The following is a 112109-nucleotide window of genomic DNA, read 5'->3' as shown; positions in this document are numbered from 1 at the left end:
ACGATCGAGATTGACGGCGCCACCTCGCTGTTGGAGGCGGGCGAGAAGGTAGGCATTCAGATGCCGTTCGGCTGCCGGATGGGCATCTGCCAAACATGCGTGCTGCCACTGGAATCCGGACATGTCCGCGACTTTCGCTCCGGCGACGAACGCGGAGCGGGCGACCGCATCAACACCTGTGTGTCCACCGCATCCGGCGACTGCACCCTCAAGATCTAGGAGACAAACATGGCAATCACCAATGTGAAGGAGTACGCGCACCTCACCCCCGAGGATGTCGATGCGTTAGCCCACGAACTCGACGCGATCCGCACGGACATCGAGGAATCCCGCGGCGAGCGCGACGCCCGCTACATCCGCCGCGCCATCCAACTGCAGCGCGCCCTGGTGGTCGGCAGCCGGGTCGTGCTGATGGCGAGCCGAAACAGGTACGCCTGGATCGCGGGCACCGCGATGCTGGGCGCCGGCAAGATCATCGAGAACATGGAGCTGGGGCACAACATCATTCACGGTCAATGGGACTGGATGAATGACCCCGAGATTCACTCGACCGAGTGGGAGTGGGACACCACCTCGCCGAGCGCGCACTGGAAGAAGTCGCATAACTTCATCCACCACAAGTACACCAACGTGGTCGGCATGGACGACGACGTGGGCTACGGGATCATGCGGGTCACCCGCGACGAACCGTGGGCGCGGTGGATGATCGGGAACCCGATCTACAACCTGCTTCTCGGCACCCTGTTCGAGTGGGGCGTCGCCGCCCACGGCCTCGAGCTGTCGCACGTCCGCAAACACGAGAAGTCGATGGCCGAGGTTCGTAAAGACCTACGCATCATCGGCAAGAAGGTCGGCAGGCAGGTCGGCAAGGACTACGTCGTGTTCCCCGCCCTGGCCGGACGGAACTGGAAGCACACGCTGCGCGCGAACGCGGTCGCGAACCTCATCCGCAACTACTGGTCGTACATGGTCATCTTCTGCGGGCACTTCCCGGACGGAGCAGAGAAATTCACCCAGGAGGAGTTCGAGGACGAAACGCAGGGCGAGTGGTACCTGCGGCAGATGCTCGCCTCGGCCAACTTCCACGCCGGCCCGGTGCTTGCGTTCATGAGCGGCAACCTCTGCTACCAGATCGAGCATCACTTGTTCCCGGACCTGCCGAGCAACCGCTACGCCGAGATCAGCGTGCGGGTCAAGGAGTTGTGCGAGAAGTACGACCTGCCGTACACGACGGGTTCGCTGCCGCGGCAGTACTGGCAGTCGTTCTGGACGATCCTGAAGCTGGCGCTCCCCGACAAGCTGCTGAGCGGCACCAGTGACGACGCGCCGGAGACCAATTCGGAACTGAAATTCCGCATCCGGGACGGCTTGCGGGAAAGCTTCGGCGTCGACCCTGCCACCGGGCGCCGCCGCGGCTTGCGCACCGCACTTCGCGAAGTACAGGGCGGAGCCGTTGCAACGAAATGACCGAAATGAGCGCGCCTCGATTGGAGGCACCCGAGGCGGGGTATTCGAGCCTGAAGGACAATTAGACAAATGCTGAATAAAGGGAGCGCATCGTGATCGTTCTTGGAATCATCCTCGCAGTGATCGGCTACTTCACCGGCCTGGCAATTCTGGAAACAATCGGCGGAATCCTGGTGGTTATCGGGATCATCCTGTGGATCCTCGGCGCAGTCGGACGCCCGGTGGCCGGCCGCAAAGTCTGGTTTTAGCGGGCCGGGCTTCCCGACGCGCTAGACCGGATCGGCGGCGACCTGCCGGCAAATGGGCTGGTCGCCGCCGATCGGTGCGTGCGCAAGGTGCTTGAACGGCAACATATTCGGTAACCTCAGCCATCGGCCGTAGGTGGGGTGGTCTGCTCGCCCGTACCGCACGCGGGGGCCGCGGCATGAGCTGCAGAAACGGGGGAACCGGTGTGGTCGGTAATGGCGCCGAAGCCGCGGGTGAATACCGAAGCAGTCGTATATCTGGAACCGTGTCAGGAAACAACGACCTGAAGCCAGATCAGCCGATTGCTACTCGTTGGTAATCGTTTCGCATTGGGTATTTATCAGGTGCCTAACGTTGCTGACCCGGGAGGACCCCCCAATGGACCGGCATTTCCGCCGTCGACCCGCGCTTGCCCGCGGGCGGCGCCACCGGTCTTACGTTGGGGAAGCCAAGTGATGCCGACGGTGGTGCCCGCTCGCCGGGAGGGCGGCCGGCTGGCGCGGGCCGGCTGCTACGGCTCGGTGGCCACCGTCGCCGCGCTGCTGTCCGGCTGCACGAGCCTGACCACCGGGACCGCGGTCGCCGCCGACGACTTGGGCCACGACGCCGCGCCCGTTCCGGTGGCGGCCCTCGACCACTTGCTACTGCCCCCGGAACAGCTCAGCGCGTTGCTCAACACGGGCGAGTTCGTCATGAAGCACGCGGGGTCGAAGATGGGTGACAGCCAGACGACCGCCGACGATTGCGTGGCGACGTTTCGCGCCACGTGGGGGCCCGTCTACCAGGGCAGTGGGTGGACGGCGGTGCGCGCCCAATATCTGGCGGACCGTGACGGCTCGAAGTTCAAGGTCTGGCAAGGCGTGGTCACCTTCCCATTGCCGCTCGACGCCGAGGCGTTCTACCGCAAGCAAGTCGCGGCGTGGCACACGTGTGACAACCGGCGCGTCGAAGAGCGGTTCGTGGACGAGGCTCCGTCGCCCGACGACTTCTTCAAGATGGGCTCGGCGAGCGACCACGACGGGATGCTGTCGATGACGCACACCGAAGAAAACAGTCAAACCGAGTGGACCTGCGAGCGGGCGCTGACGGCGCGCAACAACGTAATCGTCGACGTGGAGTCCTGCACCGATCGACGCGCCGATCAGGCCGAGGTGGTCGCCAACGCGATCGCTGCGAAAGTCCCGGTGAAGTGATGGGATTACTCACCGTGGGGGCGCGTTGTGCACTGCTGTTGCTTGCCTGCGCGGGTGGGGCGGTGGCGTGCTCGAACACGGTGACGGGCAGCTCGAGGGTGCAGGCGCCTCGCGACGCGTCGGCGCCCAAGGTAGCCCCCGCCGACCTCGCCAAGTTGCTGCTGTCGGACCAGCAGGTCAGCGACATCGTCGGAGCGCCCGGAATGGTGAGTTTCGAACCCTACCAAGGCATTCCGCCACCGGCGGGCGAGACGTACTCGGAGCCCCGCTGTGCCGAGGCGGTGTTCAACACCGAATGGCCGTCCTACAACGGCACCGGCTTCACGGGGGCGGTCGGCCACAAGGTGGGCGAGCCGGGGGACCGGCCGGCTCACAATATCGACGAGGGTGTGGTGTCCTTCCCGGACGCCGTCTCCGCCACGCGGTTCGTCGTGCGCACCGGCCTGGATTTCGATCGGTGTGCCGATACGCATTTCAGCTTCACCACGCCGCCACCGCGGTCCCAAACCGATTACTACACCATCGGATTTCCGAAGACCGTGGGCGACATGGCCACCGTGGTCAGCGCCGTCGAAGGTGGCGAAGGGCGGACGTGTGCCAGGGCGATCTCGTCGCGTTCCAACGTGGTGATCGACGTCTATGTCTGCGCCACGGACGCCACCGCGAAAACCGCCGTGGACCTTGTCAATGCGATTGCCAACAATGTGCGCCACTAGACGATGGCCGCTGGATCGGAGGATGTTGTGACTGATTGGTCGGGTGGACGCTTCGGTGGCCCGAACCCGGTCGGCGGACCCGGCCAGGGCGGGTCGAGTCGCTGGGAGCCGGGCGGCTCCGGCGAGGCGAATCGTTGGGTGCCACAGGGCGGATCGCCCGGTCCGTGGGGGCAGCAACCCCCGGGCACGCAGCCGCCCCCGGGCTCCTCGGGCGCGGGCGGTTGGGGTGCACCTCCGCAGGGCGGCCCGGGTTGGCAACCGGCTGGTGGACCCGGTGGACCGGTGCCGCCGCAGGGATTCGGGCCACCCGGGTGGCCGCCGCCGCCGCGCAAAAGCCGCAAGCCGCTGTGGATCACGCTGGCCGCCGGCGGCGCGGTGATCGTGGTGGTGGGCATCGTGCTGGCGATCACCCTCTCCGGTGGCGGCGGCAAGGCGGGCGGCGGTTCGGCGGCCGACGTGGTCAAGGGCTATCTCGAGGCGCTGGCGCGCGGGGACGCCGAGGCGGCCCTGACCTACAGTGCGGATCAGCCCGCGTCGAAAGAGTTCCTCTCCGACGACGTGCTGAAAAAGCAACTGGCGCAATGGCCGATCACGAATATCCGCATCCTCGGTGACGACTCACACGAGGGAGGCAGCATCGGGTTCGCGCAGGTGCACGTCGCCGCCAACTTCGGCGACAAGACGTCGGACTCCACCATCTCGATGAAGAAGAGCGGCAATCAGTGGAAGCTGCCGTCGGCGGCGATCAAGGTGACGTCGAATTCGATCAGCCAGGATGCGGCCAGCAAGACGGTGACGTTTTTCGGCAAGGCGTTGGGCGGCTCACCGGCCTATGTCTTCCCGGGCTGGGTCGACGCCGGCTCGTCCAATCCGTATCTGAAGGTGACGATCAAGCCGCTGCTGCTCGACCAGATGACGTTGACCAGCGAAGCCTATCTGCAGCCGGAGATCGCGCTGTCGGACAAGGGGCGCGATGCGGCACGCGATCAGTTGACCGCGGCGATGGGTAACTGCCAAAAGTCGAATCTGCTTGCCCCGCCGGGCTGCCCGATGAGCCTGGACCCGTATGGGCTGGCCGATGGCACCGTGGCGTGGGGGCCCGCCGACATCGGTGCGGTCAAATTCGACAACTTCGACCAGTACCGGCTGCAGCTGATGTTCAGCGGCGACGTCAAGGCGCCGGTCACCGTGAAAACCACCAGCGGCGGCACCAAACAGGGCAGTGGTTCCCAATTCATCTCCGGGACCGCCGACATGGCAAAGACCCCGCCCGAGTTGAGCTTTCGATGAGAGAGGCCGCAATGACGATGACCGCAGCACGACCGCAACCGAGCCATCAGGAAGTCGAGCAGGCCCAGCGCAGCATCGCCGCGCTGGGGCAGGCATTCAGTGCCAAGGTTGTCGGCCAGGACAATCTGCGCGAGACCTTGCTGATCGGGCTGTTGGCCGGGGGCCATCTGCTGCTGGAAAGCGTTCCAGGGCTTGCCAAGACGACCGCGGCGCGCGTCGTCGCCGACGCGATCAACGGGCGATTCCAACGGATCCAGTGCACCCCGGACCTGTTGCCCAGTGACATCATCGGTACCCAGGTCTACGATTCGTCGACGAACTCGTTCGCCACCCAGCTGGGGCCCGTACACGCCAATCTTGTTCTGCTGGACGAGATCAACCGGTCCAGCGCGAAGACACAGAGTGCGATGCTGGAGGCGATGGAGGAACGCCAGACCACCATCGCGGGCAAGGTGTATCCGATCCCGGAGCCGTTCCTGGTGATCGCCACGCAGAACCCCGTCGATCAGGAAGGCACCTATCCGCTGTCGGAAGCCCAGACCGACCGCTTCATGTTCAAGGACATCCTGCGCTATCCCAGCGCCTCCGAAGAGGTGGAGGTGATGATGCGCCGCGATGCCGGTGTCTACGACAAAGACCGCCGCAGTGGCCCGGTTGTCGGCCTGGAGGACGTGCGCCGGTTGCAGTTGGTGGCGGCCAACATTCACATGGATCCGGCCCTGATGCACTACGCCAGCCAACTGGTCAACGTCACCCGCAACCCGGGGCAGTTCCTGCCGGCGCAGCTGGCCCGCATCGTCGAATACGGGGCTTCGCCCCGCGCGACGATCGCGTTCTGCCAAGGCGCCCGCGCCTTGGCGTTGTTGCGGGGCCGCAATCATGTTCGGCCCGAGGACATCCAGCAGCTGGCCCACCGGGTGCTGGGGCATCGGCTGATCCTCGGGTTCGAGGCGGCCGCGCAAAAGATCACCCCGCAGGTCGTCGTCGACGCGGTGTTGCAGCGGGTGCAGGTGCCCTAGGCGTCATGGGTCAGCATCTGAATCGGGCCAAACAATATTTCGGCACCGACACCCGCGGTCTGCTCGAGGGCGGTCGGTATGCGCTGCTGCACACGCGGAGCCTCGAATTCGACGACCTGCGACCGTATGTGGCCGGCGACGACGTCCGGGACATCGACTGGAAGGCCTCGGCGCGCTCCGGGGCGACGCTGATCAAACGCTACGTATCGGAAAAGCATCACAAGATGCTGTTGATCGCCGACGCCGGCCGAAACATGGCCGCGCTGGCCCCCAGCGGCGAATTCAAACACGACGTGGTGCTGCACGCGATGGGCACCATCGGCCTGATCACGCTGGGCCGCTCCGACGAGGTCGCGTTGGTGTATGGAGATGCCAGGGGCAGCAACAACATTCGCGCCCGCCGCGGTGAAACGCACATCGAGAACCTGCTGCATCGTTTCTACAGCCACGCGATGGGCGGGCCGGGCCTCAGCGACATCGTCACCCAATTGGATTATGTGGCGGCCAATTACCGGCGCCGGATGCTGATCATCATCATCTCCGACGAACCCGATCTCGACGAGCGACTATCCGAAGCGCTGCAGCAGCTGTCCGGCCGCCACGACCTGATGTGGATCATGGTTTCCGACATGGCCGCGGTCGGGTCGGAAGAGGGGGAACGCGACGGCTACGACGTGGCCACCGGTGGCTACGTGCTCAACGGTGCCACTTTGGGGCCGCGCGTCATCGACGCCTATCGGCGCCGGGAAGCGGCGCGGGTCGCTGCGCTGGACGAGTTCCTGACCACCCGGGCAATCAGTTTCGGCCGCATCGGCGGCAGCACCGAGATCCGCGCCAAGCTGGTCGCCCTCACGGAGGCGTTCGAACATGCCGGGTGAACTGCTGCGCTATCTCGGTGCCCCCGCCGGCTTCGCGTGGTGGTGGTGGCTGGTCGCCGGAGTCTGCGCGGCGGTCGTGGTCGCCTGGTACAGCGCCGTTTACGCGTGGACGCTGCCGCCGGCCCGCCTGCGCCGGGTGCCGGTGATTCGCACCGTGCATTCCTGGCTGGTGCGCCGCCGGTTTCGGGCGACCGTCACAAAGATCACCGATCAGTACCGGGCCGGGCAGCTCTCCGACGGCCAGGCCGCCGCGGCGATACGCCGCACGCTGCGCAGCTTCCTCTCGGTGACCACCGGTAACCGGGTGCAGTACATGCACATCGACGACATCGTCGGCCAACCGGAATTGGCGCCGACCGCGCCGGTGTTCACCGCGCTCAATGATGCCCAGTTCTCCACCGAGCGCACCGATTTCGCGCGTGTCGCGCATGCGGCGTCGGAGGTGATCCGTACATGGACCTGAGATGGTGGCCGATATTCGTGGTCGGCCTCGTCGCGCTGCTCGCGTTGGTCGCGGTGGCGCTGCTGGTGCCGATGCCGAAGATCACCAAGGTGCTGCGCCCGCTGGCCCACGTCAACCGGCTCACCGCGATGCCCGAATACGCGCGCATCGCGCGGCTGCAATTCTGGGCGATGCTAGCCACTTTGGTGCTGTTGGTGATCATGTTCGGCACCGCGCTGGTCACCACCAGCCGCCCGGTCGGTTTCTCCGCGGCCAGCCGCAATTTCGAAGCCGTCCACCCCGAGGACATCATGGTCTGCGTTGGGCAGCCGGTCACCGACCCCACCACGGCCGGATTTCTGAACTACTTCTCCCAGCAGGACAAGAACTTTGACACCCAGCGCATCGGGCTGACCTCACCTACGCTGCGGGTGGTGCCGCTGACCAAGGACTACGAGTACGCCAGCTCCCAGTTCAGCCGGTACGCCAATCTGGCCGGCCTGCAACACCAACTCGACACCACCAAGGAGTTGCCGGGCCCGCAGGCTCAGCAGCTCAGCTCGGGCATCAACGATTTCTCCCGCGAGGTCTCCTACGTCGACTACGCCCGCAGCGTCCAGGACGTGTTGGCGTTGTGCATGACCGGGTTCCCCTCGTTCGAGGACAAGAGCACCCGTCGGCGGTCCCTGATCTATCTGGGATACACCAGCTTTCACGGCTCCAGCGATTCGCGGCCGGAGCTGTTCTCCGACCAGCAGGTCAAGGACATGGCCAACCAGGCCGGAATCCAGATCAACGTCATCGCGCGTGCCGACGTCGTCAAGTCCCCCGAGCAGTCGAATCAGGCGCTGTCCCAGATCGTCTCGGCGACCGGGGGGCGCTACAGCGTCTACAACCCCGCCGGGACGGCCGGTGACAACCCGTCGGGCACCGACTCCACCCTGGCCGGGCTGATCGACAAGGTTCGCGCGAATCCGCCAGACGTGGTGTTGCCCAGCGGCACCATCGTCACCCGGCGGTCCTGGGATTACCCGAACGTGCCGATCCTGGTCTCACTGATGGCGGCCAGCCTGCTGTTCGTCTCCCTGGCGGTGCTGCGCCGATGACATTCCAACCGATTGCTCCCGTCGCAGTCCTCATCGCGATCGCGATCCTGCTGGTCGGGATCCGCATGGCTGCGTTGTACCGGGTACTGGTGCGCACCGGCACCGGCCGCTACCGGCGGGTGGTGTTGCGCTGGAGCGCGCTCACCGCGGCCGGGCTGCTGCTGGTGTTGGCCGCCGGCCGCCCCGGCCTACCGCATGACACCGGCCAGGCCAACGCGAAACCCGCGAAGACCGGCGCAGCCAACGCCAACATCTTCTTTGTCGTCGACCGCTCGGTGGACGGGCGCGTGGAGGACTACGCCGACGGCAAGTCGCGCCTGTCGGGCATCCGCAGCGACATCACCGCGCTCATCGACCAGTACCCCCGCGCCCGGTTCTCGATCATCGAGTTCGCTTCAAAGGCCGGCGTCGACTGGCCACTGTCGGATGACGTGTGGAGCCTGAAGCCGTTTGTGAAGGGGCTGTCGGCCTACACCGAGGTCCCCGAGGACGCCATGTATCAGGTCAACATTGCGGCCGCAAACGACGTGCTGCGCACCCAACTCGACTCGGCCACAAAGCAATACAAGGACTCCAAGAATCTGGTGTTCTACTTCGGGGAGGGCGCGGGCGGGTCGCGGACGGCCCAGAGCGGCTTCGACATCGCGCACGGCGCGATCGCGGGCGGCGCGGTCCTGGGCTACGGCACCCCGGCCGGCGGGCTGATCCCGATGGGGTTCTACAACGGCAACCTAGTCTACATGTGGGACAAGCAGAACAACCGGGCCGCCAATTCGGCCATCAACGAAGACGGCCTCAAGGCTATCGCCGCCGAGCTCGGTGTGCCCTACTTCCACCGCGACAACAGCCCCATCACTCCGGTGGTGCCGGCGGTGGACCTCAGCAGCCCGGCGCCGGGCGACACCCCGGTCAGCGGATCCGTCAGCGTCGAGCGCACCGAGTTGTACTGGCTGTTCACCGGGCTCGCGGCCGTGCTGGCGCTCGGCGAAACCTTCTTGACGCTGCGGGAATTCCGCCGCAACCGCATACCCCGACGAGTGAGGCAGTGATGCTGCAACGTGATCCCAGAATCGCGGCGCGCCACGTCTGGCAGCGCGTGGGCTGGTGGTGGCGGCGCGGCCCGGCGCGGCTGCGGTTGCGGCGACACCTCAGCGTCTACTTCCTGCCCGTCGCGCTGGTGCTGCTGGCCGTCGTCGGCAAGATCATCTCGGCGATGCTGACCGGTGACGCGGCCGTGTCGGATTTCGCCCACCACGACATCGACGCCCTGCGCGACGACGTCTCCACCCTGAGCGGCCTGAATGTCATTGAACCCGGCCAGGTTTCGTTCATCGCCGGAGATCTGGCGGTGCTGGAGGGCAAGCTCGACACCGCCGAACAACAATTCGCGGCGGCGCTGCAGCGCATCGACAACGCCGACTCGTGTCCCGCCCGCATCAACCTCGAGCTGGTCCGCGAGACCCAGGGCGACCTGGCCGCCAACCGCGCCGACGTCTCCCACGCCGAGGAGCGGTACAACAGCGCGCTCCAGGTCATCACGGATGCCCCGCCGCGCTGCTTCAAGGACAACGACGATCCCAACCTCGACCGTCGCCGCATCCGCAACGACGCCGCGGCTCGGCTGGCCGACAAGATCAAGGCGCTGCACCTGCCGCCGGCCAAGCCGCCGAACCCGGCGCAGACCGCGAGCCCGAGCCCGCCGCCCACCTCGCTGACCGAGACTCAGCTCCCGCCGCCACCGCCGCCGGGGCCTCCACGCCGACGCCGCCGCCCCCGCCGCCCGGCCCCGGCAGCAACGGTCCCGTGTTCGGGCCCAACGGTGGTGGCGGAGCGGGCAATGGCGGCCCGAGCCCACTCAACGACGTCAGCCCCGACCGCATCCCGGTGGGCGGCGGCGGCGCGGCACCCCAACACCGCCTGGGCACCGGCGATGGCGGCAGCCCACTGGACCGCCTGCAGAACAGCCTCGGTGATTCCGACGCGACCGGTTCGTCCGCCGAGGACAACACCAGCACGCACATTTAGAGTCGCTAGACCAGGTCCGCGGCGATTAGCCGGCAGGCGAGTTGCACGTCGGCCACCGCCTCGTCCGGGTCCATTTCGCCGCCGACCGTCCACGTCAGCACGCCGAACGTGACCTGTTCGACCAGCCGCGCGACGCGGTCCTGCGCGGGGGTGGGCTCGGTGATTCCGGCGGTCGCGAGGATCGTGTCGCGGACCGCTTGATCGCCCAGGGCGCCTGAGTGCGCCCGCACGGCCTGTGTCGAGACGATCATCGCGTGCGCAAGATGCTTGTAGCGCAACATGTTCCGGCACGCCTCGGCCATCAGCTCGGCCACGGCCGACGCCGCGTCGGTGGGGGGCCGTGCCGGCGGCTTCAACTTCTCGATCTGCGCGGTGAGCACCGCCGCGTACACGTGGTGCTTCGACGGGTAGTACCGGTAGAGCGTGCGCAAGGCGACGCCGGCCTCCGCGGCGATCTCCTGGGCCTGGATCTGGTCCAGCGGCCGAGCCCTGCCCAGCCGCGCGGCGGCCCGCAAGATGGCGGTGCGCCGCGCCCGTTGGTCGTCGGTTGCGGGCAGGGCCGGCGGCCGGGGCTCGCTGATGCGCGGCATCCCACAAGTATCGGCGGCCGCCGCCACGGCCGCGCCGCTGTACCGATGAGCGGGACGGCGCGGGCACACGGCCGTCGCACCCGCGACCCTGGAACGGTGACAGACCTGGCGAAGTACGGACCCTGGGCAGTGATCGCGGGCGGATCGGAGGGGGTGGGCGCCGAGTTCGCGCGGCTACTCGCCGCCGCGGGACTCGACCTCGTCCTGGTCGCCCGCAAGCCGGCACCGCTGGATCGGACCGCCGAGGAGTGTCGAGCGTTGGGCGCCGAGGTCCGCACTGTCGCGGTCGATCTGGTTGATCCGGCGGCCGTCGAGCAGGTTGCGGCCGCGGCGGCGGGCGTGGAGGTCGGCCTGCTGATCTACAACGCGGGCGCCAACACGTGCAGCGAGCCGTTGCTCGACGGCGAGCTCGCCGACTTCGACCGGGTCATCGCCCTGAACATCGGCACCATGATGGCGCTGACCCAGCAGTTCGGGCGCCCGATGCGCGAGCGCCGCCGCGGCGGCATCCTGCTGGTCGGGTCGATGGCCGGCTACCTCGGGTCCGTGCGGCATTCCGTGTACGGAGGAGTGAAGGCGTTCGGGCGCATCTTCGCCGAAAGCTTGTGGCTCGAATTGCGCGAATTCGACGTCGACGTCCTGGAATTGGTGCTCGGCGTGACGCGAACCCCAGCCATGGAGCGCGTCGGGCTGAACTTCGACGTTCCCGGCCTGCGGGTCGCCGAACCCGCCGACGTCGCCCGCGAAGGGCTCGAGCAGCTGCCCAACGGGCCGGTCTACGTGGCGGGCGGAAACGGTGACGACGTCGCCCGGCGCAACCATCCGGACCGCGCCAAGGTGGTGCTGGGCACGCACCGGGTGATGCAACAGCTCATGGGCGATCGGTGAGCTCGCGGCGCACCTGGCCCGCGGCCGCGCGCAGCAACGGCTCGTAACGCTGCGCGGAAGCGTTGGCGGGCAACACGATTCCGAGCGCCGCCCGATGGTCGATAGTCGCCGCGACCGACGTGAATTCCGGGCCGTAGTCGCCGCGCCGGGTCACCACGCCACAGGCCCGCGCCCGAATGACGTCGATGCCGGGTCCGACCAGTTCGGGCGGCTGGACGGCCAGCACCGCCAAACCGAGCGCCAGCCGTGGCGCGGGCGCCCTGGTGCCGACCCGGGTGGGCACGACCGGCGCCGAAGGGCCGCCGAGTTTGTCCACGTGGACGATGTCGAGGCCGGCGAGCACCCCGAGATGCACGACGGCTCCGGTCTTGATCTGCAGGTGGTGCAGCACCGGTGCCGCCGCGGAGCGCAGGCGCAGATCGGTTGCGTCGCCGGCACCCCACGACATCGCGCGGTCCCCTAAGCCGTAGCCCCGGTCGGAGTGCGAGACCCAGCTCAGCCGGACCAGATGATCCAGGATGCGGTGGGTGGTCGAGCGCGGCAGCTCCGCCCTGGCCGCGACCTGGTCGAGGCTCAGGCCGACAGTGGCGTCGTCGAAGGCATCGATGATCGACGTGAACCGGTCAACCATCGTCATCGGAACCTCGATCAAAAAGAGAATTGGTTCTACCCAGATTACTGGTCCCGATAATCGGGACGCAAGGGCCCGTTCGTTCGGCGACGGGTTACAACGGGACGGTGAGTGACACAGGCATTGCGGAGATCGAGCGACGACTCGGCCGCATCGAGGACGAGCGCGCGATCGAGCGGATGATCGCCTCGTACGGCCCGCTGGTGGACGCCGGCGCGGCCGAAGCGACGGGCGAGCTGTGGGCGGACGAGGGCGGCTACGACGTCGAAGGCTGGTCGATGCGCAGTCGCGCCGACGTGGTGGCGATGGTGCGCTCGGACGCGCATCAGGGGCTGATCACCCGGGGCTGCTGCCACTTCCTGGGGCCCGCGGTGGCCACCGTCGACGGCGACAGCGCGGTCGCGGTGTGCGAGTCGATCCTGGTGCGCAAACGCGACGACGGCTTCACGGTCGCGCGCGCCGGCGCGAACCACTTTCGGCTTCAGCGCATCGACCGCCGCTGGCAGATCGTGGCCCGTACCACCCGGGCCCTCGACGGCCAGGCTGAAGCGCGGGAGCTGTTGTCCGCCGGGATCCCCGGAGCTGCGCGATGAGCGGGGCGCTCGACGGCAAGGTCGCACTGGTGACGGGCGCGGGTGCGGGCATCGGCGAGGGCATCGCCCGTCGCTTCGCCGACGAGGGTGCGCGCGTCGCGGTCGCCGAGTTGGACCCCGACGCGGGTGCCGCCGTCGCGGCGGCGATCGACGGGTTGTTTGTCGGCACCGACGTATCGGTGCGCGAGCAGGTCGAAAACGCCGTCGAGACAACGGTTTCGCAGTACGGCGCGATCGACATCGTGGTGAACAATGCGTGGGGCGGCGGAGCTCTCGGCCGGGTGGAGAACAAGTCCGACGAGCAGCTCGCCCACGGGATCGCGGTCGGGTACTACGGCCCGTATTGGGCGATGCGCGCGGCATTTCCGCACATGAAGGCGCGGGGCTGGGGCCGTGTGGTCAACCTGTGCAGCCTCAACGGCGTCAACGCGCACATCGGTTCGCTGGAATACAACGCGGCCAAGGAGGCGCTGCGAACCCTCACCCGGACCGCCGCCCGCGAATGGGCGCCCACGGGTGTGACCGTGAACGCGTTGTGCCCCGCGGCCAAGAGCCAGGCCTTCTTTCGCGCGATCGGCGACTACCCGGAGCTGGAGGCGATGGCCGATGCGGCCAACCCGATGGGCCGGATGGGGGACCCCTATGCGGACATCGCGCCGGTCGCGGTGTTCCTGGCGGGCGAGGGCTCGCGCTATCTGACCGGCAATACCCTGTTCGTCGACGGCGGCAGCCACATCAACGGCGTGGCCTGGGCCCCCGATCTCGACGCATAGCTCGTGCCCAATGCTGCAGCCAGATAACTAGATTGGGCCTACCGAGACGTCTCCTCGGCGGTGTTGTCGCGCGACTGTCCTAGCCCGGGCCCGTCGGGATCGTCGTGCTGGTGCTCCAGTTGCTTTTCCACTTCGCGCTGCTCATCGGTCATTTTTCTGGCGTCTTCCGGCTTGCCGCTGGCCATGTCTGGCGTCCTTTCGATCTCTTCCGGTTCTCCGGTCAGGGTCTCCGCGATCGGCAGGTCCGAAACCCGCCCGGAAATTCACGCCTACCAAGATTGCGAATTCGTGATTTGAACAGCGCCGAACGGGGTATTTTGACGTCATCGTCAACTTGGCAGGGGGACGGATATGGTGACAGTGGAACGTGGTAGTGCGCGCTGCCCACGATGCATGAGCTTTGCCGAGTATCAATTTCTCGATCGCGGTGACGACACACTCGAGTACCAGGTGCAGTGCGGTACTTGCGGCAACGTCCATTCCGAGATCTCCGTCGTATCCGCTCCCAGAACAGCGGCCGCTTAGCCAAACACGTTCTGTTGCAACGCTACTCGTGATCGCTGGCTGTTAGCCGGCACGGAAAGCCAAGCCGCGCCGGCTAATTCAGATGTCGAACCCGCGCTCGAGATCCTTTAGCGATGTCTCCAGGTGGCCCAGCATCCGTTGCAGGTGTGGCACGCTGCGCCGGCAGCCGACCAGGCCGAAGTCAAGGTTGTCGGCGTTGTTGGTGACGGTGATGTTGACCGCCTGCCCGTCCAGCGGGATCGACAGCGGATAGTTGCCGTCCAACCGCGCACCCCGCCAGTACAGCGGCTCCGAGCGCCCGGCCGAGACGTTCGAGATGACGACGTTGAACGGCGGCGCGGCAAACGAGAGATAGCCGGGGAGCAACCCGAAGAACAGGCCCCCGATGTTCAGCGCCGACAGGGCCAGCTGCTGGGCCGGGGGCAGTTGCCAGAACACCTCTTTGGTGTCGCTGATGGAGCTGCTGATGATCTCGAGCCGCTTGGCCGGATCGTCGAGGTCTGTCGCGAGGTTGCACAGGAAGGTGCCCACGTTGTTCCCGCTGCGGTCGTCGCCCTCCTTGCGGAGGTTGACCGGCACCATCGCCGTCAGCGGAGCGTCCGGAAGGGCGTTTTGCTCAAGCAGATACGCGCGCAGCGCGCCGGCGGACATGGCGAGCACCACGTCGTTGACCGTCACGCCAGCGGCCTCCTTGATGGCCTTGATGCGATCCAGCGACCAGGATTGAGCGGCGACCCGCCGGGCGCCGCCGATGCGCACGTTGAACATGCTGCGCGGCGCCCGGAACGGCAGGGTCAGCTGCTGTTCCAGCAGCGCCGCCCGCGCGAGCTTCAGCGTCGAGGGGGCCAATGCCAACGTCGACCCCGCGGTATCGGCCGCCTGCTGCAGCAGGGACGGCCCGGGGCCGTGCTCCTTGCGCTTGCGCCGGCCCAGGCTCCAGGGAACCCGCACCTCGTCGTCGGTCGGATCGGGAGTGAAGGCACGGTGCATCAACCGCATCGCCGACATCCCGTCCATCAGGGAGTGATGGAACTTCGTGTAGACCGCGTAGCGCCCGTCCTGCAGGCCCTCGACGAGGTGGGTCTCCCACAGCGGCCGGTGCCGATCCAGCAGGCCGCCGTGTAACCGGGACGCCAGCTCCAGCAGGTCACGCACGCGTCCCGGCTCCGGCAGCGCGGACCGGCGCACGTGGTAGTCGAGCTCGACGTCCTTGTCGAACGACCACGCCACGTTGGTGAGGCCACCGAAGAACGACGGATGCTTGCGGAAGGTCGGCTGGATGTCGGTGTGCTCGAGCATCGCCTGATAGGACTCGCGGACGAAGTGCGGCCCGGCGTCCTCCGGGGGCTGGAACAGCTGCAACGAACCGGCGTGCATCGGATGCTCGCGCGATTCGCCGATGAGAAACAGCGAATCGGTCGGCGATATCGGTTTCATGCTGCGACCCACCCTTCGGCCCGTGCTAGGAGACGACGTGACACATCGTCTATTCCCTGATAGCCAGACCGGGCGCGAGTTACACGTAAATCCGCGGGTTAGTCCGCCGCGGTGAATTCGATGTGCAGCTCGGTGAGGCCGCGCAGCAGGAAGGTGGACTCGTAGCGGTACTGGCGATCGCCAGGCGACCCGTGCTTGGCCTCGCTGATCACCATGTCGCGTGTCCGGTCAAGGAGGCGGTTGATGGTGATCTGCCCTTGCACCCGGGCAAGCGGGGCACGCGCGCAGGTGTGGATGCCGCGGCCGAACGCGATCTGCTCCCGGACGTTCTTGCGGTCGACCTGGAACTCGTCAGGGTTGTCGAACTTTCGGAGGTCGCGGTTGGCCGCGCCGAGGCAGAGCATCAGGACGGTGCCGGCCGGGATGTGCACCCCGCCGAGCGTGGTGGTCTTGCGGGCGAGCCGGAAGTCGACCTTGGTCGGACTCTGCAGGCGCAGGGCTTCCTCGGTGAACGGGCCGATGAGGTTGCGGTCGGCGCGTAACCGGTCCTGCAGCTCGGGCCGGTCGCCGAGCACCTGCACCGCCGAGCTGAGCAGCTTGGTCACGGTCTCCTGCCCGGCGGCGAACAAAAACGTCGCCGGCCGGACCACCTCCAGCAGGGGCGGTGTCGAGCCATCGGGGTAGGTCGCGGTGGCAAGTCCGGTCAGACGCTAGACAAGACCAGCGAAGCCGACTGGACGGAGATGATCGACGTCAACCTCTCGGGCGTCTGGAAGACCGTCAAAGCCGGTGTGCCGCACCTCATTTCCCAGGGCCAGGGCGGCTCGATCATCCTGACCAGCTCGGTGGGCGGCCTCAAGGCCTACCCGCACACCGGCCACTACATCGCCGCGAAACACGGTGTGGTGGGCCTGATGCGCACCTTCGCCGTCGAGCTGGGCCAGCACTTCATCCGCGTCAACTCCGTGCACCCGACCAACGTGAACACGCCGATGTTCATGAACGAGGGCACGATGAAGCTGTTCCGGCCCGACCTCAAAGACCCGGGACCCGACGACCTCAAGGTCGCTGCCCAGTTCATGCACGTGCTGCCGATCGGATGGGTCGAGCCCGTCGACATCAGCAACGCGGTGCCGTTCCTCGCGTCTGACGAATCCCGTTATATAACAGGGCTTCCCGTCACCGTCGACGCGGGCAGCATGTTCAAGTAACCGGGCCTAGCCGCGGTAAGTGGCCACCTGCGCGGCGAACCTGTCGAGCAGCCGCAGCGTGTCGTCGTGCGGCTTGGTCGGCAGGAACAACGCCAGGTGGCCGAAGCCCAAGTCCTCGGCCGCGCGCCAGTAATCCAGGTCCTTGTACGGCGTGCCGAACATCGCCAGCGGCACGTCATGGCCGGCGCCTTCGCGCAACTGGTTGATACGCGCGGTGATGTCCTCGATGGGGTTGGGGTTGGAGATCCAGCCCGCCGCGTGCCGGATCACCCGCTTGACCGTGGCGTTGGAGTCGCCCCCGATGTAGATGGGCGGATGCGGCTTCTGCACCGGCTTGGGGCGGCTATAGGACGGCGGGAAGTCGACGAACTTACCGTGGTATTCGGCGGGTTCGGTGGTCCACAGCGCCCGGATCGCCTCGATGCGCTCGTCGAGCAGCGCGCCGCGCGTCTTCGGGTCGGTGCCGTGGTTGCGCATCTCCTCGAGATTCCAGCCGGCCCCGACGCCGAACACGAAGCGTCCGCCCGAAATCAGGTCGATGCTGGCGGCCTCCTTGGCCGTGGTGATCGGATCGCGTTCGATGAGCAGCGCGATCCCGGTGAACAGGTCGATCTTCGAGGTCACCGCGGCCGCGGCGCCCAGCGTGACGAACGGGTCCAGGGTGCGGTAGTAGTGCTGCGGCAGCTCGCCACCCATCGGATAGGCGGATTCGCGGCTGGCCGGAATGTGGGTGTGCTCGGCGACCACCAGCGAGTCGAAGCCCCGCTCTTCGATCGCGCGGGCGAGTGACACCGTGCCGATACTGTCGTCGTTGACGAACGTCGAAATCCCGATCTTCATCGCGCTACCCCTGTCTATCGGCTTCGGGTGGCGGAACGCTCCCTGTCGACGGGATTATTCCCTGCGCCGCCCTGGCGGGGGAAAAGCGGCCGCGGGATGCCGCAGCGGATGAACGCGCCGCTATTTGCCGAAACCACCCACCGAGGCACCCTGGCAATCGGCCGGAATGCCGCCGGGAGACATCGGGATCGTTAAATAGCAAGGGAGATAGCCGGTGACGGCGTCACTACAGCGAACGGCGTTCTCCGTCTGCGACTTTCGCTCGTAAGGCCCATCGACCGAGGGCTCGGCAACCGGGCGTGCGGGACCGAGGACGGAGAGTTAAACTCCTCGTTAGAAACGCTAACGGACCTTAATCGGCAGCATGGGGTGTGGGCAATGTCGTTGTGGGGCTGTGAAATTCATCGCCTACGCCGGTGGATCCCCCAGTCGGGGCCACGATGACCGAAGAGTCCGATGGACCATCGCGCCCGCTGATTGGGTTCATCACCCGTGATGATCCGCCGCACATCACCCCGGCGCCGATCGGCCGGGGGTGGATGTCCGCGCTGGATCAAGGCGGGCCACATCGGTGCCTACCAATGCTCATCGCCAATCAGAGCGGTTGGGTCTTGCGCAATCCGTGCGCGTTCACCGCCACCTGGATCGGTCGAGACGACCGCATGGACGTGATGATCGAGCCCGACAAGCGCGACCCCGGTCAGTTCCTACCCTCCAGCCATTTCGGACACGGGATCTTGACCTGGCATCTGCCGATATTGTTTCGCACTCCGCCGGGTTACAACCTATTGGTGCGCGGCCCGGCGAACAATCCGAAAGACGCCGTGTCTGCACTGGAGGGAGTAGTCGAGACCGATTGGTCCAGCACAAGTTTCAGCATGAATTGGAAACTGACCCGCCGACTCATGCCGGTGCGATTCGAGGTGGACGAGCCGATCTGCATGATCGTCCCGCAACGCCGGACCGAGCTGGAGGAATTCGCTCCCGAACTCCTGCGCATCGAATCCGACGATGGCCTGCGCCGCAAACACGAATTCTTCCTTCGCGCACGGGAAGAGGCATGGCTGGTGCAGCTAGCGGCGAGCGACACCGCGCCGGAGCGGGTGTCATGGCAGGGCGACTACATGCGGGGCCGGCACCCGGACGGCGAGGCTGGAGCGGACGATCACCAGACCCGACGTCATCTGCGTTCGTTCGTGGAACGTGGCGAGGGTCCGTCGTAGCAGTCGTACCGAAGGGCCTACGCGGTGCGCAGGGTTGCAGACCTGTTGTCGCGCACCAATAATCCCGCGAGCAGCAGCGCGGTGAGCAGCAGCGCGGCGACGAACGTCACCGTTGCCGGCCAGCCGCCGACGCTGTAGACGAGCCCGCCGACCGCGCCACCCACCGATCCGCCGAGGTAGAAACCGAACATGTACAACGCCGCCGCCGGGCCGCGGTCGTGGTGGGCCACCGCGCCGACCCATCCGCTGGCCACGGTGTGTGCGGCGAAGAAGCCTGCGGTGAACACCCCGAGTCCGGCGACGATCACGCCCATCGCGTGGGGTCCGGTGGCCAGCAGGCCGATCACCGCGACGGGCAGGGCGACGGCGAGGACGAACGCGCGGCCCCTGCGGTCGGCCAGGCGCCCGGCGAACGTCGACGACCAGGTGCCCGCCAGGTACAACACGAACAGCAGGCCCACCGTCGAGGACGCCAACCCGAACGGCTGCGCGGTGAGGCGGTAGCCCAGGTAGTTGTACACCGAGACGAACCCGCCCATCAGCACGAAGCTCAGGCTGAAGAGCTTGAACAGCATGGGGTTTCGCAGGTGGGTTCGAAGGTTCTGCAGAGTGGCGCCCAGGTTCGCGGCGTTGGCGGTGAAGGCCCGCGAGCGGGGCACCAGCACCGCGAAGGCCACCGTGGCCGCCAGCGTCGTCAATGAGCTCGCCAGCAGGGCCACCCGCCAGTTGCTGATGTCGAGGACTATCGACGGGATCAGCCGCCCGATCAGCCCGCCCACCGTCGTCCCGGCGACGTAGCGCCCCATCGCGGCGCCGAGCGAGGACGAATGCACTTCCTCGGCGAGGTAGGCCATGGCGACCGCGGGCACCCCGGCCAGCACCATGCCCTGCAGGGCGCGGCCGACGATCAGCAGGGTCAGGTTCGGGCTGAACGGCAACAACATCCCGATGACACTGGAGGCCACCGCCGAGGTCAGCATCACCGGGGTGCGCCCGTAGCGCTCGGACAGCACGCTCGCCGGAACTATGCACAGCGCCACCATTCCGGTGGTCAGCGAGATCGTCAGCGCCGAGACGGCCGGGGAGATCCGGTAGTAGGCCGACAGCGCCGGGAGCAGCGCCTGCGTGCAGTACATGCCGGCGAGGCTGGCGATGCCGGCGCAGCACACCGCCGCCGTGACCCGCCGGAAACCGCTGCTGCCCACCCGGTGTGCGGTGGGTGCGGCGGCAGGTGAAACCATGCGGGCAATCCTTCGCCGTCCAGCAAGGAAACGGAAATGAATTATTCGTGGAATTATGATTCATCTCCGACATAAGAAGAGGTGAGGGGCATGCGTGACGGCGACTATGAGTGGCTCATCACACTCGCGGAGCTGCAGCACGTCACCGCGGCGGCCGAGCAGCTCGGCATCGCCCAGCCGACCCTGACCCGGATGCTGGCGCGCTTGGAAAAGCGGCTGGGCGTCGCGTTGTTCGACCGCCGCGGCAGGCGGCTTTCCCTCAACGCCTACGGCCGCATCTTCTATCAGCACGCCCGCCGGGCCCAGCTGGAGCTCGACTCCGCGCGGCGCGCGATCGACGACCTGATGAACCCGGCGGTGAGCGAGATCCGGCTCGGCTTCCTGGGCTCGTTCGGCGCCGTGGTGGTGCCGCGGTTGATCGCGGACTTCACCAAGGCGTCGCCGCGGGTGACGTTCACGCTCGAGGAGGACGCCGCCGAGTCGATCGGCGACATGGTGGAATCCGGCTCCCTGGACGTCGCGGTGGTGTCGCCGCGGCCGGCCGAGCCAACCTTGGCCTGGCGCAGCCTGTTTCGCCAGCGGCTGGGCGTGGCGGTGCCGCGCGAACACCGGCTCGCCGGTGTGGCCGAGGTGTCGATGGCCGAGCTCGCCGACGAATCGTTCGTGACCATGCACCCCGGCTTCGGCATGCGCCGACTGCTCGACGAGCTTTGTGCCGCAGCGCAATTCCAGCCCCGCATCGTCCTGGAATCGACTGACCTGAGCACCTCGGCCGGTCTGGTCGCGGCGGGCCTGGGTGTCAGCCTGATGCCGATCGACGGCAGCGAATACGGGGTCGCCATCCTGGGGTTGACCGACGCCGACGCCTACCGTGACGTCGGGATGATCTGGAACTCCGCCAGGCCGCTGTCGCGCGCGGTCCGCGATTTCATCGCGTCCGCCGCGAACGTCGACTACCGGTAGGGCCTACGGCGCGTTGTTCTTGAGGCCACCGAAGCGGACGGTGACCCGCTCAATCTCTTTGACGCGTTCGGCCTTCGCCCGACTCGCGTAGGCCTTGCGGTCGGCCGGGGTGAGTTCGGCGTCATCGGTGAAGGGGGCGAGCAACGCCCGCGGATACAGCTTGGCCACCAGCACGACGTTGATCTCGGCGCACAGCACCAGCGTCGTCGACACCAGGTACAGGAACGCGAGCAGGCCCAACACCAACGCGAAGATGCTGTTGGTGGCGCTGGCCGTCTTGACCGTGTGCTGGATGTAGCCGGCGCCGAACCGCTGCAGTATCTGCCAGATGGCCGCCGCCGCAACGGCTCCGGGCAGCACCTGGCGATAGGTCAGCTCCCGCGCCGTCGTCACGCGGAAGGCCACCACGCAGATCAGCGCGTTCATCGCCAGGGCCGCCAGGGTGATCCCGATCTTCCCGAAGACGCCCAGCGCCTGCGTCGTCTGGCCGATCCCGGCCAACACCGTCGTGGCGATGGCCACCGACCCGAGCAGCAGCAGCAACAGCAGGCTGCGCATCCGCGACCGAATTGGGTTGGGGCGCCTGTGCTTCGGGACGGCCCACACGGAGTCCATCGCGTTCTGCAGGGCTTGCCCGACGCCGAGCCCACCGTAGAGTGCGCCCAGGATTCCGACGACGACCGCGACCGTCCCCCCGCTGAGTCCCTCGGGCTGGTGCAGCTGGCTGCCGATCACCGGGAACTGGCTCAGCGTGCTGTGCAGCACCTGCTCTTGCAGATCGGGGCGACCGGCAAGCACCACACCCAGTCCGGTGGTCAGCAGCAACAGCATCGGGAACAGCGACACGAACCCGTAGTAGGTGATCAGCGCCGCCAAATAACCACCTTGGTCATCGAGATATTTGTAGATGACGGCGATCGTCACGCTGACCGCGCGGTTACGCCGCTGCAAGCCTTCCAGCCACCCGACCATCGCCGATCACTTTTCCCCCGAGAACCGACACCCAATCGATTGGGATGAGCGGGTCATACCCGGATACGGCGATCGCCAATCGTGCCACAGTCAGCCGCCGTCGGAACGCGCTCCCGCCGACACGGCGTGGCCGTTGCCGGCCGGGGTGCGCATTGGGACTCAATTCGTATCCGCCGCGGTCGGTAGTCTCGGGGCGAGCAGGCTGGATGGAAGGCGCGGCGATGTCCCCTCACGACCAACCCCGATACGTGATCGTCGGTGCCGGGGCCATCGGCGGCACGGTGGGCGCGATGCTGGCGCGGGCGAACGTTCCGACGGTGTTGGTGGCCCGCGGCCGACACGCCGAAGTTCTATCGTCGTCGGGCATCACGCTGCGGACGCCCGACGGCACCTTCCCAACGGCGGTCACCGCCGCGGCACGGCCCGAGGACGTGCGGCTGACCGACCGCGACGTGCTGGTGTTCACGACCAAGACTCAGCAACTCGACGCGGCACTGCAGCAATGGGTGGACCAGCCGGTGCACGGCCCGGACGGAGTCGTGGGGTTCGCCGGTGAGCGGCTGCCGGCGATGACGGCGTTGAACGGTGTTGCGGCCGAGGGCAAAGCGCTGCGCTACTTCCGCCGCGTGTTCGGTGTCTGCGTCTGGCTACCCGCCGTGCATCTGGAGCCCGGTGAGGTGGTGGTGCGGTCCTGGCCGGTGGCGGGCCAGTTCCACGTCTCGCGCTGGCCGGCGTCGATCGGCACCCACGACGACACCGCCCTGCTGGCATCGATGACCGAGACATGGAGCGCCGCGGGCATTTTGGTGCGCGCCGTCGACGACGTGGCGCCCTGGAAGTACAACAAGCTACTGAGCAACCTGGGTAACGCCGTGGGCGCGCTGGCCGCGGACGGGGCCGACACCAGCGAGGTGGTGGCCGCCGTGCGCCGGGAGGGCGAAAACGTGTTGCGGCAGACGGGAATCCACTTCATTTCGTTCGAGACATCGAAGGCGGCGCGGTCCGACGGTCCGACCATCCGCCCTATCCCGGGCTGGAATTCGGCGGCGAGCAACTCGACGTGGCAGTCGCTGTCGCGCAACACCGGCAACGTGGAGACCGACTTCCTCAACGGCGAGATCGTCCGCCTCGCGCACCTGCATGCCAGCGCGGCGCCCCTCAACGCCGCGCTGGCCAGGGCCGCGCGCACAGCCGTCCGCGATGGACACGGGCCGGGCGGCTACTCGGCAACGCAATTGGCGGAATTGCTCGGCGTCAACGCCTTTCACACCGCACAGGAGTGACGTGCGGGCCTACCGGTCCACCAGGCCAGCACCCCGCACCATCCGGGCCGGTCGGCCGATTCGCCCGCCCAGGCGATGTAGCCATCGGGGCGCACCAACACCGCGGGACCGTCGTCGGCCCGCTCGGCCTCGAGTAGGTCCAGGGCGTCGACCGGCGGAGCGCCCCGCTCGCGAATGAACACGAAGCCGGTCTGGCGCTGCAACAGCGTAATTCGGCCCTGCGTCAACGGGATCTGCGTCGCGCGGGTGCCCACCAGGGTGCTCTTGCCCTTGCAAGGGGCGTACCGCAACGTTGTTCCGGCGAAGCTCCCGGCGATCGCGTCACGCGCCCGCGGAATGCGAAGTAGCCTCGGCACCACCATGTTTCGCACGCCGCGGGCGAACCGGGGGCGCAGCGTGATGCCGCGTGCCATCAGGCCGGACTGGCGCAGTACGCGTTTGCCGATCGGATGGCGTTCGTCGTGGTAGCTGTCCAGGGCCGCGTCGTCCGCGCCGGCGAGCACGGCGTCGATCTTCCAAGCGAGGTTCGCCGCGTCCTGAATCCCGGTGTTCATCCCCTGCCCGCCCATCGGGGAATGCACGTGCGCTGCGTCTCCGGCCAGGAACACCCGACCGTGCCGGTATTGGGCGACTTGCCTTTCCTCGCACTGGAATCGGGACATCCACCCGACCTCTAGCAGCCCCAGGTCAGTGCCGCGTGCGCGGGTAAGGACGGCGGCGACCTCGTCGCGGTCCACCGCCGCGTGATCGGATACCTGGTGATTGCGGTCCCAGACCATCGCGCGGTACCACGAGCCGTCGGGGTCGTGGCGGTCATAGGGTGCCAGGAATGCGAACTCGTTGCGGGTGCTACCCAGCGAGAGCCCGCCGCCGTCCGGCCCGTGCGCCAGCTTGACGTCGGCGAGCACGACCGACGACAAGATCTTGCGGCCCGGGAAGTCCACGCCCAGCAGCGTGCGGACTGCGCTGTGCGCGCCGTCGCCACCGATCACATAGCTTGCCCGCCACTTGATTTGGCGATATTCGCCGTGCGGCCGCGCGATCACTAGCACGTCGTCGGCGTCTTGCTGCAGCCCGATGACCTCGAAGCCGCGCTGGATGTCGGCCCCCTGTGCGGCCGCGTAGCCGGCCAACGCCTGATCGACGTTGGTCTGCGGGGTGACCATGACGAACTGGTAGGGCGAGTCCAGATGCGTGAGATCGATTTGGGCACCGGCGAAAATCGTGACGCCCGGTGCCCGGTGCGCCTGCGCCAGCAGGTCATCGGCGAGTCCTCGCGCGTCGAGCAGTTCGAGCGTGCGGGCCATGGTGGCAAAGGCGCGACTCGACGGATTGGGCGTGGGCCAGCGCTCCAGCACCACCACCGAGCGGCCGGCTCGCGCCAGGTCACCGGCGGCCGTCAGGCCGGTCGGGCCGGCACCGACGATGACCACGTCGACGTCGATGTCCGCGGGCGTGGTCATTGCGCCACCGCCGTCTCGGGATGCGGGTACCAGCGACGGATGTCGTCAGGGGTCGCCACGGCCGCGCGATTGAAGACGAACCGGCAACCGGGCTGGGTGGTGTGTGCGGTGTTGATGATCGACTCGAATAGCAGCGTGTTGCTGGCTACCAGCCGCACGCCGGCGCCGACGAGCACCGCGTCGTACTGCTTGGCCGATAGCCACTCGCGGGCCTTCACCGTACCCGCGGCACCGAACTCGACGAGGCAGTTGTCGACCTGGTAGCCCGCCGCGCGCAATGCGGCGATGTTGTCGTCGTTGGCCGCCCGCAGCGTCTCGGCGGACAGTCCCGGGAATTGGGCGAAGTCGGCCGAGGCGTAGTCGATGACGTCGGGGTCGAGCCCGATCTGGATGGCGGTGACGGCCATACCCGCGCCCTCCCTAGGTGAGTTCAACAACTGTTGAACTCCGACGTTAGGCCGCGGTGCGTGTCATGTCAACAGTTGTTGAATACACTGGCGGCATGCCAGCGAAAGTGCGCGACGGGGAAGCCACGCGATCGACCATCCTGGCCACCGCCAAGTCCCAATTCGGCAGCCGCGGCTTCGAACGCACCACCATCCGCTCCGTCGCCTCGGAGGCCGGCGTCGATCCGGCGCTCGTCATGCACTACTTCGGTAGCAAGGCAGAGCTTTTCGCGGCGGCCTCGCGGATCGACGTCAAGTTCCCCGACCTCTCCGGCGTCGCCCCCGAGCGCGTGGCCGAGGTGCTGCTGCCGATGTTCATCGTGGTGTGGGGCCCCAAGGGACCGTTCCTGCCGCTGCTGCGCGCGGCCGCGACCAACAAGACCGCCGCCGATGCCCTGGTCGAGGTGTTCGTCGACCAGGTGGCCCCCGCCCTGGCCGCCGTCGTGCCCGACCGGGCGCCCGAACGCGCGGCGCTGATGGGGTCGCAACTGCTCGGGCTCGCGGTGGCCCGCTACGTCGTGTGCCTGCCCGCGCTGGTGGAGATGGACGACGCTGCGCTCGCCGAGTGGCTGCGCCCCGTCCTCGCGCATTACCTGGCCGATGCTGCACCATGATCTGATGCACCCCTTCCGCAAGGCGGTCGAAGACCGCGACGAGGCGGCGATGGCGGCCCTGCTGGCCGACAACGTCGTGTTCACCAGCCCGGTCGCGTTCAAGCCCTACGTCGGCAAGCCGATCACCGCGGCGATCCTGCGCGGGGTACTGCGGATCTTCGAGGACTTCCGCTACGTGCGTGAGATCGACGGCAGCGACGGCCGCGACCACGCGCTGGTGTTCGAGACGGGGATCGTCGGGGCGCCGGGCGTGCGGATCACAGGTTGCGACTTCCTGCACTTCGACGACGACGGCCTGATCGACGACTTCATGGTCATGGTGCGGCCGCTGTCGGGGGCGAAGGCGTTGTCCGAGGCGATGGGCGCCCAATTCGGCCGGATCCAGCAGGAGGCCGTCGAATTTGCGGAACGCTTCGCCTAATCGGTTGTCGCAGTGAGGATTCCGACGCGGTTGGCGGCGCCTTCGTGCCGCAGCACCGAGGTGGTCAGGTCGCCGTCGACGTGAATCACGTGGGTGGACAATGGTGTGCTGGGAGTCGAACGGCGCATGGAACGCCGCGAAATCCGCCTTGAACTGGTCGCGATCGGTCCAGTGCGACGTCGGCCCGTAGTCGGCGTCGACGTCGGTGGCGAAGATCCGGTCGAACAGTTGCCAGCGCTGGGAATCGACCGCCAGGCCGTAGAGGTTCACCAGTTGAGTGATGGCCACAACGTCGCTGTCGGTCATGGCTCTGGATAGTAGGGCGAAGGGAGGCGCGGGTGAAGATTCGCTTCGGGGTCGGTCTGGGCGCGGACAGCGCCCCCGATCAGCTCGCCGGCATCGTCGATCAGCTGGAAGCCAGCGGGGTGGACTCGCTGTGGTTCTCCGAACTGGTGTACACGCCGGCGGTGGATCCGATGGTCGGCATGGCCTACGCGCTCGCGCGGACGACGCGGCTGAAGGTGGGCACGTCGGTCGCCGTGCTGCCGGGGCGCCATCCGGTGTTGGTGGCCAAGCAATTGGCGTCGTTGGCGGCGCTGGCGCCCAAGCGCGTGCTGCCGGTCTTCGGGTTGCGGTCGGCGATCCCGGCCGAGCGCGAGCTGTTCGTAGTACCGGACGGGCAACGAGCCGCGGTGTTCGACGAATCGTTGCGGGTGCTGCGCGTCGCGCTGAGCGAAGAGTCGGCGGGCTACGCCATTGCACCGAAACCATCCCCGCCGCTTGATATTTGGGTGGGCGGCTCGTCACAGGCGGCGTATCGGCGCATCGGTGCGCTGGCCGACGGCTGGTTGGGCAGCTTCCTCACTCCGGACGAGGCGCGGCTCGCGCGTGAGGCGATCGAGCGGGCCGCGGAGCGGGCCGGCAGGCAAATCGAGACGGATCACTTCGGCATTTCTCTGGCCGTCACCGACGGCGAGCTACCGGCCGAGCTGGCCTCGGCGGTGCACCGCCGCCGTCCCGACATCGACCCCGGCGAGCTCGTCGCCGCCGGCTGGGATCGGCTGCATCGGCAGCTCGACGCCTACCTGGATGCGGGGCTCACAAAATTCGTCATCCGGCCCACCGGCGACGGACCGGTGGCCGACTTCATCGATCGGTTCGTCGCCGAACTCGTCGGCCGGCAGAACTAGGCGAGCGTCGCTGTCAGGTAGCCGGAGTCGCCGCCGAACGAGGCCAGCTCGTCGTTGGGCACCTGAAAGCCGTTGGCGCCGAAGGCCTGTTCGGTGGTCCGGATGTCGACCCGCCAGCCGTGTGCGGCGAGGTACTCGGCTGCGCTGTTGCGTTCACCGGTGAAGAACAGCGAGGCCAGGTCGATGTTGGAGCCGGCCCGCTTGGCGCGCTGGGTCAGCTTTTCCGCCCAGTCCGACGGAATGTTGCGCATATCCATGTGCTCGGTCGCGATCCGGCTGCCGGGCGCGGACAGGGCGGTGATGTTGTCCAGCAAGCGATCCTGCGCGTCGGGCGGCAGGTAGACCAGCAGGCCCTCGGCGCTCCAGGCGGTGGGCTGCGCGGTGTCGAATCCGGCCGCGGTCAGCGCCGCCGGCCAGTCGTCGCGCAGGTCGATCGCGACCGTGCGCCGTTGCGCGCCGGGCTCGGCGCCGAGGTCGGCCAGCGTGCGCGTCTTGAACTCGATGACCTCGGGTTGGTCGATCTCGTAGACCACCGTTGCGGCCGGCCATCGCAGCCGGTAGGCGCGGGTGTCCAGGCCCGACGCCACGATCACGGCCTGGCGGATGCCGGACTCGGTCGCGCCCAGGAAGAAGTCGTCGAAGTAGCGGGTGCGCACGGTGATCTGCTGGCGAACCGGCTCGCGGCTGAGCACCGGATCGCCGTTGTGGCCGCGCTCGCCGTCCAGCAGCTTGATGAAGGTTTCCGAGCCCACCGCGCGGACCAGTGGATCGGCCCAGGGGTCGTCCAACAGCGGCTCCGGGCCCTGGGACGCCATCGCGCGCTGCGTGGCGACCGCCGTCGCGGTCGCGCCGACGCTGGACGCCAGATCCCAGGTGTCATTCTCGGAACGGGTCATTCCACCAAATCCTTCTCTACGCGGGCATGCGTTACTTAGTCAATTTAAGTGATACGCCCACTGTACGGCTCATTGGCCTTTCAGGCTGCCGATGCGAAGGGAGAAGTCGCCGCGGTCCGCTGGGGGCGCACCCTCGACCTCTTCGATGTAGCGCTGCGGGTCGCGGTCCACGATCGGCAGGCCCTTCGTGGTGGGGTGCTGGTCCATGAATTCGCGGTATTGCCGGCCGAGCGCTTCGCGCAGGCCGAGCGGCGCGTTGCGGCGGAAGTCCGAGAGTCCTTCGCGCTCTTCCTCACCCATGTGATCGTCGTTGGCGACCCGGGTGCGCCCGACCGCCGCCCACCACTGCTCGGTGCCGACGCCGGCCGCGTTGGCGTCGCGGACGCCGTCGCGAATGTCGTTGTGATCGCCGATGGCGTCCAGCGTCTCGCCTTCGGGATCGTCGGTGCCCCGCTGCAGCAGCTGCGGGTAGAAGATCTTCTCCTCGATGTAGGCGTGCACGTCGAGCTTGTCGGCGAGCGGACGCCACACCCGCTCGAGCGCGTTGTGGTTGACGGGCGACTGTGCCTGCAGCTCGTCGAGCTTGGCGAACTGTCCGCGGAACCACTCGTGGTCGTCGAGGATCAACATGGTGATCTCCGCCATCCCGATTTCCCGCCTTCCCACACCGCCGAGCCTTTTGGCCATGGTGTCCGACGACGGTTGACGCAGTCAACCTGCCGCGGTGCCGGTTGTGCGGCCCGGCATAGGCTCGGGCGGTGACTATCCCCTATGACGAGTCGCTGCGCGAGCGGGTACGGCGCAATGTCGCGGGCCACCAGCGTCGGGCCGCGACCGACCCGACCAAACGGCATGCCGCCGTCGCGGTCGTGCTGGTCGATTCGGAGATCGGGGAGGACCGGGTCGATCCGGTGTCGGTGGACGACTGGAACGCCGGTCGGCCGATGGCGGCACCCGGCCTGGACTGCCGCATGGTCGGCGTCTCCGGTGGTGCCGCATTCCTGTTGTGCCGCAGGGCATCTCGATTGAGTTCGCATGCGGCGCAGTGGGCGTTCCCCGGCGGTCGTCTCGATCCGGGCGAAACCGCGGTCGATGCGGCGCTGCGCGAGCTGCGCGAGGAGGTCGGCGTCGCGCTGCCCGAATCGACGGTGCTGGGCCTGCTCGACGACTACCCGACGCGATCCGGCTACGTCATCACGCCGGTGGTGATCTGGGGCGGCGGACGGCTCGATGTGCGGCCCGCCCCGGACGAGGTCGTGGCCGTGTACCGGGTGGGCCTGCACCAGCTGCAACGCGACGATTCGCCGCGGTTCATCACCATCCCGGAGAGCCCGCGACCGGTCGTGCAGATCCCGCTGGGCAACGACCTCATCCACGCTCCGACCGGGGCGGTCCTGCTGCAGCTGCGCTGGCTGGGCCTGGAAGGGCGCAGCGACCCGGTCGACGAGCTGGAGCAACCGGTCTTCGCGTGGAAGTAGCGGGGACCGACGAGACGAAAAGCAAAGTCGCACTTCGGTATGCGATGTCATGCCGGCTGATATTCCGTCGGCACAGCGGGATCCGAACGACGCGGGTAGGGTGGCAACGGCCAGACGTGGTGTTGGTAGCGCGAACGAGGATTGTGGGAGGCAGTTGTGGCCCGTAGTGCCGGTGATGACTGGGACATCGTGACGAGCGTGGGGTACACGGCCCTGGCTGTCTGTGCGGCGCGCGCACTCGATGCGGCGCTGGATCCACCGCTGGCCAACGACGAATTCGCCGCCGGTTTCGTGGCGGCCGCTGGTGAACCGAATCTCGCTGCGGCAGTGACCAACACGGACCTCTCCAGCGCGGCGGCGTTCAACGCCCAGTGGGTGGGCGTGCGGACCCGGTTTTTCGACGACTTCTTCACCGACGCCGGGGCACCGCAAGCGGTCATCTTGGCGGCGGGGTTGGATTGCCGCGCTTACCGATTGGCGTGGCCGGCCGGTTCCACGGTTTTCGAGGTCGACCAGCCCCGCGTGATCGAGTTCAAGCACCGGGTTCTCGAACAGCGGGGTGCCGTGCCGACTACGGGGCGGGTTGCCATCGCCGTCGACCTGCGGGAGGACTGGGCGGCCGCGCTGAGTGCGGCGGGCTTCGATCCCGGGCAACCGACGGCGTGGGCGCTGGAGGGCCTGCTGCCGTATCTGCCTGGAGCGGCCCAGGATGCGCTGTTCGAGAAGTTGCACGAGTTGTCGGCGATCGGTAGTCACATCGCCGCCGAGCTGGGGCCCGACCCGGGCGAACTGAAAGAGTGGGCCGACAGCTTTCCCACGATCGACCAGCTCAGCACGCAGCCTCCGATCGCCGAGCTGTGGTACGACGATCCGCGGGTCGACACCAAAGACTGGCTGGGCCAACGGGGTTGGAGCGTCACCGGTGTCGACCTGGTAGCCAAGGCCGCGAACGACTACGGCCGCCCGCTGGAGGGGCTGCCGCCCGCTTTCGATCGGCTGATGCGCGCCAAGTTCTTCACCGCCACGCGCACCCACTGAACCGCTGCGGATCAGTTCTGGCGGTGGCTATCTCGTCGTAGCCGCGCGGCCCGGCCGAGCGCCGCGGCGGTCGCCAGCACCGCCATCACCGTCAGGATGATCGCCGAAATGCGGGCCGACCCGATCACGCTCAACAACATCGGCAAGCCGAAGCCGAGATAGCTCACCGTGTAGAACGCTCCGGTGAGCGCGCCGCGGAGGTGTTGCGGCGCTGCGGCTTCCAGGTCGATCAGGCCCTCGCGCAGCAGTAGTCCGGATGCGCAGCCGAGGACCACCAGCAGCGCCACGCCCAGGCCCAACGAGATGGGCGAGGGGACCGCCGCGGTCACCGCGTAGCCGAGCGCGGCAAGCAGCGCCCCCACCGTGCCGGCCTGCGGACCCCAACGACGTGCCCGGGCGATCAGCTGACTGATCCCGCTGACACCGTTGGCGATCAGTGCCGCCGTCCCCGCCGCCAGCGGTGCCGCCAGGCCGGTGTGCATGCGGGTGGGGATCGTCACGAACGCGAGCGTCGCCGAGGCGAAAACCCACGGCGCCAACGGCAGCGCCCAGCTCAATGCCCGCCAGGTGCCCTGGCCCGCCGGCCGGCCGGAATCGGCCGCCGTCGTCGGCTCCGCTCCGATGGCGCGCTGTGCGGCCAGGACGGTGACGGCGGTTGCCACCACGAGGAGGACGGCGGCGATCAGGAACGAGACCCACACCCCGGCTGCGCCGGCCGAGGCGATCACCCCGGAGGCGAACGGGCCGACTGCGAAGCCGGCGGTCAGCACCGCCCCGGCGACGGCCGCACCCGCGGTCCCCCTCAGGTCCGAGGCCCACGCGGTGCACGAACTGATCACCAGGCCCACACCGACTCCCAGGACCAGCCGGCCGATGAGCAAGGCCCCGGAATGCTGCGAGGCGAGCATCGCGACCGTGGCCAGCAGCGTCGCGACCGACCCGACCCAGGCCACCGATTGGCGCCCCACCACATCCGAGGCGCGACCGCCGATGAGCAGGCCCGGCAGCAGCCCCACCGCGTAGATGCCGAAGATCGCGTCGAGCGTGCCCCTGCCGAGGTGCTGCTGGTCGCTGATCGCCGGGATGAGCCCGGCGAAATGGTTGGCGGCCCAGCCCGTCGCCAGCAGCACGGCCAGCAGCCCGGCAAACAGGACGTTGGTTGCGGTACAGCGACCCCGAGGCTCGGCGCTCGGCAGTGCCGCCCGCTGTCCGTCCGCCACCGAGGCCACCGCTTCCTCCCCTGATCTCGTCATGCGCCGCCAACCTCGATCCAACCAAAGGCGCCGGGGCCGGTATTCCTGCCGATTGCGAATGCAAAGCAGCGTTGTCAACGGCAAAGCGCTGTTGGCGAACGGAACTCGTGCGGTCAGTGGCCCAGCGACGCGACGATCGCGTCCGCCTGCTGGGCGGTCTCGCCCGCGGTGGTGATCTCGAGTTGAGACGAGTCCACGGGCGTGCGGATCTCCGGCGCCCCGATGACCGCCCCGTCCAGGACGAAGGCCGTCTGGGCGCCGACGTGGGCGGACGTATAGCTGCTGAACGCCGCCTGCGAGGGTTGGTCGAGGGCGACCAGCACGCCGTAACCCGCGACGTTCTGGTGCGACTCGGCGTGCGTGGGATGCAGGATCGCGACCTCCGGCCCGAGCGTGTACGCCCGGCTATGGGAAGGGTCACACGCGACCAGCCCGGCGCCCGGCGCGGGCGCGGACGCCGGCTGCTGGCATTCGTAGTCGCCGGCCGGGGCGGGGGCGGATTTGTTCACCTGGCGCACCGAAATCGGATGCAGGGTGTGTGTCGGCGGCTGCGGCGTGGGTGTACCGCCGGTCGTATGTGCTTGGCACGCCGTCAATGCCAGAGCCGTGGCAATGACGGTCCCCGTGCCGACAAAGATTGGACGCATCGCCAGACCAGTTTACGGGGGTTTGAATCACGATCACGGCAAACCTGGCAGACGGTGAACGCGGTTTCTAGGCTGCGCGGGTGGTCTCGACCAATCCGGCCCCGGCGCGCGTGACGCTGCGGGGCATCAACCGCACGTTCGGCGCACACGCCGTGCTGCACCAGGTCGACGTCGACATCGAGCCCGGCGAGGTGGTGGCGCTGCTCGGAGCGTCGGGCAGCGGCAAGTCCACACTGCTGCGGCTCATCGCCGGCCTCGACCGGCCGAGCGACGGGTGGATCGAGATCGACGGTGAGGGCGTCCAGGGCGTCGATCCGCGGTGTGCCGTGGTCTTCCAGGAGCCGCGCCTGCTGCCCTGGCGAACGCTGGCCGCCAACGTCGAGTACGGGCTGCCGGCAGGCACGGTCCGATCGAAAGGCATTGGCGCAGTGAAGCATTGGCTCGATGTCGTCGGGTTGGGCAACTTCGGCGGGCATTACCCCCGACAGGTGTCCGGCGGCATGGCGCAGCGCGCGGGTCTGGCCCGTGCCCTGGCCCGCCGCCCGCGCGTGCTGCTGCTCGACGAGCCACTCGCGGCGCTGGACGCATTGACCCGGCTGCGGATGCAGGACCTGCTCGACGAGGTGCAGCAGGAGGCCGGCACCACCACGGTGCTGGTGACACACGACGTCGACGAGGCGGCGATCCTCGCCGACCGGGTGCTGATCCTGCGCGCCGCAGAAGGGGCAGCCACGGGCGGCGCCCGCATCGCCGCGACATACGACGTCGCGATTCCCAAGCCACGCGATCGCGGCGACACCCGCATCGCCGCGCTGCGCGAGCAACTGTTGGACGAACTCGGCGTCCCCCGACGCAGCAGTCACGGCCTGCGGACCGCCGTCAAGGAGGAAACGAAAGTATGGTGAAAGGCCGTTATCTGACGGTGGTTTCGGTGATCGCCACCCTGGTCGCGGTGTCCGGCTGCGGTTCGAGCGGCGGCACCACGGCGTCGAAGGACATTCACCTGGACTACGCCTACTACAACCCACTGAGCCTGGTGATCCGCGACCAACACCTGCTCGAAAAGCAGGGCTACAACGTCACCTGGGTGCTCTCGCAGGGCAGCAACAAGGCCAACGAGGGACTGCGGTCGAAGGCCCTGGACCTCGGCTCCACCGGCGGCTCGCCCGCGTTGCTGGCGCGGGCGAACGGCACGCCGATCAAGGTCGTCGACGTGTACGCCAGGGGGGAGTGGACGGCGCTGGTGGTCGCCAAGAACTCACCCATCAACTCCGTCGCCGACCTGAAGGGCAAGAAGGTCGCCGTCACCAAGGGCACCGACCCGTATTTCTTCCTGCTGCAATCGCTTGCCACGGCCGGTCTTTCGGCCAGCGACATCGAAATCGTCAACCTCCAGCATGCCGACGGCAAAACCGCGCTGGAGCGCGGCGACGTCGACGCGTGGTCCGGGCTGGACCCGTTCATGGCGGAGACGATTCAGCAAGCGGGCTCCCGCATCATCTACCGCAACCCGGACTTCAATTCCGGCGGCGTCTTGAACGCCCGCGAGGATTTCATCGCCGCCCATCCGGATACGGTCCAGTTGGTGGTCAACACCTATGAGGAGGCCCGGAAGTGGGCAAAGACGCACCCGGCGGAGCTGGCGGCATTGCTGGCCTCGCAGGCGAAGGTACCGTTGAGCGTGGCCCAGGAGGAGCTGACGCGGATGTCAGTGGACACCAGCCCGGTTCCGGGGGATTGGCTGAGCGCGGTGCTGACCAGGGTCGAGCCGCTGGCGGTGGCGGACGGCGACATCAAATCCGACGATGCCGGCCGCAACGCACTGAACACGCTGATCGAGCCGAAGTACGCCCAGCAGGCGCACTGACGAAACCGCCTGGGCCACTGTCGAAGTGGCCGGTGGTGCTGGCCGGGTTGATCGTCCCGCTGCTGCTGCTGGTGGCCTGGCAGCTCGCCACGGCGGTCACCGGGTATTTCTCCCCCAGCCAGCTGCCGCCGCCCGCCGACGTCGTTTCCGCGCTGGGCGGACTGCTTCGGCACGGCGAGCTGTGGACGCACCTGAAGGCGAGCGGCGCGCGCGTTCTGGTCGGTTACCTGGCCGGCGCGGCGGTGGCGCTCGCGCTGGGTTCACTCATCGGGCTGTCGGTCATCGGGCGCAGGTTGCTTGCCCCGACCGTCGCCGCCTTCCGCACCGTGCCCTCGCTGGCGTGGGTCCCGTTGCTGCTCTTGTGGTTTGGCATCGACGAGACACCGAAGATCCTCATGGTCGCCATCGGCGCGTTCTTCCCCGTGTACACGACGACGGCATCGGCGCTCTCCCATGTCGACTCGCAGCTACTGGAGGTGGGCCGGGCCTATGGGCGGCACGGCGCCTCGCTGTTGACGACGGTGATGCTGCCCGCCGCGGCTCCGGCGTTGGTGAACGGGCTGCGATTAGGACTTGCCAACGCCTGGCTGTTCGTGGTGGCGGCCGAGCTGATCGCGTCGTCGAAGGGCCTTGGCTTCCTGCTGATCGACAGCCAAAACAGCGGCCGCACCGACGTGATGCTGCTGGCGATCGTGTTACTGGCCGCGCTGGGCAAGCTCAGCGACGCGCTGTTGGGTGCGGTGGAGGACCGGATGGTGCGCCGGCGTCGCTAGTCAACGGCGTCGACTCCGCAGGAGGTAGGCACCGGTAGTCAACTGCCACAAGGTAATTGAGTAGACGCTGCCGCGCTCCCACGCACCGTCGGGCAGCAGGTTGGCCGTCGCGGTCGTCGAGTTGACCAGCAGCATGAGCAGGCACAGCAGGCCGAGCGCCGCGACCAGTATGGACGCGCGGCGATACCAGTCGCGCGCGCCCACCGATACCACGACCGCGGACCCCGTCGCGATGGCGAGGTTGCCACCGACGATCGCCAGCGCAGCACCCACGCGATGCGCCGGCCCGGCGTGCACCGTTCCTATCACCATGTTGCCCAGTGCGTTCGCGGCGACCAGCGCCAAAAAGATTCGGGCCCGGCGGTTGTCGGGGACACCCACGATGAGCAGTGCGCCGAGCAGGAACAGGATCCCCTGCAAGTAGAACGCCGCATGCATCACGTAGGCCCGCGGAGAGTTCACCCCGAGATCGCTGATGTAGTTGCGCGTGTAGCTGTAGGTGGGAACGAAACCCGCCGCGGCGCATGCCTCCAGGATCAGGTATCCGACGGCCGCCACGATCCAGAGCGCTGCCCCACATTTGGCCAAGGTGTCTGACCTTTCGGCGTAGTCGGCCATTGCCGCGATTTTAGGCGCTGCCCGCGCGGCGATTCGCGACACGGGGCGCGCGCGATTAGGTAGTCCCTCCACTGGCCCGCACAATGACCGAATGCAAACAGCGCGGAAAGTCGCGAATTTCGCGGCTTATCCGTCGGCGTTTGCGCAGGTAATCCGCCGATCGCTGTCGATCACCGCGGTGCTGCTGGCGGTGCTGGGTTGCGGTGCGTGCACGGTCGGCGGCCGTCCCGCACCGGCAACAGGCGCCACCGGCGACTTCAGCGGGCCGATCGAGATCGGCAACGGGCGGCACCTTTATCTCGAATGTCGCGGAAAGGGCAGCCCGACCGTCATTTTGGAATCGGGCTATCACAATTCGGCGGATCCATGGAGCCAACTCGACACCGCCCCGCCGGCGGTAGGTCCAGCCGTGCTGCCCGCTCTGGCCGCCACCCATCGCGTCTGCGCCTATGACCGCCCGGGCACTTTGCGCGCGTCCGACCCGGCGACCATCAGCGACCGCAGTTCCCCGGTCGCGATGCCACGCACCGCGACCGACGTCGTCGGCGATCTGCACGCGTTGCTTGCCGCCGCACGACTGCGGGGTCCCTACCTCCTGGTCGGGCACTCGCTGGGCGGGCTGTTCGCCCGGTTGTACGCCGAGACCTACCCCGACCAGGTGTGCGGTGTGGTGTTCGTCGACGCCTTCGCGGCCGAGATACCGGCCACCCTGGGACCCGACTGGCCCGTCTATCGGCGGCAGCTCGATGGACCACCGCCGCAGTTCGCGGACTCGCCGTGGTTCGAGGAGATCGACATCGACAAGAGCGTCGGGCAGGTCGGTACCGCCGCCTTTCCGCCGATCCCCATCGCCGTGCTGGCCAGGACCGAGCCCTTCCTGATTCCCCCGACCGTCACGCCCGAGCAGGGCGCCAACTTGGAACGGGCCTGGGCGGCGGGCGCTTCGGCACTCGTCGCGCTGCGGCCGCAGACGCCGCGCATCCTCGCGACGGGCAGCGATCACTTCGTCCAGATCCACCAGCCGGACCTGGTGGTGGCCACCGTCGGCCTGGTGAACGCCAGGGCTGTTCCGAGTCGTTGACGCGGTCCAGTCATACTCGGCCGATGGGAGTAATTGGGGGCCTGGGGAACCGGCGATGAACATCACCGTGTTCCTGTCGGTGCTCGCACTCGCCGAGTTCGGCGGGATCATCGCGCTGGGCGTGGTGCTGATCTTGTCGCGCCGGCAATTGCGGGGGGCCAGAGCCGAACTCGAACGCAGCCGCAGGCCAAAGACCAGGCGTCGCACGCGCCCGGGACTCGCGCCCTTCGCGATCCGCACGGCTTTCAAGACGGCCGACTCGCTGATCACCAAAGGCCTTGGCGCCACGGTGCGCAACTCGGTCGAGGATCTCGCGGGCTGGGCGCAGGTGGAACGGCCCGATCTCGCCAGAATGACCGCCAACGGCGATGTCGTGATCGCCTTCTCCGACATCGAGGATTCCACCGCCCGCAACGAGGCCCTGGGCGATCGCGGCTGGGTCAAGCTGCTGGACCGGCACAACAGGCTCATCCGCCGCAACGTCGAGCAGCGCGGCGGCCGCGTGGTGAAGAACCAGGGCGACGGCTTCATGATCGCGTTCGCCGATGCCGAACAGGCCGTGCGGTGCGGCATCGACGTGCAGCGGGATCTACCCGATGACACCGAGGAGGGCGTGCGCGTCCGGATCGGCATCCACATGGGCACGTCGGTCCGGCGCGGCGACGATCTGTTCGGGCGCAATGTCGCCATGGCGGCGCGGATCACCGGACAGGCCGACGGTGGTGAGATCCTGGTCAGCGAATCGGTCCGCGACGCGATCGATGCGCTGCCGGATATCGAACTCAGCGCGCCGATCGAAGTCGAACTCAAAGGTCTTCAGGGCAGCCACAACCTGTACGCGGTCAAGCTGCCGCAGTGAGGCGGTACCGCCGTCAGTGACGCGGACGCAGCACGGGGGTCACCAGTTCGCCTGTGCCCAAATAACTCTCCAGGTTCTGGATCGAGAGCAATGCCATTGCGCGGCGGGTCCGGGCCGTGGCGCTGCCGATGTGCGGGAACAGCACGACGCTTTCCAGATTCCGCAGTGCAACAGGCACATTGGGCTCGTCGGCGAACACGTCGAGCCCAGCCCCGGCCAGGCCGCCACCTTCGAGCAACTCCACCAGCGCGTCCTCGTCCACGACGCTGCCGCGGGCGATGTTGATCAGATAGCCCTCGGGCCCCAGCGCCTCGAGGACGGTGCGGTCGACGAGATGGCGGGCCTTCGGGTCGCCCGTGGTGGCTACGACCAGGACATCGACCGACTCGGCCAGCTCCAGCGGTGACGCCGCATAACGATACGGCGAGCCGTCGATCTGGTGACGGTTGTGATAGGCGATGGCGCAATCGAATCCGAGCAGCCGGGTGGCGATCGCCGAACCGATGCGGCCCAGGCCCAAGATGCCGACCTGCAGGCCGCTGATGTCCCGGCCGTAGGAGAACCGGCCCTCGGTTGCCCAGCGGCCCTCCCGCACGTAGCGATCGGCCGCCCCGAACCGCCGCAGTGTCATCAGGATCAGACCCAGCGCGGTATCGGCAACGCTGTCCGACAGCACATCCGGAGTGTTACTTACCGCGATGCCGCGATGCCGCGCCGCCTCCAGGTCGATCGAATCGACCCCGGCCCCGTAGTTGACGATCGCCTCCAGGTTGGGCAGCGCCGCAATGGTATCCGCGTCGACGACGGACACACCCGAGGTCAACACCACCCGGAAGTCGGCCGCGCGCTCGGCCAGGAACCCGGCGCGCGCGGGACCGTCGGGGAGTTCCGCTATCTCGTACCGCGCGATCAGTTCCTCTTCGAGGGTCGGTTCCAACCGGCCGATCCGCAGCACGTGGGGCATCTTCTCGACCGTCACGCTCGGATCATCCTCCATCTGGCCCCGAACCGCTCGGCGTTGTGCGGGACAATCAGCTCATGGACGTTCCCGGTGCGCGGGCATGGATCGACGAGTGCGAGACCCTGATCAGCCGCCGGGGCCACCGGATCGCGTTCCGGCGCCGCGGGCAGGGGCCCACCGCCGGTGGGAGAAGGCGCTGGCCGCCTGGGACGGGCCCCTGCGCCTGGTGTGGGGACTCGACGATCCGGTGTCAGGGCGCCACGTCCTCGAGCGGGCCGCTGCGGTCCTGCCGCACGCCGAGGTGACGGCGCTCGACGGGCTCGGCCATTACCCGCAATCCGAAGCGCCACAAGCCGTTGCGGACGCGGTGCGCGCACGCCGTTAGAAGAAGGTCCCCGCGTACGGCGCCTCGGACACCGCGAACAGCCGATCGGCCGCATCGACGGCCGCGGGGTCCTCGGCAGCGGCCAGCCCGGCCGCCACGAGGTTGCGCCAGGTGACGCCGCCGAGTAGCACCGCGCCGAGCCCCGCGATCCCGATGCGCAGCCGGCCGCGCCCCCCGGTCACCTCGACCCCGCCGGCCGCGACGGCGTACGTGGCCGAATTGTCCAGCAGCAGCGGATCATTGACGGCGATGGTCACGGGTTCGGCACCCAGGTAGCTGCGGGCCGCCAGCGCCGCCCGGACGTCGACGACGCGCAGCCAGGTTTCGTCGTGCACCGCGGTCACCTTCATCGCCCGCCGATCGACAAGCAACCAGGGCAGCGGGCTGTCCATTGGAAGCATCCAAAACGTCACGCGGTCAACCAGATCCAGCTCGAACAGGAACCGCAGCAGCCCGACATGGGCGTCGACGGTCGGCGCGAAGAAGTCTTCCACGACGATCGTTCGCTGATCGCTGAGGAACCACTTCCCGGTGTCGGTGGGGCGGTAGCGGACGAATCCCGACTCGGATCCCGGTTCGCCGTAGACCGCGACATACCAAGCGCCCGAGGCGGCTTCGGTGCGCATCCGGACGCCCTGCCACCAGGGCGCGGGCCGGTCGATGGTTCCCGCCCGGGACGGGCGATTGGCGTCGTAGATGCCGGGCAAGATGTCCCAGACCTCGGCGGCGGCGAGCAGGCGCACCGGGGCGCCGGTAGCGACGCCGGGACGCAGTGCGGCCCGGGCGGTCTGCACCTCCACGGTCTGCGCCGAACTCGCCACTCCGTAGCCGTACCGCTCGTAGATCGTCGCCTCCGATGCCCGCAGCGAGGCGACGGCCTCCCCGCGCGCGGCGATGTCGCGCAGCTGATCACGGACCAGCTCGGTGGCGATGCCTCTGCGGGTGAACGACGGCAGCACCCCGATGTGCGTGACGGCGGCATGGCCGACCGTCGCCCCGCCGGGCAGGGTCAGTGTGCTTGTCACGGCGTCGGTGGTGCCGACCAGTTGCCCGTCGACGAATGCCCCGACGGTACGGCCGGGATCGAGCAGCGCGGTGATCTGCCCGGGCGGCAGATCGGGTAGCGGTGGAAAGCCCACCATCGCGGTGCGGAACACGTTGAGCGCGGCGATGAGGTCGTCCTCGGTCTCGAGGACGCGGAGCTCGGCGGTCATCAGGTCATCATGGCTCGTCCGCCCGGCGACGCTACGGGCGGCTGACCGGGTGCGGTCCTAGCAGCTACTCGCCGATTCGGCTGTGTCATCCCGAACATGACCGGCAGCAGCAGCAACGCGCCTGACAGCCATGCGACGGTTGGCAGCCACGGCAAGGCGGACGCCACTGCGGGCACCTTGTCGACGTGTGCGGTCACCAGCGCGATCCGCGCCATCGTTGCCAGGGCCACGACGGCGAAGAAGCCGCCGACGGCGGTGCCTTCACTCCCGTTGCGGCCGATCACGAACGCGGCCGCAACAGCACTGACCATCACGGCGCCCCAGGCGCCTCCGCAGATGAACTGCGCGATGCCAAGCGCGACCACGTTGGTGGCCTCCGCAGCGACCCAGGCCGACCCGGCGCCCACCAAACCTCCCAGCAGCGCGGTGACGAGGCCACCAAGACGCTTCACCAAGAGGGATGCCAGCGGCATCAGCAGCGTGAACCCGAACCAGAACAACGACAACAGAAAGGGAAGTTGTTCTGGCCGTGCATATTTAGCGAAGAGCGCCTGGGTATTGATCGCGGAATGTGCCTGAAATCCGATCTGCAGCAGCAAAACCGCGGCGAGGAACACCAGAAGAGTCACAGGTCGAGCTGCGCTGGGCGGATCTTTCTCGGGCGGGGCGGCGCGCTCGAGCGTCTTCTCCGCCCAGATGACCGTCGCGGTCACCGCTAGAACGGAAAGCGCTGCCGCGCCAAAGAGTATGCGCGGGTCGTCGGCCGTGATCCGTCCGGCAAGGAATGGCGTCGACGCGGTGGCCAGGCCCGCGCCGACGACGAACAGCGATCCCACCCAGGGTTGCCGACCGGCCGGCGTGTAGCGGCCGAGCAGCGCCAGCGGCGGCGCGCGCAGGGCCGAGGAGGTGAGTGCCCACACGACGATCAACGACACGAATATGCCGGCGCCGAATCGCGTGACGAAGGGCAGCAACAGGAACGCCAGCGCGGATACCGCTGTCACCCCGACGACGACCCTGCCCACCCGGCCGACCACCCTGGCCACCCGGTCGACGGCGACGCCGGTGGCCCAGTCGCACAGGGCGAAGACCAGTTGGTCGAGTACCAGAAGCCATCCGACCATGCCGCGGTCGATCCCGGCCTGCGCCGCGAGTTGCGGCAGGTAGATAACGTAGCCGACCCACGTCAACCCGAAGACGAGTTGCAGCAGACCGAAATACAGCCCGACTCTGGTTGACACCGCGCGCGCCATCACATCACCCTTCCCGCGCTGACTTATCTCCGAAAGGGGTTCGTAGCCGCAGTGCCGGCGGACGGCTAGGGGCCGCTCACCGGATAGGCAGGCGGGTCAGCGCGCGGGAGATCACCAGGCGCTGGATCTCGCTGGTGCCCTCGAAGATCGTGAAAATCTTTGCGTCGCGGTGCATGCGCTCCACCGGGTAGTCCCGGGTATAGCCGTTGCCGCCGAGGATCTGGATCGCCTCGTCGGTGACGTATACCGCGGTCTCGCTGGCCACCAGCTTGGCCATCGAACCCTCCGCCGAATCGAAGGTCTGGTTGTTGCGCGCCATCCAGCCGGCCCGCCACACCAGCAGGCGGGCGGCGTCGATCCGGCTCTTCATGTCTGCCAGCTTGAATGCGACGGCCTGGAATTCGCCGATCTTGCGGCCGAATTGCTCTCGCTGCGTGGCGTATTCGAGCGCGTATTCGTAGGCCGCCCGCGCCACACCGACGGCCATCGCGCCGACGGTCGGGCGGGTTCGCTCGAACGTCTTCATCGCGGCCTGGCCACCGGCGGAGGCGCCGGACTTCACCCTGGCAATGCGCGCCTCGAACTTCTCGCGGCCGCCCAGGATGCAGTCCTCGGGCAGCCGGACGTTGTCCAGGACTACCTCGGCGGTGTGCGAGGCGCGGATGCCGTGCTTCTTGAATTTCTGGCCCTGCGATAGCCCCTTGGTTTCCGGCGGGATGACGAACGAAACCTGGCCGCGCGTACCGAGTTCGGGGTAGACGGAGGCCACCACGATGTGCACGTTGGCGATCCCGCCGTTGGTGGCCCAGGTCTTGGTGCCGTTGAGCACCCATTCCTTGGCCGCCTCGTCGTAACGCGCGCGGGTGCGGATGGCGCCCACGTCGGATCCCGCGTCGGGCTCCGAGGAGCAGAACGCGCCGAGCTTCGGGTCGCCGGGTGTCCCGAACATCTCGGGTAAATACTGGCCCAGCTGTTCGGGGGTTCCGTTGCCCGCCAACGCGGCCGCCGCCAGCCCGGTGCCCATGATGGACAGTGCGATGCCGGCGTCACCCCAGAACATCTCCTCGAATGCGGCCAGCATGCCCAGCCCGGTCGGCTCGGCGGCCTGCTGCGCGAAGAAGTCGGGGGAGTACAGCCCGACCTTGGCCGCCTCCTGGATCACGGGCCACGGAGTTTCCTCGCGCTCATCCCATTCGGCAGCGGCCGGCCGGATGACCTCGGCCGCGAATTGGTGCACCCAATCGCGGACCTCGATCACGTCGTCGCTCAGTTCCAGTGAAAACGTCATGTTCAGCTCCTGAATTTACTTGGTAGTCAAGGGGTTCGGGGGTTCGTGTATTGGGCGAGGACGCTCAGCGTTTGGCTGACCCACGCCTCGAAGTAGCGCTCGCCGTCGATGTTGCCCGGCATGCGTCCGGTCAGCGCCTGCAACGTCGGCGCGTAGGAAAGCGACCCGATCGCCACGGCCGCGGCCGCCTCGGGATCGGGGATGCTGGTGCGCCCGGACCGGTTGGAGGCCACCAGCTCGTCGGTGAATCGCTGATAGGCGTTGTCGGTGATGACCTGCCAGGTCTTCTCGTCGAGGTCGCCGACCTCGTCGGGTTCACGCAGCATCACTTTGAGCACCTCCTCGCTTTCGACGAGGTTGCTCCAGATCAGCTGACCCGCCGTGCGGACCGCGCGCTCGACGCTGCCCGGTTCGCCGGCGTCGTACTGCTCGCGCGCGGCGACGATGCTGCCGATCCGGTGCGCGACGGCCGCCTCCAGCAGCTCACGCTTCGACGCGAAGTGTTTGTACAGCGCGCCAGAACCCGGCGCGAGACCGGACGCCCGCTGGATGTCAGCCACCGACGTCGCCGCGTAGCCCTTTGCGGCGAACAGCTTCAGTGCCTCGGCCAGCAGCCGATCGCGTCCCGAGACGGACATGGTGAGAGAGTACTCACTCACTGCCTGCGGTGGCAAATCGGACGTGGATTAAGGTTTTCGGGCGGGTACGTGTGCGGCCCCGTCCCCGGTGGTAGCCGGAGGGGGTCGGATGCGCGATGCTGAGACCCAGCTCGCGGAGCCCGGTGGCAAACCGGAAACCCGCCGGCAGGACGACGGAAGGAACGCAGTGAACGAAGAGCAGCGCAACATAATGGCGTCCGGCCGTGGCTTCATCGCCGCGCTGGACCAAAGTGGCGGCAGCTCGCCGAAGGCCCTGAAGCTGTACGGGATCGAAGAGGACGCCTACGACGGCGACGAGCAGATGTTCGACCTCATCCACGAGATGCGCGCGCGCCTGATCACGGCCCCGAGCTTCACCGGCGACAAGGTGATCGCCACCATCCTGTTCGAGCAGACGATGGATCGGACCATCAACGGTGAGGACTCCGCGGCCTTCTTGTGGAAGCAGAAGCACATCGTGCCGTTCGTGAAGGTCGACCAGGGGCTCGGCGACGCCGAAAACGGCGTGCAGCTGATGAAGCCCATGACCAAGCTCGACGCACTGCTGGATCGGGCCGTGGACAAGGGCATCTTCGGAACCAAGATGCGTTCGTTCATCCAGGAGCCGAACGAGAGCGGCATCAAGGCCATCGTCGACCAGCAGTTCGAGTTCGCGGACAAGATCGCCGCGCGCGGGCTGATGCCGATCATCGAGCCCGAGGTCAGCATCAAGAGCCCCGACAAGCCAAAGGCGGACAGCCTGCTGGTGTCGGCGCTGACCGCGAAGCTCGACGGGCTGCCCGGCGACGGTCAGGTCATGCTGAAGCTGACCCTGCCGGACGAGGACAACCTCTACGCGTCGTTGATCGACCACCCGCGGGTGTTGCGGGTCGTCGCCCTGTCCGGCGGCTACAGCATGATGGAGAGCTGCACGATCCTGAGCCGCAACCACGGCCTGATCGCCAGCTTCTCGCGGGCGCTGACCGAGGGACTGACCGCCCAGCAGAGCGAGGCGGAGTTCGACGAGAAGCTCGGGACCAATATCAAGGAGATCTACGCGGCCTCGATCACCTAGCGGCCCGGCGATCGCGTCCGGTCACCGCGAGGGGGTTCGGTGAATTCCATTGCGGCACTCGGCATTAAGGGAGTCGCCTGGTGATCATTGTCGTCGGCGCGGGCATATGCGGGCTTGCGGCCGCCTACGAATTGGCCCGGCGCGGCGAGGACGTGGCGGTGTTCGAGCGCGGTGAGCCGTACTCCGAACTGTCCGCGGGCTTGGCGCGCATCTTCCGCATCGTCCATCAGCGCGCCGAGCTTTGCGGGCTGGCCATCCGGGCGCGCGCCGGCTGGCGGCGCTGGGAGAGCGAGCTCGGCGGCGGGCGCCTGCTCGGTTCCGAAGGCTTTGTCGCGGCGGCCCCATCCGAGGCGACGGCGACGGCGATGACCGAGGCCGGCGCCGAGTTCTCCTGGCTTGACCGCCCCGGCGTCGAGGCCCGGATCCCCTTCGTCGCCGCTGGTGGGAGACCGCGATCTTCGATCCCATCGGTGGCAGCCTGCGCATCCGGCGTGCGCTGGCCGCCGTGGCGGCCCGGGTCGAGATCCGGCGTGGCCGGGTCGTCTCGCTCGGTGACGACGGCTCGGTCCGGCTGGCGGACGGGACGGTCACCCGCGCCGAGCAAGTCCTGGTCTGTGTGGGAGCCCAGACGCCGGAACTGCTGGGGCCGGTCGACGTCGAGTTCGTCCCGCACACCCGCTTCACCTATCAGGGCGCCGACGCCACCGGCGCCGCTTGCCTGGCGGCGCCCGAGGGTTATGGCCTGCCACTGGGCAGTACCGGACGTTGGGCGTTCGGTCAGGAGATCCCGGATCCGGCCGGCGTTCGCGCGTTGTTCCCGTCGTTGTCCCCGGTGGGCCAGGTGGACTGCGTCTCGGTACACGCTCCGTGGCTGGACGCCGGCGGTGACGGGTGGATGGTGTGGCGCCGCGGTCGGGTCGTTGCCCTCGTCGGGAACAACCTGATGAAGTTCGGCCCCTTGCTCGGGGAACTGCTCGCGCAGGCCGCGCTCACCGAGGGGCTGCCCGACGAATTGACCCTCGGTGATGCGCGGCGGTGAGCGATGAATGGGCCATGATGGTCGCGAAGAAGCAGTAGTCCACCAGGGGAGCCCAACATTCGCGCGTTGAGAAAAATCCGGCTGCCGATGCGGGTACTGTCGCTGCGCACCATCGTCCTCGTCGCGCAGCTAGGTGTGATTGCCCTGGTCGTCACCCTGGGTGTCTGGGTGTGGGTCGGCGTCACCAACGACCAATACAGCCAGCTCGACCGCCGCCTGGACTCGGTGAGCAGCCTGGGTGACATCAACACGCTGCTCACCAGCCCGCAGCAGACCAACGGCGATCGACCCTCGCCGGACGGCAACGTGGTGCGGACCGCGCGGGTCGGGGGCGTGACGGTGTCGGTGCCCAGCAACGTCGTGGTGCCCAAACTCGACGACGGCTACGCGAATACGACGATCAACGGCGTGCAGTACCGCGTCCGGACCTTCTCCGCCGGCCCGGCGTCTATCGCCCTGGCCGCGCCGCTGGCCGAGGCGCAGCACCGGATCAACGAACTGCACCTGCGCGTCCTGTTGATCTGCGGCGGCGTCATCACCGGCACCATCCTGGTCGGCTGGGTGATCTCACTGATCATGGTCAATCCGTTCCTGCTGCTGGCCCGGCAGGCCCGTCTCATCAGCGCCCAGTCCAGCCCCGACGAGGTTCAGGTCCGCGGCGTGCGTGAGGCAGTCGAGATCGCCGAAGCCGTCGAGGACATGCTGGATCGCATCGGCAAGGAGCAACAGCGCACCACCGCCGCGCTCGAATCGGCGCGCGACTTCGCGGCCGTCGCCTCGCACGAGCTGCGCACCCCGCTGACCGCCATGCGGACCAACCTGGAGGTGCTGTCCACGCTGGAGCTCGGCCCCGAGCAACGCCAGGAAGTGATCGGCGACGTCATCCGGACCCAGAGCCGCATCGAGGCGACGCTCACCGCGCTCGAGAGGCTGGCCCAGGGGGAACTGACGACCATCGACGACTTCGTCCCGTTCGACATCACCGAGCTGCTGGACCGCGCCGCCCACGACGCGCCGCGTACCTACCCGAACGCGGTGGTGTCGCTGGTGCCCTCGCCGACGGTGTTGATGATCGGGCTGCCGACGGGTCTGCGGCTGGTGATCGACAACGCCATCGCCAACGCCGTCAAGCACGGCGGGGCCACCAAGATTCAGCTCACCGTCAGCAGCTCCAGCGAGGGCGTCGAAATCGCGATCGACGACAACGGAACCGGTGTACCCGAAGAGGAACGCACCGCGGTCTTCGCCCGCTTCTCACGCGGCTCGACTGCGTCGCGGTCGGGTTCGGGCCTGGGGCTCGCGCTCGTGGCCCAGCAGGCCGAATTGCACGGTGGCAGTGCTTCCCTGCATGCCAGCCCGCTGGGCGGCACCCGGTTGCTGCTCAAGTTGGCCGGCGATGGGCGCGGACCGATCTGATCGAAAGATCTTGTAGATCAACGGCTTTGCCGTTATACCGCCGTCACGCACGCGTAACATATGGCCGTTGATAAGATTTGCGTTCCCTATGCAGGCGGCCCGCCAGGTTGACCCGTGTCCGGCCGCCCACCTACCTTCGAACGCAACAGCCAGGTGTGCCCAGCCGGACAACGGAGTTGGTGGATCGCGTAATCGTCTGTGCTGTACCGGATAGACCACTACCGCTGGTCGCGGGTGGTGAAACATGCCCGGTTTTCCAGACCTATGGAGGGGTCGATGCAGCACACAGCACACGCCGACGGTCCAGCTGCCGACTGTCCGGCTTCGCGGATGGACCGACTGCGCGCGGCGATGCGCTACGACCTGTCGGCGTCGCTGGTGGTCTTCCTGGTCGCGCTCCCGTTGTCGCTGGGAATTGCGATCGCCTCGGACGCACCGGTGCTCGCCGGCCTGATCGCCGCGATCGTCGGCGGCGTCGTCGGTGGCGCCATCGGCGGGTCGCCGCTGCAGGTCAGTGGTCCGGCGGCCGGGCTGACCGTGGTCGTCGCCGACCTCATTGGCGAATTCGGCTGGGAGATAACCTGTTTCATCACCGTTGCCGCGGGGGTCATGCAGCTGCTGTTGGGGCTCAGCCGTGTTGCGCGCGCCGCGCTCGCGATCTCGCCGGTCGTCGTCCACGCGATGCTGGCCGGGATCGGCATCACGATCGCCCTGCAGCAGGTTCACGTGCTGCTGGGCGGGGAGTCGAAAAGTTCGTCGTGGGACAACGTCGTCGGCCTGCCCGCGCAGGTCGTCGGCGCCCACCGGCCGGGGCTGGCCCTGGGCCTGCTCGTGATCGCGATCCTGGTGGCCTGGCGCTGGGCCCCGGCCAAGGTGGCCGCCATCCCCGGGCCGCTGGTCGCCATCGTGCTGGTAACGGTTGTCTCGCTGGTCTTTCCGTTCCGGGTGTCCCGTATCGAGCTGGACGGGTCGGTGCTCGAGGCGCTGCAGTTGCCGGCGATTCCGCACGGAAACTGGGGTGCCGTGGTCCTCGGCATCATCACCGTCACGCTCATCACCAGCGTGCAGAGCCTGCTGACCGCGGTCTCGATCGACCGTTTGCACCACGGTCCGCGCACCGACTTCAATCGTGAGCTGATCGGTCAGGGTGCCTCAAACATCGTGTCGGGGGCCATCGGCGGCCTGCCGATCGCCGGCGTCATCGTCCGCAGCGCGGCCAACGTCAACGCGGGAGCGAAAACTCGCGCCTCGACGATCATGCACGGCCTATGGATCCTGGTCTTCGCCCTGCCGTTCGCGGAGCTGGTGGAGCAGATACCGACCGCCGCGCTCGCCGGCCTGCTCATCGTGATCGGCATACAACTGCTCCAGCCCGCTCACATCGAAACCGCTTTGAAGACAGGAGATTTGGCCGTCTACCTGATCACTGTGGTCGGGGTCGTCTTCCTCAACCTGCTGCACGGTGTGATGATCGGCCTCGCGGTGGCCATCGCACTGACCGGGTGGCGGGTGATACGCGCCAAGGTGGAGGCCACGCCGGTCGGTGACGAATGGCGGGTGGACGTCGAGGGGGCCTGCACGTTCCTGGCGTTGCCGCGATTGACGCGCGTGTTGGCCTCGGTTCCCGAACGCACCACCGTCACCGTCCACCTGCTGGTGAACTACCTGGATCACGCTGCGCATCAGGCGATTAACGATTGGCAGCGCCAGCATCGCGCGACCGGCGGGACGGTCGAGATCCACGGCGCCGCGGAGGTGGGCGGGATTACGCGCCGTGCCGACCACGAGCCGGCTAAGTCGAGCCACCTGACGCTGGTCGAGGCCAACGCACCATCCTGAACTCGAACCCGTCGGCTCGGATGACCGGGGTAGGGCCTCTTGCATTCACCTGGACTTAGGGTACCCTAACTCCAGGCACTAGCAAGGAGGTCTGATGCCGACAACCTGGGTCGACGCGCTGCTACACAAGGCGCGCGAGAAGGGCGCCTCTCCCTACCCGCATCAGGCGGCGTTCTTCCTGAATAACCCTGTGCGCCGGGCGTTGTCCAAGCCGGGGCGGATCGTCGACGGCATCGGCCTCACCGGGACCGAACGCGTGCTGGAGGTCGGACCGGGGCCGGGCTTCTACAGCGTCGAGATCGCGCGGCGCCTCACCTACGGGCGACTCGACCTGTTCGACCTGCAGCCCGAGATGCTGCAGAAGGCCCGGCGGCAACTCGAGCAGGCCGGCTTCCATGACGTCGGCTTCACTGCGGGCCAGGCCGCCGAGGGATTCCCGTTCCCGGACAACACGTTTGATGCGGCATTTCTCGCCGCGGTGATCGGTGAGGTTCCGGACCAGCGGGCCTGCGTCCGATCGCTGGGCCGCATCTTGAAACCGGGCGGGCAGCTGGTGTTCGCCGAAGCGTTTCCCGACCCCGACCGGATCAGCGTTGCGCAGTTGCGTGACCTCGCCGAGCCGGAGAATTTCGAGTTCGTCGACGCGACCGGGAATCGCTGGCGTGACTTCGTGCGGTTCCGTAAGGCCGCATCAAACTAGTTCGAGCTCAGGCTCTTTCGTCGGCACCACCGTCGCTTTGCGCGGAAGCCCGCGCGGCCACCAGAACCACCGGCCCAGCAGCGCCACCAGCGACGGCACCACGAACGCCCGCACCACGAGGGTGTCGATCAGGAGGCCGACGGCGATCGTGGTGCCGATCTGGGCGATGCTCAGCACGCTGCTGCACAACAGGGCCAGCATGGTGAGCCCGAACACGATGCCCGCGGTGGTCACCACGCCGCCGGTGCCGCCGAACGCGCGGACGATGCCCGTTCGCAGGCCTGCGGTCGCCGCCTCCTGCTTGATGCGTAAGGCGAGCAGCAGGTTGTAGTCGGCGCCCACGGCGATCAGCGCGATGAATGCGATCGGCGCTGTTGCCCAGTGCAATTCCTGATGCAACAGGTCTTGCCAGATCAGTACGCTCATGCCCAACGCCGACGCGTACGAAGCGACGACGGTGCCCACGACTACCAGCCCGGCGACCGGACTGCGCAGCATGCCCGTGACGATGACGAAGATGAGCACCAGCGCCGCGCCCACCAACAACGTCTCGTCGCGGGCGACGAACCGCTGCAGGTCGGCGGTCACCGGCCCGACGCCGGCCAGGTCGACGGCGGTCGGCGCCAGCGTGCCCTCCTTGGTGGCCTCCTTGATGGCGGCGCGGACCTGATGCTCCCGGTGGGCCCCGTCGTCGCCCCATTCCGAACCGTCGCCGTACACCAGCAGGTAGGTGGCGCGGCCGTTGGCCGAAATCAGCTGGCGCAGAACCTCGGTGTAGCGCGGGTCGCTGAATGCCCGCTGCGGCAGGTAGAAGCCGGATGCGGCGCTGCCCTGGAATTGGGTATCGATCTCCGTCAAGTAGTCGGTCAGCTGGTGCAGCTGCGGCCCGAGGGACTGCGTGAGGCCGAGAAGATCATGCGTGGCCGAGCGAGCCTGTCCCAGAGCGTCTTTCATCGACGCCACGGACTTCGGTAGCCGGGCAAGGGCGGCGGCGGCCGTGGTAGACCCGCCGGTGAGTTTCGCGGCGCCGTCGCCGAGCTCGGTCGAACTCTGCACCAGGCTGTCCACGGGCTGCAGCACGCGATCCACCGTCGAGCACAACGGATTGGCCGCGCAGTCGGGGGTGCGGCCGACGAAGTCGCGCAGCGGGGTCAGGTAGCCCGACACCGTGGTGACGGTATGTTGCAGGCCGGTCATGCCGGTGCGCATGTCGCTCGCGGCCGACGACATGTCCGCGAGACCCGCGCTGCCGCCGAGCAATCCACTGCCGAGGCTGTCCACCGCCGCCTCGGCCTGCGCCAGCGCGTTGTCCAGCTCCGCGACCCGGGCGAGCCGTTGATTCAGCGAATCGATGGTGTCCCCGAACCGGTGGCCCAGCACACCGGCCTGGTAGGTGAGCGTGGCCTCGTCGGGCACCTTGCCGTCCGGACGGCTGGCCGACTGCACGCTGCGTACGCCCGGAATTGCCATGAGCTGTCGGGTCATTCGCTCGATCGCGATCATCCCCGCCGGGTTGCGCAGATCGTGGTCGGACTGGACGGTGACGATGTCGGGCAGCAGTGCGTTAGCCGGCAGGTGCCGATCGACGGCCGCGTAGCCGCGGCTGGACTCGGCCGACGCCGGGGTCGCCGCGGGTTCGTTCCACCCGACCCGGATGCCGGCCAGCGGCAGCGCCGCCAGCAATGTCAACCCGCCCGCGGTGACCAGGATGGGCCCGGGCCAGCGCGCGACCGCCGCACCGACCCGGCGCCACCGCCGCGCCGTCGTCGAGGGCCGCGGCTCGAGGTATCCTCGGCGCACCGCCAGACCCATGAGCGCGGGTGTCAGCAGCAGCGCCGCCAGCATGGTCACGAAAATGCCTATGGCAGAGGGGATTCCGGCGCTGCGGAACATGCCCACCTTGGCGAAGCCCAGGCAGGCTAGCGCCGCCGACACGGTTAGCGCCGAACCGATTACCACCGGCGCGACCGCGCGATAGGCGTCGGACAGCGCCCGATCCGGTGGCAGGCCGCGGCGGCGACCCTCGTGGTATCGCCCGACGAGAAAGATCGCGTAGTCGGTGCCCGCGCCCAGCGTCATCGCCGCCATGAGCGCCACCGAGAACAGCGACACCTCGACCACGCCGGACTGCCCGAGCGCGGCGACGGTGGCCCGCGCCACCGCCAGGGCCAGACCGACCGACGTCAACGGGATCGCCGCGGCGATCGGCGATCGGTACACCACCAGAAGCAGCAGCAGGATCAGCCCGATGGTGGCCGCGGTGATCCCGAGCATCTGCCGGTCGATCGCGGCGAATTCGTCGACGATGGTGGCGCCGGGTCCGGTGACGTCGACATGCAGGCCCGCCGGCGCGGGGATGCGCGTGATGACGTTGCGCACCGCGTTGACCGACTCGCGCGCCTGCGAGGTGCCCAGCATGCCGGCCAGCCGCACCATCACCTTGACGACCTTCCTGTCGGGACTCTGCGCGCCCGCGGCCGTGGCGGGTTGCGACCACAGGTCCGAGACCGCGTAGACGTGGCGGCGGTCCGAGGCGAGCGCCGCCGTCAACGCGTCGTAGAACTGGCGGTCGCGTGGGCCCATCCGCTGGTCGCTTTCCAGCACCACGTAGACGAAGTTGTTGGTGGGCGTCTGGCCGAACAGCTGCGCCGCCCGGGTCGCCGCGATGGAGCTCGGCGCGTCGGCGGGCATGAAGGATCGGGTGTGGGCGTCGATGACGCGTTCCAGTTGCGGCACCGCGACGTTCCCGAGGGCGGCCGCCAGCACCCAGAGGCCGATGATCAGGATTGCGTACCGGCCGGTCAGCAGCCGGAACAGTCGATCCCCCCATAAATTCATGGTTCGACGCTACGAAGACGGGCCGGTGCCGCGCGTCGTGCCGAAGTTCGGTCTTGCCCTCCTACCACGGGCGGAGGCCAATCCCGACCTCGGCATGATGTGACCTGGTTGCGGGCTCTTTTAGGATTGGCTGATGTTGCGTGCCGTCAGCGGTTACCTGCGGGAACGGCTACGCCGAAAACGCGAGATGATTCCGGTGGGCATCACCTGGACATCCTTCATCGCCGTCGACGCGATCGAGTTCGGCGGCTGGGTCATCGCAATAGTGCAGCGACCGGCCGCGGACCTGCCCGTCGGTCTGGCCGGGTTCGCGATGTCCACCACACCGATGCTGTTGTTCTTCTTCTTCAACATGAAGCTCAGCCCGACGGTGATATGGGCGGCCTGGTCGACGGCGACGGCCATGATGTTGTTCGGCACGTCGACGCCCGTGCATACCGATTTCGCACCGGTGCTGCTGGTGCTCATGGTGCTCGCTGTCGCGGCATTGAGTTCCGTCGCGGGCGGCTTGGCGGCGGCCGTGTCTGCGGTCGCGTTGCTGCTCGCCGCATCCGCGCTGCATCGCCTCGATGCGGTGGCGCTCTACCTATGTTTTGTGGGGGCGGCCTGGCTGCTCGGCTACGTGATGCGCTCCCAACGGTTGCTGATGGCGAAACAAATCGAGGCGCAGGAAATGCTGTCCGAGCACGCCGCCGCCGACGAGCGGCGGCGCATCGCGCGGGAAGTGCATGACGTGATCGCGCACTCGCTGTCGGTCACGCTGCTCCACGTGACGGGTGCGCGGCGGGGCCTGCAGCAGGACCGCGATGTCGACGACGCGATCGAGGCGCTGGAGCAGGCCGAGCAACTCGGTCGCCAGGCGATGGCTGACATCCGTCGCACCGTCGGGTTGCTCGACCGCGGGCCGATGAAGACCACGCCGGAGCCGGCCGTCCACGACATCGGCATTTTGGTCAAGGATTTTGAGCGGGCCGGGCTGGCCGTGACGCTGCGCATCGAAGGGCCCACCGAGCGCGTTTCGGGGGTGCTGGGCCTGGCGCTCTACCGGATCGCCCAGGAGTCGCTGGCCAACATCGCCAAACACGCACCCGACTCGAAGGCGGCCGTGGTGCTAGAGGTTTCAGCAAATTCGGCGAAGCTCGCCATCACCAACCAGCTGCCCGCCGCCGTATCGGCCGCGCAATCGTCGGAAGGCCGCGGCCTGCGCGGCATGCGCCAGCGGGTGGAGCTGCTCGGGGGCGCGATCAACGCCGGCCCGACGGATGCCGGGTGGGCGGTGCAGGCGGACGTGCCGCTGCACGAGGGCGACGCCAGTTGGCGGCCGTGGTGGTGCAAACAATGACCGACGACGCACCCGAGATCGCCGTGCTGCTGGTCGACGACCAGGATCTGGTGCGCTCCGGGCTGCGCCGAATCCTGCGCCGCAAGGACGGTTTCACCGTGGTCGCCGAGTGTTCGGACGGCGACGAGGTGCCCGCGGCCGTGGCCGAACACCGACCCGACGTCGTGGTGATGGATCTGCGGATGCGACGGGTCGACGGGATCGAGGCGACGCGGCGGCTGGCCGGCGGGCCGCCGGTGCTCGCGTTGACGACGTTCAACGAGGACGACTTGCTCTCCGGCGCGCTGCGGGCCGGTGCCGCCGGCTTCGTGCTCAAGGACTCGTCGGCCGAGGAGCTGATCCGCGCGGTGCGCGCGGTCGCCAGGGGCGACAGCTACCTCGACCCGGCGGTCACCTCGCGGGTTCTCACCACCTACCGCAAGGCCGCCAACGGCCCACGCGGCAACGACATCGCCGAGCTGACGACCCGCGAACTCGACGTGCTCACCCTGATCGGAAAAGGTTTGTCCAACACCGAGATCGCCGCGGAGCTCTGCATCTCGGGAGTGACAGTCAAGAGCCACATCGGCCGGATTTTCGGAAAGCTCGACCTGCGCGACCGCGCCGCAGCCATCGTCTACGCCTACGACAACGGCATCGTCGCGCCGCGTTGACGACCTACAGCGGCGGGGTCTGGTCGGTCAGGTTCAGCATCAGATAGGCGATGCAGAACAAGAAGTTCAACACCAACAGGATCAAGCCGGCAAATAATGCCGAGCGGGTGCCCTTGCGCTGCAGCCGCTTGAATCTCGCGCTGCGCTGATCGCGCTCCATCTGCATTGCTATCAGGGCGAAATGGATATCCGTGGCTTCGTTTTCGGTGCACGGCATGCCCGCGAGCATCTGTTGAAGGCGGACCGGTGGGGCTTGGATTCCGACGCGAGCAAAGCTACGGCTCATTCGCCGTGCCCGCCGCTGGCCGAGAATCTCATATCGCGTGTGAACTTGGTGCGAGAGTCGTCCTCGCTCTTCGCCAAGGGGGTTCGAAGCGGCCGTCACAAGCGGGAGTCTAGACCCATTCGGGGGCGCAGCGCGCGATTACTTTGGCCCAATGTGATGCGGGGTTTGCGGTGCTGGTCAAGGGGTCTCGGCACCGCCGCTGATCCGCTCGGATGCGGGTAGGTCGAGGTAGCGCTCGAGGTTGCGATGCATGTTGATCACCCGGCGTTCCTCACCCGAAAGCGCGAGGTGGGTGAAGCCCGGCTGGTGCATGCCCCGCTGCAGGCCGGCGAGCACTCGAATGTCTTGGGTCAGTACCACGCCCGGCTCGGACTGGTCGGCGGGCACGCGAACGTCGGTCGGCTTGTTGCGGGGCGCATCCGGCGCCACCCGCGTCATCAAGAACATCACCAGCTCGCCGTGATCGGGGTCCGCGCCCGGGCGCGAGCACATGATCGTCAGGTGGTCGGCGTTGGTCAGCAGCGTCATGTTCGGGAACACGTTGTACTGGTGCAGGCGCGTCACCCGATCGGTGTCGGCCCAGTCGAGATTCACGCCGCGGGAGGCCGCGAATTGGCGGGTGCGCGCGGCGATCAGTTCCTGGACGGTCTGCCCGGGCTCGAGTTCGTCGGCGGGGAAGGGCGTGCCCTCGGCCGCGCCCATGAGCGCGCCCTGGGTGTATACGTAAGCGTCCCAGACCTCTTCGTCGCTCAGCGAGCCCTCGAAGCGAGGGCTTTGCACGCCATAGGGCTGGTCGGATTTACCCGTATGGCCCCAGATCTGTTGCGGCGCATGGATATCGTCGATGCAGCGCAGTAACTCCGGATGCAGCGTCTGAATGTGGTAGGTCTCGCTGTAGCCGTCGGCGATCGTCTTCCAGTTTGCCTCGACGTCGACCGTCAGCGTGGCATAGCACCGGAAATCTTCCAGATGACACCACGCGATGTCATCGGGTATTGCCTCCAGGTACTCGAGCAACGGCATCGCGTCCAGATCGAGATTGACGAACACGAGTCCCGCCCAGCAGTCGACTCTAGCCGGTAGCAAAGGAAATTCGGACATGTGCAACGCGCCGAAGCCCTTGCGGTTGGGCACCCGCTTGAGCGCCCCGGCCAGGTCCCACGTCCAGCCGTGATAGCCGCACTTGAGCTCGCTGAGCCCGGAGCCCGAGCCCTGGCACAGCGAGTTGCCGCGATGCCGGCAGACATTCTGGAAGGCGCGCAGCACGCCGTCGTCGCCGCGCACGATCAGTACCCCGTACTGGCCGCAGCGGTATTCGAAGTAGTCGCCCGGTTCGGCGACATGGTCGACCATGCAGGCGACCTGCCACACTTTCGGCCACATGCGTTCGGCCTCGAGCGCGGCGAACGCCGGGGAGTAATACCGTTCGGCCGGAACCAGAGTGGGGCTCGGCGGCGGGGTGCCGATGGCATCCCCGTCGCGGGTGCGTGCCGGATTGCCGGCAGCCGCTTTCACCGGTGGAGCCGTCAGCGCGCTCCCCGGACCAGGCGACCGGGCCGGGCGCCGGTGTCGACGTCCTTGCGACGGGTCACGGCTCCGCTGACGATGGTCGCCGCGTATCCGCTGGCGCCTTGCAGAATCCGGTTCCCGCCGGCCGGCAGGTCGAACGCCATCGCCGCCGGGTGCAGGGTCAACGCGTTCATGTCGATCACGTTGATGTCGGCCTTCTTGCCGCGCTCGATGGTGCCGCGATCGGTGAGACCGAACAGGTGGGCGGTATCGCGGGATTGCTTGCGGATGACGTACTCCAGCGACAGCTTGTCGCCCCGGTGCCGGTCCCGCGCCCAGTGCGTGAGCAGGAACGTGGGATAGGAAGCGTCACAGATCATTCCGCAGTGGGCGCCGCCGTCGGACAGGCCGAGCACGCCGGCGGGGTGCAAGATCATCTCACGGATCGCGTCGTGGTTGCCCTCGGCGTAGTTGAACAGCGGCAGCATCAGCATGGCGGTCGCGTCCTGCTCGAGCATCAGGTCGTACAGGGTCGACAACGGGTCCTCGCCGCGGGCCTTGGCGATGGCCGCGACGGTGCGATCCGGGGTGGGCTCGTAGTCGGGCGGATCGCCCAGCGCGAAGAGGCGTCCCAGCGAGTGCTGCACCAGGGCGAACATTCCGTCGAACAACAAGCTCGTATCGACGGGCAGGTCGTCCTCGGCCAGGATCGCCGCCTTCACCGCGGGGTCGGCCAGGCGCTGCGCGAGTTCCTGCGGGCTGCATTCGGCCTTCAACCGGCGGAAGGTGGGCCGATGACTGAAACCGTTGTGGCCCTGGAACCCGAACATCATGCCGAACGGGCGCGCCGCAATCTGCGGGTACAACCGGGCGCCGTCGGCGTGCGCGTCCGCGGACAGGTCCAGCATCTCGCGCCACAACTTCGGATCGGCGTCCACCTGGATGAGGGCGAACGACACCGGCCGGTCGATCTCGGCGCTCAGTCGGCGCATCCAGTCCAGTTCCTTTTTGGGGGCGATGATGTCCTCGCCCGCGGACCCCTGCGGGGCCAGCTCGAACACCGCCTGGCCCCCGGCCGCCATGGCCCGCCCAAGACCGAACAGCTCGTCCTCGGCCGCATACGTGCCGGGAACGGGCTCGCCGTCCATTGCGCGGTGCCCCATCGTGCGCGACGTGGAAAAGCCCAGCGCCCCGGCCTCGATCGCTTCCCGCACCAGCCGGCCCATCGCCTCGATGTCCTCGGGCGTGGCCGGCTCGTTGCGCGCGCCCCGCTCACCCATCGCGTAGGCGCGGATCGCGCCGTGGGCGACCTGGCTGCCGACGTCGATCGCGTATTTCCCCTTGCCGATCGCGTCGAGGTACTCCGGATAGGTTTCCCAGCCCCAGGTCATGCCCTCGGTCAGCGCGCTGCCGGGGATGTCCTCGACGCCCTCCATCAGCTCGATCAGCCATTGCTCGCTGCCGGGCCGCACGGGTGCGAAGCCGACGCCGCAGTTGCCGGTGACGATCGTGGTGACGCCGTGGCCGCTGGACGGTTCCAGCAGGCTGTCCCAGCTCACCTGGCCGTCGTAGTGGGTGTGGATGTCGACGAAGCCGGGGGCCACCACATGGCCTGTCGCGTCGATGGTTTCGGCGGCCTCGCCGCCCATTTCGGGGTCGTGGGCGCCGCGCCGAACGACGTCGACGATCACGCCGTCTTTGATACCGATGTCGGCCTGGTAGCGCTCGGCGCCCGTGCCGTCGACGACGGTGCCACCGGTGATTTTGAGGTCGAACACGAGTCTCCTCCGAGTCTGTTCGCGGTCGCCCTGGGCTGGCCGGCCGAAGCTGGTGGACACGAGACCGGGGGACGCCCGGTCTCGGCCGCCCATTACGCTACGCCTCGGAGCGTAAATAGTGAAGGTCTTGGCGAGAGTTGAACGAATCCTGTCGCCGAGTCGTAGTCCGAACTGGTGGCGTCAACAGCCCCTAAGAGTTGCGCACCCCAACAGCCCATGGATTGAATTGCCTTCAGCGACTTAGTTCCACGCTGCGTGGCAGTACCGGAAAGGACGGTGGGCCATGGAGCCCGCTGATCGCGATCGCGAGCCCGACGAAACACCGCCCGATCAACGCCGCTTCGGCGCACTCACCCGGCGCGGTGCGCTGCTGGGGATGGGCGCGGTGGCCGGCGTCGCCGCCGTCGACGTGGGCGGCTTCGCCTACGCCGGTGGCTGGCTGCGTCCCGACTCGCTGACGCCACCGGTGTTCGCCGATCGCTTCGAACACGTCTACGGCCGCCACGACGGGTTTCGGCGTAACCACGCCAAAGGCCTCAGCGCCACAGGGGTTTTCGAAAGCACCGGGGCGGCGGCGGCGATCTGCCGGGCGGCATTCTTCCGGCCGGGCAGCTTCCCGCTGACCGGCCGGTTTTCGCTGGGCGGTGGCCTGCCCGATCAGGCCGACAAGCCCGACACGGTACGCGGGCTGGGCCTGCTGTTCCAGGACCCCGCCGGCCAGCAGTGGCGCACCGCGATGATCAACTTTCCGGTGTTCACCGACCGCACTCCGCAAGGTTTCTACGAGCGGTTGCTCGCCTCCAAGGCGGTACCCGGCACCGGCAAGCCCGATCCGCAGAAGATGGCCGCCTTCCTCGACCGGCATCCCGAGACCGTCGCGGCGATGAAGATCATCAAGCAGACACCGCCCAGCACCGGATTCGCCGACAGCACGTTTCACGGACTGAACGCGTTCCTGTTCAGCAACGGCGCCGGCGCGACCGTTCCGGTGCGCTGGTCGGCGCATCCCCAGCAAGCCGGCGGGCCGGCCGCCCCGCCCGCATCGGTCGGCAAGGACTACCTGTTCGACGCTCTCATCGGCGCGGTCGCGCAGCGGCCGTTGCAGTGGCGGTTCGTTCTCACGATCGGCGAGCCGGGCGATCCGACCGACGACGCCACCAGGCCGTGGCCCGCGACGCGGCGGTCGATCGAGGCGGGCAGCATCACGATCACCGGGGTGCAGACCGAAGACGCGGGCAACGCGCGCGACGTCAACTTCGACCCGACGGTGCTTCCGGACGGCATCACCGTCTCCGACGATCCCTTGCTGGCGGCGCGGTCAGCCGTCTACGCGCGCTCGTTCACCCGCCGCGCCGAGGAACCTAAATCGCCCAGCGAGGTCAACGTCCATCAGGTGCGCTCATGACGACGACGGAAAGCGAAAGCCCGCGCGCCGCTGTACGTTTCACGCTCCTGTCCCGGATCTTGCACTGGACGATGGCACCGATGGTGATCGTGCAGCTGCTGATCGGAGTCACGATGATCGCCTCGCTGGCCTACTACCCGCTGTTGCTCGCGATCCACCGGCCGCTCGGAATGGCCATCCTGGTTTTCGCGGTGGTGCGCCTGGTGAATCGGCTCTCACACCGCCCGCCGCCGTTCCTGGCGACCATGGGCCGCGTCGAACGGCGGATCGCGACATGGTCGGAATACGCGCTCTACGCCTTGCTGTTGGCCCAGCCCGTGGTCGGGTGGGCCATGCTGTCGGCCGCGCGATTCCCGATCATCGCGGTCGGCCCGATCCGGCTGCCGGACATCACACCGCGCAACCTCGATCTCTATGCCGCGTTGCGGGAATGCCATGGCGTGCTTGCGTTTCTGCTCTTCGCGACCTTCACCGCCCACGTGTGCGCGGTGCTGTTCCACACGCTTGTGCTGCGCGACAAGCTGATCGGCCGGATGTCGCTATGGCCCACGCGGCGAGGTTAGAGGTGGCTGCGCAGGTAGTCCACTGATTTGCCACGAAAGCCCTTCATCGACAGGGCATTCGGGGCGAGTGTATCGGCGCCGTGGTACATCCCGGGCACCACGACAAGTTCACAGGGAACTCCGCAGGACCGCAACGCCTCTGCGTACGCGACGGATTCGTCATGGAACAGATCGAGCGCGCCGACGCCGATCCAGGCCGGGGGTAGGCCGGAAAGGTCGGTGCGCCGGGCGGGCGCCGCATAGTCCGGTGCGTCGGACAGCCGGGGCGGCCTGCCCAGGTACGCCGTCCATCCAAACCGGTTTGATTGCGGCGTCCACATGAATCGTCCTCGGCCGCAATGGTCGTCGCGCAGCGTGGTCCGGTCGTCGATCATCGGGTAGACGAGGATCTGGGCGCGCAGCGCGATGTCCTCGTCATGGGCGCGTTGCGCCACGGCCGCGGACAGCCCGCCACCGGCGCTCGACCCGATGACCGCGATGCGGCCCGGATCGATGCCGAGTTCCCCGGCGTTCTCACGCATCCAGTTCAGGGCCGCCATGCAATCGTCGAGCGGGGCGGGGAACGGGTGCTCGGGCGCCAGGCGGTAGTCGGGGGAGACCACCACGGCGTCGAGTTCGTCGGACATCCGTCCGCTGGCGCCGGCCTCCAGCTGCGGTGAGCCCAGGATCATGCCGCCGCCGTGAATCCACAGCAGCCCCGGGCGATTCCCGGGACACGAGCGGGTGGGCGTGGTGACGAGAACGGTGACGGGTGACGGTCCGCCGGTCCGCCGTTTGGTCACCGCAACGCCTGGGCCTGTCGCCGCCCTGATGCGGGAAAACGGCCGGCTCAGCCGCAGTCGTGGCCTGGTCATGGGGCCGGTGAGCATCAGGAGCGGGCTGCGCAGGTCGGTGTCGATAGCGGCGAGGCCCTCGTGTGCGGCGAGGTAGCGGCGCACGAAGGCGCCCCCTGCGACGGCGGCGGTCGTCGCAAAGGCCCTTTTGAACACGGTCGGCATGACTCTTCCTGATAGTCGCAGGGTTACCCTTGCTGAGCGCCGCGGCGCTCTCGACGGATTATGCCCGACCGCAGGCGGTTGCGACGTTTTTCGGTGTCCCGAACTGCTTTGCTAGATCTTGCCGATGCCGCCTGAGCCCGCGACGTGGTCAACGAGCTAGCGACGCAACGATGAGTCGGGTGGTCAGCTCGGCACGCTTGCGCGAATACGACTGCGCGTCAGACAGAATCGGGTAGACCACCCCACCGACGATCGCATCGGCGGCCGACGCGGCGGTCGGCTCGTCGATGCCCTCGGCGAGCAGCCGGGTCCGCACGCTGTCGTGCAGCGGCAGGCTGAATCCGGCTCGCAGTTTGACGGCAGTGTCCTCGTGCTCCATGCACGCGACGGTCAGGGTGCGCAGCATGGCCGAGCCGCGGGCCGTCGTCAGCGTCGCGGCGAGCTTGCGCACCCAGCCCAGCAGGTCTGCCGTGAGGTCGTCGGTGTGCTCGACCGACGCGAGGATCTTGTCGGCGTCCTCGAGCATGACGTCGGCGACGAGCGCCGGACGGCTGGGCCACCAGCGATAGATGGTCTGCTTTCCGACGCCGGCGCGGGCGGCCACGGCCTCGATGGTCAGGCCGTCGAACCCGCGCTCCAGAAGCAGTTCGCGGGTGGCCGTGACGATCGCGGTGCGTGATTTCTCGCTGCGACGCCTCGGCGAGCTGGGCCGCGGGTTCGCCTGGGTCGCATCGGCTGGCATCTCGTGATCCTCGTTTCTGGAGATCCCGTGTGGTCATGGCCCTCGCCGCGGGCACCGGGCGCGCTTTACATATCCTGACCCGGACCGTAATCTGCCACAAGACGAGACGGTTCGTCTTGTAAGACGGAAGGATATCAGTCCGTGCGGCCGAAGCCCACGTTCGCCACTTCTGAGCCGCGATCATGAGTCTGGGACTCACCCCCGAGCAGCTTGACCTCGCCGATGCCGTCGGCCAGTTCGCCGGCCGGCACGCGCCCATCGCCACCACCCGCGCCACCTTCGATGCGCTGGCCGCGGGCCAGCTTCCCCAGTGGTGGGATGCCCTGGTCTCCAACGGTTTTCACGCCGTTCACCTACCGGAGGAACTAGGCGGTCAAGGTGGCCGCCTGATCGACGCGGCGTGCGTGCTGGAGTCCGCGGGCAAGACGCTGTTGCCCGGTCCACTGCTGCCCACGGTGGCGGCGGGCGCCGTGGCACTGCTGGCCGATCCGACACCGGCCGCCGAATCGCTGATCCGCGACCTCGCCGCCGGTACGGCCGCCGCCATCGTCCTGCCCGACGACGCCGACTTCCACGCCCGCCGTGACGGCCAGCGCTGGCTGATCACCGGCGGCTCGAAGGTCACCGCGGGCGCGCCTGCGGCGAGGGTGATCCTGGTCGGCGCCCGCGCCAACGGCGGCGAGATCGTCTGGTTGCCGGTGGACGCTCAGCAGCCCACCGCCACAGTCGAATCCGTGGCCGGGACCGACCTCGTCGCCGACGTCGGCACGCTGCGGCTCACCGACTACGCCGCGGACGAATCCGCCGTGCTCACCGGGATAGACCCGGACCGCGCCGCCTGCATCGTGGTGGGCCTGGTAGCCAGCACGACGGCCGGCATCGTGCAGTGGTGCGTCGACGCGGTCACCGCGCACCTGCGCACGCGGGAGCAGTTCGGCAAGATCATCGGGACCTTCCAGGCCCTGCAGCACAGCGCCGCGATGCTGCTGGTCAACAGCGAGCTGGCCACCGCGGCGGCCTGGGACGCGGTGCGCGCCGCCGACGAATCACTCGATCAGCACCGCCTCGCGGCGGCCGGGGCGGCGACGATCGCGGTGTCGCCGATCCCGGACCTGGTGCTCGACGCCCTGACGATGCTCGGCGCCATCGGGTTCACCTGGGAACACGACGTGCACCTGTACTGGCGCCGGGCCATCAGCCTGGCGGGATCGATCGGCCCGGCGAATCGCTGGGCGCGGCGGCTGGGGGAGCTCACCTGCACCCAGACACGCGACATGTCGGTCAATCTCGGCGACGCCGAGTCGGAATTCCGGTCCTGGGTCGCCGAGACGCTGGACGCCGCGGCGCAGCTGCGCAACGACACACCCGCGCCGCACGGCGACTACGCGGACCAGGCCTCCGGGCCGCAGCGCACATTGATCGCCGACGCCGGCCTGATGGCACCGCACTGGCCGGCGCCGTGGGGCGTCGATGCGGGTCCGTTGAAACAGCTCATCATCGACGAGGAGTTCGCCAAGCGACCCGGGCTGGTCCGGCCGTCGCTGAACATCGCCGAGTGGATCCTGCCCTCGGTGCTGGCTGCCGCTCCAAAAGAGTTGCAGGAAAGCTTGATTCCGCCGACTCAACGCGGCGACATCCATTGGTGCCAGCTGTTCAGCGAGCCGGGTGCCGGCTCCGACCTGGCCTCGCTGGCGACCCGGGCCACCAAGGTCGACGGCGGCTGGCGGATCAACGGCCACAAGATCTGGACGTCGTTGGCGCAGTACGCCGACCTGGGCGCGCTGCTGGCCCGCACCGACCCCGAAGCCAGCAAGCACCGCGGCATCGGCTACTTCATCCTCGACATGCGATCGCCCGGCATCGAAATCCAGCCCATCAAGACGGCGACCGGGCAGGCGCACTTCAACGAGGTGTTTTTCAACGACGTCTTCGTTCCCGACGAGATGTTGCTGGGCGGTCCCACCGACGGCTGGACCCTCGCGATCGCCACGATGGCCGAAGAGCGTTCGGCCATCAGCGGATACGTGAAATTCGATCGGGCCGTGGCCCTACGCAGGGTCGCGTCGGAGCCGGGGCCCGAACGTGCGGACGCGCAGCGGGCGCTCGGCGAGCTCGACGCCTACACGAACGCGATCAGGGCGCTCGGGGTCCGCGAGACCATCCGGCTGCTCGACGGCCAGGCGTCCGGCCCGGCGTCGAGCATCGCCAAGGTCGCGATGAACGTCCTGCTGCGACGCACCTTCGCGGCCACGCTGCAGTTGACCGGGCAGGTCGCGATGGTCGACGACGACGATGCCGCGGTCGTGGAACCCTACCTGCATCTTCCGGCCGAGCTGATCGGCGGCGGGACGAGGGAGATCCAGCTGAACATCATCGCGCAGATGATCCTCGGCCTGCCCCGAAAATAAGGACACAGCATGGGATTACGTGGAGAAGCGGCGATCGTCGGCTACGTCGAGCTGGCGCCCGAGCGCATGACGAAGGCGTCGCCCGCGCCGTTCGCCATCGAGCAGTGGGCCGAACTCGGCGCCGCCGCGCTCGACGACGCGGGGCTGCCCTTCGAGGTTGTCGACGGCATCGTGGCGTCGCACCTGGCCGAGTCGGAGATCTTCGTACCTTCCACCATCGCCGAATACCTCGGTGTGGGAGCGAGATTCGCCGAGCACGTGGACCTCGGCGGGGCCAGCGCGGCCGCGATGGTGTGGCGCGCGGCCGCCGCAGTCGAACTCGGCATCTGCGACGCGGTGCTGTGCGCACTGCCCGCCCGGTACATCACCCCGATGTCCGCCAAGAAGCCCAAGGCCTACGGCGACGCGTTGTATTTCGGGTCGTCGAGCAACCAATATGGCTCTCCGCAAGCCGAATTCGAGATTCCCTACGGCAACCTTGGCCAGAACGGCCCCTACGGCCAGGTAGCCCAGCGCTACGCCGCGGTCTACGGCTACGACGAGCGGGCCATGGCCAAGCTGGTCGTCGACACCCGGGTCAACGCCAACCACACCGACGGCGCAATCTGGAAGGACAAGCCGCTCACCATCTCCGACGTGCTGGCCAGCCCGGTGATCGCCGACCCGCTGCACATGCTGGAGATCGTCATGCCCTGTGTCGGGGGCGCGGCCGTCGTCGTGGCCAATGCCGACCTGGCGCGGCGGTCCCGCAATAGACCGGTGTGGATCAAGGGATTTGGCGAGCACGTGCCGTTCAAGACGCCGACCTACGCGAAGGATCTCCTGCACACGCCGATCGCCGAGGCCGCCGACACCGCGTTCGCGATGACCGACCTGACCCGCGACCAGATGGACATGGTGTCGATCTACGACTGCTACACCATCACTGTGCTGCTCTCGCTCGAAGACGCGGGCTTCTGCGAGAAGGGCAAGGGCATGGAGTTCGTCAACAACCACGACCTGACCTTCCGCGGCGACTTCCCGCTCAACACCGCCGGCGGCCAACTCGGTTTCGGCCAAGCGGGATTGGCCGGCGGTATGCACCACGTCTGCGACGCGAGCCGGCAAATCATGGGGCGTGCGGGAGCGGCCCAGATCGCCGAATGCAACCGTGCCTTCGTGTCGGGCAACGGTGGGATTCTGTCCGAGCAGACGACGCTCATCCTGCAAGGAGACTGACTGTGGCCACCTTCGAGCGACCGATGCCGGTCAAAACGCCGACCACCGAGCCCTTTTGGGACGCCCTGGCCCAGCACCGCATCGTTATTCAGTACTCGCCGTCGTCGCAGGCCTACGTCTTCTATCCGCGGGTGCGCGCGCCGGGCACGCTGGCCGACGACCTGGAGTGGCGGGAAATCTCCGGCATGGGCACGTTGTACTCCTTCACCGTGGCGCACCGGCCGGTCAGCCCCCATTTCACCGACGCTGTCCCGCAGCTGCTGGCCATCGTCGAATGGGACGAGGGCCCAAGGTTTTCCACCGAGATGGTCAACGTCGAGCCGAGCGAGCTGCGGGTCGGCATGCGGGTGCGGCCGGTGTTCTTCGACTACCCCGAGCACGAGGCCACCCTGCTGCGCTACGAACCGGCGGAGTAGCGGCACCTCGACGCCGAACGTGAACTTAGTTTCACGTTGGAGCTCGAACGTGACGTTAGTTTCACGCTCGGCGGAGAATTACTACCTCAGTTCTTCCGTCGGTACGCAATAGCGCTCCTGGTACGCGCTGACCCGCTCGCGCACCTCGCCGGCATCCAGGCCGGTGTCCGACCACGTGTAGCGGCCACGCCCGCCGTCGCCGGGATGCTCGGCTAAGAAGTCGCGCATCTTCCGCTCGGCCTCGGGTTTCAGCTCGCGGCCCAGCTTTTGATAGATGTCGCCGATCGTGTTCCACGGGTCCTGCATGAAGTCCGTGAACTGCACGTCGATCATCTGCCCATCGGGGACAACACCCTTGTCGCGCAGCGCCATTCCGCGGTCCAGGCCGACGACGATTTCCTCGTACGACTGCGCCGCGCATTCGGCGATGTTCGTCTCGTCGCTGCCCATCCGCCGCAGGTGATTGGTCAGCGCGGCGATCGACGAGATGACGTTGAGTGGATCGCGGTGCGTCTGCACGACCAGCGCGTCGGGGTACTCGGCTAGCAGCTTGTCCAGCTGCCACAGGTGTGCCGGCGACTTCAGCAGCCACTGCCCGGGTACGCCGGATTGCAGGTGTTCCAGGAAGATTCGATGAAAGCGGTAGGCGCCGGTGTGGTCCGCGTCGTACATCAGCCAGCGGGCGTAAGTCGGCACCCGGTACTGCACCGGGAAGATCATGCTGGTGAATTCGCTGGCCGTGATGCGAACGCATTCCTGGCCGACCAGCGCGCCCATCGGGTGAAACTTCAAGAAGCCCGGGATGATCTGTTCGGACATCTCGATGCTGGCCTGCGCCTGCGCGATACGTGGATCGGTGTGATAGGTCTCGGGCTGTGGGACCGGGCAGGGCGCGTCGACCTCCCACGTCAGCGGCGCTCGCAGCTCGGGATCCTGGGCCAGCAGGTCGTACAGGATGGTGGTGCCGGTGCGGGGCTGCCCGACGATGAAGATCGGCGAATCGATTGGCCGGCCGGCAATCTCGGGATGTTGCTTGCGCCAAGCGATCACACCGAGCCGACTGGTCAGCGCGCGGATGAGGTCGAGGTAGGCGACCTCCACACCGATCGCCGATAGGCGCGCCTCGTTGACCATGCCGTCGGCGACCAGCTCCAAACCCTGCTGCCAGCCGTCGGCGCCGAAGTCGTCGCTGCCGGCTTGTTCGACGGCGGTGGCGATCAGCGCGTCGGGGTTGAATCGCTCCTGCACCGTCATGCCCGCTTCTCACATCGGCGCACCGACACCGTGACGGCGGGCGGCTCGGGATTGTCCAGCCAACGCAGCACCATGAATCCGCGATGCCGGCCACCGGTGTCGAGCCAGTGCCCAAAACCGTAGTCCTGCGCCGAGATAGCGATGCGCACCTTCCCGTCCTGATCCGGCTTCGCCGCGCTACTGGTCACCGAGCTGTGCCTGCGGCGGGGCTCGAGGCACTCATGCCAGACGCTTTCCAGCGTGACGTTCCAGTACCTGGTATCGGGTGGCTCGATCTCGAGCACCAGGGCCTGATCGGATTCGAGCCGGAAGGTGCCCATCATGTACAGGTTGTCCGGGGTGGTGTCAGCGGCACCCAGCTCCGCGGCCTCGGCCGTCAGGAGCTCGTTGGGGTTTTCGAGTAGCTCCGGCTTGATAGTGCGGTGCAGCGTAACGAGTTTCATCAGCGTCCAGGCCATGCCGGTGAACTGCTCGGCGAGCTCGTCGTCGGTGAGCGGCGTCAACGGGTCGGGGTCGAGTGCCTCGATGCGCATGGTGGCCAGCTCCTCGGCGGACCGATCGCCGATGTACTCGCGGACGACGACCGAGGATGCGTCCTGCGGGATCGGCACCCAGTGCGCGCCGTCGAGATCGGCGGGTTCGTCGGCCGAGAGCACGAGGGCGAACTCGCCTGAGCGCAGCGTCAGGTCGACGTCGCTGACGTAGTTGGACATCCGCCGCGGGGTCAGTCCGGTGCCGGCCAAGATCTGGAAGCCGAGATAGGCGCTGGTGCCGCGGGTGCCGGTGATCCGGTACTGCCGGTCACCCCGGATCATCGCCAGGTAGTAGTTGCCGTCCGGGTTGGGGCCGCCGATCATCCGGTTCGGCGAACACATATCGAAGAACGACGGACTGCCGAGGTCGGCCTCGACGGACAACTGCGAACACAGTGACGAGACCCTGGCGACGACCCGCAGCCCCTCGAGCAGTTCCCGCTCGGTCTCCGCGTCCTCGGTGACAATCTTGGTGACGTCGGCGAGCATCTGCTGGAAAAACTGCCACGCGGCCGTGGCCTTTGCCGCATTTTGAGTCATAGTCTCATACTTAGACTATGACTCACGCGTTGTCTAGCACGACCTCACCCGCCGAGCGCCGGCGCGCGGCTACCCGCCAGCGCGTCGCGGCGGCCGCCGCGCAGCTGGTGGCCGGCCGTGGCCTGGCCGGGGCGACGGTGGAGCACATCGCGGCCGCGGCGGACATCAGCCGGGCGACCTTCTTCCGTTACTTCAACTCCAAGGAAGACGCCATCGCCGAGGGCGTGAACGTCGTATGGCTGACCCGGATCACCGACGCAGTGGCCGCCCAGCCGCCGCACCTCACCGCGTCCGAGGCCGTGATCGGTGCCTTCGGCGACCTCGCGCTCGGCTTCGCCGAGATCGAGGACCAGGTGCGCGAATTGGCCACGCTGACAAGGTCGTCCGAGACGCTGGAGGCGTGGAACCTGCACATCTACGCTCGCTACGAAGCGGCGATCGCCGGGTTGGTCGCACCACGCATGCCCGACCTGGCCCCGCAGGACCCCAGGCCGCGCCTGCTCGGCGCGCTGGCCATGGCCACGGTGCGCATCGCCCTGGACGACTGGCTCAGCCACGGCGGTTCACTGCCCGATCGGGTGCGTCAGGGGCTGGCCGCGCTCACCGTCGGCTAGCGCAATCGGTCAGGTCGTCGACCGAACGATGAGGCGGGCGATGTCGGCGGACTCCGGCTCCGGCTCGGCGGGATACCCCAGCTCTCTGCGGACGGCGGCGAGCGCGACGTCGGCCACCACGTGCGGCTCGAACTGCACCGTGGTCAACGGCGGCGTGCTCACCACCCCCATCGGGCTGGCGTCGACGCCGATGACGGCGAGGTCGTCCGGGCAGCGCAGCCGCGCCTGGTGCATGCCGTACAACACGACGCACGCGATCTCGTCGCTTTGCGCGCAGACCGCGGTGACGCCGTCGCGCACCCAGCCGGTGACCACTTCGGTGGCGGTCTCGGGCGTGACCACGCCGACGGCCAGCGGCGGCAGCTCGCGCTTTCGGGTCGCGTGTGACACGCCGTCGAACCAGTACTCGCCGAGCGCGCGCCGCTTGTGAATTCCCGTGTAGGCGAAAGCCATTCGCTGATGACCGCGGGAGACCAGGTGCTGCACCCGTAATTCACCGACCAAGAGATGCGGTTCGCCGAGGGTGGGCAGCGTGCCGATGTAGATGTGCGGTATGCCCGCGGCCCGAACCGCGTCGCGGGCGGCGGCCGGGAGCGGGAACAGGCTCGCGACCGCGAGTGGGTCGAGGTTCTCGATCGCATCGACGACATGTCGATCGTCGTCGGTCTCGAAGATTTGCACCTGCAGCAGGCCCAGGCGCGCCAGCGCGGTGGTCATCCGGCTGCCGGCCTGCATCGGCAGCTCGCCCAGCGCCACGTGCGGGACCACGTACAGCACCACGCCGCTCTTCCCGCGGGCGAGATTGCGCGCGGCCAGATTGGGTCGATAGCCCAGTGACGCGGCGGCGTTCTGGACGGCCTCGCGTGTTTGCGGGGAGATCCTGCGGCCCTCCGCATTGTTCAGAACATAGCTGACGGTCGCCGTCGAAACCCTGGCCAGCCGGGCGACGTCGGCATTCGTCGGCCGCACAGCCTTGTTTGCTGTCAACGCGCTTTCACCCCCCGGACCCCGCCATCGCCAATGGTGGCATGCACTGCCGATCGCCGGGCGGGATCCGACGATCTCGCTCCCTCGAATCATCGGCGAAATCAGCGGACTAATAGTCACTCATTACGGACGACAACGCCGAGGGGCGGCAGGTCCAGAAATTAGCTGACTGGCGCGGAATTCCTGCGCTTTATCCGAGAGCGGCGCCCGCGGCGCGCGTTGACAGTGTGACTGGAATCATTGTCTACTAGTCGCAGTATCCGAGGAGTGTGGCATGAATAAAGACGATCTGATCCTGATCAGCGTGGATGACCACATCGCCGAACCGGCCGACATGTTCGACGCCCACGTCCCGGCCAAGTACAAGGACCGTGCCCCCCGCGTCGTTCTCGAGCCCGACGGCATCCAGCAGTGGTACTACGGCGACGTGCGCGGGCGGAACATGGGCCTCAACGCCGTCGCGGGCAAGCCCCGCGAGATGTACAACATCGACGCCTCGCGGTACGACGAGATGCGGCCGGGCTGCTTCAACGTCGACGAACGGGTCCGCGACATGAACGCCGGCGGCCAGCTGGCCGGATTGAACTTCCCGAACTTCACCGGCTTCTCCGGCCAGGTGCTTAACCAGGGTCCCGATCGCGACGTCAACCTGGTGATGATCAAGGCCTACAACGACTGGCACGTCGACGAGTGGTGCGCGGCATACCCGGGGCGGTTCATCCCCTGCGGCATCCTGCCACTCTATGACGTGAACGAAGCCGCCAAGGAGGTCAAGCGCTTGGCGGACAAGGGATGTCACGCAGTGACGTTCTCGGAGAACCCAGAGGCGCTGGAAATGCCCAGCATTCATACCAAGTACTGGTACCCGCTGTTCGAGGCGGTCTGCGAAAACAAGACGGTGCTGTGCACGCACGTGGGCTCCGCGTCGCGGTCACCGCAGGTGTCCACCGATGCCCCGCCCAGCGTCCAGATGACGGCGTCGTCGATGATGAGCATGTTCACCTTCACCGAGCTGATCTGGGCCGAATTCTGGTCCGATTTCCCGCAATTGAAGTTCTCCCTGACTGAGGGCGACGTCGGCTGGATGCCATACTTCCTCTGGCGGGCCGAGCACGTGTACAACCGCCACTCGGGCTGGACGCTGGCGAGTTTCCCGCCCGGCTACGACGGGCCGAGCGACGTGTTCAAGCGGCACTTCTACACCTGCTTCATCAGCGACAAGGTCGGTGTGCGGAACATGGACTGGTTCAACGAGGACATGCTGTGCTGGGAGTCCGACTTCCCGCACTCCGACAGCAACTGGCCGTTCGCACCCGAGGACATCGTCACGACCATGGGCCACCTCGACGACGCGGTGATCGACAAAATCACCCACGAAAATGCCATGGCTGCATACTCATTCGACCCGTTCCAATACATCCCGAAGGAGCACGCCCGTGCCGGGCAGCTGCGTGCGCAGGCCACCGACGTCGACGTGGTCACCCATGTCGGGCGCCAGGCCAGCCAGCGTGACCGCGACGCGTGGACGCGGATGACGCAGTTCGCCCTGCAGGCGCAGGACTCGGCCCAGGCGCCCGCGGCGGTCGAGGTGGCCGGCATCGCCGGGCGCGCCACCACCCCGGGTAACTGAGCGTGCCAGCCGAGGCGCCGTTCGCCGACTGGCGTGTCTTGGAGTTGTCCAACGGGATTGCCGTGTCGTACGCGGCGAAGATGTTCGCCGACGCGGGCGCCGAGGTGGTGAAAGTCGAGTCGCCGCAAGGTGATTGCCTGCGCACGAGGTCGGCCGGCGGGCGGCCCGGGGCGCTGTTCGGCTACCTGGCCGCCGACAAGAAATCGATCGTCGCCTCCGATCAGGCCGACGTCCGTCCGCTGTTGGCCGGGGCCGACGTCATCCTCACCGACCTCACCGACGGCTGGACGCTCGACGGCATCACCGCGCACACCGGCGCGTCGGCGGTGGTGGTCTGCGTGACGCCGTTCGGAACGACGGGGCCCTACGTCGACCAGGGCGTGGTGGCCAACGAATTCATCCTGCAGGCGCTGTGCGGTTCGATCGCCGGACGGGGCTGGCCGGACGACGAGCCCGTGCAGGCCGGCGGCCAGCTCGGCGACTGGCTGGCGGGCACGTTCGCCGCGGCGGTCGGCGCGGCGTCGGCCAGGCATGCCGCCCGGGGCGGTCGCGGCGAGGTCATCGACGTGTCCGCCTACGAGGCGATGGTGATCGCGATGGGTGGCCTGCCCGCCATGTCGGCCAGCGTCCTGGGGGCCGATTCCCTGATCAGCCAGCGCAGCCTGGAGCTGCCGTCGATAGTTCCGACGGCCGACGGCCTGGTGGGCTTCTGCACGATCACCGCACAGCAGTTCCAGGACTTCCTGGTGATGATCGATCGCGCCGACCTGGTCGACGATGCCGATCTCGCGTCGTTCGCCGGACGGGTCGCGCGCCGCGACGAGTTCCTCGGCATGGTCACCGAGTGGACCCAGGCCCGCACCACCAGCGAGATCGTCGAGCTCGCCGTGGCGTTCCGAATCCCGGTGGCGCCCATCGCCACTCCCGTGACCCTGCCCGGGGTCGATCACTTCGTGCAACGTGGGGTGTTCGTCGAATCGGAGCTCGGCGTGCTGCAGCCCCGGGTGCCGTACCGCGGCGAGGCCGTGACGACCAAGCCGCCCGGGCGCCCGCCGCTGCTGGGCGCCGACACCGGCCGGGTGCACTGGCCGCCCCGCCCACAGCGACCCGGGCCCGCCGACCCGGACGCGCTTCCGTTGTCCGACATACGGATCACCGACTTCACCGCGTTCTGGGCCGGCCCCGTCGCGACCCAATTCCTCGGCGCGCTCGGCGCCGACGTACTCAAGCTCGAGGGCGTCCGCCGCCCGGACGGCATGAGGTTCTCCGCCGGCCGCCCACCGGACTGGGACCAGTGGTGGGAATGGGGACCGGTCTTCCTGTGCAGCAACAGCAACAAGCGCGACGTCAGCGTCGAACTCAGCACGGACGACGGACGCGCGCTCGCGCTGGAGATCATCGCCGCGAGCGACCTGGTCCTGGAGAACTTCTCGCCCAGGGTGATGGAAAACTTCGACCTGGGCTGGGATGCCGTCGCGGCGGCCAACCCCCGCGCGATCATGGTGCGGATGCCGGCCTTCGGCCTAGACGGCCCGTGGCGCGACCGGGTGGGCTTCGCCCAGACGATGGAGCAGGCGACCGGAATGGCATGGACGACCGGGCATTCCGACGGGCCACCGGTGATCCCGCGCGGGGTGTGCGACCCGATCGCCGGCCTGCACGCCGCCTTCGCCGCCGTCGCGGCGCTGGTGGTCCGCGACCGGCAGGGCGCGGGCATGCTCGTCGAATCGACGATGGTGGAGTCGGCGCTGAACGTGGCAGCCGAGATGCTGGTCGAGTACTCGGCTCACGGAATCGAGCTGCGGCGCGCGGGAAATCGCGCGGTCGGCGCGACACCGCAGGGTGTCTATCGTTGCGCCGGCGACGACGACTGGGTGGCCCTGACGGCGATCGACGACGGCGCCCGAGAGTCGTTGGCGCACCTCGTCGGCAGGCCCGAGCTGGGCGCGGACGAGTCTAGCTGGCGCGAGCGCGCCGACGACATCGACAAGCTGATCGCCGACTGGGCCGCGGGGCGCCCGCTGGCCGACGCGGTGGGCGCGCTGCGCGGCGCGGGGATACCGGCGGCACAGGTGACGGATTCGCCTGCGCTGCTGAGCAATCCGCAGCTGCTCGCGCGGGGGTTCTGGGAGACGGTCGACCACCCCGTCGTCGGCTCCTTCCTGTGCACCGGTATGCCGTTCGCCTTCCTCGGCAAACCCCGGCGCTGGATTCGCCGGGTGCCGCCGCTGTACGGCCAACACAGTGACGAGGTGCTGACCGGCCTGCTGGGCCACGGCCCGGAACAGGTGGCGGCGTTACGCGCGGCGGGGGCCACCAGTATGCGGCCGGCCGGCCTGTGAAGGGGCACTGACATGGCCGTGACGTTGTGTGTCCCGCCGCGCGCCGGCGAGCTGTGTGCCCCGGTGCGGTTCCTGGTCCGCCAGGACTCCGTCGTGATGGAGCTGACCGCCCGGCACCGGATCACCAGCGTTGAATGGGACGAGCGCGAGCGCGCGGTGGCGATGGTCGTCGAGATCACCGACCCGCAGACCGCACGGCCGGTCGACGTCCGCATCGACGTCTTGGAAAGGGGCGCAGCGGCAGGCACCGAACCCGACGACGCGCGTACGACGATCATCGGCACCGTCGCGCGCGACGGCCGAGACTTCGATGTGCTGGGCACCTACCTCGGAGTGGTGGCAGATGAAAACTGAAGGGCCCGAACCGATCAGAATGGAGCAAGGTTGAGCGCGAGAAAGCGCACCGCGGCCATCGTCGGGGTGCACAACACCCGGCAGGGACGCCGCCTGGACGGAGAAACCTCACGTGGCCTGGCGCTCAAGGCGATCCAGGGCGCACTCGGCGATGCGGGCCTGAGCCTGGACGACGTCGACGGAATCAGCGCGGGTCCGCTGTCCACCGCGCTGATCTACGACCTGCGGATCGGCCCGGCGTGGCAGGGGCTGGCGTTCGGGGTCGGCATGATCACCGAGGCGGCGACCGCGATCGAGCACGGCATGGCCGACGTGGTGGTGCTGGTCGCCGCGCAGGCCGGCGAGTACCGCGACCACGAGGCGACGGCCCCGTGGACCAGACCCGAGAACGAATTCGTCGCGCCGTGGGGGATGTTCACCACCGCGGAGTTCGCGCTGATCGCGCGGCGGCACATGCACCGCTACGGCACCACCCGCGAGCAGCTGTCGATGGTCGCCGCGACGATCCGCAACAACGGGTCGCAGAACCCGGAAGCCGTTTATTACCAACGCGGTCCGTTCATGCCCGACGACATCACCGCCTCCCGGCCGATCGCGGACCCGTTCCATCTCCTGGACTGCGCCACCACCTCCGAAGGGGGCTGCGCGCTGGTCGTGGCCAACATCGACGAGATCGACTGTGACAGCCAGCCGATCTACGTGTTGGCCAGCGGCGCGGACTTTCACGGCCCGTCGTATCAGCACCCGCCGGCGTGGGATCTGGCCGGCCGCCGTGGCGACCACGTCAACGGTCAGGTCGGCGCCCGCGCCGCCGATCTCGCCTTCAGTTATGCCGGCCTGCGCCGCGACGACGTCGACGTGCTGGAACTCTACGATCCGTTCTCCTTCGAAATCATCCGGCAAATAGAGGCATTCGGCTTCTGCGACGAGGGCGAAGGCGGGCCGTTCGTCGCCGACGGCAACATCGCCATCGACGGCAGCCACCCGATCACCACGGACGGAGGAACCATGTCCTTCAGCCACGCGGGCTCGAATCCGCAGATGATGCAGCGCGCCATCCGCGCCGTCCAGCAGCTGCGCGGCGAGGCCGGCGCCCTGCAGGTGCCCGACGCGCACATCGCCTTCTGCAGCAACGGGGGAGCGGGTGCCCTGTTCACCACCCTGCTGATCCTGGGAGACGAGCGACCATGACCACCGAGCGCCTGCGCCCACAGACCGGCCCCGTTCCGCACGCCAGCAGTCAGATCAGCGTGCCGTTCTGGCAGGGCTGCCGCGACGCGGAGCTGCGCTATCAACGCTGCGAGTCATGCGGCCTGGCCAACTTTCCGCCGACCGAGCATTGCCGCCAATGCCTTTCGCCCGAACTGGACTGGGCCACCGGCGAGGGCGTGGGCGAGATCTACAGCTGGACGGTGGTCTACCGCCCGGTGTCGCCCGAGTTCGAACCGCCCTACGCCCCGGCGATCGTCACGCTCGACGAGGGCTACCAGATGCTGACGAACGTCGTCGGCGTGGCGCCCGAGGACCTGGCGATCGGAATGCGCGTACGGGTGCAATTCCATGTGATCGACACGGACCTGACGCTGCCGTACTTCACCGAGTTGTCGTGAGTCCCGCCCGCACCAGCAACGGCCTGCCGGTCACCGCTTACCTGGTGCTGGGCGTGCTGGCGGCCAACGACGAACAACTGACGGCCGGCGAGATCAAGCTGCGCGCCGAACTGTCGGTCGGCCACTTCTACTGGTCGCCCTCGGTCAGCCACGTGCGCCGCGAGCTGACCAGGCTGCTGGCGCGCGGCATGGTCAGCGAGATCGGCGCCCAGTCCGGCAAGCGGGCGATCACCCTTTACGAGACAACGGATTCCGGGCTCGACGCGCTACGGCGCTGGGTCCAGCACTTCCCGGGTCAGGACCAGGTCGTGATCAAGCACCCGGTCATCCTGAAGACCTGGCTCGCGCGCGGCGAGGATCCCGAGCGCATCGTCGACACGCTGGATCGGCACCTCGAGGCCACCCGGTCTCGGCTGGACGAGGCGTTGTGGTCGCGGCAGCGGTCGCGTGAGCTCGGCATCGTCGACGACCCCGACCAACGGTTTTCGTTCGCCGTCCTGGACTACGCGATCCGCGGGTTGTATGCGGAGATCTCCAACATTTCGCAGCTGCGCGACGAAATCTCCAGCGGCACAAGCCGAGATCCCGTCACCCGGGTGCGACGGGCGAAGGGGCAGATCCGGCGTCGGGCACCGAAGAGCTAGGTCGATAGGCAGTACCCCGTGGCTCGCGTACCCACAGGATTTCGTCCGCGCCGACGGCCGTTCCCTGGCCGATCAACTGGCGCTTGAGAACCTTGTGGGTGGCCGTGCTGGGCAGGTCGGTCGCGATACGCACGTAGCGGGGCCGGGCCTTGGGGGACAGGTCGTGCTGCGCACCGAGAAACGCCTCGAACTCGACGGGATCGAGGTGCTGGCCCTCGTTCAGCACCACCGCCGCCATCACCTGATCGCCGACGTGTCCGTCCGGGACGGCGTACACCGCCACCCGGTTGATCACGCCGTGCCGCAACAGGATTCGCTCGATCGGGGCCGCCGCCATGTTCTCGCCGTCCACCCGCATCCAGTCGGCGGTGCGACCTGCCAGGTAGATCCAGCCGTCGGCGTCGCGGTAGGCCAGGTCGCCGGACCAGTACATGCCGTGGCGCATGCGTTCGGCGTTGGCCTCGGGGTCGTTGTAGTAGCCGGTGAAAAAGCCCGACCCCGCGGTGTTCACCAACTCGCCCACGGCGTCGTCGGCGTTGACCAGCGCGCCGGTGGCGTCGAAGCGCGCCACCGCGCACTCGGTGATGGTGTCGCTGTTGTAGATCGCGATTCCGTCGATGCCCCGGCCGATCGAGCCCTTCGGGGTGCCCTCTTCCCGGATCACGATGACCGCGTTCTCCGTCGAGCCGAAGCCGTCCTCCACCTGCACGCCGAACCGGCGCCCGAACTCCGCGATGTCCTTGTCGTTGGCCTCGTTGCCGAACGCCACCCGCAGCGGGTTGTCGGCGTCGTCGTCGCGTTCGGGGGTGGCCAGGATGTAGGCCAGGGGCTTGCCGACGTAGTTCATGTACGTGGCGCCGTAGCGGCGGACCTCGTCGAAGAAACTGCTCGCCGAGAACTTCGCCGGCACCAGCGCGGCGCCGGAACAGACGGCGGGCGCCCAGCCCGCGACGACCGCGTTGGAATGGAACAGCGGCATGGATACGTAGCAGGTGTCCTGCTCGGTCAGCGCGAAGCGCTGCACCAGGTTGGTCCCGGCGAACATCGCCATCAGGTGAGATACCTGAACCGCCTTGGGATTTCCGCTCGTCCCGGAGGTGAAGATCATCATGAAGGCGTCGGTCGCTTCGACGTCGCGGTGTGGCACCAGTTCGCCTGCGGCGCCGATGAATTCGTCCCACTCCGGCGTCGAGCTGTCGAGGATCTGCGTCGCCCCGAGGTCCAGGCCGTCCAGCAGCGGTCGGTGCTCGGCGTCGGTCACCACGTATTGACAGTCGGCGCGCCGGATGTCGGCGGCCAGCGCCTCGCCGCGCCGGGTGTTGTTCAGGCCACACAACACATAGCCGCCCAGCCCCGCCGCCGCCATCTGCGCGCACATCTCCGGGGTGTTGCCCAGCAGCGCGCCGATGTGCATAGGCCGTTGCGGATCGGCGGCACCGATCAGGGCCGCGGCCCGGGCCGACGCCGCCGCCAGGTACTCGCTCCAACTCCATTGCAAGTCGCGGTGTTTCACGGCGACATTCGAATCGGACAAGCGCCGGCGCAGGTACGCCTGCATCGTGTCGTCAGTCATCGGCTCCGATCCACCTCCGCTATCCGCCCATACACGAGACGAGACGGTCCGTCTTATAGTAGCGGGCGATCGACGACGCCTAGCCGCCCACCATCATCAGGCCGCCGTCCACGGCCAGCAGCTGACCGGTGATGAAGCCCGAGCCGGCGCCGGCCAGGAAAACCAGCATCGGGCCGACGTCGCGCGCCGGATCGCCCAGCGCCCCACCGAGCGGAATCATCATCTTCATCTGCTGGTCGATCAGGGCGGCGGCCTCGGGCCCGAGGAAATCCCGAAGGCGGTCGGCACCCGGTGTCTGCACCGCGGGCGCCAGGGAGTTGACGGTGATGTTGTCGGCGGCCCATGCCTTGGCGGCCGATCGCGTCCACGCCTGCACCGCGCCCTTGGTCGCGGCGTAGACGGCCGAAATAGGGCTGCCCATAACGGCTTCCGACGACCCGAAGTTGATGATCCGGCCGCCCTTGGGGTCCTGGTCTTTCATGACGCCGTAGGCGGCCTGGTTGGTGAGGATGGTGGCCTTGATGTTGGTGTCGAGCAGGAACGAAATGTCGTCGGCCCCGATGTAGCCCGGTATCCCGGCCTGCCACAGGCCCGCGGCGTTCACCAGGACGTCGAGCCCGCCGAGGCGCTCCGCGGCCTGGTGCACCATCGCCGAAACGGCGTCGGCGTCGCGCACATCGCACCGCAGCCAGGTCGCGGCGAGACCCTCCGGGGGCGGCGTGTTGTGGTGGGTCGCGGCGACCGCGGCACCGGCGGCGGTGAGGACCTCGACCGCCGCCGCGCCGATGCCGGTCGCCCCGCCGGTCACCAGGATCCGCCGGTCTTTGAGCGCCTGCGTCGTCTCTGACATGGGCGAAACGCTATACGGCCAGCGCAGTGACCACTACACCGCCCGGAATGGACCTCGCTAGGTGCGCACCGCGATGTCCGACAGCAGCTGAGCGAGCCGATCCGGCCGGTCCACCATCGAAAATGTGCGGGCCCCGTCGATGACCTCGAGCCGTGCGTTCGGAATGATCGCGGCCAGTCGTTCGCCGTCCGCGAGTTCAAAGAACGTGTCGTCGGCCGACCACGCGATCAGCGTCGGTTTGTCGAACTCGGGCAGCCGGGCCGCGACGTTCATGGTGACCTCGGTGCGCAACGAGAGCGTCAACTGACGCAGGTCCTCGGCGACTGCCGAGTCGGCTATCCCCGGTTGTACCCAGGCCTCGGTGAGGTGGTCGATGTTGCAATGCGCCAGGCCGTCGTACGCGCGCTTGCGCACGGCGGGCACCCGCATGGCCTGGGCCACGGCCCGGAAACTCGTCTTGGACTTGGCCGCCAGGATCACCGGCTTGAGGATCGGCGGCGGAAAGTGTTCGAACGCATCGCAACTCGTCAGGACGAGCGCACCGAGGCGTTCGGGATGGTGCACCGCGACCAGCTGCGTGACCACGCCACCGGTGTCGTTGCCTACCAGCACGACGTCCTCGAGGTCGAGGGCGTCGAGGAACTCGGCGACGATGCGGGCGACACCGGTGACGGTCCGGTCGGCACCGGGCCGCATCGGCTGTGGGTGCGCGCCGAGCGGCCAGGTGGGGGCGATGCAGCGCAGGCCGACGGCGGCGAGCCGTTCGCTGACGTCGCGCCACAATTCGCGGCCCATCATGTAGCCGTGCACGAACACCACGGGCCTGCCGTGCTCTGGTCCGGTTGCTTCGTAATGGATGGTTCCGGCACTAATGTCGATCGTCGACATAGATGACTCCTACTCGAGAACGTATTTACAAACAGACTGTCTGTTCGTAAGTTACCAACAGGTTGTATGGAAATCAAGAGACGGACCCAGGAGGAGCGCTCCGCGGCGACCCGCGACGCGCTGATCGCGGCTGCCCGCACGCTGTGGGGCCTGCGGGGCTATGCGGAAGTGGGGACGCCGGAGATCGCCGCGACGGCCGGGGTGACCCGCGGCGCGATGTACCACCAATTCGCCGACAAGGCAGCGCTATTCCGCGAGGTCGTCGAGGTGGTGGAGCAGGACGTGATGGCACGGATGGCCACCATCGTCGCCTCGTCGGGCGCGGCGTCGCCGGCCGACGCCATCCGCGCCGCCGTCGACGCCTGGCTCGAGGTCTCCGGCGATCCGGAGGTGCGCCAGCTGATCCTGCTGGATGCGCCGAGCGTGCTCGGCTGGGCCGGCTTCCGCGACGTCGCCCAGCGGTACAGCCTGGGCATGACCGAACAGATGCTCGTCGAGGCGATCAAGGCGGGCCAGCTCGCCCGTCAACCCACCCGGCCGCTGGCCCACGTGCTGATCGGCGCGCTCGACGAGGCCGCCATGGCCATCGCCACCGCCGACGACCCGAAACGGGCTCGCCGGGAGACCAGGCAGGTGCTACAGGGGCTCATCGACGGGATGCTGCGGATTCCACACGCCGACTAAAGGTCTTGGTGGACAAGGACTTCAGCCGCCGCGAACCTGGGCAACGCCCGCGATGACGCCCTGGATGAGCCGGTCGAGATGCTCGGCATTGTCGACGGCCGGTTGGCCCGCCACGAACGTCATCATCACCCCGTTGATGAACGCCAGGGTGGCCAGCGCCTGATCCTCGACCAGCGTGGGGTCCGGGGTGTTGCCCGCGGCGTGCCACTGCGTGACGACCTCCCGGGCCAGCGTGTAGAGCCGGTCGGAGGACTCGTCGAGCCTGGTCGCCAATTCGGTATCGCGGCTGGCGAGCAACATGAGCTCGTAGCGCGCCCTGGCGCGGGTCAGCCAGGGTTCGCTGTTGACGTACATGACGATCCGGGCCAGGCCGGCGGTGCCGCTGAATTGCTCGGACGACGAGCCCGCGAGCTCGGTCATCAACGAGAAGTCGGCGACGTCGAGGTCGGTCAGCCGCGTCGCGACCGCCTGCAGCAGCGCCTTGCGGGTGCGAAAGTAGAACGACGTGCTGCCCGCCGGCACGTCGGCGCGCTCGTCGACTTTCGGATGGCTGACGCCGTGGACGCCGTCGCTGCCCAGCAGTTCGATCGCGGCGTCGGTGAGCTGTCGACGCCGCTCGGCCGAATTGTGTTTCCTACGTGCAGCGATGTCTCAAGTCTAAAACTGACCGCAGTTGGGCGCGGTGGGCTCGCCGTTGAATCGGGCGGCGATCCACTGCATGGCGGGTTCACCGTCGACGAGCATCGGCAGGGCGTGGTTGATCACGAGCTTGTTCAGGAACGGCGGTTCCTCATTGGTGCGGAATTCAACGTCGGCACCCTGGGCGCACCAGTCGTTGGCGAGTTGCACGACGGGACCGTGCGGCACCAACGGGTCGTAGCGGTTGCTGTTGAGCAGCACCGGGGTAGTGGGTTTGTAACGTCCGAGTTTTTGCTCGTCGAAGAGTGTGTTGAACGGTTCTTCGTTGACCAATTGAGTGAGGTCTTCGGTGAAGTACGGCTGCAGATGTCGAAACATGAAGTCCAGCAACGTCTGTCCGACGCACTGGCGGGACGCCGATTCCAGCATCGCCAGCCCGCGGGGTGTCATCTTCGAGCGGATGACGTCGGCGAACTCCGGGTATTCGGCCATCACGCCGTTAAGCGCGTAGCCGACCACACCGACCAGGACGCTGCCGTCGGCGTAGGGCAGCAGTTCTTTCAGATTGGCCGGGGGCGCGCCCGCGTAGGTGCCCACGATGTGCAGCTCCGGGGCGTATGACGGGGCCAGTTCGGCGGCCGAGGCCGTTGCCCCGCCGCCCTGCGAGTAGCCCCAAAAAGCCACGGGCCCATGCGGATCCAATGATGTCTCCGGCAGACGCATGGCCGCGCGGGCGGCATCGAGCACGGCCTGTCCCTCGGCTACGCGTCCCACATACGTGTGCATCGACGGGGTGCCCAGCCCCTCGTAGTCGGTCATCACGATGGCGAAGCCGCGGGCCACCATGGTGGCCACGAACAGCTCTTCGTAGTTGAACATGATGTCCCAGCCACCCGAATAGTGGATGCCCTGGTTGAACATTCGCGACGGGGCGCACTGGTTGCCCTGGCCCTGGGTTCCGGGCGCGTAGCTGATCAACGGCCGCGGCCCGTTGCCGGGCCACGCGTTGTAGGGTTCGAAATAGGTGCCGGTCACCGCGATCGGATTGCCGCGAGTGTCGGTGCTGCGGTACATGATTCGCGTGCCGGTGGCCATGATCGCGCCCAGCTGACCCGACGGCTCCAGGACCAGCCGCGACGGTTCGGTGCGGATCAGGTCACCGGGCTGGCCGGGGGGCAGCGGATCCGGCGGGGTGTAGAACTCGGCGTACTGCGGCTCGTCCCCGCCGTCCGCCCGGGCAGTACCGGCGCCGATCAGTGCCGAACCGAACACGAGCAGGACGGCGACAATTCCCCCAAACCGGCGCATCACGAAAAGGTAACAATGGACCACCCATCAGCGGAAGGGGAATCTCTAAAATTTTAGAGATTATCTCGGCTGGGTGCTTTACCGGTGGCTTTGGGCAAAGAATTGCCAGATGGTGTCGGTGGCATCCAGCGCGGTCGACGGCGCGGCAATTCCGGCGATCCCCTGGACCAGCGGGCTGGGCTCGCCTCCTGGCCACTGATGGCCTGCGTCCGCGACGGAGATCAACTCGACGGTGCGCCCGTCGGCGCAGCTCGCCGTCTGGGTGGTCACGCTGCCGGTGGTGCTCGACGTGGGTTGTCCGCACGCGTCGATGCCCCGCCAGGTGGCGTTGACCGCCTCGACCGACGGCCCGTCGACCCGCGGATTTCCGTTGGCCGCGAACGCTTTACCGGGCCCGCCGTTGTAGGGAACTCGGTCGTCGGCGGTGCCGTGGATCTGCAACACCGACGTCGGCCTCGCGTGGGAACAGTCGGTCAGCAGCGTCCCAGCGACGGGCGCGATCGCGGCGAACGTGTCGGTCTGGCAGCCGAGCCGAAGGGCCATCATCGCTCCGTTGGACATCCCGGTGGCATAGACCCGGGCCCGGTCGATGGGAATCTGTTGCTCGATGGCCCCCACTATGGCCGTGATGAAGCCGACGTCGTCGGTGTTGACGTGTTGCGGCTCCCCGCAACATGTTCCGGCATTCCAGGCGCGGTTGAGTCCGTCGGGGTAGGCCACCAGGAAATGGCCACCGTCGGCCTCGCTGTCCCAGTGATAGGACCGCTCGGCCTGGGCGCCGGTGCCGAAGCCGCCGTGCAGCATGACCACCAGGGGCGCCCCGTCGGGCAGGCCTTGCGGCCGGTACACGTTGAAAGTCCTGCTGACGCCGCCCACCGCGATGGTCTGGGTCGAATGGCCGAGCGGAATCGACTGGGCGCCAGGCGTTCCCAGCGCGTGCCCACCGCCCAGGCAGCCTCCCAGCACCACCACCAAAGCCGGAAGCAGAAGCGAGCTCAGTGCGCGGACGAAGCGTGATCGCATGACGCCATCGTGACAGCCGGCACGGATTTTGACAAGTAGCTTGTCAATCTGGACTCGGATGGCACACTCTCTGTTCATGGATGCCGAGTGGAAACCCACCGTGCCTGCGCTGGTGAACCTGGTTGCGGCGTCCGGGGCGCCGCAGTTGAGGGCGGCCTTCGCGGCGGCCGGCCTGGACGGCATCCGCCCGGCGCAAGCCGTCGCCCTGGTGCCGCTGGCCGCCGGCGCGCTGCACGCGTCGGCCCTGGCCGACCGGCTCCGGGTGACCCGGCAGGCGGTTGCCCAGGCAGTGGCGGCCCTGGAGCGGCACGGCTACGTCACTCGGGTGCCCGACCCCGCCGACGCCCGCGTCCGACTCATCGAGCTGACCCCGCGCGGCCGTGAGGTGTTACGCGTAATGCGTGCCAATGCACTCGATTTGGAGAAGAGATGGCAGCGGGTGCTGGGCAAGGAGCGGTTGGCGGAGTTCCGCGAGACGTTGGTGCAATTGCTGTCGGCGGCGCCCGGCGACTGACGCGCTAAGGCGTCCGCAGGAAGACGTCGTTGAGCGTGACCGTGCGCAGGTTGCGCTCGCGGATGGTGTCGAGGAGTTCGGGGTAGACGTGCGTGACGGGCGGGTGGTTGAGGTGCCCGATCACGATGGCCTGCGGGACGAAGTACTCGTCGGCCATCTTGACGATGTATTCCTCGGTGATCAGCGTCGAGTCCGACAGCGAGCCCGACCACAGCGTCGGGACGGTGTAGCCGAGTTGGTTGGCCACCGCGTCGACGGCGGCGTTGTGCTTGCCGTAGGGCGGCCGGTAGTACGGCTTCGCTCCGATGCCGTAGGTGTTCTTCAGGAACTGGTCGTTGCGCTTGAGCTGGTCTTCGACCTTGTCCTGCGGCACCGTCGTCAGATCCGGGTGCGACCAGGTGTGGTTGCCGAGCTGGATCTGTCCGGAGTCGACCAGTGGGCGCAGCATCTCGCGATTCTCGGTCCACGAGTCGTAGATGCCGTTGACGAAGAAGGTCATCCGGATGCCGGTGTCCTTGGCGAGCTGCGTGTAGGCGCGCACGACCTCGCTGTTGACCCCGTCATCAAGAGTCAGCGCGAGCAAATCTCCGTCTCCGGGGATCTTCATCAGTGCGCCGCCGCCCGGCAGCGGGATGCGCGCGCTCAGCGGCGGTGGCGGCAGCAGCCCCCCGGCGGAGGGCGGGGCGATCGGCCCGGAGGTTGCGGCGCCGGCGTCCACTGGCGCCGCGAAGGTGCGCGGTTGCGGGTCGACGATCAGGCGAGCTGCGCCGACGCCGGCAACGGTGGCCGCTGCCAGCGACCCCAGGAAACGGCGGCGATTCAGCTCAGGCATGGCGGCGGGGCATTTCGGTTCCGGTCGGTGCGGTGCGCGACGGAGGAACCCCCCACGGGGACTCCGACCTCGACAAACATCGCATCCACAGCAGCGAACCGTACCACTCAACCGCGGATTACGTCGGCGACGTTACGGGAGGGTCAGCTGGGATTAGCGTTGCAAATTTATAACGGTCAGGGCCTGAATCAGTGCGGTTCGCCGCCGCCGCGCTGCGGTAACGCCACGGGGTCGACGTTGGGGGTCCCCAGCGTCGAGGCGAGCCAGGGCAGCGCCGCCTCGAACGCCCCCGCAGCAAACGGCCAGTCGTGCCTGCCCGGCTGGGTCACCACCGCGCAGTCGATGCCATGCGCCCCGGCGATCGTGCACAGTGCGTTCGCGGCGGCGTCCTGGCCCTCCGGGTTGGCCGCGGACGTGCTTTCGAGGTCCGGCTCGGCCGCCTGCGCGACGCTGTGCGCGCCGGGCGGGGCGGGGACGTCGAACCAGCCCGACAGCCCGGTGTAGCGACCGTGCCTGGTCATGACGCTGATCGGGTCGAACTCGGGCCAGGCGCGGGCGTCGCCGCCGAACAGCCGGGCGATGGTCTGGTCCATCGGGCCGATGCCGGGGCGGATGTCGCCGGCGATGTCCACGAAGGCGCGGAACAGCTCGGGGTGCAGCACGGCCAGGGTGACGGCGCAGGTGCCGCCCATCGACCAGCCGGCCACGCCCCAGTTGGCGCGGTCGGCGCTCACCCCGAAATTGGAGGCGACGAACGGCACCACGTCCTGGGTCAGGTGGTCGGCGGCGTTGCCGCGGCTGCCGTTGACGCATTCGGTGTCGTTGTCGAACGATCCCGTGGAGTCGACGAACACCAGCACCGGCGAGAAGCCGTGATGCGCGGCGGCGAAGTTGTCGATGGCGGTGAAGGCACCGCCGGGTCCCAGCCAGTCGGCGGTGGTGTTGAAGGCCGAGCCGATCATCATCACCGCGGGCAGCCGGGGCGGCGGGTTGCTGTTGAACCACGCCGGCGGCAGGTACACCAGTTCCTGCCGGTGCGGAAAGTGGGACTTGTCGGCGTCGATGTTGATCGGCACGACGACGCCCTTGGTCGGCTTGGTCCCGGCGAGCTGCATCTCGGTGACCCGCAGCCGGTCGATCTGGTCGGGCAGGGGCACTGACGTCAGCTGATTCCACGCGCTGAGGGCCGTGGGGAAATAGCCGACCCAATCGTTGAGGGCCAGGCCCGCGCACAGCACGCACAGCGGCACCGAAAGCACCGCCACGCCACGACGCCACCACCGGATCCCCCGCCACCCGAGCAGCAACAGGGCGGCGGTCAGCCCGCTGGCCGCGATCCACAGCCACAGCGCCACGGGTGCCGGGTCGCCGGCCACCCCGATGGATCCGATGTACCAGTACGCCAGGCCCGCCGTCGCGGCCGAGGCGATCAGCGCGGCAGGCAGCGCTCGCTTAAACCAGCTGCTTCGGCGCCAGTCGACGGCGGTGACGGCGACGAGCACCGCGAGGACCTGCAATGCCGGTGGCAACCAACCGTGCAGCAAGGACAGCTGTCCGAAGAATTCGCGCAACGATGAGAGCCTTCGCTAAATCCGATTGTCGCGCGTTCACGCGCCGTGGTCGCCGGGCCGGTGGGCCAGGTCAACTATCCCACATCGCCTTGCGCGGTCAGGCTGGCGAAGGAGCGCAGCCGCAGGCTGTTGCCGACGACGAAGACGCTCGAAAACGCCATCGCGGCGCCCGCGAGCATCGGGTTGAGCAGGCCGACGGCGGCCAGCGGGATGGCGGCGACGTTGTAGCCGAAGGCCCAGAACAGATTCGCCTTGATCGTCGCGAGTGTCCTGCGGGAGAGCCCGATCGCGTCGGCGGCGGCGCGCAGGTCGCCGCGCACCAGGGTGAGGTCCGCGGCTTCGATCGCCGCGTCGGTGCCGGTGCCCATCGCCAGCCCCAGATCGGCGGTGGCCAGGGCCGCGGCGTCGTTCACCCCGTCGCCGACCATCGCCACGACCTTGCCCTCGGACTGCAGACGTTTGACCGCCGCGACCTTGTCGGCGGGCAACACCTCGGCGATGACCTGGGTGATGCCGACCTCGTCGGCGATGCGCCGCGCGACGGCCCGGTTGTCACCGGTCAGCAGCACCGGCGTCAATCCCAGCCGCTCGAACTGCCGAACGGCCTCGGCGCTGCTGGGTTTCACGGCGTCGGCGATCACCAGCAGCCCGCGGGTGCCGCCGTCCCAGCCGACCACGACGGCGGTCTTGCCGTCACCCTCGGCGCGAGCCTTGGCCTCCCGCAGCGTCGCGGCGTCATCTTCGGCCCAGTCGGCCAGCAGGCTGTCCCGGCCGACGACCACCTCGTGGCCGTCGATAATGCCTTGCACGCCTTGGCCTTTGAGGTTGGTGAAGCCCTCGGCCGAGGGGAGCGTGCCGAGTTCGGCCTTGGCGGCCTTGGCGATTGCCTGCGCGACGGGGTGTTCGGAGGCGTCCTCGAGGGCCCCGGCGTAGCGCAGCAGCGTCTCGCGATCGGTGTCCGCTCGGGCGATCACGTCGACGAGCGTCATCTTGCCGGTGGTCACGGTGCCGGTCTTGTCGAGCACGATCGTGTCGACCCGGCGGGTCGACTCCAGCACCTCGGGCCCTTTGATGAGCACACCGAGCTGGGCCGCGCGGCCGGTACCGACCAACAGCGCGGTCGGCGTGGCCAGGCCGAGCGCGCACGGGCAGGCGATGATCAGCACCGCGACCGCGGCGGTGATCGCCGCGGTGAGCGGGAAACCGGCGAGCAGCCAGGCGGCCAGCGTGGCCACGGCGATCGTGATGACGATAGGAACGAACACGCCCGCGACGCGGTCGGCGAGCCGCTGCACCTTGGCCTTGCCGGCCTGGGCCGCCTCGACCAGCGTGGCCATCTGCGCCAGCTGCGTCGCGTCGCCGACCCGGATGGCGCGCACGACCAGGCGACCGCCGACGTTCACGGTGGCGCCGGTGACCGCGTCGTCGGGACCCACCTCGACGGGCATGGATTCGCCGGTCAGCAGTGAGGCGTCCACGGCCGACGAGCCGGAGACGACGAGGCCGTCGGTGGCGATCTTCTCGCCGGGACGCACGACGAAGAGGTCGCCCACCCGCAGTTGGTCAACGGGGACGCGGATCTCGATGCCGGGGCCGTCGGGGCTCAACATGTCGCTGCGCAGCACCGCGACGTCCTTGGCGCCGAGCTCCAGCAGCGCGCGCAGTGCGGCGCCCGCGCGCCGTTTGGCGCGCTTTTCGAAGTAGCGGCCGGCCAGCACGAACAGCGTCACGCCCGCGGCGACCTCGAGGTAGATGCTGCCCGCGCCGTAGCTGCGGGCGGCCGTCAGTTGGAAGTGGTGATGCGTGCCCGCGTCGCCGGCGGTCCCCAGGAACAGGGCGTACAGCGACCACAGGAACGCCGACAGCGTTCCGACCGAGACGAGGGTGTCCATCGTGGCCGCGCCGTGCCTGAGGTTGGTCCAGGCGGCCGCGTGGAACGACTGGCCCGCCCACAGGACGACGGGTGTGGCCAGCGCCAGCGAAGCCCATTGCCAGTAGCGAAATTGCAGGGCCGGGATCATCGCCATGGCGATCACCGGGGTGGCGAGCACGACGGCGGCGATCAGCCGGGTCCGCAGCGATGCCAACTCGGCGTCGTCGGGCCCGGCTCGACCGTCGCGGTCGGCGCCAAGTCCCGGCAGGGCCGCGGTGTAGCCGGCCCGTTCGACCTCGGCGACCAGCGCCTGGGGATCGAAACCGGACGGCGCGGTCACGGTGGCCGATTCGGTGGCGTAGTTGACCGACGCGTCCACGCCGTCGAGCTTGTTCAGCTTCTCCTCGATGCGCGCCGCGCACGAGGCACAGCTCATCCCGGTGATCTCGAGCCTGAAGCTGCTCTTCTCAGCCGGTGAAGCGGTCACCTGGCAAATTCTGCCTTCTTCGGGCACGTGCTGCCGCCGGGGGTATTCGCTCGTGGTCATGACGCCTCCAGATGCCCCGGGCGGGGCAAGCTACCTACGTCACCACATATACCCCCACGGGGTATTGACGTCAACCGCGCCGAGGGGTCACTGCCGCAGGTGGGAACCGCCGCCGATGTACCAGACCTGGCCGGTGATCCACTCGGCCTCTTCGGAGAGCAGGAAGGTGGTGACCGCGGCGAGGTCGTCGGGCGTGCCCAGCCGGCTGGTCTTGCCGAACATCAGGAAGGCCTGCTGCAGCGCCAGGTCGTTCTGCCGTTCCTGTGTCTCACCCATTACCAGGCCGGGCATGACGCCGTTACTCCGGATGTTGTGCGTGCCCCAGTTGACGGCCACGTGGCGGGTGAGGTGATTGACGGCGGCCTTGGAGGCGCCGTAGGCGACGTGCTGCGGGTCGCTGCCCAGAGCGGCGCCCGACGACGTGTTGACGATGCTGCCGCCGCCCGCCTCCAGCAGGTGGGGCAGGACGGCTTGAATGGTGCGGACGTAGCCCAGCAGGTTCACGTCCAGCGTGCGCTGCCACACGTCCATCTCGGTGTCGAGGATGGTGGTGTCGCGGCCGAGGTTGTGTTCCGAGAGGTCGGCACCGACGTTGTGCAGGCCGTGGATGCCACCGAACTCCGCGATGGTGCGCTCGACGAGGTGTTGCACCGAGCGCGTATCGGAAAGGTCGAACTCGACGGCGATGGCCCGGCCGCCGGACCCGGCGACGTGTTCGGCGGTCGCGGTGGCGCCCGCGATGTTGATGTCACCGACGGCGACGCAGGCGCCTTCTGCGGCAAGGCGTTTGGCGGTGGCCGCGCCGATGCCGGTCGCGCCGCCTGCGACCAGGAAGGTCTTGTCCTTCAGCCCGCGCATCAGACGTAACCGACGCCGATGTCGACCGAGAGCTGGGTCGCGGTGACGAATTTGGATTGGTCGGAGGCCAGCCACGCGACCGCATCGGCAATGTCCTCGGGCTGCGCGATACCTTCGGGCAACAGAGGTTTATGCATGCCCTGGAGGTGGGGGTAGTCGTCGGCGGCCGACTGCAAGGCCTCGCGCATCCGGCCGGTGCCCATCGGCGTGGAGACCGCCCCGGGGTTGAGGCTGTTGACCCGGATGTTGTACCGGCCGAGCTCCGCCGCGAAGGCGCGGGCCATCCCGACGACGGCGTGTTTGCTTGCCGTGTAATGGATCATGAACGACTGCATCTTGATGCCGGCGGCGGAGCCGACGAGAATGATCGAGCCCCCGCGGCCGCCGTCGACGATGTGCTGCGCGCCGGCCATGACGGTGTTCCAGGTGCCAATCACGTTGGTGTCGATGGTGTCCCGGAACGCCTGCGGGGTGATTTGATCCCACGGCGACGGGCAGCAGATCCCCGCATTGGCGACGATGACATCGAGACGACCGAGGTCGCCGACCGCCTGGTCGACTGCCCCCTTGAGCGCGTCGATGTCGCGGATGTCGACCGCCGCGGCGATCGCCTTCCTGCCGTTGGCGCGCACCAGGTCCGCCGTCTCGGCGAGGTCATCGAGGGTCGGCGAATCGTAGGGAACGCTGGACGGCAACGGGCCCGCGATGTCCACCGCGATAATGTCGGCGCCCTCGGCCGACAGCCGCACGGCGTGCGCCCGGCCCTGGCCGCGGGCGGCGCCGGTGATCAGCGCCACCCTGCCTGAAAGTGGTTGACTCACAATGTCCTTCCTAGTCGCGGGCGATCTTGTCAAGCGGATTGGATCGCTCGAGCATGCCGTAGGCTTCCTCTCCGTCCCAGCTGTATCGCACACCGGCCTGCTGTACCGCGGGGAAGCTGGCCATCTCCTGCTTGAGGGCCTGCATCGAGTACATGTCATCGTTGTGATGGATATCGTGCGTGGAAAAGACTGTCTCACCGGCAATTTCGATCGTGCCATCGGCGGTCTGCAACACCAGCGAGACATCTTCGCCCAGCGGTCGCAGCCGGGTCAGCCACGGCGCCTGCACGGCCCGGGCCGGAATCAGGCCGCCGTCGCCGGTGAAGACGAATCCCTCGTTGAAGGTGGGCTGGCCGTCGGGGCGGGGCGGGTAGGCGATGTAGCCGAACGCCCGGCCACTGGGAAACACCGCCGACTGCCAGCAGTGCCCCCAGAACCCGGCCAGCTTGCGAACCCCGGTGCGACGGATGCGCAACCCGCTGCCGGTGAATGTGTACCGCTCGTCGCCGATGCGGAATTCACCTGTGGCAGTGAACAACTGCTCGTAGCGCGGGCCGCCCATCATGTCGCCGACGTTCGACGTGCGCAGCTGCGTGTCGGCATCGGACTGCAGCGCGCCCTGCACCCAGGGCGGCACGGCCATCTTCGCCTCGACGTGGAAGCCGATGTCCACGGTCGGGCCGTCCTTCTTGCCGTCGACCAGATCGGCTGACGACGTCTGCACGGCGGGGCCGTCGTAGGACATCGTCCAGGTGTCGAAGGGCTCGGCGCACCGAAACGTCAAACCCCCGGCGCCCAGCACGCTGGCCCGGCCGGCGGAATCCTGTGCGGGCAGCGACGCCCCGTTGGACCGCAGCCGATACACGCGGCCGTCGGGGAAGGCGACGTTGAGCTGGATGTCGTGGGAGTCCCAATTCGCGCCGACGGCCTCGATCCCGATGCGGGGCAGCCCGATCGCCCCGCGGTCGTCGACGACCCAGAAGCTCACCGAGTCGCGCATCTCCGGGTCCTGCGGCCGCTGCGCCAACATGAACTCACGCGACGGGTCGATGCCGCCGGTCAGGTCAATCGCCATCAAATATCCTTTGCCCTCGGTGTTTTAGTGCGCGGTCCATCGTCGCGCGCTGTCCACGTACGCCCCGAACCGGGGCCGCACTTCGTCGAAATCGATGCCATACTCGACCGGGTCCGCGCGCGAGCTCGGCTCGCGCGCGGCGGCCGCCTGCGCCCACCAGCTGTGCATCCGCATCTCGAACAGTTCCCCCACCGGGGCGCCCAGCCACGCGTACAGGCCGGTGACCTCTCCGATCGGATCGTCCTGCATGGCGCGAAAATCGATGTCGTAGAACCGATCCTCGGCGCCGTCGGCGCGAAACTTCAGCGCGCGATCCATCCCCAACGACCAGTGCTCGACGTTGAGGCCGCCGATATACCGCCGGTCGATCTCGTCACTGAACGACCCGATGATGTCGGCGTACAGGTCGGCCACCGACAGGATGACGTCGGTGGGATCGCGGTGCGTCATCACGAACTTTGCATCGGGAAACGCCGCATCCAGCGAGTCGAGCCACAGCACGTGCGACGGGCACTTCAGCCGCCATGGGCGCTGCGGCTCGCCCCAGGCCAGCAGCTTCATCACCCGGCGCTGGTAACGCAACGTGGGGGTGAGGTCGGTCTCGTGCACCAACCACGTTGAATAGGAAGGGATTTCGGCGAACGACTGAAAGATGTGGGATTTGAAGTCCAGCGCCATCAGCTCGTGGCACTCCATCGGGCCGTGCGTATCGCCCGGTACGTGGTGGCGGGTGCCGATCATCTCGCCCTTGTCGGCCGGGATGCGCGGGTCGGCGCCCCGCACGGTCGACGGCGGCGGGCAGGGTTGCGACGATTCCCACCGGCGCAGGTAGCGCACTCCGGGATCCTGCGCCAGCAGCATGGAAAGCGCCGTGGACCCGGTCCGGGGCAGGCCCAATCCGATGAGCGGACCGATGATTTCGACGTCGTCGATCTCCGGGTGCCTGCGGTACCAGTCCTCGACCTGCAGGCGCTGTGACAGGTAGCCCGCGATGCGCTGATGCAAAAACGCCTGGCCGCGGTCGTTGAGCCGTGCCTCGTTTCGCAGCGCGGACAGCAGGAGGTCGAGGCCCTCGGCGTAGGAGTCGTCACCGAAGTCGGTCAGCCCGGTCTGCGTGCTGGCCTCGTCCAAAACCGTTTGGCTGGTCAGCATCTCAGCCCATCCACTGCCCGCCGGCAACGTCGATGGTCTGTCCGCACATGTAATCGGCCGCCTCCGAGGCCAGGAAGGCGACCATGTTGGCGACTTCCTCGGGCAGCGACGCACGGCCCAGCTGGACCTGGTTGGTGATCGCCTCGTGGATGGCGCCGCGGCCGGCGCGATGCTGGTCGCTCTGCGGATCGAGCAGGTACTGCTTCATGTCCGGCTTGATCATGATCCCAGGAGCCACGCCAAGGACATTCACGCCGCGCAGCGCGACCTCATGCGCCAGGTTGCGGGTGAAGCCGATGACCCCGGCCTTGCAGGAGTTGTAGACCACCAGGCCGCGCTGCTGGATGCGGCCGCCGACCGAACCGATGTTGATGATCTTTCCCGAACCCTGCGGCAGCAGGTGCTGCAGCGCTGCGTGCGCGCCGTACATCATCATCGTCAGGCTGCCGAGGACCGTGTAGTCGATTTCCTCTTTGGTCTGGTTCTCGAACGGCCCGGCCGCGACCATCACCGGGTTGTTCACCATGATGTCGAGGCCGCCGAGTTCGTCGCGGGCCTGGTTGACCGCGTCGTGCACTTGGTCCCAGTCGGACATGTCGGCCTTGACGGGGATCGCCCGCACCCCCCAGCGCTGCTCGACCTCCTTGGCGCGGCGCTCGACTTTCTCGAAGGTGCGGCCGATCAGCGCGACGTCGGCGCCGCAGCCCCCCAGCCGGTTCGCGATCGCCTGCCCCAGGCCGTCGCCGCCGGCCCCGGTGACGAAGGCCTTCTTGCCGGACAGGTCCATCAACTCGGTCACCCGTTTGCCGACGATGTGCTCGGGCAGCCGGTCCAATCCCAGCAATTGCACCCAGTCCTGCTCGTCTTGCAGGGTCATCACCGATCGCCTCCACTCAGACCGGGACGGCATCGCCGTCCGCACATCGCCGACGATATGGCGACATCGGCCCAAGTCGGTAATACCAATTCAGGAAACCAGTCATGCCGCTTTTGTATGGCTGGTAGACGTGGAGGCGATGGATACCCACCGGCTCAAGTACTTCCTGCGCATCGCCGAGGAGGGCTCGATCACCCGGGCGGCCACGGTGCTCGGAATCGCCCAGCCCGCGCTGAGCCGCCAGATCCGGCTGCTGGAGGAGGACCTCGGCATCACGCTGTTCCATCGGACCCGTCGGGGCGTGCACCTCACCGAGGAGGGCGAGCGCCTGCGCTCGTCGACCGCCGCGCCGCTGCGGCAACTCGAGCTCGCGGTGCAGTACGCGGGATCGCCGCTGGCCCGCATCGAACGCGGCCTGCTGTTCGGCATGGTGCCGACCGCGGCCGGGGTGCTGGCCGCGCCGCTTCTCGCCAGCCTGGGCGCGGCGTTCCCGAACGTGCACTTCCACGTCGCCGTCGCCGAGACCGACGACCTGGTCCCGCGCATGCTCAGCGGCGCGGTCGACCTCGCGGTGCTCAATCCGGTGGCCGATGACCGCCTCTTCTACCGGCACCTGGTGGTCGAGGACCTCGTTCTGGTCGGCGGTCCCGCGTCGGACCTGTCCCCTGACAAGCCCGTGCCCTTCGCGGGCCTGGCCAGCCTGCCGCTCGTCATGCCCAGCGCCCCGACCGGGATCCGCAACACGTTGGAGAACACCGCGCTGCGGGTCAAAGTCGCTATCACAGCACGCTATTCGACCGATTCGCTGGAAGTCTCCAAGCAGCTGGTCGCCGCCGGACTCGGATACGCGGTGCTGCCGCTGGCGGCGTGTGGCGGCGACGTCGACGCGGGGCGGCTGCGATGCGCGCCTATCTGCGAACCCGAGATCAACCAGCAGCTGGGTGTTGCGGCCACCGCGGCGCTCGAGCTGCCCCGCGAGTTCGCCACCAAGATCGGAATCCTGTTGCGCGAGGAGGTTTCGCGCCTCACCAAGTCGGGGCTTTGGCCGGCGAAGTTCACGCCGTCGCCGGTGTGGGATCCGCGCCTTCCCGAGCCGAACTAGACCCGGCTAGGCTTCGCGGTAGACCTAAGGAGACATCATGGACGTGACGGTTGTGGATCGGGGACCTCGGCAGGTGTGTCGCAGGGTCGACGTCGCCGCGCCGGCCGCAGACCTGTGGGCCCTGGCCGCCGACCCCCGGCGGCACGGCGAGCTGGACGGGTCGGGCACGGTGCAGGACAACCTCAAGGTTCCGGCGGAAGTCCTTGAGGGGTCTAAGTTTTCGACGAGCATGAAGATGAAGGGTGTGCCCTACCGCGTCACCAGTACCTTCACCGTGCTGAAGCCGTACGACGTGGTCGAATGGCGCCACCCGGTCGGCCATCGCTGGCGCTGGGAATTCGAATCACTCGGACCGGACCTGACCAGGGTCACCGAGACCTTCGACTACCGCGACGCCGGTGCTATCAAGAACAAGCTGAAGTACTACGAAAGGATGGGTTTCGCGAAGGCCAACGCGAACGGCATCGAGGCCACGCTGGGCAAGCTGCGTGACCGCTACGCGCAGTAACTGATCAGCCGGCGTCCGGATCGGCGGCATCCCAGGGGACCACGCCGGACGCCCAATGGCTGAGTTGCTCGACCTGGTCGTTGCGGTGCAGGTGGCGCGGCGGGGTGGCGAAGGTCTCGTAGGGCCGGCAGCGGATGACCACGCGATGTTCCCGCTCGCACATCGTCGAGATCTGCGGTCGCGCCTCCGCGCCGAGCGGCTGGCCCGACATCCGGCCGGCAACCGCCATCATCACGTCGACCGCGAGCTCGTGATCGTCTTCGACGGTCGCGTCGGCATACACCTGCAGATAGGTGAAGGGCCACCGCTCGTCGAGGACGCACAGGCTGACCTTTTCGTCGCGCTCGATGACGCGGGCCTTGCCGCGGCCCGCCATCGTGGAGACCAGGAGTTCGTCGGTGTCCGTCGGGATGTAGTACACGACGGACATGCCGGGGCCGTCGTTGCGCCGGCGGTAGCCGAACACGCAGGTGCGGTGGGTGAGGACGAACTGGCGCCGCTCGGACGGAAGCATGTCGCGATCGGTCGGCGCCGTGAAGGGTTCCGGAGCGAGGGGAAGAAGCATGGCGAAACGTCCTCACTGTCAAGGGCATTGATCTTGGCCTTATTTACGGATACAGTGTCTCCGTAAATCATCGCGGTGTCAAGCCGAGGAGGGCTGTGACGAACGTCAACGAGTCGTCGCCGGGGCGATCCCGCGGGCGCCCGGCCGTCCCGATGGACCGCATCCTGTCGGCCGCCGTCGAATTGCTCGACGAGCAGGGGGCCGACGCGCTGTCGATGCGATCGCTGGCGCAACGCGTGCAGTCGGGCACCGCGATGCTCTATCGTCACTTCGCCAACCGGTCGGAATTAGTCTCGGCGGTGATCGACCACATCCTCGGGGAGGTCGATCTCGATCCGGAGGCGCTCGCCGCGCTGCCCTGGCAGCAGGGTTGTATCTTGCTCGCACAGCACATGTTCGACGCGCTGAGCCGGCACGGCAACGTCGCCGTGTTGCTGATCGAGTACACCCCGGTGGGGACCAACGCGCTGGCCAACCGCGAGCTCTGCCTATCGGTGTTGCTGGCCAATGGTTTTCGGCCTTCGGTGGCCGCCCACGCCTATGCGATGCTGGCCCGCTACGTCCTCGGTTTCGCGATCCAGCAGTCCGGGACGGCGGCGGGCGACAGCGAACACGACGCCCAGCTGTCGGCGACATTCCGCGGGCTCGACCCGGCGCGCTACCCCGCGACCGTCGCGGTCGCCGACGACCTCCCGGTTCCGCTGGCCGAGGAGTTCGGCTTCGGGTTGCGGCTCATCGTCTCCGGGCTCGAGCACCTGCCTGCGGGGCAATGAACCAAACGCCCCCACGCATCGTCTCCGCAGCGTGACCGACGACGACCGCGTGGCGCTCCCGCTTTCCCGATGGGGTCTACTCATCAGTCGATACGGATTGGTAATTGTGTTGGCGTGGATCGGTTTCGGGAAGTACGTGAAGATGGAATCGCGGGCGCTCATCGAGCACAGCCCGCTGATGAGCTGGATCTATGACGTGTTCAGCGTCGCCACGGTCGCGCATGGCCTCGGCACGATGGAAATCGTCGCGGCCCTACTCATCGCGCTGCGGCCAATCTCGCCCCGCGCCTCCACGCTCGGCAGTGCGCTGGCCGTGCTGCTGTTCGTGGGGACGCTGAGCTTTCTGTTCACCACACCCGGGGTGGTCTCGACGCGCGCTGCGGGCGTGCCCGTGCTCTCGGCGCTACCGGGACAATTCCTGCTCAAGGATCTGGTGTTGATCGGCGTGGCGCTGTGGTCGCTCGGCGAATCACTGGAGGCATTGCGCCGCAACCGGTTAGCGCGCGAACAATGAACCCCGGATGAGCCGCTTCGCCGCGGCGAGCGTGGCGGCGTAGGGCTCCGGCGGCAGGGTGGTTGATCGCTCCGACAGGCCACGGGTCAGCGCGCAGACGGCCTCCACCACGGACGCGGGCGAGGCGCCCGGCGCCAGCGTTCCCTGCGCCGCGGCGTCGGCGACGATCTCGGTGACGACCTCGCGCAGGGCCCTGGACCCTGGGTACCGCGAGCGCGCCGCGCTGCCGGCGCGCGCCGCCCGCAGGAACGCGGCGAGGTAGGGATGGTCGCGCATCAACCGTTGCGATTCGTCCAGCACCGCATCCAGCCGGGCGACCACGTCGTCGGACTGCGCGGCCGCGGCACGCAGCCGGGGCGCAACGATGTCCTCGATCTCCTCGCCGGTCGCCTCGAGTAGCTCGGACTTGTTCGGGAAGTAGTGATACAGGCTGCCGCTGGTCATCTCGGCGGCGCGGGCGATCTCCCGGATCGTCGTCTGCGAATAGCCGACCTCGGCCACGCAGCGCATCGCCGCGGTGAGGATTCGGCGACGGGTCTGCTCGGCATCTGCGCCCACCGGCCTGCCGAGCCGTTCACGCACCGCACACCTCCGCGACAGCCGGTCCTCATCGGTGAGACGAATATATCCACTGACCCGGATATATTCGACGGATGCCCCAGACACAGCTGGGCCGTCCCGTCGGTGCCAGCGGTGAGGAGACCCGGCAGCGGATCATCGCGGCGACGATGAAATGCGTGGCCGAGGTCGGCTATTCGCAGACGACGATCCGGGAGATCGCTCGCATGGCGAACGTGACGAGCCCCAGCCTGTACAACTACTTTCCCAACAAGTCCGAGCTGATCAAGGCGGCCATCGCGGCCCGGGCCGAGGTCGCCATGCCGCGGCTGCGTCAGGCGGCCGTGGTCGCCGCGAACATCGTCGACCGGATCGAAGCGCTGCTCGACGAATCCGGCGCCTTGCTGCGCGAGTACCCGGACCTGGCGGCGTTCGAGTTTGCGATTCGCGCGGAGAACCTGATCGACACCTCCCGCGGCCAAGCCGAGGGGTTCGAAGTGTTCCGCGGGATCATCGAGGACGCCGTCGGGGACGCCCACCGGCGCGGCGAACTGGGCGACGGCTGCGACCGTCGCGGGGCGGTGGAGGCGATCTACGCCCTCGTCTACGGCCTGACCGAGCTGGCCGCCGCGGTGCCGCCGGCGGACTACCAGGCAGCCTTGGCCGCGGCGAAGGTGCTGGTCAGGGGAGCACTCTTCACCGCGTCCCCTTGATGCGATCAAGTGATTGATTATAGAGTCGGCTCACGAGGAGCGGAGTCGAGACCTTGACCGAGACTGCTGGCCTGACATTCGACGTGGAAGCGCTGCGGCAGAGATATGCCGACGAGCGCGCCCGCCGTGTGCGCCCCGAGGGGATCGCCCAGTACGTCGAGATCTCCGGTGAGTTCGCCCGGTACGCCGACGACCCCTGGGCCGACGACACGACGGCGCGCGAACCCCGCACCGACGAGATCGACGTGGCCATCATCGGAGCCGGCTTCGGCGGGTTGCTGACGGGCGCGCGGCTACGCGAGCTCGGTGTCGAGAGCGTGCGGCTGATCGACCGGGCGGCCGACGTGGGGGGCACGTGGTACTGGAATCGGTATCCGGGCATCGCCTGCGACGTCGAGTCCTACGTGTACATCCCACTGCTGGAGGAACTCGGCTACATCCCCGAGGAGAAATACTCCAAGGGCGCCGAGATCTTTGCGCACTGCCGCCGCATCGCCGAGCACTACGACCTGTACCGCGACGCGTGCCTGCAAACCGACGTCCACGAGATCCGTTGGGAGGCTGGAACTTCGCGTTGGATCATCCGGACCAACCGGGGCGACGAGATGCGGGCCAAGTTCGTGTCGATGGCAAACGGGTATCAAGCCAAGCCCAAGCTGCCGGGGATCCCCGGGCTGGGGGCGTTTGGCGGTCACACGTTCCACACCAGCCGATGGGACTACGGCTACACCGGCGCGAAGCTGGAGAACCTGGCCGGCAAGCGCGTCGGGATCGTCGGCACCGGGGCGACCGCCATCCAGTGCGTACCGCATCTGGGCGCCGCGGCGGGCCAGCTCTACGTCTTTCAGCGCACACCGTCGTCGGTGGATGTGCGCGCCAACGCGCCGACGGACCCGCAGTGGGCCAGTGCCCTGGTGCCCGGGTGGCAGCGCCAGCGGATACAGAACTTCCAAATCCTCACGGCCGGTGGGCAAGCGGCTGAGGATCTGGTCGCAGATGCCTGGACGAGCATCACCCGCAAGCTTCCGGTGATGCGCCACGACGGTGACGGCTCGGTGGACCCCGAGCAGCGCGGCCGCGACATCGAGATCGCCGACTTCGCCAAGATGGAGGAGATCCGCGCCCGGATCGACGGGATCGTCGCCGACCGCGCCACCGCCGAGGCGCTCAAGCCCTGGTACGGCTACTTCTGCAAGCGGCCCTGCTTTCACGACGAGTATCTCGAGACGTTCAACCGGGACAACGTGACGCTGGTCGATACCCGCGGCCGCGGCGTGGAGCGGATCACCGAATCCGGTGTGGTGGTCGACGGGGTGTCCTATGAACTCGATTGCCTGATCTTCGCGACGGGTTTCGAGGTCGGCACCGACTACTGTCGCCGCACCGGGTTCGAGCTGATCGGCCGTGACGGCGTGTCGCTGACCGAGCGCTGGAGCGACGGCGTGCGCACGTTCCAGGGTCTGTGCGCCAACGGCTTTCCCAACTGCTTCATCGAAAGCATCTCCCAGGCAGGGTTGACGGTGAACTTTCCGTACCTGCTCGACGTGCAGGCGACGCATGCCGCCTGGGTCATCGCGTGGGCCCTCGAGCACGGCGCCACCGAAGTCGAGCCGAGCGTGGCCGCGGAGGCCGCCTGGGTCGACACGGTGGTCACCAGGTCGGCCGCCACCGCGGAGCGGGCCGCGACGTGTACCCCCGGCTACTACAACCGGGAGGGGAAGGCGGACGCCAAGACGCGGCAGGGCAGCTTCTTCTTCGGCACCCCGACCGAGTACGCCGACATCCTCGAAACATGGCGGGCGACGGGCGATTTGGCAGGCCTCGACATTCGCGGCGTCGATTCATGAAGTACGTCCTCGGAAGACTGCGAGCGACGACCCGGCGCCGGCGCGCGCCGAGGGTCGCGATCATCGGGGCCGGCTTCGGCGGGCTCGCCACGGCGGTTGCCCTGCGCCGGGCGGGCATCGACGATCTGGTCATCATCGAGGCCGGCGACGGCGTCGGGGGCACCTGGCGGCGCAACACCTATCCCGGCGCCGCCTGCGACATCCAGAGCCACCTATACTCGCTTTCCTTCGCGCCCAACAAGTCCTGGAGCCGCACCTACGCGCGGCAGCCCGAGATCCTGGCCTACCTGGAGTCGGTGGCCGATGACTTCGACCTGCGCCGCCACCTCATGCTCGACACCAGAGTGTGCGCGATGCGATGGGACGCTGACGCGTGCAACTGGACGTGCGAGCTGGACGGCGCCGCCGGTCCCGGCACGCTGACCGTCGACGCGGTGGTCTGCGCCGTCGGCTTGTTCGGCCTGCTGAAGCTGCCCGACATCGCCGGGCTCGCCGACTTCAAGGGCGTGCTCATGCACACCGCCCAGTGGGACCACCGCGTCGATCTGACGGGGCGGCAGGTGGCGGTCATCGGAACGGGTGCCAGCGGCGTGCAGGTGGTTCCCGAGCTGGCGAAGATCGCCAAGCGGCTCAAGGTATTTCAGCGCACCCCGCCATGGATGGTGCCCAAGGACGACCGCCCCTACAGCGCAAGGGAATTGGCGCGGTTTCGGCGCGATCCGCTGGCGGTGCCACGGACCCGCTGGCAGATCTGGAAGTTCCAGCACGACAACACCGCGACCTTCGCCGACGACCCGATCGTCGCGGCGCGCAGTCACGTCGCGACGTCGTTCCTGGAACGCACCGTGCCCGGCGAGCGGCTTCGCGGCGCGCTGACGCCGGACTACCCGTTCCGCTGCAAGCGGGTGCTGCTCGGCGACGAGTACTACCGGGCGCTGCAGCAGGACAACGTCGAGCTCATCACCGACCCCATCGACCGCGTCACCGAGACCTCCGTGGTCACCACGACGGGCGACGCCGTGGATGCCGATGCGATCGTGCTGGCCACCGGATTCGAGACGTCGCAATACTTGTCGGGCATCGACGTCGTGGGCACGGGCGGCCAACGGCTGCACGACCGATGGGGCGAGGACCCCAGCGCCTACCTGGGTGTGGCGGTCAGCGGGTTCCCCAACTTCTTCATGCTCTACGGCCCGAACACCAACCAGGGCGGGAACTCGATCGTCTACATCCTGGAGGCAGGTGCGCGCCTGGTGGCCAGTGCGGTCAGCCGGCTGGCGCGGCGCGGCGGCTGCCTCGAGGTGCGCCCGCGGGCCGAAAAACGTTACAACGACCAGCTTTCCCGGGACCTGGAGCGCACCATCTGGACGCAGTGCGACAGCTACTTCCGTTCGGCCTCCGGCCGCATCGTCACACAGTGGCCGTACACCGAGCTGGAGTACGCCCGGCGGACCTGGCGGTTGCGTTCGCGCGACTGGCTGCACCGCAAGGGTGCAGCTGCCGGGAACCGGCTAGCCGATGCCGAAATCGATGACACCGCGGACCAATTGGCCGGCGGATAGATCGGCGTAGGCCTCGTTGATTTCGTCAAGCGCATAACGCTTGGTGATCATCTCGTCGAGCAGCAGCTGGCCCGACTCGTACATCCCCGCGAGCAGCGCGATGTCGCTGTGGGGATTGCAGGATCCAAACACTGTGCCGCGCAATGACTTGTTCATCAGGATGAAGTCCTGCAGGGCGACGTCGATCGAGCCGAGCGCCGGGGCCGGCAGGCCGGTCAACACACAGGTGCCGCCCTTGCGGGTGAGCTGCAGCGCGACGCCGACGTCGGCCGCGCCGATCATTGCGGGGGAGACGACGACCGCGTCGGCCATCACGCCGCGGGTCAGCTCCCGCACCAGTTCGATCGCCTCGGCTCCGGTCGCCGCGGTATGGGTCGCGCCGAAGCCCGGCGCCGAATCACGTTTGAAGGCAACGGGATCAACCACGACGATGCGCGCCGCGCCGCTGATGCGCGCGCCCTGAATGGCCGCCGTCCCGATTCCGCCCGCACCGATCACCACCACGGTGTCGCCCCCGCGCACCCCGGCGCGGTGCGCGGCCGAACCGTATCCGGTGGGGACCGCGCACGCCAGCAGCGCCGCGGGCACCAGTGGGAAGCTTCGGTCGATCAGCACCAGCGAATCGGCGGAGACGACGGTGTGTTCGGCGAACGCGCCGATCTTCGAGATATGACCCAGGTTTCGTCCGTCGACACTGTGATGGCGAAACGTGCCGTCCGTCGGCATGCCCGGCGCCAGCGTCCCGGAACCGGTGTCGCACAGGTACTCCATGCCCGAGGAACACCACCGGCACCGGCCGCACACCGCGACAAAGGACGTGACCACGTGATCGCCCGGCGCGAAGCGGGTCACCCCGTCGCCCACTTCGACGACGACGCCGGAGCCCTCGTGTCCGCCGATCGTCGGTGACATGGCCGGCAACCCGAGTTCGCGCACCACGTCCGGCCGGGGCGCCAGCCTGCCTTGCCGGATGTGCTCGTCGGAGTGGCACAGCCCGGCGGCGGCCAGGCGCACCAGAACTTCGCCGGCCCGCGGTGGGTCCAGCTCGAATTCCTCGACCGACCACGGGCTGCCGTATTCGTACACCACGGCCGCGCGGCTTCTCATCGACGCGTGCCGCCTCTCCATCGGGTCACGGGTTAAACGATCAATCGTTTGATTATAGAAGCCGTCGATATTTACGTCAGGGTGATTTTCAGGGCTGCCGAAAAGTGGCCCGGTGGCTAACATCGCTGAAAATGCTCGTCAGCCAGACTTCATGCTGGTAGATAGCGGTGAGGGGACGGCTGGGAGATGGTGCAAGCGCCGCCGTTCGCCGCGCCCGCACCGACGTGGCGGCGCATTCCGTGGCTCAACGTCCTCGGTGTGGTCGCCCTCGTCTTCGCCGCGACCGCGCTCGTGGTGAAGAACTTTCCCGCCGCAGGCACCAACCAGATCCTCAACGTCTCCTACGATCCGACGCGCGAGTTGTACGCGGCGATCGACAAGGCGTTCATCCCGCAATACCGCACGCACAGCGGAATCACGTTGGACATCAAGGAGTCTCACGGCGGTTCGGGTCGGCAGCTGCGCAGCGTGCTGGACGGCAGCCAGAAGGCCAGCGTGGTGTCGCTGGCGCTGATCAGTGACATCGATGCGCTGAGCAAGCGGGGGCTGGTCGCCGCGAACTGGCGACAGCGGCTGCCGAACGGCTCGGTGCCGTACACGTCGACCATCGTGTTCGTCGTCCGCAAGGGCAATCCCAAGGAAATCCACGACTGGCCCGACCTGATCCGCCCGAGCGTGTCCGTGGTGTCGCCGAACCCGCGCACCTCCGGCAACGGTCAACTCAGCGTGCTCGCGGCCTGGGGCTCGGTGACCACGCGCGGCGGCAGCCCGGCGCAGGCCGGTGCCTTCGTGAAGTCGCTGCTGCAGCACGTCGCGGTGTCCGACGCCGGTGCCCGGGGCGCGGGCGACAGCTTCACCGTCGCCAGGACCGGCGATGTGCAGCTGACGTGGGAGAACGAGGCGCTGCGCGAGGTCGCCGCCAACAAGGACGAGCTGCAGGTCGTCTACCCGCCGGTCAGCATCCTGGCCGAGCCGGCGGTGGCCTGGGTCGATGCGAACCTCACCGATCCCAAGACGGCGACCTACGCCAAGGCCTACCTGGATTACCTGTTCACCGATGCCGCGCAGGAACAGGTCGCGCAATACGGTTACCGCCCGTTCAAGGCGGACATCCTCGCCAGGCACGCCGACCGGCTGCCCCCGCTGACCCTGTTTCCGATCAGCGCCATCGCCAAGGACTGGACCGACGCACGCGAGCAGTTCTTCGGGACGAACGGAATCCTCGACACCAACTCGGCGGCGCCCGGCGCGGCGTCCGGTACCTAGCGGAAAGACGAAGACCGGTGGCGTTCGTTCTGAATTACAGTCTGCTGAAGGGCCGGCACGACGTGGTCGCCGGCCTCACCGTCGCGGCCATCTCGTTCCCGCAGGCGATGGCCTACGCGCTGATCGCCGGGGTTGATCCCCGGTTCGGGGTGTACTCGGCGATCGTCGTCACGGTCGTCGCGTCGATCTTCGGGTCGTCGTCGCATCTGATCAACGGGCCGACGAGCGCGATCTCGCTCCTGGTGTTCACGGCGCTGGCCTTCATCGATTCCGAGAACTCCAAGGAGCTTTTCGAGGGGCTCTTCCTGCTGGCGGTCCTGGTCGGCGCGTTTCAGATCGTGATCAGCCTGTTCAAGCTGGGCAACCTGACGCGCTACATCTCCGAATCGGTCATCGTCGGCTTCATGGCGGCCGCGGCATTCCTGCTCGCGATAGGCCAGCTGGGAAATGCGCTGGGCGTCAAGGACAAGGGCAACGGTCACATGCAGGTCCTGCGCCGCGTGTGGCTGACGCTGTTCCACGGCGATCAATACAACTATCGCGCGCTGGCCCTGAGCGCCGGCGCAGTCATCCTGGCGATCCTGTTGCGAAAGCTGGTGCAGCGCTTCGGCTTGCCGCAGATCGACATGCTCGCCGTGCTGATCATCACGGCGCTGGTGGCCTACCTTGCCGGCTGGTCGATTCCGGGATCCAACGGGCGCACCGCGGTGTCGGTGGCGGCCAAGATTCCGCGCAGCCTGCCGAGTCCGCATGTCCCCGAGGTGCACACCGAGTGGCTGCCGCACCTGTCGACGGGCGCGCTGGCCATCGCCTTCGTCGGCATCATCGAGGCGTTGTCCATCGCCAAAGCCATTGCCTACCAGACGCAGCAGAAGATCGACTACAACCGGCAGATCATGGCCGAAGGCCTGGCCAACCTCGCGGGGGGCTTCTTCCAGAGCCTGCCCGGCTCGGGTTCGCTGTCGCGATCGGCGATCAACTTCCAGTCGGGCGCCGCGTCGCGATTCTCCGGAATCGTCTCGGCCGCAACGGTTGCCGCGGCACTGCTGCTGTTCGCGCCGTTGTTGCGCTATGTGCCGCAGGCGGCGCTGGCCGGGCTGCTGCTGGTCACCGCCGCGCGGCTGGTCGATTTCAAGCGCCTGCTCTACACGCTCAAGGCCTCCCGCTATGACGCCGGGCTGGTGCTCATCACGGCGTTCACCGGCGTGGCGGTCGATCTGGACAAGTCGGTGCTGCTCGGCGTGATCCTGTCCATCGTGCTGTTCGTGCCGCGCGCGGCTAAGCTGAAGGCCGAGGAGCTCGTCGTCACGCCTGAACGCGTTGTCCGCGAACGAATCCCGGGCGACTCGGCGGATCCGTCGATCGTGATCTACGACCTCGAAGGCGAGTTGTTCTTCGGGGCGGCCCCGGAACTGGACCGCTATCTGCAGGACCTCAGCAAGCGGATCGCCGACGACGACATCAAGTTCGCGGTGCTGCGGCTCAAGCGGGTCCGCAACCCGGACGTGGTCTGCATCGAACGTATCGAGCATTTCCTGCGGGAAGAGACCGCGCGCGGCACCACCGTGCTGCTGGCCGGGGTACGTCCCGACACGCTGCACGTTCTGGACAACGTGGGCTTCGAAAGTTGGTTCGCCGCAGAGCATGTCTTCCCCGAGGAAGACGAGGAGTACTCAGCGACGCTGCGGGCGGTGCGCTATGCCCACAACAAGCTGGCCGAGCTGAAGCTGAAGCAACCGCCCACGGCCGCAACCGAACTCACCCCGCACAACGACCTGTACTACCTGGTCTAGCCGGCGGCGGCGACCCTGGCCCGCTCCGTCATCGAGGCGATCACGCCGCCGTCGTTGAGGATGTCGGTGCCGGTGAGGTAGCCGGCCTTTTCGCTGGCGCAGAAGGCCAGCAGTTCGGCCATCTCCTCGGGCTTGCCCCACCGCGGCACCGCGGCGTCGGCGACCATCGCGCCGGCCCCGGCCTGCTCCTCGAGCCGGCCCATCTCGGTGTCGACGGATCCCGGCGAGACCGAGACGATGCGCAGTCCGCGCTGGTTGAAGCGTTCCGCCTGCGACTGGCTGTACCATTTCACGAAGGTTTTGCTCAGGGCGTAGGCGTAGCCGGGCCGGGCCTGCTCGGGAATCGGGTCGCACGCCGCCATCATGGCGTCCCAGAAGGCGTCGCCATCGCTGAGCGCCAGCGGGAATTGGGCGGTGGGAACGAATTCCGCGGGCAACATGTGGGCGGCCATCGAGGCCACGTTGACGATCACGGAGCCCTCGCCGCCCGTCGCGTAGAACGCCTCGTTGACGTTGACGGTGCCGACGGCGTTGGTCCGCATGACGTAGTCGGCGGGGCCCATGCTCGGGCTCACCCCCGCGGTGTGGATGACGGAGGCGACCGTCCCGAGCTTGCTCGCGGCGCCGAGCAGCTCCGCGACGGCACCGGAGTCGGTGACGTCACAGTTGACGACCGAGGCATCGACCCCGAGGTCATTGAGTGTTGCGGCCGCGTCGTCCAGCCGGTCCTGCCTGACGTCGCAGAGGACCACGGTGTGGTCGCGGCCCACGATTTTCGCCGTGGCCAGGCCCATGCCACCGGCACCGCCCGTAATCACCGACACTGGATTCATACCTAGGGACCGTATACGTACCCGCGCGCGGCTACGTCGCTAGCCTGGTGTCCTCGGAGTGGTGCGGATGGCCGCTGTGGCGGATGGCCGTGCCCACGAACGGCGCCTGCACGGTGGCGCCCAGGTGGCGGCGATTGACGATCAGGCCGCCGAGGGCGATCACCCCGTAGACACCGCAGAGCACGAGGCGCCCCGGGGTCGAGGTGATGGGGAACTGGACGATGAACAACACCAGCAGCGCCCATGCGGAAGCCCGGCTGAATCGCAGCGCGAGGATCACCGCGACGCCCATCAGCGTCTGGCTGGCGGTCAGCAGCACCTCCTCGACCTGGCGGGGATCGAGGGCGAGGGAGGGCCCGCCGCCGCCCAGCAGATGCGCGATCGGCAGCGACCCGATCAGCAGCGTCCACTGATTGACCTTCGACGAGATCAGGGTGGCGATCGCGGCGGTGCCCTTGCCGCGCGAAGCGAAGATGGTCGCGATGATGAACTCCGGCGCCTCGGAGGCCAGGGGGGCGAGCCACTGCACCAGCAGGAACCGGTCGATGCCCAGCTCGGTGCCCGCCGCGACCAGGTTGTCCGCAAATGGCTTCGCGCACAGCAGGATCACCGCACCCGACACCACGAACAAACTGCCGACGACGATCCGCCGGCCGCGGTCCGACAGCTCCCCGATGGCGGCGGCGGTGCCGATCAGGTCGGGCTCCTCCACGTCGCCGTGGCTGATCTTGTAGAGGTAGAAGCCGAACCACGCCAGCAGCGCCAACCCGAGCCCCAGGTGTATTTCGCCGCTGGCCGGTATCACGAAAGCCACGACGCCGGCGAACAACAGGAACCCGAGCTCGACCCGGTTGGCGGGCTCCAGCGTCAGGCCGGTCGACTTGTCGGCGCCGCGCCTGCGCGCCACCAGGACACTGACCAACACCACCACCGGCCAGCCCAGACCCATCAACAGCCGGTTGGACCCGGTCATGTTGGCGGCCGCGTACTGCGTGTAATCCGGGTTATGGCCCGATACGTAGGCGTAGTAAAGGTCGACGGCGTATTCGGGCAGGACGGCGACCAGCGCGAGCGCCGCGATGGCCAGGCCGCCGGCAACGTCGATCTGGGCGGCTTCGGCCCCCCACGCCAACAGGAAACTCGCCGCCACCACGGCGGCTCCATAGATCAGCAGGGCGACAACCGGGTTGAGATGCAGACCGCCGATACGGACCACCACGGCCGGGACGATGAACACGGCGGTGATCGCCGCGGAACGGGTCAGGGTGCGCCACGGCGCGCGGGTCGCCGCCGCGGGAGCGGCGGGCCTCTCGGTGGCGCGCATCGTCATCCTTCAAATTCGTCGACGGGTGCCGATCCTGAATCGCTACTTCGGCCCGGGGCCGTGGCTTGACCTGCCCGCCAACGGTACCCGCTCGACCCGCATCCCAGCAACGTTGCGGGGACGCCACGCAGCGCCGACTGCCGCACCGTCTTTGCTGGCCAAGGGCCATATTCGGAAAAGTTAGGACGCACTAACTCTAGATTTTGGCAAACCGTTGTCGCGCGGCTGGCGGTCGCATCTGCGACTCTCTAGCGATCGGGCCCCATCGCCGCGGCGGCGGTCGCCGTGAAAAGCTCCACGATCTGCTTGCGGGTCAGTGCGGCCATCATTTGCAGGGCGGCGCGCATGTCCTCGCCCACCATCCAGGTCGGGCCGTTGGTCAGGTTCGCGAATGCCTCGCCGATCACGTCTTCCACGGCGGCGGCGCCCGCGGGCACCTCGTCGGGCGAGGCGATGTTGCCGCGGCTGTGCTCGAGTTCTCGCAAGGCGGGGGTGTTGGTCTTGCCCAGGATCAGCCCCAGGACGTCGACGCCCTTGCCGTGCAGTTCGGCCCACAGCGCCTCGGCGAAGATCATGTCGAATGCCTTGGAGGCGCCGTAGGCGACCATGTTGGGTCCCCCGGCCAAGCCGGCGCCCGAGCCGAAGATGACGATCCCGCCGCTGCCGCGCTCGACCATCGCCGGGGCGAAGTGGTGACACAACTGCATCGGCACCATGCAGTTGCGCTGCACCATGGCCTCGGCGTCTTCGATCGGATTGCTCAGGAAGGGCTCGTAGTTGGGATCCGCGCCCGCACAGTAGACGAGAAACCCGATCTCCAGATCGCTGGTGGCCGCCGCGATCGCCGATGTGGCGTCGGGCTTGGCAAGATCGATCGCCAGCGTACGGGTCTGGGCAGACGTCCGGGATTCGATCTCGGCCGCAACCTGATCGAGCACGGCCTGGCGGCGGGCCAACAGCACCACGTTGACCCCGCGTTCGGCGAGCCCGGCGGCGAAAGCGGCACCCACACCGTCGGAGGCCCCAGCCACCAGCGCCCACGGCCCGTATTTGTTCGCAAATGTCATGTGCTGACTCCTGATTGGATTAAGTGCCGAATGTCGCGACGCGCACCGAGGTGAACTGGCGTCGCGCAATGCGCCAGCCTTCGGCGGTCCGCACGATCTCGTCGTCGTAGAAGCCCCACGCGTTCACGCCGGCCTGGTTGTCGCCGAACATGATCACCGCGTCGATATACGTACGGGCCGTTGCCTTGTCGCCGTCGATCGCGATCGCCTGGTTGGACAGGCGATGCAGAGTATGGCCCGCCATCTCGTGCGTCTTGTCCATGAACTCCGTGACTTCGTCGACGCCGTGCCAGTTGCCGATCTCGCCGTAGTCGAGTTCGCAGTCCTTGGTGAACACGGTGCGAAACAGCGGCCAGTCCCGGCTGTCGATGCCGGTGGCGTAGCGGACCAGTAGGTCCGAAATATCCTGGCGGTCCTCACGTTCGGTCATGCGACATCTCCATTCGGGTGAACCACGATGCGGGGTGGGCCGTCGGATCTGCGGGCGAGCTCGAGCGCGTCGGGGACCTCGTCGAGGCCGATGACCTTGCCCACGCTAGGCAGCGGGTCCAGCCTGCCTTCCGCGACGGCGTCGAGCGTGCCGTACCAGTCCTGCGGGTGGGGGCCGCCGCCGAATTGAATCGTGACGCCCTGGCGGGTGGCGGTGGTGATGTCCAGCGAGTCGCCGGTGTACCAGCCGCCCGCGCAATAGATCCGGGTGGCCATTTCGGCGGATTCGACGATGCTCTGGATGAGTCCCGCGGCCCCCACACACTCGAATATGACTGCGGGGCCGGGCAATCCGCGCTCGGCACGCACCTCGCGGAACGCATCGAACACCGACTTCTCGGCGGGATCGACGACGACGTGGGCGCCGAACCGATCGCGAGCCAGGGCGCGGCGCTCGGGCTTGTAGTCCGCCACGATGATCGGCTCGATGCCCCGGCTGGCCAGCGCGGCGACGGCCGAGAGCCCAATGGCCCCGGCGCCGATGACGACCGCTGTCTCGCCGTCCTGGATGTTGGCCGATCGCACGTAGAACTCGCCGACCGCGAATGCGTCGACCAGTGCCGCGGCGTCGCAGGCAACGTCGTGGGCGACCGCCTTGGCCGCCACTTCCGAAATCACCAGCAGCTCAGCGAAACTGCCCTGCGCCTCGGGGTGCTGGCCGATGATCCGCACGCCGCCGGCCCCGCCGTCGATCAGCCGGATCGGAATCGAGGTCACGCGCGTGCCGACGGGGAACTGGTCCGAGCAGCCGGGCCCGTGTCCGATCACTTCGCCGACGAATTCGTGGCCGAGCACGATGTCGCGGTCGGTGTCGTACAGCGACCGGCCGGTCGGGTCGTCGATCGCGAGTTCGGGATGGTCCATGAAGTGCACGTCCGACGCGCAGATCGCGGTACTCAGCGTGCGCAGCAACAACTCTCCGGGCCCGGGCTCGGGATCCGGTGTCTCGCGAACCGTCAGCCGACCGTCTCTCAGCACCGCAGCGCGCAAGGCTTCCGCTCCAATTTCTCGAATAATCGAGTTAAGCTATCGAATGTTCGTTGTCACTGTAGGAATCGCGTGGTAAAGGAGTCAAGCCATTCGCGGATCCACCTCGGCACCGACCGCCCGGGTGCTCGACGTCGTCGAACTACTGGCCCGGTCGGGAAATGCGCGGCTGCGGTTCTCCGACATCGTGCGCGAGCTCGACCTCACGCAGGCGACCGTGCACGCCATCCTGAAAACGCTGTGCGACCGCGGCTGGGCCAGCCGCGACCCGGTGACCAAGACGTTCGCGCTCGGACCCGCGCTGGCCGTGGTGGCCGCCCGGACGGACACCGCTCGGCCGCTGGCGCATGCCGCACGGTCCGCCGCGCTGCGGCTTTCGCGCGAGGTCGGCTACGCGGGCTCCGTGGTCGAACGCTTCGGCGATTCGTTGGTCGTTACCGCCTTCGAGGGTGAACCCGCCACCCAACCGTCGGGCATCCCGGGCGACCGCATCCCCTACGCGCCGCCGTTCGGCGTCGCGCTCGCCGCCTGGGACACCGAAGACGAGCAGCGGGCGTGGATCCGCCGCGGCGCGGGCGACAACGCGGACCGCGGCCGTCGCCTGGAGCAGGTGCTGCGGCACACCCGCGAGCGCGGGTTCGACGTCGACTGGACGACACCGGCGCTGGCGCAGGCCGCCCAGGTCGTCGCAACCCTCGACGACAACGAGATGCCAACTCCGGTGCGCCACATCATGGATCAGTTGCTCGTCGAGTTCACCACCATCGGCTTCCTCTCCGACGACAATCCCGGCCGGCGCAAACAGCCCGTCGTGACCATTGCCGCGCCGGTTTTCGACAGCCGCGGCTACGCCGCCCTGATGGTTGCGGTGCATCCACTTTCGCCGCTCAACGCCAGGCAGATTCGGCTGATCGGAAAGAAGCTCACCGACGAAACGGCGACGATCAGCGAATCCCAGCGCCACCAGGGCGCGGTGCAGCACGTGGTGTAGCCGGCGCGCGTCCCCTTGCGACGGCCGCCGCCCGCGTTCAATGATCGGCCATGCGCAAAGAACGCGGCATCAATCGCTGGGAGCTGGTCACCTGCGCGGTGCAGGGACACGCCACCTATGCACCGGACGAACAGGCACTGGCGGACCGGCTGAGCGGCAAGACCGGGCTGGGCGAGGTGTGGCGCTGTCTGCGCTGCGGTGAATTCACAGTCGGCGAGCCACACGGGCATGGCCGCGCAGAGGATGCACCGATGATCATGCGCGGCAAGGCTTTACGCCAGGCCATCATCATCCGCGTGCTGGCTGTCGAACGGCTCTTTCGCGCGGTGGTGATCGCGCTCGCCGCCTACGCCGTGT

The 112109-nt window shown here is 67.9% G+C and carries 110 protein-coding genes and 5 pseudogenes (2 of these 115 only partly in view); 62 read left to right on the top strand and 53 right to left on the bottom strand.

Annotation, left to right across the window (positions count from 1 at the left end):
• From MRAB57_RS07420 to MRAB57_RS28480, 12 genes are all read left to right on the top strand, one after another.
• On the top strand, window positions 1-219 hold the 3' portion of the coding sequence (locus MRAB57_RS07420; protein ID WP_077086996.1) for a ferredoxin reductase. 912 nt of this gene lie to the left of the window's left edge; 219 of the gene's 1131 nt are visible here — the last part of the coding sequence; the start codon falls outside the window, past its left edge; the stop codon is at window positions 217-219.
• Between the two features lie 9 nt (window positions 220-228).
• Window positions 229-1467 (top strand): fatty acid desaturase family protein, encoded by a 1239-nt coding sequence (locus tag MRAB57_RS07415; RefSeq protein WP_077086995.1) that lies wholly within the window; start codon window positions 229-231, stop codon window positions 1465-1467.
• A 92-nt stretch (window positions 1468-1559) separates the two neighbouring features.
• Window positions 1560-1715 (top strand): hypothetical protein, encoded by a 156-nt coding sequence (locus tag MRAB57_RS07410; RefSeq protein WP_108637898.1) that lies wholly within the window; start codon window positions 1560-1562, stop codon window positions 1713-1715.
• Window positions 1716-2168: 453 nt separating this feature from the next.
• Window positions 2169-2906 carry a sensor domain-containing protein gene (locus MRAB57_RS07405; protein ID WP_083743323.1) on the top strand — a complete coding sequence of 246 codons (738 nt, stop codon included), beginning with the start codon at window positions 2169-2171 and terminating at the stop codon, window positions 2904-2906.
• Window positions 2906-3622, top strand: coding sequence for a sensor domain-containing protein (locus MRAB57_RS07400; RefSeq protein ID WP_077086994.1), 717 nt, complete (start codon window positions 2906-2908; stop codon window positions 3620-3622). Before MRAB57_RS07405 ends, MRAB57_RS07400 begins: the two co-directional genes overlap by 1 nt.
• A gap of 27 nt (window positions 3623-3649) precedes the next feature.
• Complete coding sequence (locus MRAB57_RS07395; protein WP_157900565.1) at window positions 3650-4912, top strand: DUF4878 domain-containing protein; 1263 nt, start codon at window positions 3650-3652, stop codon at window positions 4910-4912.
• Between the two features lie 17 nt (window positions 4913-4929).
• Entirely contained in the window at window positions 4930-5931 is a 1002-nt protein-coding gene (locus MRAB57_RS07390; RefSeq protein WP_077090448.1) for an AAA family ATPase, read from the top strand.
• A 5-nt stretch (window positions 5932-5936) separates the two neighbouring features.
• Window positions 5937-6809, top strand: a complete 873-nt coding sequence (locus MRAB57_RS07385; protein WP_077086992.1) for a DUF58 domain-containing protein — start codon at window positions 5937-5939, stop codon at window positions 6807-6809.
• Complete coding sequence (locus MRAB57_RS07380) at window positions 6799-7272, top strand: hypothetical protein (RefSeq protein ID WP_077086991.1); 474 nt, start codon at window positions 6799-6801, stop codon at window positions 7270-7272. The genes MRAB57_RS07385 and MRAB57_RS07380 overlap by 11 nt, the downstream gene beginning before the upstream one ends.
• Entirely contained in the window at window positions 7263-8357 is a 1095-nt protein-coding gene (locus MRAB57_RS07375) for a hypothetical protein (RefSeq protein WP_077086990.1), read from the top strand. The genes MRAB57_RS07380 and MRAB57_RS07375 overlap by 10 nt, the downstream gene beginning before the upstream one ends.
• Window positions 8354-9406, top strand: a complete 1053-nt coding sequence (locus MRAB57_RS07370) for a vWA domain-containing protein (protein ID WP_077086989.1) — start codon at window positions 8354-8356, stop codon at window positions 9404-9406. Before MRAB57_RS07375 ends, MRAB57_RS07370 begins: the two co-directional genes overlap by 4 nt.
• Entirely contained in the window at window positions 9406-10494 is a 1089-nt protein-coding gene (locus MRAB57_RS28480) for a hypothetical protein (RefSeq protein ID WP_173813914.1), read from the top strand. The genes MRAB57_RS07370 and MRAB57_RS28480 overlap by 1 nt, the downstream gene beginning before the upstream one ends.
• Here MRAB57_RS28480 and MRAB57_RS07355 read toward each other — a convergent pair.
• On the bottom strand, window positions 10388-10972 hold the full coding sequence (locus MRAB57_RS07355; RefSeq protein ID WP_077086986.1) for a TetR family transcriptional regulator: 585 nt from the start codon (window positions 10970-10972) through the stop codon (window positions 10388-10390). The two genes, MRAB57_RS28480 and MRAB57_RS07355, sit on opposite strands and share 107 nt — an antisense overlap.
• Window positions 10973-11068: 96 nt before the next feature.
• Between MRAB57_RS07355 and MRAB57_RS07350 the strand changes: the two genes are divergently transcribed.
• The gene (locus tag MRAB57_RS07350; RefSeq protein ID WP_077086985.1) at window positions 11069-11860 is read left to right on the top strand and encodes an SDR family NAD(P)-dependent oxidoreductase; all 792 of its coding nucleotides are present in this window, start codon (window positions 11069-11071) and stop codon (window positions 11858-11860) included.
• Here MRAB57_RS07350 and MRAB57_RS07345 read toward each other — a convergent pair.
• Window positions 11844-12497 (bottom strand): IclR family transcriptional regulator, encoded by a 654-nt coding sequence (locus MRAB57_RS07345; protein ID WP_245835863.1) that lies wholly within the window; start codon window positions 12495-12497, stop codon window positions 11844-11846. The genes MRAB57_RS07350 and MRAB57_RS07345 overlap by 17 nt on opposite strands.
• 101 nt (window positions 12498-12598) lie before the next feature.
• Between MRAB57_RS07345 and MRAB57_RS07340 the strand changes: the two genes are divergently transcribed.
• Together MRAB57_RS07340 and MRAB57_RS07335 are read left to right on the top strand one after the other, a co-directional pair.
• Window positions 12599-13084: a nuclear transport factor 2 family protein gene (locus MRAB57_RS07340; RefSeq protein WP_077086983.1), complete on the top strand. Its 486-nt coding sequence runs from the start codon at window positions 12599-12601 to the stop codon at window positions 13082-13084.
• The gene (locus tag MRAB57_RS07335; RefSeq protein WP_077086982.1) at window positions 13081-13857 is read left to right on the top strand and encodes an SDR family NAD(P)-dependent oxidoreductase; all 777 of its coding nucleotides are present in this window, start codon (window positions 13081-13083) and stop codon (window positions 13855-13857) included. Before MRAB57_RS07340 ends, MRAB57_RS07335 begins: the two co-directional genes overlap by 4 nt.
• A gap of 38 nt (window positions 13858-13895) precedes the next feature.
• Here the strand turns inward: MRAB57_RS07335 and MRAB57_RS28755 are convergent, their stop codons facing one another.
• The 3 genes and pseudogenes from MRAB57_RS28755 to MRAB57_RS07325 form a co-directional block, all read right to left on the bottom strand.
• Complete coding sequence (locus MRAB57_RS28755) at window positions 13896-14042, bottom strand: hypothetical protein (protein WP_173813913.1); 147 nt, start codon at window positions 14040-14042, stop codon at window positions 13896-13898.
• 418 nt (window positions 14043-14460) lie between these two features.
• Window positions 14461-15819 carry a WS/DGAT/MGAT family O-acyltransferase gene (locus tag MRAB57_RS07330; protein ID WP_077086981.1) on the bottom strand — a complete coding sequence of 453 codons (1359 nt, stop codon included), beginning with the start codon at window positions 15817-15819 and terminating at the stop codon, window positions 14461-14463.
• Between the two features lie 98 nt (window positions 15820-15917).
• Window positions 15918-16526, bottom strand: a pseudogene (locus MRAB57_RS07325) (cytochrome P450); the annotation flags it as partial.
• Between MRAB57_RS07325 and MRAB57_RS07320 the strand changes: the two are divergent.
• Window positions 16521-17030: pseudogene (locus MRAB57_RS07320) on the top strand (SDR family oxidoreductase); the annotation flags it as partial. The pseudogenes MRAB57_RS07325 and MRAB57_RS07320 sit on opposite strands and share 6 nt — an antisense overlap.
• A 6-nt stretch (window positions 17031-17036) precedes the next feature.
• Here the strand turns inward: MRAB57_RS07320 and MRAB57_RS07315 are convergent.
• Window positions 17037-17870 (bottom strand): LLM class F420-dependent oxidoreductase, encoded by an 834-nt coding sequence (locus MRAB57_RS07315; RefSeq protein ID WP_077086980.1) that lies wholly within the window; start codon window positions 17868-17870, stop codon window positions 17037-17039.
• Window positions 17871-18310: 440 nt separating this feature from the next.
• Here MRAB57_RS07315 and MRAB57_RS07310 point away from each other — a divergent pair, with 440 nt between their 5' ends.
• Window positions 18311-19093 (top strand): DUF6065 family protein, encoded by a 783-nt coding sequence (locus MRAB57_RS07310; RefSeq protein WP_077086979.1) that lies wholly within the window; start codon window positions 18311-18313, stop codon window positions 19091-19093.
• A 17-nt stretch (window positions 19094-19110) separates the two neighbouring features.
• On the opposite strand, the gene MRAB57_RS07305 is transcribed toward MRAB57_RS07310, so the two are convergent.
• Window positions 19111-20334 (bottom strand): MFS transporter, encoded by a 1224-nt coding sequence (locus tag MRAB57_RS07305; RefSeq protein WP_077086978.1) that lies wholly within the window; start codon window positions 20332-20334, stop codon window positions 19111-19113.
• A gap of 90 nt (window positions 20335-20424) precedes the next feature.
• Between MRAB57_RS07305 and MRAB57_RS07300 the strand changes: the two genes are divergently transcribed.
• A complete protein-coding gene (locus MRAB57_RS07300; protein WP_077086977.1) occupies window positions 20425-21297 on the top strand; it encodes a LysR family transcriptional regulator in 873 nt (290 codons plus the stop codon).
• Window positions 21298-21300: 3 nt separating this feature from the next.
• Here the strand turns inward: MRAB57_RS07300 and MRAB57_RS07295 are convergent, their stop codons facing one another.
• Window positions 21301-22269 (bottom strand): YihY/virulence factor BrkB family protein, encoded by a 969-nt coding sequence (locus MRAB57_RS07295; protein ID WP_077086976.1) that lies wholly within the window; start codon window positions 22267-22269, stop codon window positions 21301-21303.
• 221 nt (window positions 22270-22490) lie between these two features.
• On the opposite strand from MRAB57_RS07295, the gene MRAB57_RS07290 reads away from it, so the two are divergent.
• Window positions 22491-23552 carry a ketopantoate reductase family protein gene (locus MRAB57_RS07290; RefSeq protein WP_077090447.1) on the top strand — a complete coding sequence of 354 codons (1062 nt, stop codon included), beginning with the start codon at window positions 22491-22493 and terminating at the stop codon, window positions 23550-23552.
• Here MRAB57_RS07290 and MRAB57_RS07285 read toward each other — a convergent pair.
• Together MRAB57_RS07285 and MRAB57_RS07280 are read right to left on the bottom strand one after the other, a co-directional pair.
• A complete protein-coding gene (locus MRAB57_RS07285; RefSeq protein WP_077086975.1) occupies window positions 23534-25015 on the bottom strand; it encodes an FAD-dependent oxidoreductase in 1482 nt (493 codons plus the stop codon). The two genes, MRAB57_RS07290 and MRAB57_RS07285, sit on opposite strands and share 19 nt — an antisense overlap.
• Entirely contained in the window at window positions 25012-25422 is a 411-nt protein-coding gene (locus MRAB57_RS07280; protein WP_077086974.1) for a hypothetical protein, read from the bottom strand. The genes MRAB57_RS07285 and MRAB57_RS07280 overlap by 4 nt, the downstream gene beginning before the upstream one ends.
• A gap of 95 nt (window positions 25423-25517) precedes the next feature.
• Between MRAB57_RS07280 and MRAB57_RS07275 the strand changes: the two genes are divergently transcribed.
• Together MRAB57_RS07275 and MRAB57_RS07270 are read left to right on the top strand one after the other, a co-directional pair.
• Window positions 25518-26075 (top strand): TetR/AcrR family transcriptional regulator, encoded by a 558-nt coding sequence (locus MRAB57_RS07275; RefSeq protein WP_077086973.1) that lies wholly within the window; start codon window positions 25518-25520, stop codon window positions 26073-26075.
• A gap of 4 nt (window positions 26076-26079) precedes the next feature.
• Window positions 26080-26496, top strand: a complete 417-nt coding sequence (locus MRAB57_RS07270; RefSeq protein WP_077090446.1) for a nuclear transport factor 2 family protein — start codon at window positions 26080-26082, stop codon at window positions 26494-26496.
• On the opposite strand, the gene MRAB57_RS29380 is transcribed toward MRAB57_RS07270, so the two are convergent.
• Complete coding sequence (locus MRAB57_RS29380; protein WP_281254363.1) at window positions 26493-26624, bottom strand: hypothetical protein; 132 nt, start codon at window positions 26622-26624, stop codon at window positions 26493-26495. The two genes, MRAB57_RS07270 and MRAB57_RS29380, sit on opposite strands and share 4 nt — an antisense overlap.
• A gap of 22 nt (window positions 26625-26646) precedes the next feature.
• Window positions 26647-26802: pseudogene (locus tag MRAB57_RS29580) on the bottom strand (nuclear transport factor 2 family protein); the annotation flags it as partial.
• 32 nt (window positions 26803-26834) lie between these two features.
• Here MRAB57_RS29580 and MRAB57_RS07260 point away from each other — a divergent pair.
• Window positions 26835-27686, top strand: coding sequence for a TIGR03854 family LLM class F420-dependent oxidoreductase (locus MRAB57_RS07260; RefSeq protein ID WP_077086972.1), 852 nt, complete (start codon window positions 26835-26837; stop codon window positions 27684-27686).
• Here MRAB57_RS07260 and MRAB57_RS07255 read toward each other — a convergent pair.
• Together MRAB57_RS07255 and MRAB57_RS07250 are read right to left on the bottom strand one after the other, a co-directional pair.
• Window positions 27683-28582, bottom strand: coding sequence for a class I SAM-dependent methyltransferase (locus tag MRAB57_RS07255; protein WP_077086971.1), 900 nt, complete (start codon window positions 28580-28582; stop codon window positions 27683-27685). The genes MRAB57_RS07260 and MRAB57_RS07255 overlap by 4 nt on opposite strands.
• Window positions 28583-28651: 69 nt before the next feature.
• The gene (locus MRAB57_RS07250) at window positions 28652-29227 is read right to left on the bottom strand and encodes a hemerythrin domain-containing protein (protein ID WP_077086970.1); all 576 of its coding nucleotides are present in this window, start codon (window positions 29225-29227) and stop codon (window positions 28652-28654) included.
• Window positions 29228-29340: 113 nt separating this feature from the next.
• On the opposite strand from MRAB57_RS07250, the gene MRAB57_RS07245 reads away from it, so the two are divergent.
• On the top strand, window positions 29341-30060 hold the full coding sequence (locus MRAB57_RS07245; RefSeq protein ID WP_077086969.1) for an NUDIX hydrolase: 720 nt from the start codon (window positions 29341-29343) through the stop codon (window positions 30058-30060).
• A gap of 156 nt (window positions 30061-30216) precedes the next feature.
• Window positions 30217-31098 (top strand): SAM-dependent methyltransferase, encoded by an 882-nt coding sequence (locus MRAB57_RS07240; protein ID WP_077086968.1) that lies wholly within the window; start codon window positions 30217-30219, stop codon window positions 31096-31098.
• An 11-nt stretch (window positions 31099-31109) separates the two neighbouring features.
• On the opposite strand, the gene MRAB57_RS07235 is transcribed toward MRAB57_RS07240, so the two are convergent.
• Both MRAB57_RS07235 and MRAB57_RS07230 read right to left on the bottom strand, forming a co-directional pair.
• Complete coding sequence (locus tag MRAB57_RS07235) at window positions 31110-32351, bottom strand: MFS transporter (protein WP_083743321.1); 1242 nt, start codon at window positions 32349-32351, stop codon at window positions 31110-31112.
• A 113-nt stretch (window positions 32352-32464) separates the two neighbouring features.
• Window positions 32465-32860: a SecDF P1 head subdomain-containing protein gene (locus MRAB57_RS07230; protein ID WP_077086967.1), complete on the bottom strand. Its 396-nt coding sequence runs from the start codon at window positions 32858-32860 to the stop codon at window positions 32465-32467.
• Between the two features lie 248 nt (window positions 32861-33108).
• Here MRAB57_RS07230 and MRAB57_RS07225 point away from each other — a divergent pair, with 248 nt between their 5' ends.
• The 3 genes from MRAB57_RS07225 to MRAB57_RS07215 all read left to right on the top strand — a co-directional run bounded on the left by MRAB57_RS07225 (window position 33109) and on the right by MRAB57_RS07215 (window position 35638).
• Window positions 33109-33903 carry an ABC transporter ATP-binding protein gene (locus MRAB57_RS07225; protein ID WP_083743594.1) on the top strand — a complete coding sequence of 265 codons (795 nt, stop codon included), beginning with the start codon at window positions 33109-33111 and terminating at the stop codon, window positions 33901-33903.
• Complete coding sequence (locus tag MRAB57_RS07220) at window positions 33900-34865, top strand: aliphatic sulfonate ABC transporter substrate-binding protein (RefSeq protein WP_077090443.1); 966 nt, start codon at window positions 33900-33902, stop codon at window positions 34863-34865. The genes MRAB57_RS07225 and MRAB57_RS07220 overlap by 4 nt, the downstream gene beginning before the upstream one ends.
• A gap of 71 nt (window positions 34866-34936) precedes the next feature.
• Window positions 34937-35638 carry an ABC transporter permease gene (locus MRAB57_RS07215; protein ID WP_077090444.1) on the top strand — a complete coding sequence of 234 codons (702 nt, stop codon included), beginning with the start codon at window positions 34937-34939 and terminating at the stop codon, window positions 35636-35638.
• Here MRAB57_RS07215 and MRAB57_RS07210 read toward each other — a convergent pair whose 3' ends face one another.
• Window positions 35639-36256, bottom strand: a complete 618-nt coding sequence (locus MRAB57_RS07210; protein ID WP_077086965.1) for a DUF998 domain-containing protein — start codon at window positions 36254-36256, stop codon at window positions 35639-35641.
• A gap of 91 nt (window positions 36257-36347) precedes the next feature.
• Here MRAB57_RS07210 and MRAB57_RS07205 point away from each other — a divergent pair, with 91 nt between their 5' ends.
• Window positions 36348-37337, top strand: coding sequence for an alpha/beta fold hydrolase (locus MRAB57_RS07205; protein ID WP_077086964.1), 990 nt, complete (start codon window positions 36348-36350; stop codon window positions 37335-37337).
• Window positions 37338-37392: 55 nt separating this feature from the next.
• Window positions 37393-38196, top strand: a complete 804-nt coding sequence (locus tag MRAB57_RS07200; RefSeq protein WP_077086963.1) for an adenylate/guanylate cyclase domain-containing protein — start codon at window positions 37393-37395, stop codon at window positions 38194-38196.
• Window positions 38197-38209: 13 nt separating this feature from the next.
• Here the strand turns inward: MRAB57_RS07200 and MRAB57_RS07195 are convergent, their stop codons facing one another.
• Complete coding sequence (locus MRAB57_RS07195; RefSeq protein ID WP_425436717.1) at window positions 38210-39160, bottom strand: 2-hydroxyacid dehydrogenase; 951 nt, start codon at window positions 39158-39160, stop codon at window positions 38210-38212.
• Here MRAB57_RS07195 and MRAB57_RS29085 point away from each other — a divergent pair.
• Window positions 39090-39542 carry an alpha/beta fold hydrolase gene (locus MRAB57_RS29085; RefSeq protein ID WP_108638064.1) on the top strand — a complete coding sequence of 151 codons (453 nt, stop codon included), beginning with the start codon at window positions 39090-39092 and terminating at the stop codon, window positions 39540-39542. The genes MRAB57_RS07195 and MRAB57_RS29085 overlap by 71 nt on opposite strands.
• On the opposite strand, the gene MRAB57_RS07185 is transcribed toward MRAB57_RS29085, so the two are convergent.
• The 4 genes from MRAB57_RS07185 to MRAB57_RS07170 form a co-directional block, all read right to left on the bottom strand.
• Window positions 39539-40756, bottom strand: a complete 1218-nt coding sequence (locus tag MRAB57_RS07185; protein WP_077086962.1) for a GNAT family N-acetyltransferase — start codon at window positions 40754-40756, stop codon at window positions 39539-39541. The two genes, MRAB57_RS29085 and MRAB57_RS07185, sit on opposite strands and share 4 nt — an antisense overlap.
• Window positions 40756-41997: an MFS transporter gene (locus tag MRAB57_RS07180; protein ID WP_157900562.1), complete on the bottom strand. Its 1242-nt coding sequence runs from the start codon at window positions 41995-41997 to the stop codon at window positions 40756-40758. The genes MRAB57_RS07185 and MRAB57_RS07180 overlap by 1 nt, the downstream gene beginning before the upstream one ends.
• Before the next feature lie 88 nt (window positions 41998-42085).
• Window positions 42086-43297: an acyl-CoA dehydrogenase family protein gene (locus MRAB57_RS07175; protein WP_077086960.1), complete on the bottom strand. Its 1212-nt coding sequence runs from the start codon at window positions 43295-43297 to the stop codon at window positions 42086-42088.
• A gap of 26 nt (window positions 43298-43323) precedes the next feature.
• The gene (locus tag MRAB57_RS07170) at window positions 43324-43935 is read right to left on the bottom strand and encodes a TetR/AcrR family transcriptional regulator (protein ID WP_077086959.1); all 612 of its coding nucleotides are present in this window, start codon (window positions 43933-43935) and stop codon (window positions 43324-43326) included.
• A 187-nt stretch (window positions 43936-44122) separates the two neighbouring features.
• Between MRAB57_RS07170 and MRAB57_RS07165 the strand changes: the two genes are divergently transcribed.
• From MRAB57_RS07165 to MRAB57_RS07145, 5 genes and pseudogenes are all read left to right on the top strand, one after another.
• Complete coding sequence (locus MRAB57_RS07165) at window positions 44123-45010, top strand: fructose bisphosphate aldolase (protein ID WP_077090441.1); 888 nt, start codon at window positions 44123-44125, stop codon at window positions 45008-45010.
• An 80-nt stretch (window positions 45011-45090) separates the two neighbouring features.
• Window positions 45091-46049: pseudogene (locus tag MRAB57_RS29495) on the top strand (NAD(P)/FAD-dependent oxidoreductase).
• Between the two features lie 87 nt (window positions 46050-46136).
• Entirely contained in the window at window positions 46137-47465 is a 1329-nt protein-coding gene (locus tag MRAB57_RS07155) for a sensor histidine kinase (RefSeq protein WP_077086958.1), read from the top strand.
• 276 nt (window positions 47466-47741) lie between these two features.
• A complete protein-coding gene (locus MRAB57_RS07150) occupies window positions 47742-49304 on the top strand; it encodes a SulP family inorganic anion transporter (RefSeq protein WP_083743592.1) in 1563 nt (520 codons plus the stop codon).
• A 94-nt stretch (window positions 49305-49398) separates the two neighbouring features.
• Entirely contained in the window at window positions 49399-50004 is a 606-nt protein-coding gene (locus MRAB57_RS07145; RefSeq protein ID WP_077086957.1) for a class I SAM-dependent methyltransferase, read from the top strand.
• Here MRAB57_RS07145 and MRAB57_RS07140 read toward each other — a convergent pair.
• On the bottom strand, window positions 49996-52842 hold the full coding sequence (locus MRAB57_RS07140; RefSeq protein ID WP_077086956.1) for an MMPL/RND family transporter: 2847 nt from the start codon (window positions 52840-52842) through the stop codon (window positions 49996-49998). The genes MRAB57_RS07145 and MRAB57_RS07140 overlap by 9 nt on opposite strands.
• A gap of 133 nt (window positions 52843-52975) precedes the next feature.
• On the opposite strand from MRAB57_RS07140, the gene MRAB57_RS07135 reads away from it, so the two are divergent.
• Both MRAB57_RS07135 and MRAB57_RS07130 read left to right on the top strand, forming a co-directional pair.
• Window positions 52976-54184, top strand: a complete 1209-nt coding sequence (locus tag MRAB57_RS07135; protein ID WP_077086955.1) for a sensor histidine kinase — start codon at window positions 52976-52978, stop codon at window positions 54182-54184.
• On the top strand, window positions 54181-54837 hold the full coding sequence (locus MRAB57_RS07130) for a response regulator transcription factor (protein WP_077086954.1): 657 nt from the start codon (window positions 54181-54183) through the stop codon (window positions 54835-54837). Before MRAB57_RS07135 ends, MRAB57_RS07130 begins: the two co-directional genes overlap by 4 nt.
• Window positions 54838-54841: 4 nt before the next feature.
• Here MRAB57_RS07130 and MRAB57_RS07125 read toward each other — a convergent pair whose 3' ends face one another.
• From MRAB57_RS07125 to MRAB57_RS07115, 3 genes and pseudogenes are all read right to left on the bottom strand, one after another.
• Window positions 54842-55222: a hypothetical protein gene (locus MRAB57_RS07125; protein ID WP_245835861.1), complete on the bottom strand. Its 381-nt coding sequence runs from the start codon at window positions 55220-55222 to the stop codon at window positions 54842-54844.
• 78 nt (window positions 55223-55300) lie between these two features.
• Window positions 55301-56638, bottom strand: coding sequence for an aromatic ring-hydroxylating oxygenase subunit alpha (locus MRAB57_RS07120; RefSeq protein ID WP_077086952.1), 1338 nt, complete (start codon window positions 56636-56638; stop codon window positions 55301-55303).
• Between the two features lie 11 nt (window positions 56639-56649).
• Window positions 56650-58572, bottom strand: a pseudogene (locus tag MRAB57_RS07115) (N-acyl-D-amino-acid deacylase family protein); the annotation flags it as partial.
• 121 nt (window positions 58573-58693) lie between these two features.
• Between MRAB57_RS07115 and MRAB57_RS07110 the strand changes: the two are divergent.
• Together MRAB57_RS07110 and MRAB57_RS07105 are read left to right on the top strand one after the other, a co-directional pair.
• Complete coding sequence (locus MRAB57_RS07110) at window positions 58694-59815, top strand: catalase family peroxidase (protein ID WP_425436713.1); 1122 nt, start codon at window positions 58694-58696, stop codon at window positions 59813-59815.
• Window positions 59812-60378: a cytochrome b gene (locus tag MRAB57_RS07105; protein ID WP_077086950.1), complete on the top strand. Its 567-nt coding sequence runs from the start codon at window positions 59812-59814 to the stop codon at window positions 60376-60378. Before MRAB57_RS07110 ends, MRAB57_RS07105 begins: the two co-directional genes overlap by 4 nt.
• Here the strand turns inward: MRAB57_RS07105 and MRAB57_RS07100 are convergent.
• Together MRAB57_RS07100 and MRAB57_RS07095 are read right to left on the bottom strand one after the other, a co-directional pair.
• Window positions 60375-61376: an alpha/beta hydrolase gene (locus MRAB57_RS07100; protein ID WP_077086949.1), complete on the bottom strand. Its 1002-nt coding sequence runs from the start codon at window positions 61374-61376 to the stop codon at window positions 60375-60377. The two genes, MRAB57_RS07105 and MRAB57_RS07100, sit on opposite strands and share 4 nt — an antisense overlap.
• A gap of 148 nt (window positions 61377-61524) precedes the next feature.
• The gene (locus tag MRAB57_RS07095; protein ID WP_077086948.1) at window positions 61525-62118 is read right to left on the bottom strand and encodes a TetR/AcrR family transcriptional regulator; all 594 of its coding nucleotides are present in this window, start codon (window positions 62116-62118) and stop codon (window positions 61525-61527) included.
• Between the two features lie 182 nt (window positions 62119-62300).
• Between MRAB57_RS07095 and MRAB57_RS07090 the strand changes: the two genes are divergently transcribed.
• The 3 genes from MRAB57_RS07090 to MRAB57_RS07080 are packed head-to-tail and all read left to right on the top strand — an operon-like array spanning window position 62301 to window position 66160.
• Window positions 62301-64526 (top strand): acyl-CoA dehydrogenase family protein, encoded by a 2226-nt coding sequence (locus MRAB57_RS07090; RefSeq protein WP_077086947.1) that lies wholly within the window; start codon window positions 62301-62303, stop codon window positions 64524-64526.
• Between the two features lie 9 nt (window positions 64527-64535).
• On the top strand, window positions 64536-65744 hold the full coding sequence (locus tag MRAB57_RS07085; RefSeq protein WP_077086946.1) for a thiolase family protein: 1209 nt from the start codon (window positions 64536-64538) through the stop codon (window positions 65742-65744).
• 2 nt (window positions 65745-65746) lie between these two features.
• Complete coding sequence (locus MRAB57_RS07080; RefSeq protein ID WP_077086945.1) at window positions 65747-66160, top strand: Zn-ribbon domain-containing OB-fold protein; 414 nt, start codon at window positions 65747-65749, stop codon at window positions 66158-66160.
• A gap of 81 nt (window positions 66161-66241) precedes the next feature.
• On the opposite strand, the gene MRAB57_RS07075 is transcribed toward MRAB57_RS07080, so the two are convergent.
• Entirely contained in the window at window positions 66242-67414 is a 1173-nt protein-coding gene (locus MRAB57_RS07075) for a sulfotransferase family protein (RefSeq protein ID WP_077086944.1), read from the bottom strand.
• Window positions 67411-68487 carry a DUF1214 domain-containing protein gene (locus MRAB57_RS07070; protein ID WP_077086943.1) on the bottom strand — a complete coding sequence of 359 codons (1077 nt, stop codon included), beginning with the start codon at window positions 68485-68487 and terminating at the stop codon, window positions 67411-67413. Before MRAB57_RS07070 ends, MRAB57_RS07075 begins: the two co-directional genes overlap by 4 nt.
• Before the next feature lie 17 nt (window positions 68488-68504).
• Here MRAB57_RS07070 and MRAB57_RS07065 point away from each other — a divergent pair, with 17 nt between their 5' ends.
• Window positions 68505-69101 carry a TetR family transcriptional regulator gene (locus MRAB57_RS07065; RefSeq protein ID WP_077086942.1) on the top strand — a complete coding sequence of 199 codons (597 nt, stop codon included), beginning with the start codon at window positions 68505-68507 and terminating at the stop codon, window positions 69099-69101.
• Between the two features lie 9 nt (window positions 69102-69110).
• Here MRAB57_RS07065 and MRAB57_RS07060 read toward each other — a convergent pair whose 3' ends face one another.
• Window positions 69111-70088 (bottom strand): LacI family DNA-binding transcriptional regulator, encoded by a 978-nt coding sequence (locus MRAB57_RS07060; protein WP_077086941.1) that lies wholly within the window; start codon window positions 70086-70088, stop codon window positions 69111-69113.
• A gap of 274 nt (window positions 70089-70362) precedes the next feature.
• On the opposite strand from MRAB57_RS07060, the gene MRAB57_RS07055 reads away from it, so the two are divergent.
• From MRAB57_RS07055 to MRAB57_RS07030, 6 genes are read left to right on the top strand one after another with little or no spacing between them, the layout of a single operon-like run.
• Entirely contained in the window at window positions 70363-71718 is a 1356-nt protein-coding gene (locus tag MRAB57_RS07055) for an amidohydrolase family protein (protein ID WP_077086940.1), read from the top strand.
• A 2-nt stretch (window positions 71719-71720) separates the two neighbouring features.
• Window positions 71721-74060 carry a CaiB/BaiF CoA-transferase family protein gene (locus MRAB57_RS07050; protein ID WP_077086939.1) on the top strand — a complete coding sequence of 780 codons (2340 nt, stop codon included), beginning with the start codon at window positions 71721-71723 and terminating at the stop codon, window positions 74058-74060.
• A 12-nt stretch (window positions 74061-74072) separates the two neighbouring features.
• Window positions 74073-74414: a hypothetical protein gene (locus tag MRAB57_RS07045; protein WP_077086938.1), complete on the top strand. Its 342-nt coding sequence runs from the start codon at window positions 74073-74075 to the stop codon at window positions 74412-74414.
• A 30-nt stretch (window positions 74415-74444) separates the two neighbouring features.
• Window positions 74445-75605, top strand: a complete 1161-nt coding sequence (locus MRAB57_RS07040) for a thiolase family protein (RefSeq protein ID WP_077086937.1) — start codon at window positions 74445-74447, stop codon at window positions 75603-75605.
• Complete coding sequence (locus MRAB57_RS07035; protein ID WP_077086936.1) at window positions 75602-76024, top strand: Zn-ribbon domain-containing OB-fold protein; 423 nt, start codon at window positions 75602-75604, stop codon at window positions 76022-76024. The genes MRAB57_RS07040 and MRAB57_RS07035 overlap by 4 nt, the downstream gene beginning before the upstream one ends.
• Entirely contained in the window at window positions 76021-76668 is a 648-nt protein-coding gene (locus tag MRAB57_RS07030; RefSeq protein WP_077086935.1) for a PadR family transcriptional regulator, read from the top strand. The genes MRAB57_RS07035 and MRAB57_RS07030 overlap by 4 nt, the downstream gene beginning before the upstream one ends.
• Here the strand turns inward: MRAB57_RS07030 and fadD1 are convergent.
• The 3 genes from fadD1 to MRAB57_RS07015 form a co-directional block, all read right to left on the bottom strand.
• Complete coding sequence (gene fadD1 / locus MRAB57_RS07025) at window positions 76613-78241, bottom strand: fatty-acid--CoA ligase FadD1 (protein ID WP_077086934.1); 1629 nt, start codon at window positions 78239-78241, stop codon at window positions 76613-76615. The genes MRAB57_RS07030 and fadD1 overlap by 56 nt on opposite strands.
• A gap of 79 nt (window positions 78242-78320) precedes the next feature.
• Window positions 78321-79091, bottom strand: coding sequence for an SDR family NAD(P)-dependent oxidoreductase (locus tag MRAB57_RS07020; RefSeq protein WP_077086933.1), 771 nt, complete (start codon window positions 79089-79091; stop codon window positions 78321-78323).
• 57 nt (window positions 79092-79148) lie between these two features.
• Window positions 79149-79979: an alpha/beta fold hydrolase gene (locus MRAB57_RS07015; protein ID WP_077086932.1), complete on the bottom strand. Its 831-nt coding sequence runs from the start codon at window positions 79977-79979 to the stop codon at window positions 79149-79151.
• Window positions 79980-80045: 66 nt separating this feature from the next.
• On the opposite strand from MRAB57_RS07015, the gene MRAB57_RS07010 reads away from it, so the two are divergent.
• Window positions 80046-80663 carry a TetR/AcrR family transcriptional regulator gene (locus MRAB57_RS07010; protein ID WP_077086931.1) on the top strand — a complete coding sequence of 206 codons (618 nt, stop codon included), beginning with the start codon at window positions 80046-80048 and terminating at the stop codon, window positions 80661-80663.
• A 21-nt stretch (window positions 80664-80684) separates the two neighbouring features.
• Here MRAB57_RS07010 and MRAB57_RS07005 read toward each other — a convergent pair whose 3' ends face one another.
• From MRAB57_RS07005 to MRAB57_RS06995, 3 genes are all read right to left on the bottom strand, one after another.
• On the bottom strand, window positions 80685-81245 hold the full coding sequence (locus MRAB57_RS07005; RefSeq protein WP_245836071.1) for a TetR/AcrR family transcriptional regulator: 561 nt from the start codon (window positions 81243-81245) through the stop codon (window positions 80685-80687).
• Between the two features lie 75 nt (window positions 81246-81320).
• Complete coding sequence (locus MRAB57_RS07000) at window positions 81321-82610, bottom strand: lipase family protein (RefSeq protein WP_173813911.1); 1290 nt, start codon at window positions 82608-82610, stop codon at window positions 81321-81323.
• Between the two features lie 78 nt (window positions 82611-82688).
• The gene (locus MRAB57_RS06995) at window positions 82689-83633 is read right to left on the bottom strand and encodes a CE1 family esterase (protein ID WP_077086929.1); all 945 of its coding nucleotides are present in this window, start codon (window positions 83631-83633) and stop codon (window positions 82689-82691) included.
• Window positions 83634-83691: 58 nt separating this feature from the next.
• On the opposite strand from MRAB57_RS06995, the gene MRAB57_RS06990 reads away from it, so the two are divergent.
• A complete protein-coding gene (locus MRAB57_RS06990; RefSeq protein WP_083743318.1) occupies window positions 83692-84147 on the top strand; it encodes a MarR family winged helix-turn-helix transcriptional regulator in 456 nt (151 codons plus the stop codon).
• 4 nt (window positions 84148-84151) lie between these two features.
• Here MRAB57_RS06990 and MRAB57_RS06985 read toward each other — a convergent pair whose 3' ends face one another.
• From MRAB57_RS06985 to MRAB57_RS06950, 8 genes are all read right to left on the bottom strand, one after another.
• Window positions 84152-84970, bottom strand: a complete 819-nt coding sequence (locus MRAB57_RS06985; RefSeq protein ID WP_077090437.1) for a polysaccharide deacetylase family protein — start codon at window positions 84968-84970, stop codon at window positions 84152-84154.
• A gap of 197 nt (window positions 84971-85167) precedes the next feature.
• The gene (locus MRAB57_RS06980; protein WP_077086928.1) at window positions 85168-86550 is read right to left on the bottom strand and encodes an alpha/beta hydrolase; all 1383 of its coding nucleotides are present in this window, start codon (window positions 86548-86550) and stop codon (window positions 85168-85170) included.
• 74 nt (window positions 86551-86624) lie between these two features.
• Entirely contained in the window at window positions 86625-88970 is a 2346-nt protein-coding gene (locus MRAB57_RS06975; protein ID WP_108637895.1) for a heavy metal translocating P-type ATPase, read from the bottom strand.
• 87 nt (window positions 88971-89057) lie between these two features.
• A complete protein-coding gene (locus MRAB57_RS06970; protein WP_077086927.1) occupies window positions 89058-89828 on the bottom strand; it encodes an SDR family NAD(P)-dependent oxidoreductase in 771 nt (256 codons plus the stop codon).
• Complete coding sequence (locus tag MRAB57_RS06965; RefSeq protein WP_077086926.1) at window positions 89828-90649, bottom strand: mycofactocin-coupled SDR family oxidoreductase; 822 nt, start codon at window positions 90647-90649, stop codon at window positions 89828-89830. The genes MRAB57_RS06970 and MRAB57_RS06965 overlap by 1 nt, the downstream gene beginning before the upstream one ends.
• Window positions 90650-90659: 10 nt before the next feature.
• Window positions 90660-91724 (bottom strand): hypothetical protein, encoded by a 1065-nt coding sequence (locus MRAB57_RS06960; protein ID WP_077086925.1) that lies wholly within the window; start codon window positions 91722-91724, stop codon window positions 90660-90662.
• 24 nt (window positions 91725-91748) lie between these two features.
• Window positions 91749-92876: a sulfotransferase family protein gene (locus MRAB57_RS06955; protein WP_077086924.1), complete on the bottom strand. Its 1128-nt coding sequence runs from the start codon at window positions 92874-92876 to the stop codon at window positions 91749-91751.
• Window position 92877: 1 nt separating this feature from the next.
• Window positions 92878-93753, bottom strand: a complete 876-nt coding sequence (locus tag MRAB57_RS06950; RefSeq protein ID WP_077086923.1) for an SDR family NAD(P)-dependent oxidoreductase — start codon at window positions 93751-93753, stop codon at window positions 92878-92880.
• 139 nt (window positions 93754-93892) lie between these two features.
• On the opposite strand from MRAB57_RS06950, the gene MRAB57_RS06945 reads away from it, so the two are divergent.
• Both MRAB57_RS06945 and MRAB57_RS06940 read left to right on the top strand, forming a co-directional pair.
• Window positions 93893-94855: a LysR family transcriptional regulator gene (locus MRAB57_RS06945; RefSeq protein ID WP_077090434.1), complete on the top strand. Its 963-nt coding sequence runs from the start codon at window positions 93893-93895 to the stop codon at window positions 94853-94855.
• A gap of 37 nt (window positions 94856-94892) precedes the next feature.
• Window positions 94893-95363, top strand: coding sequence for an SRPBCC family protein (locus MRAB57_RS06940; RefSeq protein WP_077086922.1), 471 nt, complete (start codon window positions 94893-94895; stop codon window positions 95361-95363).
• A 4-nt stretch (window positions 95364-95367) separates the two neighbouring features.
• Here MRAB57_RS06940 and MRAB57_RS06935 read toward each other — a convergent pair whose 3' ends face one another.
• Window positions 95368-95928 (bottom strand): pyridoxamine 5'-phosphate oxidase family protein, encoded by a 561-nt coding sequence (locus tag MRAB57_RS06935; RefSeq protein ID WP_077086921.1) that lies wholly within the window; start codon window positions 95926-95928, stop codon window positions 95368-95370.
• A gap of 152 nt (window positions 95929-96080) precedes the next feature.
• Here MRAB57_RS06935 and MRAB57_RS06930 point away from each other — a divergent pair, with 152 nt between their 5' ends.
• Window positions 96081-96701: a TetR/AcrR family transcriptional regulator gene (locus tag MRAB57_RS06930; protein WP_077086920.1), complete on the top strand. Its 621-nt coding sequence runs from the start codon at window positions 96081-96083 to the stop codon at window positions 96699-96701.
• Between the two features lie 31 nt (window positions 96702-96732).
• The gene (locus MRAB57_RS06925) at window positions 96733-97215 is read left to right on the top strand and encodes a YkgB family protein (RefSeq protein WP_245835860.1); all 483 of its coding nucleotides are present in this window, start codon (window positions 96733-96735) and stop codon (window positions 97213-97215) included.
• On the opposite strand, the gene MRAB57_RS06920 is transcribed toward MRAB57_RS06925, so the two are convergent.
• Window positions 97198-97797, bottom strand: a complete 600-nt coding sequence (locus MRAB57_RS06920) for a TetR/AcrR family transcriptional regulator (protein ID WP_245835859.1) — start codon at window positions 97795-97797, stop codon at window positions 97198-97200. The two genes, MRAB57_RS06925 and MRAB57_RS06920, sit on opposite strands and share 18 nt — an antisense overlap.
• A gap of 71 nt (window positions 97798-97868) precedes the next feature.
• Between MRAB57_RS06920 and MRAB57_RS06915 the strand changes: the two genes are divergently transcribed.
• The 3 genes from MRAB57_RS06915 to MRAB57_RS06905 are packed head-to-tail and all read left to right on the top strand — an operon-like array spanning window position 97869 to window position 101895.
• Window positions 97869-98486, top strand: a complete 618-nt coding sequence (locus tag MRAB57_RS06915; protein ID WP_077086919.1) for a TetR/AcrR family transcriptional regulator — start codon at window positions 97869-97871, stop codon at window positions 98484-98486.
• 53 nt (window positions 98487-98539) lie between these two features.
• Window positions 98540-100333 (top strand): flavin-containing monooxygenase, encoded by a 1794-nt coding sequence (locus MRAB57_RS06910; RefSeq protein ID WP_077086918.1) that lies wholly within the window; start codon window positions 98540-98542, stop codon window positions 100331-100333.
• A complete protein-coding gene (locus MRAB57_RS06905) occupies window positions 100330-101895 on the top strand; it encodes a flavin-containing monooxygenase (RefSeq protein WP_077086917.1) in 1566 nt (521 codons plus the stop codon). Before MRAB57_RS06910 ends, MRAB57_RS06905 begins: the two co-directional genes overlap by 4 nt.
• Here the strand turns inward: MRAB57_RS06905 and MRAB57_RS06900 are convergent.
• Window positions 101845-103002: a Zn-dependent alcohol dehydrogenase gene (locus MRAB57_RS06900; protein WP_077090431.1), complete on the bottom strand. Its 1158-nt coding sequence runs from the start codon at window positions 103000-103002 to the stop codon at window positions 101845-101847. The genes MRAB57_RS06905 and MRAB57_RS06900 overlap by 51 nt on opposite strands.
• Window positions 103003-103188: 186 nt before the next feature.
• On the opposite strand from MRAB57_RS06900, the gene MRAB57_RS06895 reads away from it, so the two are divergent.
• Entirely contained in the window at window positions 103189-104268 is a 1080-nt protein-coding gene (locus tag MRAB57_RS06895) for a sulfate ABC transporter substrate-binding protein (protein ID WP_077086916.1), read from the top strand.
• Window positions 104269-104285: 17 nt separating this feature from the next.
• A complete protein-coding gene (locus tag MRAB57_RS06890) occupies window positions 104286-106061 on the top strand; it encodes a SulP family inorganic anion transporter (RefSeq protein WP_077086915.1) in 1776 nt (591 codons plus the stop codon).
• On the opposite strand, the gene MRAB57_RS06885 is transcribed toward MRAB57_RS06890, so the two are convergent.
• From MRAB57_RS06885 to MRAB57_RS06865, 5 genes are all read right to left on the bottom strand, one after another.
• Window positions 106058-106894, bottom strand: a complete 837-nt coding sequence (locus MRAB57_RS06885; RefSeq protein ID WP_077086914.1) for an SDR family oxidoreductase — start codon at window positions 106892-106894, stop codon at window positions 106058-106060. The genes MRAB57_RS06890 and MRAB57_RS06885 overlap by 4 nt on opposite strands.
• Window positions 106895-106925: 31 nt before the next feature.
• Complete coding sequence (locus MRAB57_RS06880; protein WP_077086913.1) at window positions 106926-108224, bottom strand: sodium/calcium exchanger protein; 1299 nt, start codon at window positions 108222-108224, stop codon at window positions 106926-106928.
• 242 nt (window positions 108225-108466) lie between these two features.
• A complete protein-coding gene (locus MRAB57_RS06875; RefSeq protein ID WP_077086912.1) occupies window positions 108467-109285 on the bottom strand; it encodes an SDR family NAD(P)-dependent oxidoreductase in 819 nt (272 codons plus the stop codon).
• Window positions 109286-109304: 19 nt separating this feature from the next.
• On the bottom strand, window positions 109305-109715 hold the full coding sequence (locus tag MRAB57_RS06870; RefSeq protein WP_077086911.1) for a nuclear transport factor 2 family protein: 411 nt from the start codon (window positions 109713-109715) through the stop codon (window positions 109305-109307).
• Window positions 109712-110764: a zinc-binding dehydrogenase gene (locus tag MRAB57_RS06865; RefSeq protein WP_077086910.1), complete on the bottom strand. Its 1053-nt coding sequence runs from the start codon at window positions 110762-110764 to the stop codon at window positions 109712-109714. Before MRAB57_RS06865 ends, MRAB57_RS06870 begins: the two co-directional genes overlap by 4 nt.
• A 121-nt stretch (window positions 110765-110885) precedes the next feature.
• On the opposite strand from MRAB57_RS06865, the gene MRAB57_RS06860 reads away from it, so the two are divergent.
• Window positions 110886-111752: an IclR family transcriptional regulator gene (locus tag MRAB57_RS06860; protein ID WP_077086909.1), complete on the top strand. Its 867-nt coding sequence runs from the start codon at window positions 110886-110888 to the stop codon at window positions 111750-111752.
• Between the two features lie 50 nt (window positions 111753-111802).
• On the top strand, window positions 111803-112109 hold the 5' end (the start) of the coding sequence (locus MRAB57_RS06855; RefSeq protein ID WP_077086908.1) for a DUF2127 domain-containing protein. The gene runs 458 nt beyond the window's last position; 307 of the gene's 765 nt are visible here — the first part of the coding sequence; it begins with the start codon at window positions 111803-111805; its stop codon lies beyond the right edge, outside the window.

Source organism: Mycobacterium rhizamassiliense (genome assembly GCF_900157375.1).
Taxonomy (GTDB): Bacteria; Actinomycetota; Actinomycetes; order Mycobacteriales; family Mycobacteriaceae; genus Mycobacterium; species Mycobacterium rhizamassiliense.
Note: the sequence above shows the minus strand (reverse complement) of the source record. Positions and strands in the feature narration are given on the sequence as shown.

Bases quoted from the DNA above. Each gene is read 5' to 3' on its own strand.
- MRAB57_RS06880 (WP_077086913.1), bottom strand. From the start codon at position 108,224: ATGACGATGCGCGCCACCGAGAGGCCCGCCGCTCCCGCGGCGGCGACC.
- MRAB57_RS07185 (WP_077086962.1), bottom strand. From the start codon at position 40,756: ATGACCGCCGAGCTCCGCGTCCTCGAGACCGAGGACGACCTCATCGCC.
- MRAB57_RS07145 (WP_077086957.1), top strand. From the start codon at position 49,399: ATGCCGACAACCTGGGTCGACGCGCTGCTACACAAGGCGCGCGAGAAG.
- MRAB57_RS06990 (WP_083743318.1), top strand. From the start codon at position 83,692: ATGGCACACTCTCTGTTCATGGATGCCGAGTGGAAACCCACCGTGCCT.
- MRAB57_RS06905 (WP_077086917.1), top strand. From the start codon at position 100,330: ATGAAGTACGTCCTCGGAAGACTGCGAGCGACGACCCGGCGCCGGCGC.
- MRAB57_RS07355 (WP_077086986.1), bottom strand. From the start codon at position 10,972: ATGCCGCGCATCAGCGAGCCCCGGCCGCCGGCCCTGCCCGCAACCGAC.
- MRAB57_RS07295 (WP_077086976.1), bottom strand. From the start codon at position 22,269: ATGGTCGGGTGGCTGGAAGGCTTGCAGCGGCGTAACCGCGCGGTCAGC.
- MRAB57_RS07280 (WP_077086974.1), bottom strand. From the start codon at position 25,422: ATGGCCGTCACCGCCATCCAGATCGGGCTCGACCCCGACGTCATCGAC.
- MRAB57_RS07345 (WP_245835863.1), bottom strand. From the start codon at position 12,497: ATGACGATGGTTGACCGGTTCACGTCGATCATCGATGCCTTCGACGAC.
- MRAB57_RS07235 (WP_083743321.1), bottom strand. From the start codon at position 32,351: ATGACGAGATCAGGGGAGGAAGCGGTGGCCTCGGTGGCGGACGGACAG.
- MRAB57_RS07310 (WP_077086979.1), top strand. From the start codon at position 18,311: ATGACCGAAGAGTCCGATGGACCATCGCGCCCGCTGATTGGGTTCATC.
- MRAB57_RS07305 (WP_077086978.1), bottom strand. From the start codon at position 20,334: ATGGTTTCACCTGCCGCCGCACCCACCGCACACCGGGTGGGCAGCAGC.
- MRAB57_RS07065 (WP_077086942.1), top strand. From the start codon at position 68,505: ATGACTCACGCGTTGTCTAGCACGACCTCACCCGCCGAGCGCCGGCGC.
- MRAB57_RS07300 (WP_077086977.1), top strand. From the start codon at position 20,425: ATGCGTGACGGCGACTATGAGTGGCTCATCACACTCGCGGAGCTGCAG.
- MRAB57_RS07210 (WP_077086965.1), bottom strand. From the start codon at position 36,256: ATGGCCGACTACGCCGAAAGGTCAGACACCTTGGCCAAATGTGGGGCA.
- fadD1 (WP_077086934.1), bottom strand. From the start codon at position 78,241: ATGACTGACGACACGATGCAGGCGTACCTGCGCCGGCGCTTGTCCGAT.
- MRAB57_RS07250 (WP_077086970.1), bottom strand. From the start codon at position 29,227: ATGGCGGAGATCACCATGTTGATCCTCGACGACCACGAGTGGTTCCGC.
- MRAB57_RS07400 (WP_077086994.1), top strand. From the start codon at position 2,906: ATGGGATTACTCACCGTGGGGGCGCGTTGTGCACTGCTGTTGCTTGCC.
- MRAB57_RS07140 (WP_077086956.1), bottom strand. From the start codon at position 52,842: ATGAATTTATGGGGGGATCGACTGTTCCGGCTGCTGACCGGCCGGTAC.
- MRAB57_RS28755 (WP_173813913.1), bottom strand. From the start codon at position 14,042: ATGGCCAGCGGCAAGCCGGAAGACGCCAGAAAAATGACCGATGAGCAG.
- MRAB57_RS07205 (WP_077086964.1), top strand. From the start codon at position 36,348: ATGCAAACAGCGCGGAAAGTCGCGAATTTCGCGGCTTATCCGTCGGCG.
- MRAB57_RS07110 (WP_425436713.1), top strand. From the start codon at position 58,694: ATGGAGCCCGCTGATCGCGATCGCGAGCCCGACGAAACACCGCCCGAT.
- MRAB57_RS06940 (WP_077086922.1), top strand. From the start codon at position 94,893: ATGGACGTGACGGTTGTGGATCGGGGACCTCGGCAGGTGTGTCGCAGG.
- MRAB57_RS07170 (WP_077086959.1), bottom strand. From the start codon at position 43,935: ATGTCCGTCTCGGGACGCGATCGGCTGCTGGCCGAGGCACTGAAGCTG.
- MRAB57_RS07000 (WP_173813911.1), bottom strand. From the start codon at position 82,610: ATGCGCCGGTTTGGGGGAATTGTCGCCGTCCTGCTCGTGTTCGGTTCG.
- MRAB57_RS07200 (WP_077086963.1), top strand. From the start codon at position 37,393: ATGAACATCACCGTGTTCCTGTCGGTGCTCGCACTCGCCGAGTTCGGC.
- MRAB57_RS06945 (WP_077090434.1), top strand. From the start codon at position 93,893: ATGGATACCCACCGGCTCAAGTACTTCCTGCGCATCGCCGAGGAGGGC.
- MRAB57_RS07010 (WP_077086931.1), top strand. From the start codon at position 80,046: ATGGAAATCAAGAGACGGACCCAGGAGGAGCGCTCCGCGGCGACCCGC.
- MRAB57_RS07100 (WP_077086949.1), bottom strand. From the start codon at position 61,376: ATGCCGACCGTGTTCAAAAGGGCCTTTGCGACGACCGCCGCCGTCGCA.
- MRAB57_RS07055 (WP_077086940.1), top strand. From the start codon at position 70,363: ATGAATAAAGACGATCTGATCCTGATCAGCGTGGATGACCACATCGCC.
- MRAB57_RS07135 (WP_077086955.1), top strand. From the start codon at position 52,976: ATGTTGCGTGCCGTCAGCGGTTACCTGCGGGAACGGCTACGCCGAAAA.
- MRAB57_RS07095 (WP_077086948.1), bottom strand. From the start codon at position 62,118: ATGCCAGCCGATGCGACCCAGGCGAACCCGCGGCCCAGCTCGCCGAGG.
- MRAB57_RS06930 (WP_077086920.1), top strand. From the start codon at position 96,081: ATGGACCGCATCCTGTCGGCCGCCGTCGAATTGCTCGACGAGCAGGGG.
- MRAB57_RS07175 (WP_077086960.1), bottom strand. From the start codon at position 43,297: ATGACGTTTTCACTGGAACTGAGCGACGACGTGATCGAGGTCCGCGAT.
- MRAB57_RS07075 (WP_077086944.1), bottom strand. From the start codon at position 67,414: ATGACGGTGCAGGAGCGATTCAACCCCGACGCGCTGATCGCCACCGCC.
- MRAB57_RS07015 (WP_077086932.1), bottom strand. From the start codon at position 79,979: ATGTCGACGATCGACATTAGTGCCGGAACCATCCATTACGAAGCAACC.
- MRAB57_RS06960 (WP_077086925.1), bottom strand. From the start codon at position 91,724: ATGGCGATTGACCTGACCGGCGGCATCGACCCGTCGCGTGAGTTCATG.
- MRAB57_RS07285 (WP_077086975.1), bottom strand. From the start codon at position 25,015: ATGACCACGCCCGCGGACATCGACGTCGACGTGGTCATCGTCGGTGCC.
- MRAB57_RS07105 (WP_077086950.1), top strand. From the start codon at position 59,812: ATGACGACGACGGAAAGCGAAAGCCCGCGCGCCGCTGTACGTTTCACG.
- MRAB57_RS07390 (WP_077090448.1), top strand. From the start codon at position 4,930: ATGACCGCAGCACGACCGCAACCGAGCCATCAGGAAGTCGAGCAGGCC.
- MRAB57_RS07370 (WP_077086989.1), top strand. From the start codon at position 8,354: ATGACATTCCAACCGATTGCTCCCGTCGCAGTCCTCATCGCGATCGCG.
- MRAB57_RS06995 (WP_077086929.1), bottom strand. From the start codon at position 83,633: ATGCGATCACGCTTCGTCCGCGCACTGAGCTCGCTTCTGCTTCCGGCT.
- MRAB57_RS06975 (WP_108637895.1), bottom strand. From the start codon at position 88,970: ATGACCACGAGCGAATACCCCCGGCGGCAGCACGTGCCCGAAGAAGGC.
- MRAB57_RS07085 (WP_077086946.1), top strand. From the start codon at position 64,536: ATGGGATTACGTGGAGAAGCGGCGATCGTCGGCTACGTCGAGCTGGCG.
- MRAB57_RS07335 (WP_077086982.1), top strand. From the start codon at position 13,081: ATGAGCGGGGCGCTCGACGGCAAGGTCGCACTGGTGACGGGCGCGGGT.
- MRAB57_RS07375 (WP_077086990.1), top strand. From the start codon at position 7,263: ATGGACCTGAGATGGTGGCCGATATTCGTGGTCGGCCTCGTCGCGCTG.
- MRAB57_RS07035 (WP_077086936.1), top strand. From the start codon at position 75,602: ATGACCACCGAGCGCCTGCGCCCACAGACCGGCCCCGTTCCGCACGCC.
- MRAB57_RS06885 (WP_077086914.1), bottom strand. From the start codon at position 106,894: ATGAATCCAGTGTCGGTGATTACGGGCGGTGCCGGTGGCATGGGCCTG.
- MRAB57_RS07330 (WP_077086981.1), bottom strand. From the start codon at position 15,819: ATGAAACCGATATCGCCGACCGATTCGCTGTTTCTCATCGGCGAATCG.
- MRAB57_RS06895 (WP_077086916.1), top strand. From the start codon at position 103,189: ATGGTGCAAGCGCCGCCGTTCGCCGCGCCCGCACCGACGTGGCGGCGC.
- MRAB57_RS29380 (WP_281254363.1), bottom strand. From the start codon at position 26,624: ATGCGCCGTTCGACTCCCAGCACACCATTGTCCACCCACGTGATTCAC.
- MRAB57_RS07155 (WP_077086958.1), top strand. From the start codon at position 46,137: ATGCGGGTACTGTCGCTGCGCACCATCGTCCTCGTCGCGCAGCTAGGT.
- MRAB57_RS06870 (WP_077086911.1), bottom strand. From the start codon at position 109,715: ATGACCGAACGTGAGGACCGCCAGGATATTTCGGACCTACTGGTCCGC.
- MRAB57_RS06970 (WP_077086927.1), bottom strand. From the start codon at position 89,828: ATGCGCGGGCTGAAGGACAAGACCTTCCTGGTCGCAGGCGGCGCGACC.
- MRAB57_RS28480 (WP_173813914.1), top strand. From the start codon at position 9,406: ATGCTGCAACGTGATCCCAGAATCGCGGCGCGCCACGTCTGGCAGCGC.
- MRAB57_RS06955 (WP_077086924.1), bottom strand. From the start codon at position 92,876: ATGCTGACCAGCCAAACGGTTTTGGACGAGGCCAGCACGCAGACCGGG.
- MRAB57_RS06875 (WP_077086912.1), bottom strand. From the start codon at position 109,285: ATGACATTTGCGAACAAATACGGGCCGTGGGCGCTGGTGGCTGGGGCC.
- MRAB57_RS07150 (WP_083743592.1), top strand. From the start codon at position 47,742: ATGCAGCACACAGCACACGCCGACGGTCCAGCTGCCGACTGTCCGGCT.
- MRAB57_RS06935 (WP_077086921.1), bottom strand. From the start codon at position 95,928: ATGCTTCTTCCCCTCGCTCCGGAACCCTTCACGGCGCCGACCGATCGC.
- MRAB57_RS07045 (WP_077086938.1), top strand. From the start codon at position 74,073: ATGGCCGTGACGTTGTGTGTCCCGCCGCGCGCCGGCGAGCTGTGTGCC.
- MRAB57_RS07315 (WP_077086980.1), bottom strand. From the start codon at position 17,870: ATGAAGATCGGGATTTCGACGTTCGTCAACGACGACAGTATCGGCACG.
- MRAB57_RS07070 (WP_077086943.1), bottom strand. From the start codon at position 68,487: ATGACTCAAAATGCGGCAAAGGCCACGGCCGCGTGGCAGTTTTTCCAG.
- MRAB57_RS06915 (WP_077086919.1), top strand. From the start codon at position 97,869: ATGCCCCAGACACAGCTGGGCCGTCCCGTCGGTGCCAGCGGTGAGGAG.
- MRAB57_RS07290 (WP_077090447.1), top strand. From the start codon at position 22,491: ATGTCCCCTCACGACCAACCCCGATACGTGATCGTCGGTGCCGGGGCC.
- MRAB57_RS07380 (WP_077086991.1), top strand. From the start codon at position 6,799: ATGCCGGGTGAACTGCTGCGCTATCTCGGTGCCCCCGCCGGCTTCGCG.
- MRAB57_RS07130 (WP_077086954.1), top strand. From the start codon at position 54,181: ATGACCGACGACGCACCCGAGATCGCCGTGCTGCTGGTCGACGACCAG.
- MRAB57_RS07385 (WP_077086992.1), top strand. From the start codon at position 5,937: ATGGGTCAGCATCTGAATCGGGCCAAACAATATTTCGGCACCGACACC.
- MRAB57_RS07270 (WP_077090446.1), top strand. From the start codon at position 26,080: ATGCACCCCTTCCGCAAGGCGGTCGAAGACCGCGACGAGGCGGCGATG.
- MRAB57_RS06950 (WP_077086923.1), bottom strand. From the start codon at position 93,753: ATGACCCTGCAAGACGAGCAGGACTGGGTGCAATTGCTGGGATTGGAC.
- MRAB57_RS07415 (WP_077086995.1), top strand. From the start codon at position 229: ATGGCAATCACCAATGTGAAGGAGTACGCGCACCTCACCCCCGAGGAT.
- MRAB57_RS07195 (WP_425436717.1), bottom strand. From the start codon at position 39,160: ATGCCCCACGTGCTGCGGATCGGCCGGTTGGAACCGACCCTCGAAGAG.
- MRAB57_RS07020 (WP_077086933.1), bottom strand. From the start codon at position 79,091: ATGTCAGAGACGACGCAGGCGCTCAAAGACCGGCGGATCCTGGTGACC.
- MRAB57_RS07090 (WP_077086947.1), top strand. From the start codon at position 62,301: ATGAGTCTGGGACTCACCCCCGAGCAGCTTGACCTCGCCGATGCCGTC.
- MRAB57_RS07275 (WP_077086973.1), top strand. From the start codon at position 25,518: ATGCCAGCGAAAGTGCGCGACGGGGAAGCCACGCGATCGACCATCCTG.
- MRAB57_RS06900 (WP_077090431.1), bottom strand. From the start codon at position 103,002: ATGAGAAGCCGCGCGGCCGTGGTGTACGAATACGGCAGCCCGTGGTCG.
- MRAB57_RS07255 (WP_077086971.1), bottom strand. From the start codon at position 28,582: ATGACCCGTTCCGAGAATGACACCTGGGATCTGGCGTCCAGCGTCGGC.
- MRAB57_RS07405 (WP_083743323.1), top strand. From the start codon at position 2,169: ATGCCGACGGTGGTGCCCGCTCGCCGGGAGGGCGGCCGGCTGGCGCGG.